The following is a 92564-nucleotide window of genomic DNA, read 5'->3' as shown; positions in this document are numbered from 1 at the left end:
CCACGACCCCGGTCCCGCCGTCCCCGTAGGCACCGGACCGGTCTCCCTCCCTCCCCCGTACAGCACGACACCAGAAGCGAGGCATCCCATGACGACAGTCGAACAGGTCGACCAGACTCCCCCGCCGCCCATGCGGCTGCGGGAGCTCGTGTTCGGAGCGGCCTGCGCCGCCGCCGTCCGCGCCGCCGCCCGCCTCGGCGTTGCCGACGCGCTCGACGACCGCCCCATGGAGGTGGACGACCTGGCGGCCGCGGTGAAGACCCAGCCGCACACGCTGCGCCGGCTGCTGCGCGCCCTGTCCTGCCAGGGCGTGTTCGTGGAGAACCCGGACGGCACCTTCGGACACACGGAGATGTCCCGGCTGCTGCGCGAGGACGACCCGCACAGCCTCCGGTACATCGCCCTGTGGTGCACCGAGCCGTGGACGTGGGCGGTCTGGCCGCAGCTCGACGAGGCGGTCCGCTCCGGCGACAACGTCTTCGAGAACGTGTACGGCCGGGAGTTCTTCGCCTACCTCAACGAGGAGGCACCCGAGTCCGCGCACGTCTTCAACCGCGCCATGACCACGTCCAGCGCGCAGTCGGCACGGGACGTCGCCGAGCTGCTCGACCTCGAGGGCGTGACCTCGGTCGCGGACATCGGCGGTGGACAGGGCCAGGTCGTGGCCAGCCTGCTGGAGAAGCACCCCGCCCTGCACGGCACGCTGCTCGACCTGCCGGGCGTGGTGGAGAACGCCGATCCGCGGCTGCGCGACGGCGGGGCGCTGGCCGAACGGGTGCGGATCGTTCCGGGCGACTGCCGCCAGGACATCCCGGTCCAGGCCGACGTGTACATCATCAAGAACATCCTGGAGTGGGACGACGAGAGCACCCGCCGGGCGCTCGCCAACGTCCGCAAGGCCGCGCGTCCCGGCGCCCGGGTCATCGTCATCGAGAACCTCGTGGACGACACCCCGTCGATGAAGTTCACGACCGCCATGGACCTGCTGCTGCTCCTGAACGTGGGCGGCGCCAAGCACACCCGGCAGAGCATGGTCGACCGCCTCACGGAAGCCGGCCTGGTCATCGGCGAGGTCCGCCCGGTGAACGCGTATCTGCACGCCTTCGAGTGCACGGTCCCCGCCTGACCCGGCCGGACGCCCTCGAAAGAACCCGGAAAACCCGAGGCCGCCGGTTCCGCTTCTCGCGGAGCCGGCGGCCTCGGGTATGTGCCGTGTCGCCCGGTCAGGAGGCGGGCTTGCGCTCCCAGGTGTAGAAGCACTGGGCCATGGCGTCCTTGGGGCTCCGCCACGTCTGCGGGTCGTACGCGCTCACGTACGCGGCCAGTTCGTCGCTCACGTTGCGGAACTCCGGGTGTCCCGCCACCTTCGCGATGGCCGGCGCCGGGTCCCGCTCGGACTCGATGAGGTGCAAGTACACATCACCGAACTGGAAGAGGCTGCGCCGGTTGACCCCGATGAGGTGCGGCAGTTCGCCGCGGTCGGAGGCGGCGAACACGTCAGAGATCGCGGGCGCCGAACCGGGCGCCATACGGGCGACGATCAGGGCGTGGTGCATCGGACGGTCCTTCCTGTGTGCCGTGGGTCAGCTGACGGGGGCGCTGCGGCGCTCCCGGGCGGCCTGCTCGATCTTGTCCCGGATGAGACCCATCTGCGTGGCGGAGTTCCGGTTGATGTTGTCCGTCATCCACTCGTCGTCCACCGGGGCCTCGGGCTTCATCGCGAAGTCCTGCACCCATCGCATGTGGGTGCCGCCCGGCGTCTGCTCGTACTCCCAGCGGATGTTCATGTGCGCGAAGGGCCCCGTCTCCACGCGGCGGGCCCGGACGGTCCGCGCGGCGCGGTCCATGGTGCGCTCCGAGACCCAGCTCCACACCTTCCCGTTCTCGTCCGGGTGCATGGTGAGGCGGAACGTCGTCGAGTCGCCGTCCCGGGAGAGGACTTCGAGCGAGGCGTACTCGCTGAACAGCTGGGGCCAGTTCTCGATGTCGTTCGTCATGTCCCAGACGAGGTCGAGAGGGGCGTCGATGGTGATGCTGTTGTCGGTGTGTCCGGGCACGTCAGGCTCCAGCCTTGAGGGTGTCGTTGACGAGGTCGAGGAACTCGCGGGGGGTCTTGCAGCGTTCGGTGTCCGGCGGGAGGGGCCGGCTGTACCGGTTCTCCAGCTCGCCGACGATGCCGAGCAGGCCCAGCGAGTCGAGTCCGAGGGTGCCGAAGGGCGCGTCGGACGCGTTCGCGAGTTCCTGGGGGTCGACGGTGATCCCGGCCGCCTTCTTCATCAGCGCGGCCAGCTCGTCGAAGGTCACTTCGGTGGTGATCATGCGTGTTCTCCTCACTTGCCGCCCGGACTAGCGGGCGGAGTCACCGCGGCGCACGACCAGCGCCGCGTTGGAGCCCATGAGTCCCCTGCTGAGGATCAGGGCGGTCCGCAGCTCGGCGGGGCGGGCGTCCGACGTCACCAGATCGAGGTCGTGGCAGACGTCGAACACGTTCGGGGTGGGGGGTACCTGGCCGTGCTCCATGGCGAGCACCGCGGCCGCGGTGTCGAGCAGGGGCGCTCCGCAGTAGGCGCGTCCGATGCCCGTCTTGGGTGCCGTGACGGGGACCCGGGTCCCGTGCGCGCCGAGGGCGTCGGCGATGGCGAGGGCCTCGGCCCGGTCGGCCTCGGGGACACCGAGGGCGTCCGCGAAGACGACGTCGATCTCCTCCGGTGCGCAGTCCGCCTCGGCGAGGGCCCCGCGGATGGCCTGCGCGAGTCCCTCCCTCGACCTCTCCCACTGGGAGGCGCCGGTGAACGTCGCCGCGTGTCCGGCCACGACGGCCCGGACGGTCGCGCCGCGTTCACGGGCACGGTGTTCGTCCTCGACGACGAACATGGCGCCGCCCTCGGCGGGAACGAAGCCGCAGGCTCCCTTGGTGAAGGGACGGTAGGCCCGAGCGGGGTCCTCGACGGTGCTGAGCTCGGGGTAGGCGAGCTGGCAGACCATCGAGTACGGGGCGAGGGGGGCCTCCGCCGCGCCGACGACCATCGCGCCGGTGCCGCGCCGGACACCGCGGGCGGCGTGGGCGACGGCGTCCAGTCCGCCCGCCTCGTCGCTCGCGACCACACCGCAGGGTCCCTTGAAGCCGCCGCGGATGGAGATCTGGCCGGTGCTGGCGGCGTAGAACCAGGCGATGGACTGGTACGGGCCGACGTACCGGGATCCCTGGCCCCACAGCTTCTGCAGTTCGCGCTGGCCGAACTCGCCGCCGCCCGATCCCGCGGCGGTGACGACGCCGATGTCGTACGCCTCCTCGGGGTCGACGTCACCGAGGCCGGCGTCGTCGAGGGCGAGGACGGTCGCGGCCATCGCGAAGTGGCTGAAGCGGTCCGTCTGGACGAGGAACCGCTCCTCGATGAGGTCCGCGGCCTCGAACGACCGGACCTCGCCCGCGACGCGCAGCGGCAGATGGCCGCAGCCCTCGCGGGTGATCCGGTCGAGGACGCCGAGGCCTTCCCTGACGGACTTCCAGTAGGAGTCGGCGGTCTGTCCGTTGGGGGCGATGACGCCGATGCCGGTGACGGCGGCGCGCCCGGGTCGCTGCGTACGCTGCGTGGTCATCGTGTCCTCCCAGCCGGCCCGGTCAGGAGCACCGCGGACTGGAACCCGCCGAAACCGCTGCCGACGGAGAGCACGTTCCTCAGCTTCCGCGGGCGGGCGGTGCGCGGCACGTAGTCCAGATCGCACTCGGGATCCGGGGTCTCGTAGTTCGCCGTGGGCGGTACGACCTGGTGCTTCAGCGCGAGGACGCAGGCGACGACCTCGATGGCACCGATCGCGCCGAGCGAGTGGCCCACCATGGATTTGATGGAACTCATGGGCGTGCCGTAGGCGTGGTCGCCCAGGGAGCGCTTGACGGCGGCGGTCTCGTGGCGGTCGTTCTGCCGGGTGCCTGAGCCGTGCGCGTTGACGTAGTCGATCAGTGTCGGGTCGAGACGGGCCTGGTCGAGCGTGGTGTCGATCGCCCGGGACATCTCCAGTCCCTCACTGGTCAGACCGGTCATGTGGTAGGCGTTGCCGTAGGTGGCGTAGCCCCCGATCTCGCAGTAGATGTGCGCACCGCGGGCCCTGGCGTGCTCGTACTCCTCCAGGATCAGTACCGCGGCGCCCTCGCCCATGACGAACCCGTTGCGGTGGGCGTCGAAGGGCCGTGAGGCGTGCTCCGGGTCGTCGTTGTCGGGCGACGTGGCCTTGATGGCGTCGAAGCAGGCCATGGTGATCGGGGAGATCGGGGAGTCGGACGCGCCGGCGATGCAGATGTCGGCCCGGCCCTCCTCGATGGTGTGGAAGGCGTAGCCGACCGCGTCGAGTCCGGAGGTGCAGCCGGTGGAGACGGTCTGCACCGGCCCCTGGGCCCCGAACTCCTCGGCGACGACCGAGGCGAGCGTGCTGGGCGAGAACGCCAGGTGCAGCTGCGGGTCGGCGGTGCGGTGGTCGACGTCCCACCGGCTGCCGCCCTCGCTGACCTTGACGTAGTCGTGTTCCAGCCGGGTGGTGCCGCCGACGGCGCTGCCCAGGGAGACGGCGACGCGCCAGGGGTCCTGCTCGGCGGTGTCGATTCCCGCGTCGCGGACGGCTTCCCCGGCGGCGACGACCGCGAACTGGATGTAGCGGTCGGCGTCGCGGACGAGCTGCGGGTCGAGTCCGTGCGCGAGCGGGTCGAAGTCGCACTCGGCGGCTATACGGGAGCGCAGTCCCGTCGGGTCGAAGAGCGTGATGCCGCGGGTCGCGGTGCGGCCGCTTGCGAGGAGATCCCAGAACGCCTTCGTCCCGGTTCCGCCCGGAGCGACCACACCGATGCCGGTGACGGCCACTCGCCGGGTCACTGTATGGCCCCACTTCGCTCGGACGGCTGTCCGTGGTCCGGCGCGGACAGGTCCGGCCCGGTGGTGGCGAACCGCGGAGCGGGCTGGCTGTCGTCCGTCTCCTCGGTGTCGACGTGGCCGAGGCTCGGACGCGGGGCGAGCGGGCCGAGGTGGAAGACCATCCGGGCCTCGGTGTCGCCGACGTTGCGGAAGCGGTGCCGCATGTTGATCGGGATGAGCAGGCCCTGGTCGGGCTGGAGGGCGAACGCCTCGCCGTCCAGGTCGACCTCGAGGGCACCGTTCACCACGAACACGAACTCCTCGGAGTACGGGTGGTAGTGCTCGCTGATGCGCTCGCCGGGCTGCATGATGGCCAGGCCCATGAAACCGCTGGTGGACCCCGCGGTGGCGGGCGTGAGCATGGCCCGGACGTCCCCGCCGCGCCTGCGGTTGGGCTCCGTCTCACTCAGGTCCACGATGCGTGGATGATTGTTGATCATGCTTGGTTCCTCCGGGTGGGGCCGGGACGCCGGTGGGACGTCCGCGGACGCTGGCGGTGGGGGTCCTCAGGAGTCCGAGGCGCTGCGGTCGGTGACGGGCAGCATGTCGGCGTGCGACAGCAGACGGTTGGTGTTGCGTTCCGTCGACAGCGCGCCTTCGACGCCGATCGCGGCTCCGTCGAGCAGACGTTCCAGCTCTGCGGCCTTCTGGGGGCCCTTGAGGCCGAGCGAGGCGACGGGGTCCTGGTCGAGCTCGCCCACGATGTCGATCAGTCGGACGACGATGTCGTCGCGCTGGAAAACGGTGCTGCGGTACACGGGGCTGTCCCGGTCGTCGGCCGCCGTCTCGTCCTGCTGGGCGAGGAACTTGGCCAGCTCCGTGCCGCAGCCCGGCCGCGCCGGGTAGTACAGCGCGTGCCGCCGCAGCCGCGCGGGCTCCTCGTGGCCGGAGACCACGTGGTGCACGGCCGGCAGCGCCGCCCGGGTGAAGAAGACGCGCGCGGAGTCCGGGTCGCTCAGGTCCCGGTCCTGCTCCAGGTACGGGTTGATGGCCTCCTCGACCGCCCGCACCTCGGGCTGGCGTGCCACGTGGCGCAGGGCCGCGAGGAGGTCGCCCTCCACCTCCACGGCGCGTACGACGCGGTTGCCGTGCATGAAGAGCGAGGTGCGGCGCAGCCGGGTGTTGTCGTCGACCTGGGCCTGCGGCGACGTGTAGCCGGCCAGCAGTTCGGCGACCTTCGACTCGGAGCCGGGCTTCACCGTGAAGGTGAGGGCGTGGCGGGCGACGCCGTCGCCGACGCGGGCCTCCACCTGCGGGGCCGGCGAGGCCGGCCGGCCGGTGAGGGCCTGGGCCGGGTGGGTCTCGCGCAGGATGCTGTAGCGCATCGACCGGGTGTCCCGGACGCAGCTGTGCATCGGCCGCACCGTCTCGACGTGCTCCTCGCTGTTCACCCAGGCGAGGAACGGGGGCGCGCTCTCCCACTCGCTGGTGATGAGCCACTGCGAGGGGTTCTCGATCGACTGGCACAGCTGGTCACTGATGTGACCGGGCACCGAGGCGACCTGGTTGCGCATGAGCTCGTACGCCTCGAGGAACTGCTCCTGGGCCCCTTCGTACAGGTCCAGCAGCAGAATCACCCGAAGCCTGGAGCCGTCGAAGGCCGACTGCGAGATACGTCCCGAGATGGTCATTCCGGCACACCTCTCCTCTTGGTCACGGAAAGCGAGGAACGACCGCGGTGTCCGAAAAGGCCGGGGCCGCCATGAGCTGATCGTTGACGCGACGTCCCGAGTGCGCGAGCCCCACGGGTCGGACGAGTGAACCGCGCGCCATCCGGGTGCCCCCGACGCGCGAACCGGTCCCCACAGGGCATGGAATCGGCATCCTCATCTCCCATCACGTCGCAGGCGACGCATGGAGGCAGTCAATGAACCGATTCGAAGGGGCCGGCGAGATCGGTCACCGCACGCCCGTCCTCATCGTCGGCGGCTCTCTGGTGGGGCTCTCCACCTCGCTCTTCCTGGGCCGTCTCGGCGTGCCGCACATCCTCGTGGAGCGTCACTCGGGCACCTCGATCCATCCCCGCGGGCGTGGCAACAACGTGCGCACCATGGAGCTCTTCCGGGCGGCCGGGGTGCAGCGGCGCATCGAGGAGGCCGCCTCGGTGCTGGCGGACAACCACGGCATCCTGCAGACGCCGACCCTGGTGGGCGACGCGGGCGAGTGGCTCTTCAAGGAGATCGACGCGGGCGGCGGCCTGGCCCGCTTCAGCCCGGGCGCCTGGTGCCTGTGCAGCCAGAACGACCTCGAACCGGTGCTGCTGGAGAGCGCCCGGGAACTGGGCGGCGATCTGCGGTTCTCCACGGAGCTGATGTCGTTCGAGCAGGACCCCGACGGGGTGACCGCGAAGGTCAAGAGCCGCGAGACCGGCGAGCACACCACGATCCGCGCGGACTACATGGTCGCGGCGGACGGACCGCGCAGTCCCGTCCGTGAGGCGCTCCGCATCGGACAGACCGGGCCGGGCGACCTGTTCCACAACGTGAGCGTCACGTTCACCTCGCGCGGCCTCGCGGAGGTCGTGGGCGACCGCCGGTTCATCGTCTGCTACCTCACCGATCCGGAGGCGGACGGCGCGCTGCTGCCGGTCGACAACAAGGAGCACTGGGTCTTCCACGCCCCCTGGCATCCCGAACAGGGGGAAACCCTGGAGGAGTTCACCGACGAGCGGTGCGTGGAGCACATCCGGCGGGCGACGGGCGTGCCGGACCTGGACGTGCGGATCACCGGACGGGCGGCCTGGCACGCGGCCGAGCGGGTCGCCGAACGGTACGCGGACCGGCGGGTGTTCCTGGCCGGCGACTCGGCGCACGAGATGTCCCCGACGGGCGCGTTCGGCTCCAACACCGGTATCCAGGACGCCCACAACCTGGCCTGGAAGCTGTCCGCGGTCATCGGGGGCTGGGCCGGCAAGGGACTGCTCGCGTCGTACGACGCCGAGCGCCGGCCGGTGGCGGAGGCGACGAGCGCACGGGCCTCGTCGCGTTCGGTCGAACACAGCCACCCGGGCTACACGCCGTCTCTCGCCGCGGGCGGCCCCGCCGGTACCGGGGCTCCCGCCGGTCCGGGCGCTGCTTCCGGTCCCGGCGGTCCGGGCGGTCCCGGCGGTTCCGGGCGGCCGGGGGGTCCCGGCGGCAGGAAGGGCGGGATCCTCAACGTGGCACTCGCCTACCGCTACCCGCGCGGTGCCGTGGTGGGCGCCGATCAGACGGCTCCGGTGGTGCCCGACGGCGTACGGCTGACGGGTGAACCCGGGACGCGGGCGCCGCACCAGTGGCTGACCCGGGCGGGCGAGCGGGTCTCCACGCTCGACCTGTACGAGCGGTCCATGGTGCTGCTCAGCTCGGCGGACGGCAGCGGCGGCTGGCACGACGCGGCCCTGGACGTGGCACGGCGGCTCGACGTCCCGCTGGACTCCTACCGGGTCGGCGGCAGGCCCGAGGCGGAGCTGGCACCGGCCGGCGACACGGACTGGGCGGAGCTGCACAGCGTCTCACGAGACGGCGCGGTGCTGGTCCGCCCCGACGGGTTCGTCGCCTGGCGGTCCGCGGGGACGTCCGACGACCCCGCCGCGGCGCTGCGGGAGGCGCTCACCACGGTCCTGGACTGCGGCTGATCCTCGTACGGACCGCGCCTCGGCGGGCGCGGAAACGGGCGGAGGCCGTATCGGTCACCCGATACGGCCTCCGGCCGACGACTTCGTAAAGTCGGGACGACAGGATTTGAACCTGCGACCCCTTGACCCCCAGTCAAGTGCGCTACCAAGCTGCGCCACGTCCCGATGCGCCGTCACCCGGTGTCCCGTGTGATCGCGCATCCGAACCCTACCGCACCTCGGTGGGTGCCTCCGCACGCACCGTCATCGTCCCAGCACAGCGGGGGTCACCGGGCCGCTCGTCAGGCGTTGGGGTCGAAGGTGATGCCGGCCGGCTTCGCCTTCACCAGGTGCGCGTTGAAGTTGCCGTCCTTGAGGCCGAACACGGCGCTGCCGAAGTTGTAGGCGCTCAACTTGTCGCGCAGCCCGGCGGGGTAGCCGTTCCAGCCGACCAGGGACGGGAACTGCCAGGTGTGCTGGTGGTTCTCCGGCGGCTCGTCGTTGGTGTTCGCGGGCCGGAAGCAGTGCGTTCCGATGCCGTCCTTGTGGTAGACGACCTTGGGGTGCGTGCCGTCCCAGCGGATCTGGTCCCGCCCGTAGACGTTGAAGTTGCCGTGGGCCGAGGTGGACACGTATTTGGCCTCGTTGTCCTGCACCCAGACCACGACGTGTTCCCAGTCGTTGCGGTGCCCGCCGAGACCGCTGCCCGCGACGGCCTGGTCCTTCTCGAAGTAGAGGCCGTACATGATGGCGCACCAGCCGTTGTTGCACTTCTCGCGGGAGTAGCCGTTGGTGTTGTCGAGGTCCCAGGAGTCGCGGCACTGGCCGTTCAGGGCGCCGGAGGGGTTGAGGCCGCCGTTGACCGTCCCGTCGGGGCCGATGGCGGGCGTCGGGTAGCAGCCGTCGGTGTCGTAGTCGAAGGCCGGCTGGAACGTCTGCTCCAGTCCGTCCGCGTTCGCGGGCAGGGCCTTGGGCGGGTCGGCGAGGGCGGTGCCCGGAAGGGCGACCACGAGCGCGACGGCGCTGCCGAAAACGAGCGAGACCCTGCGGATCCGCGAGCTTCTCTTCACTGCGTCCTCCAGATGGACCGCGGCGTGGGGGCGGGGCACACCACGCGGTCAGGTTGGCATGCCCGGATCAGCTTTCCGGGCGTGCCCGGAAAACGCCAGAGCCCGCGGGTGTCCGAGCGATGAAGGATCAGCCAATGCGGGTCCCGCGCCGGACTCTTGGGGTGATCCGGACACCGCGAGCATCCAACTCGCCCACTCCACAGCCCAGTTGCTGTCGAACCGCCGCCGGGGCAGGGGCGGCCCGGAACCGACGACCGCCGCCCCCGGAGCCGCTACTCGCCTGCGGCCCGCGGCTCCCATCCCTCGTACGCCGCCGTCAGCAGCCCCAGGACGCCGTGGGCCGTCACCTCGCGCGGGTTCGGGTACGAGTCCGCGGCCGCCTCGGCCGCCGCTCGGCTCAAGTCGGCTTCCCTCAGGCCGATCTCGGCGAGCGTGCGGGGCGCGCCGAGGTCCCCCGCGAACTGCCGCAGGGCGTGCGGCACGTCATCGGTGTCCAGCGCCCGCGACAGCGCGGCGATCGCCCCCGGCGCGGCGGACGCATTGTAGGCCAGGGCGTACGGCAGGACCACGGTGTGGGTCTCGGCGTGCGGCAGTCCGAAGGTGCCGCCGAGCACGTGGCACAGCTTGTGGTGCAGGCCCATGGTGGTCGCGCCGAGGCAGGCGCCACAGAGCCAGGCGCCGCAGAGGGCACGCCCGCGCGCCTCCGGGTCGGCCGGCGCCTCCGCCACCCCTCGCAGGGCGCAGGTCATCGCGCGGACGCCTTCCTCGGCCATCAGGGAGACGAGCGGGGAGGCGTCGGGGGCGTACAGCGCCTCGACGGCGTGCGCGAGGGCGTTGACGCCGCTGGTCACCGAGAGCGCCACCGGAAGGGCGAGGGTGAGTTCGGGGTCGTAGACGACGGAGCGCGGCTGTACGGACGGGTCGCGCCCGGTGCGCTTGGCCCCGTGCTCGGTGAGGCCCCACACGGACGTCATCTCGGAGCCGGAGTAGGTGGTGGGCACGGCGATCAACGGCAGGCCGGTGCGCAGCGCGACCGCTTTGCCGAGGCCGATCGCGGAGCCGCCGCCGACGGCGACGCAGCCGTCCGCACCCACCTCGCGCGCCGCCTCGACGGCCCGGTCGGCCACCTCCACGGGGACGTGCATCCGGGCACCCGCGTGCACTCCCGCGCAGCTGTCGCCGAGGGCGTCCGCCACCGACCGCGCGACGTCCTCGCCCCGGCTGCCGCACACCACCAGGACCCGGTGCAGACCGAGTCGCGCGGCCTCGCCCGGCGTCGCGGTCACCGCCGCGCCGGCCCGGAACACCACCCGGGCGGGCCGGGTCTCGTAGGAGAAGTCGAGCGGGCTGTCGGGGCGGGTGCTCATTCCGGCTCCAGTACAAGATCGAAGTGCGCGTGCCGGAAGGGGTTCGCGACGCCGAACTCCCGTGCCAGCGACGGGTCGTCGGTCTCGGTGAAGTCCTGCACGAGGCTCTTCTTGACGGCGAAGACGGCGTCCGACCCGAGATGCGCGCTGCCCGCCACGAAGATGTGCGTGGTGACGGGGGCGTGACCCGCGGCCGAGGCGATGAAGTGGATGTGGGCGGGGCGGTAGGGGTGACGGCCGGTGGCCTTCAGGAGGGCGCCTACCGGGCCGTCGGTGGGGATCGGGTACGGGCTCGGGACACAGGTGCGGAACCGGAAACGGCCCTCGGCGTCGGCCGTGAAGAGCCCCCGCCCGTTGCCCGGCGGCTGGACGTCCGGCTGCTGGACGTCGTAGAACCCCTCGCCGTTCGCCTGCCACACGTCGAGGACCGCGCCGGGCAGCGGAGTCCCGTCGCCCGCCAGCACCCGGCCCTCGATCACGCAGGGCTCGCCGGTGCCCGTCAGGTCGATGTCCGCGCCGAGTTCACGCGGCGGCGACGCCGTCATGTGGAACGGGCCGAGCACCGTCGACTCCGTCGCGCGCGGGTCCCGATGGCCGTTCAGGGTCTCCACGAGCATGGAGACCCCGAGTACGTCCGACAGGAGGATGAACTCCTGCCGGGTCTCGGTGCACGTGCGCCCCGTCGTCGTCAGGAAGCCGATGGCCTGTTCCCACTCCTCCATGGTCGGCTGCGTCTCCCGGACGAAGTCGTGGAGATGACGGGTGAGCGCGCCGAGCAGCCCGCGCAGCCGCGGGTCGGCCGTGCCCGCGAAGCTGTCGACGACCGCTTCGGTGATCTCGGTCGTGAAGTCCGTACCGACGCCCGTACCGACGTCCGTACTGATGTCCGTACTGATGTCCGTACTGACACCCCTGCTGAAGTCGTCCGCCATGCCGCTCCCATGGTCCGGTCCCTCGGTCGTACTGCCAGGCACGTGCACAGGCTAGAGGCCGTCCGGGCCGGAAGCGCCGAGCCGGCGCACCCGTCGCCGGTGTCCTGGCCGTCCGCCCCACGACGGCCGCGTGCGGGCCCCGACAAGCCGGGCCGACGCGCTGGATACGTGATCACCCTTTCCGTAAGGCATGGTTGACCCGAGCAACACGCACGCACCGGACGCACGGAAAGTATGATCAAGCAATGTCTGACTTGACCGAAACCACGCCCGGCTGGCTGTCCCGCGACGAACTGGAATCGGCCCGCGCCCGCATGCCGATCCTGTACGTCGAGGCGGTGCCGGTGCGCGTCGACGACAACGGCGAAGTCACCCACATCGGGCTCCTGCTCCGCATCGGTCCGGACGGGACGGTCAGCCGCACCCTCGTCTCCGGCCGGGTGCTGCACCACGAGCGGGTCCGCGACGCGCTGCTGCGCCACCTGGAGAAGGACCTCGGCCCGGTGGCGCTCCCCCGGGTTCCCGCCTCCCTGCAGCCGTTCACGGTCGCCGAGTACTTCCCGACGCTCGGTGTCACGCCGTTCCACGACCCGCGTCAGCACGCGGTGTCGCTGGCCTACATCGTCCCGGTGACCGGCGACTGCCGTCCCCGGCAGGACGCGCTCGACCTGGTCTGGTTCAGCCCCGAGGAGGCGTCTTCGGCGATGGTCGCGGACGAGATGCCCGGCGGCCACGGAGTGCTGCTGCGGCAGGCTCTCGCCCACGTCGGCTGCCTGTCCTGACATCCGCGGGCGCCCGTTCCCGACCGGGGGCCGGTATCGGTCCCGATCCGGCCCACCGGACGGCGACGGCGCACGGGGACACCCGGAACGAAGGGGCACGGGGACACGGGGCGACGGGGAAACGGAAAAGGCCGTCTTCTCGTGAGTGAGAAAACGGCCTCCGACCTGCTCGAGAGCTGGTCGGGACGACAGGATTTGAACCTGCGACCCCTTGACCCCCAGTCAAGTGCGCTACCAAGCTGCGCCACGTCCCGGTGCGTTCCCGCGCGGTGAACCGCGCGATCGTGCGAACAGAACTTTACCCCACGTCGGGGGCTGCCCCGCAGGGGGCGCGGAGAGCGGGACAATCGGAGCATGAGCGGACCATCACCGACACCACGGACACCGCGGGCCGGCGGACGAGACCGGGACCCCGAGGGCCGGGCGCGCAACGCACGGCCCCGTGACGGCCTCGGCCGCCCCCTGCCGTACGGATCGGCCGGGGTGGAGCGCCAGCCGGAGGGCGTCGTGCGCGCACCCGAGGAGTCGGTCACCGAGGCCCAGACCCTGCTGGACGCGGGACGGCCCTTCCACGCGCACGAGGTGTTCGAGGACGCCTGGAAGTCCGGTCCGGACGACGAGCGGGGGCTCTGGCGCGGGCTGGCACAGCTCGCCGTGGGGCTCACCCACGCGGCCCGCGGGAACACGACGGGCGGCGCCCGGCTGCTGCGGCGCGGCGCCGGGGCCGTCGAGGAGTGGGGTACGGAGTCCGGCCGGGTCCGGCCCCACGATCTGCGGCTCACCGAACTCGTCGGCTGGGCACGGGAGTTGGCGGACTCGGTGGAGCGCGACGGCGGCCCGGTCGACGCGGTGGCGTCCTCCCCGCGGCTGCGCGGGCCGGCCGGCTGACGCGGAGCCGGACGCGGTGCGTCCGGCGTCCCGGGCGTGGGGCAGACTCCGGGGGTGCGAAAGATTCATGTCATCGGCATCGGAGCGGGCGACCCCGAGCAGCTCACCCTGCAGGCGGTCAAGGCGCTGAGGAGCACGGACGTGTTCTTCATCCTGGACAAGGGCGAGGTGAAGTCCGACCTGGTCCGGCTGCGCCGCGACATCCTCGAGGCGCACGTGCCGGAGGGGACGTACCGCCTGGTCGAGGCGCGTGACCCGGACCGCGACCGGACGGCGGGCGGTGCGGCGTACTCGCCGGCCGTCGGGGACTGGCGCAGCGCCCGCGGCGCCATCTACGAGCGGCTGATCGCCGAGGAACTGGGCGAGGACGAGAGCGGCGCGTTCCTGGTGTGGGGTGATCCCGCGCTGTACGACAGCACGCTCGGCATCCTGGAGGAGATCCAGGAGCGGGAGACCGTGGCGTTCTCGTACGACGTGGTGCCCGGCATCAGCAGTGTCTCGGCGCTCGTCGCCCGGCACCGGACCGGTCTGAACCGGGTCGGCAGGCCCGTGCAGATCACCACCGGACGGCGCCTCGCGGAGGGCTTCCCCGAGGGCGTCGACGACGTGGTCGTGATGCTCGACGCGCAGCGGACGTTCCGGCGGTACGCGGACCAGGACGTCGACATCTACTGGGGCGCCTACATCGGCACCCCCGACGAGATCCTCGCGTCCGGACCGCTGGCCGAGACGGCACCCCGGATCGAGCGGCTGCGCGCCGAGGCCCGGGAGCGCAAGGGCTGGATCATGGACACCTACCTGCTGCGCCGGAATCCGCGGGACTAGGGCCCGTCGTTCGGCCGACGCCCGTCGTTTCGGATCAGGCGGCGGGACGGGCGTGCGGGGGGCCGGGACGCTCCTGCCACGGCCCGTACGCCGGGCGGGTGATCCCGCATGCACGGAGAGCCCACCGGTGTGAGGGTGGCGGGTGTGACGATCACCGAGGATACGGCGCCACCCGCGGCGGATGCGCCCGGACCGCCGGTGCTGGACGGCCGGCGCCGCAACATCGTCTTCGCGACGATCGTGCTGGGCATCCTCCTCGCCGCGCTCGACCAGACGATCGTGGGCACCGCGCTGCCGACGATCGTGTCGGACCTGGGCGGCGCGGCGCACATGTCGTGGGTGGTGACGGCGTATCTGCTGGCCGAGACCGTGGCGACGGTGCTGGTCGGCAAGTTCGGTGACCTGTTCGGCCGCAAGGTGGTCTTCCAGGCGTCGGCGATCATCTTCATCACCGGTTCGTTCCTGTGCGGCCTCGCCACGAACATGACGCTCCTGATCTCCTGGCGGGCGTTGCAGGGCATCGGCGCGGGCGGTCTGATGGTGACCGCGATGGCCCTGATCGCGGACGTCATCCCGCTGCGCGAGCGGGGCAAGTACCAGGGTGCGATCGGCGCGGTCTTCGGCGTGGCCACGGTCATCGGACCGCTGCTCGGCGGGCTGTTCACGGACCACCTCACCTGGCGGTGGGCGTTCTACATCAACGTGCCCATCGCGATCCTCGTGGTGATCGCGGCGGCCCGCACCATCCCCGTGGTGAAGTCGGCGGCCCGGCCCGTGATCGACTACCTGGGCATCGCGCTCGTCGCGGTCGGCGCGAGCGCGCTGATCCTCGGGACGAGTTGGGGCGGCAACCAGTACGCCTGGGGATCGCCGGCCATCATCGGCCTGTTCGTGGGCGGTCTGGTCGCGCTCGGCCTGTTCTGCTGGGTGGAGACGCGCGCGGCCCAGCCGATGCTGCCGATGCGGCTGTTCTCCAACCCCGTCTTCACGGTGTGCTCGATCCTCAGCTTCATCGTGGGCTTCGCGATGCTCGGCGCGATGACGTTCCTGCCGACGTATCTGCAGTACGTCGACGGGGACTCGGCCACGATCTCCGGTGTCCGGACGCTGCCACTGGTGGTGGGACTGCTCATCGCCTCGATCTTCAGCGGCAACGTGGTCAGCAAGACCGGGCAGTACCGGATCTTCCCCATCGTCGGTTCCCTCGTGATGGCGCTCGGGCTGTATCTGATGTCCCTGATGGGCCCGGACACGGGGACCTGGCTGGAGTCCCTGTACATGTTCGTGCTCGGCACCGGCATCGGACTGTCCATGCAGGTCCTGACGATCGCCGTGCAGAACACCGTGGAGTACACCGACCTCGGCACGGCGACCTCCGGTGTCACCTTCTTCCGTACGCTCGGCAGCTCGTTCGGTACGGCCGTCTTCGGGACGATCTACACCAACGCGCTGAAGCCGAACCTGGCCGACGGCGTACGGTCGGCCGCGGCGTCCGGCGCGGCGCCGCCCGCTGTCGTCGCCCGGGCGGCGCAGAGCCCGGAGGCGTTGCACAGGCTGCCCGCCCGGGCGGCGCGGCCCATCATCGAGGCGTACGCCGACACCATCCACACGGTGTTCCTGTGGACGGTTCCGGTGGCGCTCCTCGGGTTCGTGGTCGCGCTCTTCCTCAAGCAGGTGGAGCTGCGGGACAGCGCCCGGCTGGGTTCGACGGACATGGGCGAGGGGTTCGCGTCGCCGGCCGGCACCGACTCCCAGCGGGTGCTGGAGGCGTCCGTCGGGAAGATCATCGGGAGCACCGAGATGGCGACCGCCCGCCGGATCGTCGACGAGTCGGACACCCGGCTGGACGTGGCGGGCGCCTGGGCCGTGATGCAGGTGGAGCTGTTCACCCGGATGGTCGGCCACGCCAACCTCAACCTGATCGCCGGCCGGCGCCATCTGCCGCCCGAGGTCCTCGTGCCGGTGTTCAGCCGGATGGTCGAGGAGGGCTATCTCACCCGGCACGGCTCGCTCTTCTCCCACACGGCGGCCGGTGAGCGCGAGGCACGCGTGATCGGCAAGGCCTGGGGCATGTGGCTCGCGGAACGCGTCGAGCAGGACGTCGGCCGGCCGTCCGGTACAGAACTGCGCGCCGCCGTCGACACCATCGCCAAGCGCCTGCTGGTCGAGGATCTCACCCAGGGGCTGCCCGATCGGTCGCGGGAGCTGGAACCGGCCTCGACGGGCTGACCGTGGCCCGAGCCCTGCTGGGGCGCGCCGGCGGTCCCGGGCACGCCCCCGTCGTCGCGAGTCAGGGAGCCAGGCGGAAGACCCCGTAGGAGAACGGCGCGGTGGTGATCGTTCCGTCGGCGTGTGCCTCGACGCCGCGCGCGAGCAGAGCCGGGCCGACGGTCACACCACTGAGCGTGCAGCTCTCCGGACGCCCGCTGGGGTTGACGGCCACGAGATACGAGTCACCGCGCGTGTAGACCAGCGGATAGCCGGAGTTGAGCACGTCGACCGGTCCGTGCGTGCCCAGTTCCCGGTGTTCGCGCCGGAGCCGGATCAGGGCGCGCACCTGGTGCAGCAGGGAGCCGGCGTCGTCCCGCTGCGCGGCAACGGACGGCCGGTCGGCGGCCGGGTCGAGGGGCAGGTACAGGTCCCCCTCGGGCGCCGTGGAGAAGCCCGCGTTGGGTCCGTCGTCCCACTGCATCGGCGTACGGGAGCCCTGGCGTGCCTCGTCGCCGAGCTGACTGCCCTCCTTGCCCGGCAGCCCCGGCAGATACCGCATGCCGATCTCGTCGCCGTAGTAGATGACGGGCAGCGAGGGCCAGGTGAGCTGGAAGGCGAAGGCGGGCGCCACCATGTCCCGGGTGCGGGTGCCGCAGACCAGCCGGGAGAAGTCGTGGTTGGCGGTGGGGAGTGCCACGTATCCCGCTCCCGCGATGGCCGTGTCGGCCTCGCGCCAGGCGTCGAGGAACTCCCGCATCGAACCGTCTCCGTCGGGCCCGAAGAAGCAGGGGTCCTCGCCCCAGACCGGGTTGTGGCTCCCCTGGGCGTTGCCCCACAGCGAGCGCAGCGGGCGGCCGACGAAGTGGAGGAAGAAGTCGGCGTGGATCCCGGCGGGTACGGAGGTCTTGGGGTCTCCCCACTCGGAGAGCAGGGCCCGGTCCGGATAGGCCTCGTCCATCCAGGCCCGCGTCTCGCGCCACAGGGCGGCGGTGGCCGAGCGGTCGGGGTCGTCCTTCACCAGGGAGAACGCCATGTCCACGCGGAAGCCCGCGACACCGCGGTCGAACCAGTACGCCATGATCTCGCGCAGTGCCGCCCGGTTGGCCCGCGGGCCCGGGGCGTCGACCGGCAGGCGCCACGGCTCGGCCGGGTCCGGGCGCGCGTAGCCGAAGTTGAGGGCGGGCTGGACGGGATAGAAGTTGGGCAGGTAGTACCCGGGCCGGGTGCCCGGTGAGGGGACCCAGGCGGGGCTCGGGGCCTCGGGGGTGCCGGCCCAGATGTAGCGGTCGTCGCCGGGATCGTCGGCCGAGGCCCTGAACCACGGGTGCTGGTCGGAGGTGTGTCCGGCGACCAGGTCCAGCATGACCCGGATGCCGCGCGAGCGGGCCTGCTCGACGAGGGTGTCCAGGTCGTGGTTCGTGCCGTAGCGGGGTGCGACGGTCCGGTAGTCGCTGACGTCGTATCCGGCGTCCGCGAAGGGCGAGGCGAACAGCGGGCTGAGCCAGACGGTGTCGACGCCGAGCCACTCCAGGTATTCCAGCCGGCGCAGCACGCCGGGCAGGTCCCCGATGCCGTCCCCGTCGGTGTCGGCGTAGGTCTGCGGGTAGATCTGGTACATCACCGCGTCCGCCAGCCAGGCGGGCGGCGGTTGGATGTCCGCCATGGATGCGGCCCTTCTCTCAGACGTCGGCAGGGCAGGACGCGGCCACGGTGAGCGGGCGCGCCGCGTCGGGTCAACGGGGCGGGAGGCGCCTTCCCAGAGCGCTTCGGAAGAGACGTGAAGCAGGAGTCGGAAAGATCGGCCGCGTTCCTCGGCGGCCGACGAGTCACGACTGCCCCGGCGGGGCGGCCTGACTCAGCGCAGGAGCAGTTGGATTCCGCCCACCACCGTCGCGGCGATCACCAGACGTTCGAAGAGCAGCTGGTTGATCCGGTTCACGGCCCACTTCCCGAGGAACGCGCCCGGTACGACGAAGACGGCCAGCGCGGCGTCCAGCAGCAGCGAGTGGCCGTCGATCAGACCGAGTCCCGCGCTGAAGGGCAGCTTGGACACGTTGACGATCAGGAAGAAGAAGGCGGAGGTGCCGAGGAAGCCGAGCTTGCGGAAGCCCGCCGAGAGGAGATACATCGACATCACCGGGCCGCCCGCGTTGGCGACCATGGTGGTGAACCCGCCGAGCACGCCGTAGGAGCGGGCCTTGACCCGGCCCGCGCGCGTGACGACGGCGTCGGGTTCGTCGTCCTGGACGGCAGCCCTGCGGCGCCACACCGTGACCGCCGCCATCAGCAGCAGGATGGCGCCGATCGAGGTCCGGACGACCGCGTCGTCCGCCCACACCAGGAAGACCGTGCCGAGGACGACTCCGGCGGCGACCGCCGGGAACAGCCGCCACAGGGTGGGCCAGTGGGCGTGGCGCCGGTAGGTGAGGACGGCGAGGACGTCGCCGACGATCAGGATGGGCAGCAGGACGCCGGTCGAGGCGCGGGCGGGCAGCACGGCGGCGAAGATCGCCAGGCTGACCGTGTTGGCCCCGCTGACGGCGGTCTTGGAGAAGCCGACGAGCACGGCCGCGGCGGCCAGGGCGGCGAACTCCCAACTGGATATGTGCCAGAGCGTCATCGTGTTCATGCGGTGACCGATGCTATGCCCACGCAACTCGCCCGCGTAAGGAGCGTCTCGGCAGATGACCGCGGGCCCTGGGGCCGGGCGGAACGGGGGCGCCGGTTCAGGCCGTGTAGCGCGTGCGCAGCTCCCGCTTGAGGACCTTCATGCTCGGGCCGAGGGGCATCTCGTCGGCGAACTCCAGGCGGCGCGGGTACTTGTGACGGCCCAGATGGTCCTTGGACCAGTCGGCGATCTCGGCCGCGTCGGCCGTGGCGCCCTCGGCGCGGACCACGACCGCGCACACCTCCTCGCCGTGCAGTTCGTCCGGCAGGCCGATCACCGCGACCTGGGCGACCGCGGGATGCCGCATCAGCACTTCCTCGACCTCGCGCGGGTAGATGTTGTAGCCGCCCCGGATGATGACGTCCTTCTTGCGGTCGACGATCCGCAGGAAGCCGTCGTCGTCCTTGGTGCCGAGGTCACCGGTGCGGAACCAGCCGTCGACCACGGCCTCCGCGGTGGCCTCGGGCCGGCCGAGGTAGCCGGAGAAGACGTTGTGGCCGCGGATGACGACCTCGCCCAGTTCACCCGGGGGCAGCAGTTCGATCCGTCCCTCGACCTCCGACCGCGCGATCTCCACGTCGACGCCCCACAGGGGGTGGCCGATGGTGCCGGGCCTGGTGCCGAACAGCGGCTGGTTGACGGAGGCGGTCGGCGAGGTCTCCGACAGCCCGTAGCCCTCGTAGATCCGCGCGCCGAACGCGGCCTCGAAGCGCTCCAGGACCGCGACGGGCAGCGAGGCGCCGCCCGAGATGCAGACGCGCAGGTCGGGCAGGACCGCCGCGCCCGCCGCCGCTGCCGCCAGGGCGACGTACATCGTCGGGACGCCGTGGAAGGTGTTGACGCCTTCCTCCACCATCAGTTCGATCGCGCGCGCCGCGTCGAAACGCGGCAGCAGGACGAGGGTGGCGCCCGCGCGCCAGGTGGAGTTGAGGGACACGGTCTGGCCGAAGGCGTGGAAGAGCGGCAGGGCCCCGAGGGCGATGTCGTCGGGGCGGATGTCGTTGGCGTCGAAGGCGTTGACCGTCGCGTTCATCACCAGGTTGAAGTGGCTGAGCACGGCGCCCTTGGGGACACCGGTGGTGCCGCTGGTGTAGAAGACCACGGCGGGGTCGTCGGCGTCCCGGGTGACGTAGGAGGTGAGCGGCTCGGCGTCCGCCGCGAGCTCCTCGAACTCGGCCCCGAGCGTGACGACCCGGACCCCGAGGGCCCGCGCGGCGGCCGCGCCCGTCGCCTCCTGGGCCGGGTGGCAGAGCAGCAGGATGGCCCCGCTGTCCTTCAGTACGTGCTCGACCTCGGGGGCCGACAGGAGCAGGTGCACGGGGACGACCACGCCGCCGGCCGCCGCGATCGCGTAGTAGGCGTGCGGGAACTCCGCCGTGTTGGGCGCCATCAGGGCGACGCGGTCCCCGGGCCGCACGCCGAGACCGGTGAGCGCGCCGGCCTGGGCCAGCGCGGACCGCCACACCTCGCCGAACGTGAGACGCAGGCCGCCCTCGACGAGCGCCGTCTTCGAGGGGCGGCGCCGGGCGTTCTCGGCGAGGATCGCGGCGAGGGACAGGGTTGCCATGGCGGGTGGCTCCGTTTCTTGCTGGTGCGGCTCTGGACCGGAGAGGGCGGGGCGGGCCCGGCGCCCGTACGCCGCGGCGTACGTCGGCCCGGGCCCCCGGGCGTGCGGAGGCGGCCGGTGTCAGTGGCGCTCGACCAGGACCGCGCTGCCCTGCCCGACCCCGACGCACATCGTGGCCAGGCCGCGCCCGGCGCCGGTGCGGCGCATGCGGTGCAGCAGGGTGGTGAGGATGCGGGCGCCCGAACAGCCGAGGGGATGGCCGAGGGCGATGGCGCCGCCGGTCGGGTTGACGAGGTCGGGGTCGATGCCGAGGAGGTCGACGCAGGCGAGGGCCTGGGCGGCGAACGCCTCGTTGAACTCGGCCTCCTGGATGTCGTCGACGCTCCAGCCGACGCGCGCGAGGGCCTTGCGGGTCGCGGGCACCGGGCCGATGCCCATGACGTCCGGGTCGACTCCGGCGGAGGCTCCGGCGACGTACCGGCCCAGCGACTCCAGGTGGAGTTCGTTCAGGACCTCCTCGCTGACGAGGAGCACGCCGGCCGCTCCGTCGTTCATCGGCGAGGCGTTGCCCGCGGTGACGGTGCCGCCCGCGCGGAACACCGGCTTGAGGCGGGACAGCTTGTCGAGCGAGGTGTCCTCACGGACGCATTCGTCGCGGTCGACGACCACGCCGTCGGGGCGCTCCACGGGCAGCAGTTCGGCGTCGAAGTGACCGTTCTTGCGGGCGTCCGCCGCGCGCTGGTGGCTGCGGAGCGCGAAGGTGTCCTGCCGCTCGCGCGAGACCCCGTACCGTTCGGCGACCTCCTCGGCCGTCTCTCCCATCGACAGCACCCCGTGCAGGTCCTTCATCGCGGGGTTGACCAGCCGCCAGCCGAGCCGGGTGTCGACCGTCTCGATGCGGTGCGGCAGCGCCTCGTCCGGGCGCGGCAGGACGAAGGGAGCGCGGCTCATCGACTCGGAACCGCCGGCGAGCACGATGTCGGCCTCGCCGGAGGCGATGGCACGGGCGGCCGTCGTGACGGCTTCGAGGCCGGAGGCGCACAGCCGGTTGACGGTGGCGCCGGGCACGCTGTCGGGCAGCCCGGCGAGCAGCGCGGCCATACGGGCGACGTTGCGGTTGTCCTCGCCCGCCTGGTTGGCGGCGCCCCAGTAGACGTCGTCGACGCGGGCCGGGTCGAGCGTGGGCACCTCGGCGACCAGGCCGCGGATGACGCTCGCGGCCAGGTCGTCGGGCCGCACGGAGGACAGGGCTCCGCGCAGCTTGCCGATGGGCGTGCGGCGGGCGGCCGCGAAGTGGACGGGACGCACGACAGGACTCCTGACGGACAACGACATTAATTAGCACTGCTAGTTTTGGACTATAGACCGCCACCCGGCCCTTGGGAAGATCCGCCGGCGGCCGGTATCCGCCCATCCGTCCCGGCGCCCGGTGCCCGCATGGAGCGGGCGACGTTGGGCAGGCGGTGGATCGGGACGGCGCGCCGGGACACCGCCCGCCGCCCGCGCCACGAGACAGACCGGCGGGAGCACCGAAGGGGCACCGAGATGACCGACACCGTCGAGCTCGACGCGCTGTGGGACGAGTTCCACCGCGTGGTGAACATGACCTCCCAGGAGCTCGCCGCCTGGCTGCGGGCCGGAGAGACCGGCGAGACCGCCATGGGGAGCGAGCCGCCACCCGGCCGGCCCGGCACGCCGACCGGCCTGCTGGTCCTCGCGATCCTCCAGAAGCGCCGCGCCGATCTCAGCGAGGAGGACGTCGCGACCATGTACGAGGTGATCGACACCGTGGAGGCCGAGGCGGACGGCCCGGACGCGGGAACCGCCGACGAACGCGTGCGCCACCGGCTGATGACCCTCGGCCACGATCCGCAGAGGGTGCCGCGGTGACCGCCTCCCGGCGACCCGGCCGGACGCCGGGTGGCCGGGGACCGACGGTCGCCCGGCCCGGTGCGGACGGCACACGGCTCGCGCACCCGGCCGGGCAGCCGCCGACGGGGTGAACAGGCCGCACGGAAACGGGAGTTGCCGTAAGTCGCGCTTCGTCTCCGGCCGTTCGGGAGAGGGCGGGGCGTCGTCCCGCGGCCGGAGACGGGGACCGATTCGACGCCGGACCGGATCGTCGAACCGGGGATCGTCCCCGCGAAGGACCGGCGTCCCGGACTCGCGGGGGACCGCGACCCCGATCGGGGACGAGCCGGTGTCCCTGTACGGCGGGGTCGACTCCAGGCGCCAGGGAGCGTGCAACCCCCCTCCCGGAAAAGCCCAGTTGGCGGCCGCGCACGCACGGCCGCCCGGTGTTCAGCGTCGTTCGGCCGGTGCTGTGCCGGCCTCGGCCGGTGCGGCCACATCGGCCGGAGCCGGACCGTCGTCGATGAAGCCGCCCGACTGGTGGCGCCACAGCTTGGCGTAGGCGCCCTCGGACGCGAGCAGTTCCTGGTGGGTGCCCTGCTCGACGATGCGTCCGTGGTCCAGGACGACGAGCCGGTCCATGGTCGCCACCGTGCTGAGCCGGTGCGCCACCACCAGCGCCGTGCGCCGCTCCATGAGCCGCCACAGCGCCTCCTGGACGAGGATCTCGCTCTCCGAGTCGAGGGCGCTGGTCGCCTCGTCGAGCAGCAGGATCGGCGCGTCCCGCAGGATCGCCCGGGCGAGCGCGACCCGCTGGCGCTGCCCGCCCGACAGCTTGATGCCCCGCTCCCCCACCATCGTGTCGAAGCCCTCACGCAGCGCGTCGGCGAACTCCGTGACGTGCGCCGCCTCGGCCGCACGGCGGATCTCGGCCTCGGTGGCGTCCGGTCGCGCGAAGACGATGTTGTCCCGCAGGGTGCGGTGGAACATCGCGGGGTCCTGCGGTACGTAGGCGATCAGGCTGCGCAGGTCCGCCTGGCGCAGCCTGCTGATGTCCTGGCCGCCGATCAGAATGCGGCCCGCGTCGATGTCGGTCATCCGCAGCAGCAGCCGGGTGAGCGTGGTCTTGCCGCCCCCGGACCGGCCGACCAGTCCGACCTTCGCACCGCTCGGCACCTCCAGTTCGAGCCCCGCGAACAGCGGCTTCGCCCCTCCGTGCGTGAAGTTCACCCGCTCGAAGCGGACGTCGGCGGCCCGGGACCGCAGCGGTTCCGGCGCGACCGGGTCGAGCACGGTCGGCGGCGTCAGCAACAGCTCGGTGAACTGCGCCGCCTCCGTCATCGAGCTCTCCAGACGCCGGTAGATCTGGTTGAACTCGAACATGATCCGGGTCGCGTTGGCGTAGTACGTGAACGCGACGACGACGGCCTCCACGCCGTGCCCGCCCCCGGCGAGGGCGACCGCGAGCAGCAGGCCGAGCGCGTTGGTCAGCACCGACATCGGCGCGACCAGGGTGTCGATGCGCAGGTTGCCGTAGTCCCAGGACCGCAGGGTGAGCCGGCGTGACGCGGCGACCCGCGAGCGGTGCTCGGCCGCCTCCCGCTCCTCGGCCGCGAAGGCGCGGACGGTGTCCATGTTCATCAGGCTGTCGGCGACATGACCGGAGACCCGGGCGATGGCCTCCTCGCGCTGCGCGACGATGGCCTGCCGGCGGCGGATGAGCGGCACCACGCACAGCCCCGTCAACGTGATCATCGCCAGCAGTCCGACCACGAGCAGCGGTTCGTAGCGCCACAGCACGACCGAGCCGAACACCAGCGGTACGAAGCTGCCGACGACCTGGAAGGTCATCGTGTCGATGAAGTCCTCGAAGCGGGAGGCGAAGCTCAGCACCCGCTTGGTCAGCGACCCGGCGAAGTTGTCGTGGAAGAACGAGGCGTCCTTCGCGAACAGTTCGTCCATGCCGATCACGTAGAGGTGCTCGATGCCGAGGGCGTCCAGGCGGTTGAGACAGTGCAGGCCGAGCCGCCACAGGGCCTCGGCGAGCAGCAGGACGCCGCCGAATCCGAGGACGTACGGCAGTGCCGCACCGACGGAGACGGCCTGGTCCTCGGCGATGCGGCCCACGAGCTTCGCGACGATGAGCGGCGCGACGTAGTTGATGCCGATGTTGCCCAGCGCGGGCAGGAGCAGGGCGGGTCCCGTCAGCCGGCGGAGCCGGCGCAGCTCCCGTCCGTAGTGACGGAGGGCGAGGAGCACCGGGCCCCTGCCGGGTAACGCGCCGCGCGATTCAGGTGATGCCATCCCCAACCCCGTGTCGTCGTGGGCAGCCCTGTCAGCGCGTCCGCGGGGGAGCTGCCGGTGCATGAAGGGACCGTGCGCAGTGCGGTGCGGGCCGGCCGGCCGCTTCAGTGTCCCGTGGCGGCCTCCGGGCGGTCCACGCGTTTTTCTCGGCCATCGGGGCACGGCACGGCGCTGCGGGGTCGCGCGGCGGGGAGGGGGTGCGACGGCGCGCGGATACGACGAAGGCCGCTTCCTCATCGCTGAGAAAACGGCCTTCGAACCACGACTCATCGAGTCGGGACGACAGGATTTGAACCTGCGACCCCTTGACCCCCAGTCAAGTGCGCTACCAAGCTGCGCCACGTCCCGGTGCCCGTCTGACCTGGGGTTTCCCCTGGCCGGACGTGCACCGAAACAATACCGCACTCGCACCCGTGGTCGCGCACCCGTTTCGCGCGGGGCGGCCGCACGGCGGCGTCCGAAAACGTTCGGGGAGTCCGGGCCCACGCTTGACCTGAAGTTTGGTTGAGGTTGCACGATCGGCTTCATGACGATCACCGCGAAGCACAGCCGCACCTACGCCGACCTGCCCCGACTGATGGGCCTGATGACGGGCGACGAGAAGCACGGCCCGGCGGCGACCTCCACTCTGGACGCGCTGTGGGTCCTGTACGACCGGGTCCTGCGCGTGACTCCCGAAGGGACGGACGCCCCGGGACGTGACCGGTTCCTCCTGTCCAAGGGGCACGGTCCGATGGCCTACTACGCGGTGCTCGCGGCGAAGGGCTTCCTGCCGGTGGAGTGGCTCCCCGGCTTCGGCTCCTTCGACTCGCCGCTCGGGCACCATCCGGACCGGGTGCTGGTGCCCGGCGCCGAGATCGGCAGTGGGTCGCTCGGCCACGGACTGCCGATCGCGGTCGGGACGGCCCTCGGGCTGCGCGCGCAGGGGCTCGACGACCCGCGGGTGTGGGTGCTGATCGGCGACGCGGAACTGGACGAGGGCAGCAATCACGAGGCGATCGCGTACGCGGGACCGGCCGGGCTGGACCGGCTGCACACCGTCGTGATCGACAACTCCTCGGCCAGTCACGCCCGCCCGGGCGGGATCGCGGCCCGGTTCGAGGCGGCCGGCTGGTCCGCCGCCACCGTGGACGGCCGCGATCACGAGGCCCTGTACGCGGCCTTCACGGCCGCGCATCCGGGCCGGCCACGGGTGGTCGTGGCCCAGGTCGAACCGAAGAACCCGTGACCGCCCCGGCTCCGGCGATCTCCTCGCCCGGCTTCCCGCCGGCCGCTCACTCCGCAGCCGCTCCCCCCGGACCCGGCCCCTGTCCCGCGCCCCGCGGGGAGCGGCCGGCCACCGGCGACCGTCACCTCACCGCCCCCAGGAAAGGACCCGTACTCATGGACACCATGCGTGACCGTTTCGCCCCTGTCGTCTCGCGTCTGCTCGACGAGGACCCGCGCGTCGCGGTCGTGCTCGCCGAGATCGGCGCGGACGGCTTCACGGAGGCCCGGCGCAGGCATCCGGACCGGGTGATCAACGTCGGTATCCGGGAGCAGCTGCTGATCGGAACGGGCGCGGGTCTGGCGCTGACCGGCCTGCGGCCCGTGGTGCACACCTTCGCGAGCTTCCTGGTGGAGCGGCCCTTCGAGCAGGTGAAGCTGGACCTCGGGCACCAGGACGCGGGCGCCGTCCTGGTCAGCGCGGCGGCCTCCTTCGACTGGCCCGCGGGCGGTTTCACGCACATGGCGCCGGGCGACGTGGCCCTGCTGGACACGCTCGACGGCTGGACCGTGCACGTTCCGGGGCACCCCGACGAGGCGGAGACGCTGCTGCGGCACGCCGTCGCCGCCGGGGACGACAAGGTGTACGTCCGGCTGTCCGTCCAGGCGAACGCGCGCCCGCTCGGGGTCGACGGATCCCGTTTCCGCACCGTCCGGGAGGGGCGCGAGGGTGTGGTGGTCGCCGTCGGGCCGATGCTCGACGCGGTGCTCGCGGCCACCGAGGGACGCGACGTGACCGTGCTCTACGCGAGCACCGTCCGCCCCTTCGACGCGGCCGCCCTGCGCGGCGCCACCGAGGCGGCGGGCACGGATGTCGTCCTGGTCGAGCCCTACTTGGCCGGAACCTCGACGGCCGCCGCGGGTGACGCCCTCGCCGACGTGCCCCACCGCGTCCTCGGTCTCGGCGTCGGCCGCCGTGAACTGCGGCGCTACGGAACGGTGGAGGAGCACCTGGTCGCGCACGGTCTGGACGCCCGGTCCCTGCGGGAGCGCATCGACGCCTTCCTCGCGGCCCGGGTGCGGGTCTGAGGCACCCGCCGTCCGCCGCAGGCCCGGGTGCGGGTCTGCGGCGCCCGCCGCTCACGCTCGGGCCGCGTCCCTCCGATCAGCCGGCTCGGCGTCTCTCCTTCCGGGCCGGTGCGGCGAGCACGGCGGTGGCTCCGAGCCGGGGCACGGGGCCGTCGACGCGGACCAGCTCGCGGATCGCCGGCACCGAGAGCAGGGCCGCGGCCACGACGAGGCTCATGACCCCGCCGATGAGCAGGACGCGGTCGGCGCCGAGCGCGGCGGCCGCGGGTCCCGCGAGCGCCTGGCCGACGGGCATCATCGCCAGGGAGCCGGCGACGTCGTAGGCGTGGATGCGGTTGAGGACGTCGGGTGCGACCTGCGTCTGCACGCTGGTCGCCCACATGACACCCCAGACGGACATCCCCGCGCCGGCCGTCACCGCTCCGGCGCAGATGGCCCCCACGCCCAGCCCGGCGCCGACCGAGGCGGGGAAGCACGCGAAGGCGAAGAGGGCGAACGAACCCGCGCGCAGCATGCGGCGCGGACGCATGCGCAGGGCGACGAGCCCGCCGATGACGGTGCCCGCGCCGAGCGCGGAGTTGATCAGCCCGTAGGCGCGCGGGCCGTGCTGTTGCACCACCTCGGTCGCGACCAGGGGGACGGTCGGACCCCAGACGGCGATCATGTAGACGCACCAGATGACGATGACGCTCCACAGCCAGGTGCGGGCTCTGAACTCCCGCCAGCCCTCGGCGAGATCGGCGCGGAAACCGGCGCCGTGCGTCCGGCCTCCGGAAGCGGCCGGCGGCAGGCGGAGCAGCAACAGGCACAGGGCGCTGAGCGCGAAGGTCGCCGCGTGGGCCACGAAGACCCCGCCGGCGGAGGCGAAGGCGACGAGCAGGCCGGCGAGGGCCGGGCCGCCGAGCTGCGCACCGGACTCGGCGATGCGGATGGCGCCGTTCGCCCCCTGCACATCGGCGGACAGGCGCGGCACGGTGCTGGCGACACCGGGCTGGAAGACCGCGCCCGCGACGCCATTGACCGCGCCGATCAGGCAGATCTGCCAGAGGACGACATGGTCGGTGAAGAAGAGCGCCGCCGCGATGGACTGCGCGACGAGCCGCACCAGGTCGGCACCGATCATCAGCTTGCGGGTGCTGAACCGGTCGGCGATCACGCCGCCGAAGATGACCAGTCCGGCGAAGGAGGCGACCGACGAGGCCATGGCGAGGCCGACGGCGCCCACCCCGTACCCGTACTGGAGGAGTCCGGCGGCGAGGGCCACCGGCAGCATGGTGTCGCCGAGCCGGGCGAGGGCACGGGCGACGAAGAAGAGGGCGAAGTCGCGCGACCAGACGGCCCGAGGCGGCCGGCCGGCAACGATGTCGGCCCGGAGCGGGCCGGCGCCCGGGGAACCCTGAACGCCGACCGGCCGCTCAGGAGGCTCACCCGGCGGCAGCGGCCCGCCCCGTGACGGTCCGCGGGCGTCTCGCGATGCCGGGGGCGGCGTGCCCCGGTCCTCGGTGGCGGACCCCTGTGCCACGCTGCCCGACGGCCCCGCGCACCGCGGCTCCTCACCCGATGACATCCTGGTCATCCTGCTCGCACCCCTCCCCTGGCCCCTGCCCCACGACTCCCCCACGAAGTCGCCCGTCCCGCACCCCACTCCTGTTTCCGGATCATGCCACGGGGCACCGACAACGCCGGAGGCGTTTCAGTCGGCGGACGGGCGCCCCAACTCGGTGTGGGCCTCGATCAGCCGGGGCGGGGCCGCCTGGCGCCAGGAGTCGGCGAGGATGTCCCGGAGTTCGTCGTCGTCCTCCAGCGCGGAGAGCCGGGCCCGGACCCAGGCGAAACCGGCCTCGTGGCCGGCGATCCAGAACTTCTCCGGCTCGGCCAGGACCAGTTCGTCGCGCTCCTCCTTCGGGCAGCGCACGGCGATGGAGGTCTCGGCCTCGGGCATCGTGGCGAACATCTTCCCCGCGACCCGGAACGTGGGCATGCTCCAGGCGATCTTCTCCGTCGTGTCCGGCAGAGAGAGGGCGATCCGTCGTACGTCTTCGGCATCCGGCATGGGACGCACGCTAGCCAACGGCACTGACATCGGCGGACAGAAGCACCACGTCAGAGGGCGGTCGTGCGCGGCCCGGCCGGAGAGGCGCCGTTTCCCGCGTCCACTTCCGTGCGCTTGTAGAAGATCGTCGTCGGACGCAGCTCGCCCGTCGGCGTCGCCGCGTAGTCGGGGATCGCCCCGAGGCGGGTCCAGCCGGCCGAGAGGTAGAGGGACTCGGCGGGGCTGCCCGTCTCGGTGTCCAGGTGGAGGAGGGTGACGCCCGCGGCGGCGGCCCCGGTCTCCGCGGTGGTCAGGAGCGTACGGCCGAGGCCCTGGCCGCGGCCGTCCCGGTGCACCATGAGTTTGACGAGTTCCGCGCGATGGCGGCTGTTGGGCTTGTCCGGGCGGACGAGGCCGACGGTGCCGAGCAGCCGGTCGCCGCGCCGGGCCGTCCAGACGTCGAGGCGGCCCGCCGCGACGGCGCTCGCGCGCTCCTGCCACCAGGCGACGGCGTCCGCGCGATCGAGCGGCGCGAGGAACCCGATCGAGGCGCCGCCGGCCACGGTGTCGCTGAGCAGTTCGGCCAACTCGACGGCCGCCGCCAGGAGTTCGGCGGCGGTGAGCCGGGACACGGTGATCGCGGGGCCGGTCACGGGAGCACCACCGCCAGCGCGTACCGCACGCCCTCGGGTCCGGGGCAGCGGAAGCGCGTCGGGCCCCACACCCGCAGCCGGAGACAGTCGCCGGGGCCGAGCCGGTGCTCCACGTCCTGAGCGGTCACGTCGAGCGATCCGTCGAGGACCCAGATGTGCTGCTCCAGACCGGGCACGGGTGGCCGGTCGTACGCGATGTCGGCGCCGGCCGCGAGCCTCCCCTCGACCAGTTCGCCCCGCAGTCCGGCGTGCGGCGGGGACACCGACCGCCGCTCGAAGCCGGAGGCCCGGTCCGTCCAGACCGCCTGATCGGCGGCGCGGACCAGCAGCGCCGGCTCCGCCTCGACCTCGCTCAGCAACTGGGACATGGTCCGCCCGTACACATGGCAGAGGCGGTTCAGGAGGGAGGCCGTCGGACTGATCTCGGCGCGCTCGGCGCGGGAGAGGGTCGAGCGGCTGATGTCGCTGCGTTGCGCCAACTCGCCGAGGGACCAGCCCCGTTCGGCTCTCAGCTCGGCCAGTCGCGCACCGAGCCGCACATCGACCGCGTCGGCCGCGTCGGCCGCATCGACTTCACTGCTTCCCATATTCGGGATGCTATCCCAGATATGAGAAATCCGGGTCTCAGTCGGCCGTCGCCGCGTACGTCAGGGCCTCCAGTACCGGCCGGATCAGCGGGTGGTCCTCCGCACCGCGGCGGACGGCGGCGAAGACACGGCGGGTGGGTGCGACACCGTCGACGGGGCGGACGACGACGCCCGCGAGTTCCATGCCGCGCAACGCCGAGCGGGGCACCAGGGCGACACCGGCGTCGGCGGAGGCGAGGGCGACGACGGCGCGGAAGTCGTCCGAGGAGTGTTCGAGCCGCGGCTGGAACCCGGCGTTCTCGCAGGCCAGGACCACCACGTCATGACAGGGGTTGCCCGGGTAGGGGCCGATCCACGGATCCTTGGCCAGCTCGGCGAGCGGCACCTCCTCGGCGTCGGCCAGCCGGTGCGTGACCGGGACGACCGCGTCGAACGGCTCGGCGTAGAGCGGCACGTGCGTCAGCCGCGGGTCGTCCGCGGCCGGCGCCCCGCGGTACTCGACGGCCACCGCGATGTCGACCTGCCGGTCGAGCACCATCGGCAGGCTGGCGTCGCCCTCGGCGTCCTGGACCCGGAGACGGATTCCGGGGGCGGCGACGGCGAGACGGGACAGGGCGGGGCCCACGACAAGGCCGATGCCGGTGGCGAAGGAGGCCACCGTGACCGTACCGGCCGACCCCGAGCTGTACGCGGCCAACTCGGCTTCCGCTCGCTCCAGTTGGGCGAGGACGGCGTTGGTGTGGCTGAGCAGGATCTCTCCGGCGGGTGTCAGCCGTACGCCCTTGGCGCCGCGTTCGACGAGCCGGTGGCCCGTCTCCTGTTCCAGGGCGGTCAGCTGCTGTGAGACCGCCGAGGGGGTGAGATACAGCGCGGCGGCTGCCGCGGTCACCGTGCGGTGGTCGGCCACCGCACGGAGGATGTGGAGCCGCCGCGCTTCGATCATGCGACCGATTCTCTCAGGTCACACGGGTTTTCCGGTCATCAGGCGGACCGGAGCCCGGCAGGTGTGCGGGGGCGCGGGCCGCCCCGGCGCCCCACGTCCGCCGAGCGGCCCAGGCCGTCCCGGGACCGCGGGGCGCGCGACCGCGTCAGGCGGCGTCGAGCTCCGTCCGCGCCGCCACGAAGGCGTCGACGACACGGTTGACGTCCTCGGTGGAGTGTCCGGCGGACAGCTGCACCCGGATACGGGCCTTCCCCTGCGGGACGACCGGGTACGAGAAGCCGATCACGTACACGCCGCGCTCCAGGAGGAGCTCCGCCATCCGGCCGGCGACGGAGGCGTCACCGATCATGACGGGCGCGATGGCATGGTCGCCCGGGAGGATGTCGAAGCCCTCCGCGGTCATCCGGGAGCGGAACAGGGCGGTGTTCTCGGCGAGCCGCACCCGCAGGTCGTCGGCGGACTCCAGCAGGTCGAGGACCTTCAGGGAGGCCGCGGCGATCACCGGGGCGAGGGTGTTGGAGAAGAGGTACGGGCGGGACCGCTGGCGCAGCAGGGCGACGATCTCGGCGCGGGCGGCGACGTAACCGCCGGAGGCACCGCCGAGGGCCTTGCCGAGGGTGCCGGTGATGATGTCGACGCGGTCCATGACGCCGTGCAGCTCGGGGGTGCCGCGGCCGCCGGGGCCGACGAAGCCGACGGCGTGCGAGTCGTCGACCATGACCATGGCGTCGTAACGGTCCGCGAGGTCGCAGATCTCCTTGAGGGGGGCGACGTAGCCGTCCATGGAGAAGACGCCGTCGGTGACGATCAGCCGGCGGCGCGCGTCGGACGCCTCCTTGAGCTGCGCCTCCAGGTCGGCCATGTCGCGGTTGGCGTACCGGAAGCGGCGGGCCTTGGAGAGGCGGATGCCGTCGATGATCGAGGCGTGGTTGAGGGCGTCGGAGATGACCGCGTCCTCGGCGCCGAGCAGAGTCTCGAAGACACCGCCGTTGGCGTCGAAGCAGGAGGAGTAGAGGATCGTGTCCTCCTGGCCGAGGAACGCGGACAGCCGCGCCTCCAGCTCCTTGTGCACCTCCTGCGTACCGCAGATGAAGCGCACGGAGGCCATGCCGTAGCCCCAGCGGTCGAGGGCCTCGTGGGCGGCGGCGACGACCTCGGGGTGGTCGGCGAGACCGAGGTAGTTGTTCGCGCAGAAGTTCAGGACCTCACCGGGGCGGCCGCCCGCGGTGACGCTCACGGTCGCGGACTGCGGACTGCGGATGACCCGCTCGGGCTTGTACAGGCCGGCGGCGGTGATCTCTTCGAGGGTGGTGCGCAGATCGTCACGGACGGAGTCGAACATCATCAGTTCCTTAAAGTCCTCAGAGGGTCCAGTCGAGGATGACCTTGCCGCCACGGCCGCTGGCGGCGTCGGCGAACGCGTCCTCGTAGTCGCGGAATCCGTACCGCCCGGTGATCACGGGAGCGAGGTCGAGGCCGCCCTCCAGCAGGACCGACATCGCGTACCACGTCTCGAACATCTCGCGGCCGTAGATGCCCTTGATCGTGATCATGGAGGTGACGATCCGGGACCAGTCGACCGGGAACTCCTCGGAGGGCAGGCCCAGCATCGCGATCCGGCCGCCGTGCGTCATGTTGGCGATCATGTCGCGCATGGCCTCGGGGCGGCCAGACATTTCCAGGCCGATGTCGAAGCCCTCGCGCAGGCCGAGGGTGCGCTGGCCGTCCGCGATCGTCGAGCCCGCGACGTTGAGCGCGAGGCTGACCCCTATCTTGCGGGCCAGTTCGAGGCGCTCCTCGCTGACGTCGGTGATGACGACGTTGCGGGCGCCCGCGTGACGGGCCACGGCGGCGGCCATCAGGCCGATCGGTCCGGCTCCGGTGATCAGGACGTCCTCGCCGACCAGCGGGAAGGACAGGGCCGTGTGGACGGCGTTGCCGAACGGGTCGAAGATCGCCGCGACATCGAGGTCGACCGGGTGGCGGTGCACCCACACGTTGGCGGCGGGCAGCACGACGTACTCGGCGAACGCGCCGTCGCGGCCGACGCCGAGGCCGACGGTGGCACGGCAGAGGTGGCGGCGTCCGGCGAGGCAGTTGCGGCACTTGCCGCAGACGAGATGGCCCTCACCGCTGACCCGGTCGCCGATGGTGATGTCGGCGACGTCGCGGCCGGTCTCGACGACCTCGCCGACGAACTCGTGGCCGAGGACGAGAGGCGTGGTGATGGCCTGCTGCGCCCAGCCGTCCCAGTTGCGGATGTGCAGGTCGGTGCCGCAGATGCCGGTCCTGAGGACCTTGATCAGCACGTCGCCGGGGCCTGCCTGCGGCTCGGGGACGTCCGTGAGCCAGAGCCCGGGCTCCGCCTTCTCCTTGACCAGCGCCTTCACGCGACGGCTCCTGTGGGTGAGGTCCCGGGAAAAGGCGCGCCGAAGGCAGCCCGTGCCGGGGAGAGGGGTGAATTCCCTGAGGAATCTGCCCTACGACGGTACCTCCGGTCCATCGAGGATTTCTTAAGCGCGGCCCCAGCTCTGCTTCACGCCCGGGATTTCTCCGGCGCCTTTCCCGCCCCTCCGCGATTCCCTCTCCTCGGATTCCCGGCACCCGGAATCCGCCTTTCGGCCCGGTGCCACCGGGGCTCGTCACCTGGGCCGGGGCCGGGCCGGGCCGGCCGGTGGGCCGCCGTCCCACGTCCCGGCATCGACGTTCAGAAGCCCTGGGCCCCTTCCCGCCGTTCGAGTTGTCCGGCCAGTTCCGCCGCCATCGACTTGATGGTCTCCAGGCCCGCCTTTCCCCACGGCCGCGGTTCGACGTCCTCGACACAGATGGTGCCGAGCGCGATACCGGTGCTGTCGATCAGCGGAGCGCCCAGATACGAGCGCACGCCGATCTCGTCGACGAGCGGATTGCCGGCGAATCGCGGATAGTCGCGGACGTCCTCCAGGACGAGCGCCTTGCGGCGGACCACGACGTGCGGGCAGAAGCCGTACTCCCGGCCCATCCGGCGGCCCACCGGCCGCGCGCCGTCGTCCTCCGCCGTGGCACCGGCCCCGGCTCGGCCGCCCCGGTCCGGGGTGTGCAGGCCGGCGAAGAACTGCTGCTCCTCACCGATGAAGGTGACCTTCGAGTACGGGGCGGCCGCGACCTCGGCCAGTCGGTCCGCGAACGCGTCGAAGACCGGCTCGGCCCGCTCCCCCAGCCCGAGCCGCAGCAGCCGCCGCACCCGGGCCGGGGCGTCCTTGTCCTCCGGGGTCAGCAGCAGCCGGCCGGACGGCCGGGGCGGGTCGTAGCTCATGTCCGCGCTCCCTGGCCCGGCGCGCGGACCGGCGCGTGCGCGAGCAGATGGCGGACCAGGGTGAGCAGGGTCTGCACGCCCGAACTGGAGATCCGCGCGTCGCACGGCACGACCGGGATCTCGGGGTCGAGGTCGATGGCCGCGCGGACCTCGTCGGGGCTGTAGCGGTGCGACCCGTCGAACTCGTTCACCGCGACGATGAAGCCGAGGCCGCGCTGCTCGAAGAAGTCGACCGCCGCGAAGCAGTCCTCCAGCCGGCGCGTGTCCGCGAGGATCACCGCGCCGAGCGCGCCCTCGGAGAGTTCGTCCCACATGAACCAGAACCGCTCCTGTCCGGGGGTGCCGAACAGGTAGAGCACGTGTTCCGGGTCGAGGGTTATCCGGCCGAAGTCCATGGCGACGGTCGTCTCGACCTTGTTCTCGATGCCGTCGAGGTTGTCGGTCGCGGCGCTGACCGTGGTGAGCAGTTCCTCCGTACTGAGCGGCGCGATCTCGCTCACCGCGCCGACGAAGGTCGTCTTGCCGACTCCGAACCCGCCCGCCACCAAGATCTTCAGTGCGGTGGGGAACGGGTCAGAGCTGTCGTCGTAGTCCATCGAGCACTGCCTCCAGAAGAGACCGGTCAGTGGGGTTGTGGTGGAACTCCGGGGGCTTCGTGGTGAGCACCCCGCAGTCGACGAGGTCGGACAGCAGCACCTTGGTGACCGCCGCCGGCAGCTTCAGGTGGGCGGCGATCTCCGCGACGGAGACCGGCGCCCTGCACCGTTCGAGTGCCTGGCTGTGCTCGGGCCCCAGGTAGCCGAGGGGTGTGGCTCCGGTGGCCCTGACCTGCGAGAGGAGGTCGAGAGCGGTCGACGGCCTGGTCCGGCCGTTGCTGACGGTGTAGGGGCGCACCAGGCGCCCCGCCGCATCGTCGAGCCAGGGCCCGTCACCGGCCGTGGCCACGCTCACGACCTCATCGCCGGGGTTTCGACGGCGTGCTGCCGGGGCGCGGTGACCAGGTAGGGCCGGACGCTCTTGACGAGCATGGCCATCTCGTAACCCAGCACCGCGGCGTCCGCCTCGCGGCCGGCGAGCACGGCGAGACAGGTGCCGGAGCCGGCCGTGGTGACGAACAGCAGGGTCGAGTCGAGCTCGACGACGACCTGCCGGACGTCGCCGCCGTCCCCGAAGCGCACGCCCGCGCTGCGCCCGAGGGAGTAGAGGCCGGACGCGAGCGCCGCCATGTGGTCGGCGCTGTCCGGGTCGAGGCCGTGGACCGACTTCACGAGCCCGTCGCAGGAGAGCAGCACCGCGCTCGTGGTGTGGGGTACGCGCTGGACGAGGCCGCTCATCAGCCAGTCGAGGTCGGAAACGTGGCCGGTCGGCGCATCGCTCGCCATGGGGGATCGACTCCTTGAGGTACGAGGGTCCGCGGGAGCGGTGGGGGGCGGTGTGGGGGTGGTCGTGGGGGTGGTCATCCGGCCGGTGCGCTCCCGTCGTGCCGGCCGGTGCGGTCGTGTCCGGGCGCGCTGTCCCGGTGCTCGTGCGGCGACGGCGCGTACGTGGTGTGCGCGTCGCCCGGGTACGGCGTCGGTGTCCCGTTCGTCAGGGGTACGGCGACGGGGTCCGTGCCGTCGGAGGGGTCGCCCGGCGACGGCGTCCCGTCGGCGCGGCCGGCCCTGTCCGTGCGGAGCGCCTCCGGACGCGGCCGGCGCGGGAGCGGGCCGCCCGGCGCCGGGTGAGCCAGGTCGTCGTGGCCCGTGCCGACCGGACTCGTGCCGTCCCGACCGGGAGCGGCGTTGCCGAGGTCCCGGCTGCCGAGACCGTCACGGGCGGGTTCGCCGTGGCCGCGTTCACCGTGGCCGGCGGAGAAGTCGTCCAGGTGCCACGGAGCCAGGGGGGCCGGCTCGCCCAGGCCACGCATCCCGTGGTCCTGTTCCAGGAGGCCACCACCGAAGTGACCGGTGCCGGGGCGGGGCAGGTCCGGGCCGACGCCGCTCGGCGGCAGAAGCAGGTCGGCGCGGACCGGATCCGCGGGGCCGGCGACCGGCGCGGCCGGCAGACCGGCCGGCGTCTCGCCCATCGGGCCCAGGTGCGCGCTCGGTCCGCCCGCCGCCCGGGCGTGGGCCGCCTCCGCGAGTCCGATGCCCCGCTGGAAAGCGGCCATGAGCCCCGGGTCGTGGCCGACGACGTCCGCCGTGTCCTGCCGGGGTGTGGGGCCCTCGCGCAGTTGCGGGACGAGATGTTCCTGGGCTCGCCGCTTGGGCAGGTGGGGCCTGCCCATGGTTCCCCGTACGGCGCCCGCTCGGGGCGTCGGCGGCATCCCCGCGTTCTCCGCCGCGGCGATCCGGTCGGCGGGCCGGATGCCGGGGACGGCCTCGGCGGGATTGGGTCGTCCGGCACGGGTGGCGCGGGTGGGGAGCGGTGCGGGACCGCCGCCCGTCGCCGGGTCGTACCCGGGCGCCTGCCCTCGTGGCGGGACCCGCGGGGGCGACTCTCCCCGCGTGAGTTCCCGCTGCGCCTGGCGCGGTACGGGCGCCACCGGGCGGCCCGCGGACGCCGCCGGCGTCTGTCCCGGTCCCGGCCGCGGGGGCGCGCCGGGGGGCAGTTGTCCGCCGCCGGTCTCCCGCTGGCCCGCGGCGTCCGTGAGAACACCGGGCGCCGGGCCCAACAGCTCCTGCGGGACGACGAGTACGGCCTGGACGCCTCCGTAGATGTTGCTCTGGAGTCGTACGTGGATGCCGTGCCGGCGGGCGAGCTGCGAGACGACGAACAGACCGATGCGCCCGTCCTGGAGCAGGCTGGCGACGTTGACCTGGTCGGGGTCGGTGAGCAGGGCGTTCATCTTGTTCTGCTCACCCGGCTGCATGCCGAGCCCGCGGTCCTCGACCTCGATGGCCAGTCCCGAGGTGACGAGGTTGACGCGCAGCAGGACCTGGGTGTGCGGCGCGGAGAACACCGTGGCGTTCTCGACGAGTTCGGCGAGCAGGTGGATCACGTCGGCGACCGCGTGGCCGCGCACCGTGCCCTCGATGGGGGGCACGAGCTTGACCCGCGAGTACTGCTCCACCTCGGCGATCGCGGACCGCAGCACCTCGGTCATGGGGACGGGGTTGCTCCACTGGCGGCGCGAGACGGCGCCGCCGAGCACGGCCAGGTTCTCCGCGTGCCGCCGGATACGGGTGGCGAGGTGGTCGACGTGGAAGAGCCCCTTGAGGAGATCGGGGTCCTCGATCTCGTTCTCCAGCTCGTCGAGGATGGAGATCTCCCGGTGCACCAGGGACTGCAGGCGCCGGGCGAGATTGACGAAGACCTCGACCTTCTGGTCGCTGCCGGTGTGGCCGGAGAGCCGCGCGGCCTGGACGACGGCGGCGACGGCGCCGTCGTGGGCGCGGGACATGTCGGCGGCGAGCAGTTCGAAGTCGTCGGCGTCCGCGGGAGGCTGCCGGCGGGAGCTGCGCGCGGGCGGGTTCTCACCGCGCCGCAGGCCCTCGACGACCGTGTGCAGGTCGGCCTCGGTGCGGGCGCTGGCCCGGCGCAGGGCGGCTATGCGCTCCCCCACGGACAGGGCGGCGCGGTCTGCGGCGACGGCGGCGATCAGGATGCCGGCCATGGCGACGGCCACGGCTCCGGCCAGGACCGCCCACAGGGCGGGGCCGGGCCGGGCGCCCGTGGAGCGGACGGCGAACAGGACGGCCGCGCACGCGCTGAGGGCCACCGCCGTGGGCGGCAGGACCGCGAGGCGCAGCAGCTGGGGCCGCAGGTGCGTCTCGGGCGGTGAGGGCGTGGCGCGGACGACGGGTCGTCCGTGTCGCCCGCCCTCACGGCGGTCTGCGCGTGCGGCCGGTGCGCGAAGGTGAGACATCGGCGTCCTCGTACTGGATGCGTCGGGGCACAGGGCTCCCGCGGGTCTGCGCGACTCGGGCATGCGCCATCGCGATGCCGGTCGACAGAACCGAAGAATTCGGCCCTGCGTCGCCCGACGGCAACTGACAGTAGTCGTCAACGCATCAGCTGCGATGGGCTGTTGACAAACTCTCCCGGTCAGCGTCCCGCTCTGGTATGAGGCTTCGTACGGCTGACCGATAACCCTTCGGGACACGCGTTCGCACCGCGTCCGGATCCGATCGGAGCTGGTCAGAACCGGTCGCAAACAAAAGGCGAGGGCCGAGGAGCATCGCGCTCCTCGGCCCTCGCCGTCGACGTGTTCGTCAGCCCGCGGGCACCGTTTCCGGGTCTCCCGTGCCCTCCGTCGAGCGGTCGGCGACGTCACCCGGCGTGTCGGCGGCCGCCTCCTCGACGTCCGGCCAGCCGCCCTCGGGCGTACGGGCGACCCCGCGCCACCACGGCTCGGCGGGAACGGTCTCCGCGGTGGGCTCGAAGGGCTCGCCGGGGCGCGGCAGCGCGACCGTCGCGCCGACCGCGCGGGCGGCGGCCACGGTGCCCTCGCCCGGGTCGGCCCAGGTGTGGTTCGCCAGGTTGAAGGTGGCCCAGTGGATCGGCATCATCACGCCGGACGGCTGCCCGCCCTGGAGGTCGAGGTGGGAGCGCATGCCCTCCTCGGGCGTCATGTGGATGTCGGGCCAGTACTCGCTGTACGCGCCGATCTGGATCATCGTGGCGTCGAAGGGCCCGTGGGCCGCGCCGATGTCCTTGAAGCCCTGGAAGTAGCCCGTGTCACCGCTGTGGTAGATCCGGTGGGCGTCGCCCTCGACGACCCAGGAGGCCCACAGCGTCTGCTGGATGTTGCGCAGACCCCGGCCGCAGAAGTGCCGGGCCGGCGTGGCCGTCAGGGTGATCCCGCCGACCTTGGCCGACTCGTTCCAGTCCAGCTCGCGCAGCCGGTCCGCAGAGACGCCCCAGCGCTCCAGATGGGCGCCGACGCCGAGCGGGACGGCGAACACCGTGTCCGTGCCGGCCAGGGCCTTGATCGTGGGCATGTCGAGGTGGTCGTAGTGGTCGTGGGAGATCACCACGACGTCGACCGGGCCGAGCGCGGCCAGCGGCAGGGGCACCGGGTGCAGCCGCTTGGGGCCGGCGAAGGCGAAGGGGGAACAGCGCTCGCCCCAGACGGGGTCGAAGAGCACACGGTGCCCGTCGATCTCGGCGAGGACGCTGGAATGCCCCATCCAGGTGAGCCGCAGACCGGTCGCGGCGGGCCTGGCCAGGTCGGCGACCGTCGTCGGGTGCACGGGGACGGTCCCCGCCGGGGAGCGGTTCAGGCGCTCCTCCTTGCGGAAGAAGACCTTCGCGAACTCCAGCATCGAGCCGTCGGGGCGGGTCCGGGCGGTCTCCGGGTTCTGGAAGACGCCGTCCGCGAAGTTCGGTGATCTGAGCATGCGCTCCATGCGCGCACCACCGGGATCCGCGCCGAAGGCGGCGGGCCGCAGCGAGCGGAGCCCGGAGCTCAGGGTACGGAATCCGGTCACGGGTACCTCCAGAAGGAGTCGGTCAGGGTTTCATTATGGTCGTCGCCTCTGACGGCGCCGCGTCGCCCCGGTCACGACGCGATGTCCGTCAGTCCGGGCCTGTGTCTGCTCAACCCCGGCACGGACCCGCTTCTTCCGTCCGGGGGGAGAACGTTTCCACCGCCACGGCCCGGCGGACGGCACCGCCGCCCGGCCCGACGCCCGACCGCCGGGCACCCTAGCGCGTTGACAGGACGCCGCACCGGTTTCGATACTGAACAGTGATTCAGTACTGATCCGGGATTCCCGTGCGGAAGCACCACCCCCTTCACCCGCGCACCACCGTGACAGCCGTTCCCCGAGGAGACCCGATGACCACCCCCCTCATGTCGCTCACCTGGACGGACCACGTCACCGGCCGCCAGGGCTTCCTCGTCGTCGACCGTCTCGTCCGCGGCGTCGCGAGCGGGGGCCTGCGGATGCGGCCCGGCTGCACGCTGGAGGAGGTCACCGGCCTCGCCCGGGGCATGACCATGAAGGAGGCGCTGCACTACGACCCGGACGGCCGGTACGTCCCGCTGGGCGGCGCCAAGGGCGGCATCGACTGCGATCCCCAGGACCCGGGGGCGCAGGGCCTGCTCGTGCGCTACCTGCGGGCGATGCGTCCGTACATCGAGTCCTTCTGGACGACCGGCGAGGATCTCGGCCTCTCCCAGGACCTGGTCGACCGGGCGGCCGAGGAGGCCGGGCTCGTCTCGTCCATCCAGGCGGTCTACGCGCTCCTCGACGACGAGACGGCGGCCCGGCGACGGCTCGCGGACGCGTTCGCGGTCGAGGTCGACGGCATCGGCCTCGACGAACTGGCCGGCGGCTGCGGCGTCGCCGAGTCGGTGCTCGCCGCGCTGGACCGGGCGGGGGTCGCCCACGCGGGGACGCGGGTCGCCGTCCAGGGGCTCGGCACGATGGGCGGGGCCACGGCACGGTTCCTCACCCGCGCCGGCCTGAAGGTGGTGGCCGTCGCCGACGTCAAGGGGACGCTCGCGAACCCGGACGGCCTCGACGTCGAGGCACTGCTCGCGGCACGGGACGCGTACGGGACCGTCGACCGCGCCGCGCTGCGCCCCGGCGACCGTGAACTCCCGGGCGACGCCTGGCTGTCCGTCGACGCGGAGGTCCTGGTGCCCGCCGCGGTCTCGTACGCCGTCGACACCGCGAACCAGGCCGGCATCAGGGCGCGTTGGGTGGTCGAGGCGGCCAACATGCCGGTCCTGGCGGACGCGGAGGAGCTGCTGGCGGCTCGCGGGGTCGTCGTCCTGCCGGACGTGGTGGTCAACTCCGGTACGAACGCCTGGTGGTGGTGGACGCTCTTCGGCGACATCGGCGCCGACGCGGACGAGGCGTTCGCCCACATCCGCCGCTCCATGCGCGCCCTGATCGACCAGACGCTCGCCCGCGCGGAGGCCGAGGGGACGACACCGCGGGCCGCCGCGCACGCCATCGTCACCGACCGGCTGCCGGTCATCGCGGAGCGGTTCGGCTGGTACCGATGACGCGAACTCGTGTCCGACCGCAGGGGGCCGCGCTGTGTAGGGTTGCCGCGTGGCGAGAGTGCGGTTGAGCGTGGCGGAGCGGCGCGAGGAGTTGCTGCGGGCCGCAGTGGAACAGATCGAGGCGCGGGGCGTGGCGGCGGTACGGATCGCCGACGTGGCCTCGTCCCTCGGTGTCAGCAACGCGCTCGTCCTGTACCACTTCTCGACGAAGGAGAAGCTGGTCGCGGCGGCGTTCACCTACGCGGCCGAGGACGACCTCGCCCACCTGCGCAAACTGCTCGGCCGCCGCACGACCGCGCTGCGGCGTCTGCGGACCGCCGTCCGCTGGTACGCCCCCACCGGCCAGGCCAAGGGCTGGCGCCTGTGGATCGAGGGCTGGGCGGCCGCACTGCGCGAGCCGGCCCTGCTGGAGGTCACCCGCGACCTCGACCGCCAGTGGAAGGCGGCCCTCACCGAAGTGATCGCCGAGGGCGTCGCCGCGGGCGAGTTCCACTGCCCCGACCCGGTCGGCACGGCCCTGCGCCTCACCGCCCTCCTCGACGGCCTGGCCGTCCAGATGACCGCCTACGGCGGCACGGTCTCCCGAGCCCGGACCCAGCAATGGGCGGACGAGGCCCTGGCCCGCGAACTGGGCCTGGAGAGGGCCGAGTTGGTGGCAGGCGTGCGATAAGGCTCCGAAGCGGGGCTGTTCGTAGCCACCTGTGCTCGCCAACGTCGGGTCGTCGGCCTCACGCACCCCGGGAGCTCTCGTGGCCATCACGAAGTACGCCTTCGACGCACAGTTGCACCGTGAGGGAACGGTGGGGAGGCGGGGCGGCTGTTCGTGGCACGGCGTGAACGACTTTGCGGAACATCCGACCAGCAGCTACCGGACGCCGAACGGGATGATGGCCGCGTGCCCGCGCGCCGAGCGCCAGATCGAAGATCTCTACGGGCAGCCGACCCGTCGCCACCAGGGACACCTTCGGAGTTCGCCGACAAGTCGGCCCCGGGCCCAAGGGACCCGGGGCGCGGTGAACGGGGTGGTTCCCGGTCAGGCGACCGACTCGATGCGCGTCTTGATGTCGTCCGGGGAGAGCGCGCCCTTGGCGGCCACGTGATCGCCGGAGGACTCGCCGCGCAGGCGCCGGCCGATCCACGGGACGAGGTACTCACGGGCCCAGTGGATGTTGTCGCGTCGCACCTCGAAGGTGCCCCGCGGCGGCAGCGGCGGCCAGGGCTGGTCCGGGTCCACCGGCACCTCCAGGCCGAGCACCTGACCGGCGCGCAGCGCCACCCGGGTGTGCCCCTCGGGCGAGAGGTGCAGCCGGTCACCGTCCCAGGCGCGCCGGTCCTGGATCGTCTTGAGCGACCACAGGTCGAGGACCGGACACCCGTAGCGGTCCGCGATGGCCCGCACATGGCCGTTGTACGTGGCGATCTTGCCGCGCAGATGCCTGAGCACGGGCACGCCACGGGTGTCGAAGCCGGTGGTCACCATGACCTTGCCGACGGCTGAGGTGAGGTCGGCGACGGCTCGCTCGAAGCGCTCCGCGACCTCGTCGGGGTCGGTGCCGGGCCGGATGATGTCGTTGCCGCCCGCGGAGAAGGAGACCAGGTCCGGGCCGAGCTCCTTGGCACGTACGAGCTGCGTCTCGACGATCTGGTCGAGCAGTCTCCCGCGCACCGCGAGGTTGGTGTAGTCGAAGTCGCCTTCGGGTCGCCGGTCCGCCAGCAGAACCGCGAAGCGGTCCGCCCAGCCGACGAAGGCCCCGTCCGGCCCCAGGTCGCCGACGCCCTCGGTGAAGCTGTCCCCCACCGCCACGTACGACCCGATCACTGATCTGTCGTCACTCTTCGCATCGTCTGCCACGTCGGCCCATGATTCACCTTCCGATGTGAGCTACGCGACCGTAGGGAAGGGTTGACGAACGGTGAGATAAGCCACTCGTCAAGTAATGGTCAACCATGGAATAAGGCTCTCGCCATGGCTGTTGAGGCAGCCGCTGCGACCAGTGGTCCCGGCGGACACGGCGAACACCGAAGGCCGGACCCCGGGGATCATGGGGTCCGGCCTTCGGAGGCAGGCCTGCCGTCAGGAGCAGGTCGGGCGGAGGCGGTGTCAGCCGACGGCGACACCGTGCGAGCGCAGGTACGCGACCGGGTCGATGTCCGAGCCGTAGTCGGGCGTGGTGCGGACCTCGAAGTGCAGGTGCGGTCCGGTGACGTTGCCGGTCGCGCCGGAGAGGCCGATCTGCTGGCCCTCGGTCACGGTCTGGCCGGCCGAGACGGACAGGGACGACATGTGGGCGTACTGCGAGTACCGGCCGTCGGCGTGCTGGATGACGACCTGGTTGCCGTAGGCGCCGCCCCAGCCCGCGGAGACGACGGTGCCAGCGGCGATGGACTTGATGGTGGTGCCGGTCGGGACGACGAAGTCCGTGCCGGTGTGGTAGCCGCTGGACCACATGCTGCCCGCCACCTTGTAGTTGGTGCCGATGGTGGCGCCGTCCACGGGGAGGGTGTAGCCCGAACTGCTGCTGGTGGCGGCCGTCTTGGTGACCGTGCTCGCCGTGTCGGCCTTCGCGGCCGCGGGCTTGGCGGCGGCCGGCTTGGCGGCGGAGGGCTTGGCGGCGGAGGGCTTGGCGGCGGAGGGCTTCGCCGGCGCCGAGGCCTGCGGGGCGACGGCCTTCGCGCCGAGGGTCAGCTTCAGACCCGGGTGGATCAGCGACGGGTCGCTGCCGATGGCGGAGCGGTTGTCCGAGTAGATCTTCTTCCAGCCGCCGCTGACGTGCTGGACGTCGGCGATCTTGGCGAGATAGTCGCCGGCCTTCACCGCGTACGTCTTCGACGTGCCGGCCTTCGCGGCTGCCGGGGCGACGGACGCGGACTTCTCCGTGTGCTGCGCGACGGCGGCGGCCGGGGTCGCGGCGTGGGCGCCGGTGGCTCCCATCAGCGGCAGCGCGAGTGCGGCGCCACCGGTTCCGACCACGGCGATCGAGCGAGTGAGACGCAGGGACTTGGGACGGCGGTGCTTACCCTTCGCGGGCATGGCGATTTCCTCTCCGGCGCCTGCGAGGTGAGCTGTCGGGTGCGGGCTGGAGATGCCCGGCCACGCGGCTGCATGGCTGTACCCCTAGCCTGTTCCGGAGACCGGACCAGGCGCGGAACCTGTGGGTCCCCCGCTCCTGCCGTGTACGGGTGAGTGCGGATTCCGGGCGGCGGCAGGATTGGGCGTCCGTCCGGATTGAGGCAGAACGTAAGCGAGATGCGAGCACGCCGACAACTGTGTGCGGATTCTGTGTGCTCGCCTTTCTTGATCCATGAGGAATTCGCCGTCACCCTCCGTGGAATGACGATCTTTCCGGGCTTTCAATCCGCCCGGAAACAAAGGCCGGTCACGAATCCCCGACGGCAACACATCGTCACGAATATGACGCTGCTCACGCGACCCGACTCACGGCACCTTATTCCAGGGCCAGTTGTAATGAAGGCACCATTTCGGGCAGAACAGTCAGATGCGACGCAGCCGGATAACCGTCGCATCGAGATCGCCCCGCAGTCCGGCGTCCAGGCCGTGGTGCAGCAACACCGCACCCCGGTGCACTTCGCCCGTTCCGACCCATTCGTACACACCCATCGGGTCGAGTCCGCGCAACCTGAGCGGGGCGGGCCGCACTCCGTGGTGCTGCGCCTGGAGCCAGGCGAGGACCACGGCCTCGTCGCCGAGCACGTACTGGACGGCGCTCAGGCCACCCTCCGGGGGCCGCAGCCGGTAGAGGTCACCCTGCTGCACGACCGGCCGGATCTCCTTGTAGAGCTCCACCCAGTCCCGCGCCTCCGCCAGCTCCTCCGCACTCCACGTGGTGAGGTCGCCGCCGACACCGAGGACCCCGGCCATCGAGCTCACGAAGCGGAAGCGCAACGAGCTGACCCGGCCGTTGAGCAGGTTGTTGGGGCTGTCCGTGACCCAGGCGGCCATGATCCGGGCCGGATGGATCTGACTGAACCCGTGCTGGATGGCGAGCCGGTCGAGCGGGTCGGTGTTGTCCGAGGTCCACACCTGGTCGGTACGGGCCATCACGCCGAGGTCGATCCGGCCGCCGCCACCGGAGCACGACTCGAAGGCGACGCCGGGGTGCGCGGCGCGCAGCCGGTCCAGGAGGGCGTAGAAGGCCTCGACGTGGGCGACCCAGAGCTTCTGCGGATAGCGCTCGCCGGGCCAGCCGGCGTCCGTGAAGGAACGATTGAAGTCCCATTTCACGTAGTCGATCGGCGCTCCGGAGAGCAGGGTGTCGAGCCGCTCCCAGAGGTACTCCTGAACGTCGGGCCGAGCGAGGTTCAGTATGAGCTGATTACGGAATTCCGTCCTGGTTCGTCCGGACTGGTACTGCACCCAGTCGGGATGCGCGCGGTAGAGGTCGCTGTCGGGGTTGACCATCTCGGGCTCGACCCAGATGCCGAACTGCATGCCGAGGGCGTGCACGTCGTCGGCGAGCGGCTTGAGCCCGGCGGGGAAGCGGTCCGGGTTGGGCGTCCAGTCCCCGAGTCCGGCGTGGGCGTCGGTGCGGGCCCCGAACCAGCCGTCGTCGACCACGAACAGCTCGACGCCCATCGCGGACGCGCGTCGCGCGAGCGCCCGCTGCTGCTCCTCCGCGATGTCGAAGGTGGTGGCCTCCCAGGAATTGAACAGCACCGGGCGGTCCCGCTCCGCGTCCGGGACGACGTACGCCCGCTGGTAGGCGTGCCAGGTCCTGCTCGCGCCGCCGAACCCGCCGTCGCTCCAGAGCCCGGCGAAGACGGGCGTCGTGAAGGTCTCCCCCGGCCCGAGGCACAGCAGCCCGGAGTCGTCGTGTCCCGCCCCGCCGGTGATCTGCACGCGCGCGTCGGGCAGTTGGGCGACGGAGATCCGCCAGGAGCCGGACCAGCCGAGCGCGCATCCGTACACCTCGCCGCTCTCCTCGGTGGCCTCACTGTCGAGGGCCACCCAGGGCAGGTGCTGGTGTCCGGTGTGGCCGCGGCGGCTGCCGATGATCTTCTCGCCGTAGGTGAGGGGCGAGCGCACCAGCCGGGACTCCGCGGCCCACCGGCCGTGCAGCTGGGACAGCCGCCAGCCGTCCCGCTCGGGAAGGGTCCAGGTCGCGGAGTCCGCGCGGAGCAGCTCCAGGCTCTCGTTTCCGTCGTTGGCGAGCGTGACACGGCGCTCGACGACGTCGCCGCGCAGCCGGTAGTGCAGGGTGATGCCGAGCCCGGCGTCGGAGAAGCGCAGCCGCAGCTCGTCCCCCTCGGTCGCCGCGTCCTCGAAGCGCCATTCGGTGCCGCGCCGCTCGTCGGTCCGTACGGACAGGGCGGGGCGGACGAAGCGGGGGCCGCCCTCGACGGGGTATTCCTCGCGCCCGTCGAGCGGGGAGTCGAAGGGCCGGTACGGCGGCGCGGGCCGGGCGGCCAGGGCCTCGGCGTCGGCGAGCGTGATCCGCGGGCCCCAGTGCAGGTGGAGCAGCTCGTCGCGTTCCGTGAGGTGCAGTGCGTAGCCGCTGGTCGTTCCGGTGAGGAGCCAGGTCCGGCCGGCCGCGCCGATCTCGATCATCAATCCCCCACAGATACGAACAGGTGCGATCAGGGATCAACATCATCAGGCCAGTCGGGGGCGCGAGGCAACGCCTGTGGACAACTCATTGCCCCAGGAACCCATGTCGTATCGTCGGGAACGCGACCGAAGACACCAGCCGCCGGGCGCCGACCGGACCCTCTCCGGCCGGCCCGCGGCCGAAGATGAGGAGCCCCCGTGACGCAGCAGGTCCCGTCGACCGAGCCCGAGCTCGGCGGAGTTCGCAACTTCCGCGACGTGGGCGGCCTGCCCACCACGGACGGCAGGCGCGTGCGCCCGGGACAGCTGTTCCGCAGCGGCCACCTCGCGCACGCCACCGAGGAGGACGCCGCGTTCCTCTCCTCCCTGGGACTCCACACGATCTTCGACTTCCGCAACGCGGCGGACCAGAAGCTGGAGGGCCCGGACGTCGAGCTGCCGGGCGTGCGGAACGTGAACCTCCCGCTGACCGACCCGGCGGACGGCAGCGAGTTCTGGAAGATGGTCCGTGACGGCGACCTGGACCAGCTGCGCGGCATCCTCGGCGACGGCAAGGCGGCCGCCCGCATGATCGGCTCGTACCGCGCGATCATCAAGGAGCGCACGGCGGAGCACTCCCGGGTGCTGCGTTCGATGGCGGAGGACGGCGTGCCCGCGCTGATGCACTGCGCGGCAGGCAAGGACCGCGCGGGGCTGTCCATAGCGATCACCCTGCTCGCCCTCGGCGTCGAGCGGGACGCGATCGTCGCCGACTACCTGGAGTCGAACGCCACGCACCGCCGCTACAAGGTGCACCGCACCAGCTCCGCCGCCTCCGCGTACTCCCCCGAGGTCATGGAGTTGCTCAGCCCGCTCTTCGACGCACGCGCGCAGTATCTGACGGCGGCGTTCGAGACGATCGAGGAGACCTGGGGCGGAGTCGACGCCTACCTGGAGAAGGGGCTGGGGCTGACCCCGGAGCTGCGCGACCGCCTGCGCGAGCGTCTGCTGGACTGAGCCGGACACCCCACACTTCGCGGCGGCCGGGCTACTGGTTCTGCGCGCCCAGCGTGAAGAGCAGGTAGATGAAGGCCGCGAAGAGATGGCCGACGGCCACGTAGATGATCAGCCGGACCCACAGGGCACGCGGGAACTTGTCCTCCATGGACGGCTTGCGCGGTTCGGTGGGTTCGGTCATGACGTCTCTCCCGGGGTCGGGTGGCCCGTCGCGGGGCCGAGGCACAGCGCGGCGGTCGGGCTCTGCAGCAGGGTGTGGACGAAGAGCAGCTCGGCTCCGGCGCGCTCGGCGGCGGCGATGCGGTGCGGGGTGAGCGAGTCGAAGTGCCCGCTGTCCCCGGGCTCCAGGACGTGCGCGGTGTCCCCGAGGCGCAGCCGGAGCCGCCCTTCGAGGACGTACAGCCACTCCTCGCCGGGATGGACCCGCACGATGTCGCCCTGCGAGCCGTACGGGACGTGCACGCGCAGCGCCTGCATACCGCGCCCCGAGGAGCCCGCCTGCCGGTAGATCCAGCCGCCGGCGGGCGTCGGGTCCATGTCGGCGGCACGCACGACGGCGTCACGGTCGGCGACCGTCTCGCCGAGCAGTTCGGAGACCGTCGTACCGTAGACCCGGGCCACGGCGAGCAGCGTGGGCAGCGAGGGCTGGCGCTGACCGGTCTCCAGCCGGGACAGGTGCGCCGGGGAGAGCCCGGCGGCGCGGGCGGCGGCCTCCAGCGTCAGGGAGGCGCGGCGGCGCAGCGCACGGAGCTGCGGGGCCACGGCGTGCAGCTCGTCGGACGGCTCGCGGGACGGCTCGTCGGCCGTCCCCGGATCGGCAGGGCTCATATGTCCATTGAGCCCGAGGATTGCCTCTGGGGCAATTTTCTTGCCCCAGAGGCAAAAAGTGTCAGCGGTTCGCGACCGCCTGTTTCACCAGGGTCTTCCCGAAGTCCCACATCAGCCCGCCGCCACTGTGCGCGTCGTCCATGACCGCGGTGAAGGCCTCCACGAACCGGTCGACGTCCGCCTCGTCGATGACGAGCGGCGGGATCAGCTTGATCACCTCCAGGTGGTCGCCGGAGACCTGGGTGAGGATGCGGTGCCGCTGGAGCAGCGGGACGACCACCATCTGCGCGAACAGGCCCTTGCGCGCGGCCTGGAGCATGGTCCAGCGGCTGCGCAGTTTGATCGACTTGGGCCGCCCGAACTCGATGCCGATCATCAGGCCGCGGCCGCGCACGTCGCTGAGCAGTTCGTACCGGTCGACCAGCTCCGTCAGCCGGGCCTTGAGCTGTTCGCCGGTGGCCCGGGCGTTGGCGACGATCTGCTCGTTCTCCATGACGGAGAGCACCGCGAGCCCCGCCGCCATGGCCTGCGCGTTGGAGCCGAAGCTCGCCGAGTGGACCAGGACGCGGTCCATCGAGGAGTAGACCTTCTTGAAGATCCAGTCCTTGCCGAGGGTCGCGCCGACCGGCACATAGCCGCCGGAGAGCGCCTTGGCCACGCACACCAGGTCCGGTTCGACGCCCTCCTCGTGCTGGTAGGCGTAGAAGTCCCCGGTCCGTCCGAGGCCGGTCTGCACCTCGTCGGCGATGAGCAGGGCCTTGTGCCGGTGCAGCAGCTCCTGCGCGGCGCGCAGGTAGCCGGGCGGGGCCTCGTGGACGCCCTTGCCCTGGATCGGCTCCACGATCAGCGCGGCGACGTCGCCCTTCTTCAACTCCCGCGCCAGGGCGTCGAGATCACCCAGCGGGACGGCCGTGTCGGGCAGCAGCGGGGCGAAGCCGTCGCGGAAGCCGTCCTCGCCGTTCACGGACAGCGAGCCGGTGGTCAGGCCGTGGAAGGCATGGGAGCAGTACAGGATCCGCGGCCTGCCGGTGGCGAACCGGGCGAACTTCAGCGCGGTCTCGACCGCCTCGGTACCGCTGTTGCCGAAGAACACCCGGTCCAGGTGCGGGCTGTGGGCGAGCAGACGTTCCGCGAGCAGACCCGGCAGCGGCTGGCAGTCGAAGCGGGTGAGGTCGGCGAGCGAGGCGTCGAGGACGTCGTGCAGCGCCTGCCGGACGACGGGGTGGTGACGGCCGAGGCCCATCACGCCGAACCCGGCGAGCATGTCCAGGTAGTCGTTGCCGTCCGCGTCCCAGAAATGGGCACCCTCGGCCCGCTCGTAGACCTTGTCGAAGCCGATGGTGTGCAGCATGCGCGGGAGCTGGTGGTTCAGGTACTTCGTGTGCAGCTCGTAGCGCTCGGCTCCGCGCTCGGCGAGGAGCGCGCCGAGGTCGAACTCCCCCTTCTCCGCTGGGTCGGTCATTCCTTCTTCTCCTTGGACGACTCGTTCCGGGCCGGCGCGTCGGCGGCCTTCGACATCTCGTACGCGGCCCGGGCCCGTTCGTCCCTGACGGCCAGGCCCGCGCTGATCCGCCCGGCGATCTCCACGGGGGTGAGCCCGATGTCGGCCAGCACCTCGGACCGCTTGGCATGGGCGAGGAACTGGTCCGGAATGCCGAACCGCCTTACGGGCACGTCGACTTCGGCATCCCCGAGGGCCAGCGCGACGGCGGCGCCGACGCCCGACGCCCGGCTGTTGTCCTCGACGACGGCGACCAGGGCGTGCTCGGCGGCGAGCCCGGGCAGGGCCGGGTCGACGGGTTTCACCCAGCGCGGGTCGACGACGGTGCAGCCGACGCCCCGGGCCTCCAGCAGCTCCGCGGTCTGCAGGCAGACGGGCGCCATGACACCCACCGCGACGAGCAGCACCTCGGGGCGCTCGCCCCGGTGCAGCACGTCGAGTCCGCCCACGTGGTCCACCGCGGGGACGGCCGGTCCGACCGACTCCTTCGGGAAGCGGACCAGGGTGGGCGCGTCGTCCACGGCGACCGCCTCGCGCAGCTGGGCCCGCAGTTGGTCGGCGTCGCGCGGCGCGGCGATCCGCAGGCCGGGCACGACCTGGAGGATCGACATGTCCCACATGCCGTTGTGCGAGGCACCGTCGACACCGGTGACACCGGCCCGGTCGAGGACGAAGGTCACCCCGCAGCGGTGCAGGGCGACATCCATGAGGAGCTGGTCGAACGCCCGGTTGAGGAAGGTCGCGTAGACGGCGACGACGGGGTGGAGGCCGCCGGTGGCGAGCCCGGCCGCGGAGACGGTGGCGTGCTGCTCCGCGATGCCGACGTCCCACACCCGGTCGGGGAACCGCTCGGCGAACTTCCCGAGCCCCACCGGATGCAGCATGGCCGCGGTGATCGCCACCACGTCCGCGCGCTCCTCGCCGATCCGGGCGATCTCCTCTCCGAACACCGATGTCCAGGAAGGGCCGTTGGACGGGGCGAGGGGCTCGCAGGTGAGCGGGTCCATCACCCCGACGGTGTGGAAGTGGTCCTCCTCGTGGGCGAGCGCCGGCTCGTAGCCGCGGCCCTTCTCCGTCAGGCAGTGGACGAGGACGGGCCCGTGGAAGCGTTTCGCCCGGCGCAGCGCGGACTCCACGGCGCCGAGGTCGTGACCGTCGATCGGTCCGACGTACTTGAGCCCGAGGTCCTCGAACATGCCCTGTGGCGCGAAGGCGTCCTTGAAGCCCTTCTTCGCGCCGTGCAGCGACTCGTAGACGGTGTTGCCGATCAGGGGCGTGCGCAGCAGGACCTTCTTGCCCCAGGCGAGGACCTGCTCGTAGCTGTCGGTCGTCCGCAGGGTCGCGAGGTGGTTCGCGAGACCGCCGATGGTCGGCGCGTACGAGCGTTCGTTGTCGTTGACGACGATGATCAGCGGCCGGTCCTTGGCGGCGGCGATGTTGTTGAGCGCCTCCCAGGCCATGCCGCCGGTCAGGGCGCCGTCACCGATCACCGCGACGACGTGCCCCTTCTCCCCCTGCACCTGGCGGGCCTTGGCGAGCCCGTCGGCCCAGCCGAGCGCCGTGGAGGCGTGGCTGTTCTCGATGACGTCGTGCTCGGACTCCTCGCGCGAGGGGTAGCCGGAGAGGCCGCCCTTGCCGCGCAGTTTGGAGAAGTCCTGACGCCCCGTCAGCAGCTTGTGCACGTAGCTCTGGTGGCCGGTGTCCCACAGGATGCGGTCGACGGGCGACTCGAAGACCCGGTGGAGGGCGATGGACAGCTCCACCACTCCCAGGTTGGGTCCGAGATGACCGCCGGTCCTGGCGACCGCGTGCACCAGGAACTCTCTTATCTCCTCGGCGAGTTCACCGAGTTCCGGCTCGGACAGCGCCTTCAGGTCGCGTGGTCCCCGGATGTTCTCCAGCATCGTCACGTCGGGCCCCCTCTCGGTCCGTGCTGATCAGCTCACGGTGACGGCCGGTTCGCCCGAGGCGATGCCGTCCTTCTCCATCTGCTCGGCGAGCTTCATCGCCTCGTCGATGAGGGTCTCCACGATCTTCGACTCGGGTACGGTCCTGATGACCTCGCCCTTGACGAAGATCTGCCCCTTGCCGTTGCCGGAGGCGACCCCCAGATCCGCCTCCCGCGCCTCGCCGGGGCCGTTGACGACGCAGCCCATGACCGCGACGCGCAACGGGACCTCCATCCCCTCCAGACCGGCGCTGACCTCGTCGGCCAGTTTGTAGACGTCGACCTGGGCACGCCCGCACGACGGGCACGAGACGATCTCCAGGCGCCGCTCCCGCAGTCCGAGGGACTCCAGGATCTGGATGCCGACCTTGCACTCCTCGGCGGGCGGTGCGCTCAGGGAGACCCGGATGGTGTCCCCGATGCCCTCGCTGAGCAGTGCCCCGAACGCCACGGCCGACTTGATGGTGCCCTGGAACGCCGGGCCGGCCTCGGTCACGCCGAGGTGCAGCGGGTAGTCGCACTGGGCGGCCAGCTGCCGGTAGGCGTTGACCATGATCACCGGGTCGTTGTGCTTGACCGAGATCTTGATGTCACGGAACCCGTGCTCCTCGAAGAGGGACGCCTCCCACAGCGCCGACTCGACGAGCGCCTCGGGCGTCGCCCTGCCGTACTTCTCCAGCAGCCGCCGGTCGAGCGAACCGGCGTTGACGCCGATCCGGATCGGGATGCCGGCGTCCCCGGCGGCCCGCGCGATCTCCCGCACCTTGTCGTCGAACTGCTTGATGTTGCCCGGATTGACACGCACCGCGGCACAGCCGGCGTCGATGGCCGCGAACACGTACTTCGGCTGGAAGTGGATGTCCGCGATCACCGGGATCTGCGACTTCTCGGCGATGGTCGCGAGGGCGTCCGCGTCGTCCTGCGTGGGGCAGGCGACGCGGACGATCTGGCAGCCGGACGCGGTCAGTTCCGCGATCTGCTGCAGGGTGGCGCCGATGTCCGACGTTCGGGTCGTCGTCATCGACTGCACCGACACGGGCGCCCCGCCCCCGACCGCCACCGGTCCGACCTGGATGAGCCGTGAGACACGGCGTTCCGCGATCGGCCGGACCGGCACCTCGGGGAGGCCCAAGGAAACGGCGGTCACGTCGTCACCCCTTGCTCTCCGCGAAGGTCTCACGGGCGGCGCGGATCGACTCCTTGAGGGATCCCATCGTGGCGAGCACGGCCGTCGGCTCGTAGCCGCAGTGGGCCATGCAGTTGGCGCAGCGATCGTCCCTGCCGCGGCCGTAGGAGTCCCAGTCGGTCTCCTCCAGGAGCTGCTTGTACGTCTGCACGTACCCGTCGCTCATCAGGTAGCAGGGCCGCTGCCAGCCGAACAGCGAGTAGCTCGGGATCGCCCAGGCCGTGCACGGGAAGTCGACCTTGCCCTCCAGGAAGTCCAGGAAGAGCGGGCTCTGGTTGAGCCGCCAGCGGCGCCGGTTGCCGCCCGCGAAGGCCTTCTTGAACAGCTCGCGGGTCTGCTGGACGCCGAGGAAGTGCTCCTGGTCGGGAGCCTTCTCGTAGGCGTAGGCGGGCGACAGCATCATCTCGTCGACCTTCAGGTCGTCGTTGAGGTAGTTCAGCACCTCGATGATGGTCTGCGGGGTGTCGGTGTTGAAGAACGTCGAGTTGGTGGTGACGCGGAAGCCGCGCCGCTTGGCCTCCTTGATGGCCGCGACCGCCTCGTCGAAGACACCTTCCTTCGCGACGGACTCGTCGTGCCGCTCGCGCAGCCCGTCGATGTGCACGGCCCAGGCGAAGTACGGCGAGGGCGTGAACTTGTCCATCTTCTTGCGCAGCAGCATGGCGTTGGTGCACAGGAAGACGAACTTCTTCTTGGCCACCAACTGCCGCACGATCTCGTCGATCTGAGGGTGCATCAGCGGCTCGCCGCCGGCGATGGACACCATCGGCGCACCGGACTCCAGGACCGCGCCCACGGCCTGCGCCACGGGCATGCGCTGCTTGAGCACACCCGCCGGGTGCTGGATCTTCCCGCAGCCCTCGCAGGCGAGGTTGCACGCGAAGAGCGGTTCCAACTCGACGAGCAGGGCGAACTTGTCCCGCTTCCTGAGCTTCTGTTCAAACAGGTATGCAGCGACCTTCATGGACTGCCGGAGCGGCATGGCCATCTGGCTCACCTCCGAGGGAGCAACAAAGAACGGTGCCATTCAAAAAAAGCGGGAAGCACGGCACGAAGAACACGGAAAGCTGATATTCCACCGCGGACCGTGCCGATACGGACGAGTTCATGTTCTGGAGCGTCCACGACCACCCGTACGGCCGCAACCGGGCGGATGCCCGCGCGGACCGCGCCGAGAAGTGTGGCCGCGGACTCCATGTCCACGGCGATGGCTCCGGTCGCGAGCAGATCCGACCGCTCGGGACCACGGACGACGTGATCGGAGCCGGTGAGCGGCCCCGTGTGCACGGTGCGGCCGGGCAGGGCCCGCACCAGTTCCTTGACGAGGAGGTCGGTTCCCACACACGGCGTGGTGCCGTCCGGGTCCCGGGTCTCCTCCGCGACGACCAGGTCGCCGGGATGCATGCCCGGGGCGAGCCCCGCGCAGAACCCGGTGGCCAGCACGGCCGCCGTGGACAGTGCCGGGTCGCCGAGGACCCGGGTGACGGACCGCTCGGCGGCCTTGGGGCCCATCCCCGTACGCAGCACGGTGACGGGTCCGCCGGCGCCGCTCCGGTCGCCGCTGCGCAGGGCGAGGTGCTCGATGCCGAGCGCGCAGGCGATCAGCAGCGGAGCCGGAGCGGGCCGACCGGTCATCAGCCCCCCTCTGTCGTAGCGAAGGGCTCCCCGTTGACGTAGCGGCCGAGCGCGGTGAGCGGGAAGACCTGCCGGTAGAGGTGGTAGTTGATCGAGAAGTCCCACGGGAAGCCGGTCCCCGTGAAGTACGGCTCGTCCCAGGAGCCGTCGGCCAGCTGGGTCTCGGCGAGCCAGCCGACACCGCGCTCCACGGCCTTGGACTCGGTCTCCCCCGCGGCCAGCAGGGCGAGCAGCGCCCAGCCGGTCTGGGAGGCGGTGGAGGCACCGCGCCCGCTCCACCCGGCGGCGTCACCGTAGGAGCGCAGGTCCTCGCCCCAGCCGCCGTCCTCGTTCTGCACGTTCTCCAGCCAGGCCACGGCCCGGCGGATCGCGGGGTGCGAGCCGGGCAGCCCCGCCGCCACGAGCGCGGGGACCACCGACCCCGTGCCGTAGACGTAGTTGACGCCCCAGCGCCCGAACCAGGAGCCGTCGGTCTCCTGGTTCGCCAGCAGCCACTCGATGCCCCGGCGGGTCCGGGGGTCGTGGGAGAGTCCCTCGACCGCCAGCATCTCCACGACGTGCGCGGTGACGTCCGCGGAGGGCGGATCGATCACCTCGCCGAAGTCGCAGAACGGCAGCCGGTTGGGGAACGGACTCGTGTTGTCGACGTCGAACGCGCCCCAGCCGCCGTCCTTGGACTGCATGCCGAGGTTCCAGCGGACCCCGCGTCCGATGGCGTTCTCGACGCGGTCCGGATCGTGGTGCCGGACGCGGCGCAGCGCGAGGACGACCTCCGCGGTGTCGTCGATGTCGGGGTAGTTGTCGTTGTGGAACTCGAACGCCCAGCCGCCCGGCGGCAGTTCGGGGCGCTTGACGGACCAGTCACCGGGCCGGACGATCTCCTCCCCGAGCATCCAGTCCACGGCCTTGACGAGCTGTGGGTGGTCGGCGGGCACCCCGGCGTCGGCGAGCGCGATGGTCGCCAGGCAGGTGTCCCACACCGGTGACTGGCAGGCCTCGATCATCCGGGACCCGTCGTCGCGCCACACGGCGAACCGGTCGAGCGAGGCCAGACCGGCGCGCATCACGGGGTGTTCGAGGTCGTAGCCGAGCAGGTGCAGGGCGATGACCGAGTAGACGGCGGGCGGCTGGATGCCTCCCCAGCAGCCGTCGTTCTCCTGCCGCTCGATGATCCAGCGTCCCGCCGTGTTCATCGCCGCCCTGCGCAGGGCGCGCGGCGCGACCTTGCGGTACTGGTGCAGGGCCTTGTCGAGGCGCTGGAACGCCCCGTCCCAACTGGCGACCCGGGCAAGGGGCTTGGCCGGGTTGGGGTGACGGGGATCGGCGTGCAGCTCGTCGAGCGGGAACGGCGCGGGCCGCACCGGTCGCTTCGCCGACACCACGGTGAGCGGCACGATCGTCTGCCGCGCCCAGCAGCCGAAGTCGTAGATGTTCAGCGGCATCCACTTCGGGAAGTAGATGAGCTCCGGCGGGAGTTCGGGGAGGTCGTCCCACTTCCACCAGCCGAAGAGGGCGAGCCAGATCCGGGTGAAGACCCGGGCCGCGGCGATGCCTCCGCGCTCACGGATCCACGCGGACGCCCGCGCCATGTGCGGTGCGTCCGGGGCGTCCCCGGCCAGCCGCAGGGCGACGTACGCCTCGATGGTGGTCGAGAGCTCGCCCGGCCCGCCGTAGAACGAGGCCCACGTACCGTCCTCGCGCTGCTCGCCGCGGATGAACAGGGCGGCGCCCCGCGTGGTCGGCTCGTCGCGGATGCCCAGGAACTGGCGGAGCAGGAGGTCCTCGGCGTCCATGGTGACGTTCGTCTCGAGGTCGCCCTTCCACCAGCCCTCGTCGTCCTGCAGCGCCAGCAGGAAGTCCGTGGCACGCGCCATGGCGCGCGTGGCGGCGTCTCGGGTCTCGACCGTCCCGGCCGCCGCGGGAGTGTCGTGCTGGATTTCGCTGGCCGAGGCAGCGCGGGGAGGAAGTGCCCCGGTGCTTCCGTCGGTCGTCGCTGTCATGGCTTCCCCTTCGTGCAGTGGTACGACTCTGCTGTGGGTCCGCCGTCGGCCGGTGCTTCCGTTCCGATGGTGATCCCGTGCTCGAACGAGGTTCGAAACCCGGGGGAGGCACCGGCCGGCGACTACGCGAGGTGTATTCGACCGATAGTGATCATCTCTTTCGAACGACGACGAAGTCGGCGAGTGCCACGAGCTCGGCCCGCACACGGTCGGGCATCGGGACCGCGTCGAGCGCCTCGATGGCGATGGCGTGCTGCCGGCGCGCCTCCTGGGCGGTCCAGTCGCGGCCGCCCGCCTCCTCGATGAGCGCGGCGCGCACGGCGAACTCCTCCTCGGAGAAGTTCTCGAAGTCGCTGGCCTTGGCGTCCTCGGCGAGCAGGTCGCCGAGCCGCTCGGAGGCCGGCCCGCCCGCGGCGAGCGCGGCCACGACCGGCAGGGACTTCTTGCGCTGGCGCAGATCGCTCCAGGTCTGCTTGCCGGTGGACTCCGGGTCGCCCCAGATGCCGAGGAGGTCGTCGACGGCCTGGAAGGCCAGACCGAGGTGGTAGCCGTACCGCTCCAGGGTGTCCGCGGTGAGGTCGTCGGCGCCGCCGAGGACCGCGCCGATCGAGCAGGCGCAGGCCAGCAGGGCGCCGGTCTTGTTGCCCTCCATCTCCAAGCACTCCTCGACGCTGACGCGGTCGCGGTGCTCGTAGGAGATGTCCTGGGCCTGGCCGTCGATGAGGGCGCGGGTCGCGGTGGTCAGACGCCGGGTGGCGCGGCCGGCCTCGACGGTGCCGAGCTCCAGGAGCACCTCGTTGGCCAGCGCGAACAGGGCGTCGCCGACCAGGATGGCCTGGGCGGGGCCGTGCACCTTCCAGACGGTGTCGCGGTGCCGGCGCTGTTCGTCGCCGTCCATCAGGTCGTCGTGCAGCAGCGAGAAGTTGTGCACCAGTTCGACCGCGACCGCGCCGGGAACGCCGACCTCGGGCTCGGCGCCCGCGGCCTGCGCGGAGAGCACCGCGAGCGCCGGGCGCACCGCCTTGCCGCCGTCACCGTCCGCGGGGTTGCCCTCGGCGTCGATCCAGCCGAAGTGGTAGGCGGCGACGGTGTCCATGGGCGCCGCCAGACGGTCCACGGCCGCCTTCAGCACCGGCGTGGACAGGGTCCGGCCGCGCTCCAGGAGCGCGGTCACGTCCACCGCGTCGGCAGCCGTTTCGGCCGGGGGCACAGTGGGCACAGTCTCTCCTCTTGTTGCGATACCGGGGGTGCGGGGGCCTGTCGTGCTCTGTTCGAGCGTCATGCCGCCTCCTCGAAGAGTCCGAGGAGATGATCGCGGGACCGTCCCAGCGCCCCCAGCGCGGCATCCGCCGCGCCGACGCCGCTGCGAACCGCACTCTCCATGGTCGCGGGCCACCCTGTGGCGGTCCACGCTCCGGCCAGGTACAGACCGGGGGCCTTGGTCCGGGCACCGGGACGCAGCCGCCCGACCCCCGGGTCGGGGGCGAACGTCGCGGTGCGCTCCCGGGTCACGAAGAAGTCCTTCACCTCGGCGCCGCGCGCGCCGGGCAGCAGCCGTTCCAGCTCGGGGAGGTACCGCTCCCGCAGCGCCGACACGGGTTCGTCGATCTCGTCCTGCGCCGCCGACTGCGACAGCGCGAGGTACTGGCCCTCGCGGAGCCCGGAGGCCTCGGTGCGGTCGAAGACCCACTGCACCGGGGAGCCGAGCGCGGCGAAGAACGGTGCGGTGAGGACGGTGCGGTCGTAGACGACGTGGATGTTCAGGATCGGCGCGGTGCCGATGTCCAGGAGCCGCTCGGGGGCGTCGAGCGCGCCCTCCGGCAGAAGATCGTGGGCCTCTCGCTGGGGCACGGCGAGCACGACGGCGTCGGCGTCGATGCGCTCGCCGGGAACCTGAACACTCCAACGCCCGTTCTCGTAAGGGGAGACGGAGGTGACGCGTGTACGGATCTCGGTACGCACGCCCGCGGAGTCGAGCGCCTTGCGGGCCAGGGTGTCGTGCAGTTCGCCCAGCGGGACGCGCGCCCAGCCGATGTCGGCCGCGCCCGGGTCGGACAGCAGACCCGTCTTGAACACCATCGCGGCCAGGGCGAGCGAGCAGTCGCCGGCCACCGCGTTGAGGGTGGCGACCCCCACGAGGTCCCACAGTGCTTCGACGGCACGTCGTGACTGACCGTGCCCCGCGAGCCAGTCGCCGAAGTTCTGCGTGTCGAGCGATGGATCGGTGAGATCCAGGCCCTTGAGCGCGAGCGCGGCACGGCCGACCTTGGCACGCTCCGCGAGCGAGAGGTGCGGGTAGGTGGCGAGGCTGCGCGCCAGGTGCAACGGCACCGGAAGCGCGTCGCGGCCGATTCTGCCGAGTCTGCGCCCGGGAGCGGCCTCCGCGTCGAGAACGGGCACGTCGAGACGATCCTGCAGAGGCGCCAGCGAGGCCGCGTCGATGCGGTCGAGGAACCAGCGGTAGGCGCTGCAGCAGCGCAGATAGACATGCTGGCCGTTGTCGACGGTGAGGTCGCCGCGCTGGAAGGAGAACGCCAGACCGCCGAGCCGCGGCCGGCCTTCGAGCAGCGTGACGCGCAGTCCGGCATCGGCGAGCGCGAGCGCGGCGGTGATCCCGGCGAGTCCGCCGCCAATCACCACGGCGGACCGGGCGGAGTCGTCCGTGGACTCCTTGACCTCGCTCATCGTGCACCCTCCCCTGGGGCCGCGCCGTCGTGATCGAACGACGCACGGCAGGCCGTTGCAGTCAGGGACGCGGTCCGGCTCCGGAGGGTTGCGTGCCGCTTTTCGCCGGTCGTGTCACCTTGGCCCATATTGTCCATCAGACGCGCCTCCGGACGGAGCGCCGGGAGACGTGGCGGGCGTCGAGTCCGGAGAGACCGCGCACGGCGACGAACGCCTTCTCGCGTCCGGGGAGCGAGACCCGGCCGCGCAGCACCGCCTCGGGCTCGCGCTCGATGCGGTCGAGCAGCCGCCGGTAGATGCCCGCCATCGCCGCGACACAGGCGCCGCTGCGCCGGTCGAGCATGGGAAGCAGCCGGTAGCCCTCGGCGAACAGTGCGCGGGCGCGCCGCACCTCGAAGTGCACGAGACCCGCGAAGTCGGAGCCAGGAGGCGGGGTCGGCCCGTCGAAGCCGGCCGAGCAGCCGAACTTCGCCAGATCGTCGGCCGGCAGATACGTACGCCCGCCCTCCGCGTCCTCGCGGACGTCCCGCAGGATGTTCGTGAGCTGGAGCGCGAGCCCCAGCGTGTCGGCGTACTCCGGTGCCCGCTCGGCGCCGCGGGCTCCCGGTTCGGTGCCGAAGACGCCGAGCGAGAGCCGCCCGATCGCCCCGGCCACGCACCGGCAGTAGACCTTCAGGTCGTCCCACGTCTCGTAGGTCTCGCCGCGTACGTCCATCAGCACGCCGTCGATGAGTTCGTCCAGGCCCCCGAGGGGGACCGGGAAGTACTCGGCGGTGTGCGTGAGGGCGACGGCGACCGGGTCGGTGTCGTCCTCGTCGACGGCGCCCGCGCGGACGCGGGCGAGCAGCGCCTTCGTCTCCTCGAGGCGTACCGCCTTCACGTCCGGTGCCAGCGTGCCGTCGCCGATGTCGTCGACACGCCGGGAGAACGCGTAGAGCGCCGACATCGCACGACGCTTGGTCGTCGGCAGCAGCCTGATGCCGTACGCGAAATTCCGGGCCTGCTGACCGGTCACTGCCTCGCAGTAGCTGTACGCGGCGAGTACCGGTGCGGACACGTGCTGTTCCGACTCCACGGTCCGGATCACCCCTTTCCTCGCAGAGTCACTCCCACCTCGCGCAGCAACTGGAGCTTGCCGGGCTTGGGCGGGCCTGTCAGTACGTCGTATTCGGCGGCGACGATCGCACGGATCGCCGCCTTCCCCCCCGCGACGAACCCCGCGAGCAGCAGCTTCAGCCTGCCGTGGACGCTACCCACGAGGGGGGTGCCTTCATTCAGGAGGTTCAAGGCGCGTTCTGCTTCGTATGCAACCAGTGCTCGCACCGATGCGCCTGCTGTGGGGGCGGCGAGATCCGCTTCGAGGACATGAAAGCGCTTCATGTCCTCGGCGGGAAGATAGACACGGTCGCGGCCGAGATCCTCGGCGACGTCCTGGAGGTGCTCGACGATCTGCAGTGCCGTGCACACCGCGTCGGAGTGGCGGACCCGCTCGGGGGTGGACGTCCCGGTCACGGACAGGACCAGGCGGCCGACGGGGTTCGCGGACAGCTCGCAGTAGGCGAGCAGGTCGTCATAGGTCTCGTACCGCTTGACAAGCTGGTCCTGACGATTGGCCGCGATCAGGCCGAGGAAGGGCTCGGGGGTGAGGCTCGCGCGGCGGACGGTGGGCTGCAGACCCAGCAGCAGGGGATGGCGGGGGGTGGCGTCGAACACGCGGTGAAGATCGGCTTCCAGAGCGTCCAGCAGGACCGATGTGTCGTCGGCCTCGGTGGCCGCTACACCGAGAAGGCGGGCATCGGCACCGCCGGGGGCGAGGTCGCCGTCACCGATGTCGTCGACGAGGCGCGCGAAGCCGTAGACGGCCATCAGGTCGTCGCGCCAGGCCCTGGGCAGGAAGAACGGGGCCACGGGAAAGTTCTCGTCCGCGGCTTTGTCGAGGGTGCCGCGCCCCGGATCGCCGGTGCGGGCCGTACCGGCTTCGGTCACCGCCGGCCGCCCGGCGCGGGGACGGCGCACGCATCGCGGAGCTGGAGAGTCACCGTAGCCATTGCCGTCACATCTCCCGTTCTACACTGCCGACCCAACACTGCCCATTTCGGACACGCCACCCGGAGGTCCGCACAGCGCGGCCGTGCCGGGTGTCGCGTATTATCGCCCTACTTGGCGCGATTCAGCACCGGTACAGCTTACGTTGTACAACGCGGCACAGTCCGTCGGGGTGTCCCGCGCATCACAAGAACACACCGATTGGCGTCAAGATTCCCTAGGCCGACCGGAGTTGGCCTTTCCTTTGCAGACGCAGGGCCCCGCCGGAGAGTTCCGGCGGGGCCCTGGGCGAAACGGGTTACTTGCCCGTGAACTTCTCGTACTCCTTCAGCACCTCTTCGGTGGGTCCGTCCATGCGCAGCTCGCCGCGCTCCAGCCACAGCACGCGGTCGCAGGTGTCGCGGATCGACTTGTTGTTGTGACTGACCAGAAACACCGTGCCGGCGCTCTTGCGCAGCTCGCGGATACGGGCCTCGGACCGCTTCTGGAAGGAGCGGTCACCGGTGGCGAGCGCCTCGTCGATCATCAGGACGTCGTGGTCCTTGGCCGCGGCGATGGAGAAGCGCAGCCGGGCCGCCATGCCGGACGAGTAGGTCCGCATCGGCAGGGTGATGAAGTCGCCCTTCTCGTTGATGCCGGAGAAGTCGACGATGTCCTGGTAGCGCTCCCGGACCTGCTCGCGGGACATGCCCATCGCGAGCCCGCCCAATATGACGTTCCGCTCTCCCGTCAGGTCGTTCATCAGGGCCGCGTTCACGCCGAGCAGGGAGGGCTGGCCGTCGGTGAAGACCTTGCCCTTCTCGGCGGGGAGCAGACCGGCGATGGCCCGCAGGAGCGTGGACTTGCCGGAGCCGTTCGAACCGATCAGGCCGACGGCCTCGCCCCGGTACGCGGTGAAGGAGACGCCCTTGACGGCGTGCACCTTGCGCACCCCGCGCTCCTCGCCGCGCTTGAGGATGCGGCTGAGGGCCGAGGTGGCGCTGCCCTTGCCGGTCTTGGCGCCGTTCACGCGGTAGACGATGTGCAGCTCGTCCGCGATGACGGTCGGGATGTGCGACCTCTTCTCGAGCTCAGCCACGGCCGTACCTCTCTTCAGCCTTCCAGAAGTACACGAACCCGCCGACGGAGAAGACCACGGCCCAGAAGACCGCGATGCCCCACACGTGGGGCGGCAGGTTGGAGGAGCCGTAGCCGTCGATGAGCGCGAAGCGCATCAGGTCCATGTAGACGGCGGCGGGGTTCGCCTGCAGCGCGCGGGAGATCCACTCCGGGCTGCTCGCGAGCATGGTGCTGATCGAGAACATGACACCGGACGCGTACATCCAGGTGCGCAGGACGAACGGCATCAGCTGGGCGAGGTCCGGCGTCTTGGCGCCCAGCCTCGCCACGATCAGCGCGAGGCCCGTGTTGAAGAGGAACTGCAGGAACAGCACGGGGAGGATCAGCAGCCAGGACATGCCCGGGTAGCTGCCGAAGGCGATCACCACGATGAACAGGACGATCATCGAGAACAGCAGCTGCTGGAGCTGCTGGAGCGCGAAGGAGACGGGCAGCGAGGCGCGCGGGAAGTGCAGTGCGCGCACCAGGCCGAGGTTGCCGGAGATCGCCCGGACGCCCGCCATGATCGAGCTCTGCGTGAACGTGAAGACGAAGACGCCCGTCACCAGGAACGGGATGTAGACGTCGTGCGACATCCCGCGGTCGGCCTTCAGGATCAGGCCGAAGATCAGGTAGTAGACGAGCGCGTTCAGCAGCGGCGTCGCCACCTGCCAGAGCTGGCCGAGCTTGGCCTGGCTGTACTGGGCGGTGAGCTTCGCCTGGGAGAAGGCGAGGATGAAGTGCCGCCGGCTCCACAGCTGACGAACGTACTGGGCGAGGCCGGGCCGGGCGCCGCTGACCGCGAGCCCGTACTTGGCGGCCAGCTCGGCCGCGGAGAGCCCTTCGTCGGGCGACGGTCGGTCGCTCACCGCGACTCCACCGTCATGCGTTGTCTCACTCACAAGTGGAAACTTTCGTCTTCAAGATGCGCACAGCCGGATCGGGCAGAGGCGAGAGCCGGAGACCGGGGAGGTGCCCGACGCTCTCGGAATCGAGCTTGTCAGATGACGGGAGGTCGGCCCAGTCGAGTCAGCCGCCACACCGTACGCCACTTCATGGGACGGCGGGGTCCGCACGGACTGCTCCAGCCCTCCCGGAATCCCCCGAACCAGGCCTTCAGAGCCGCTCGCGAGGGGCGGCGCAGCAGCGTCAGGAGCATCCAGACGCCGAGGTAGACCGGGACGAGGAGCGCGGGGAGGTTGCGGCGGGCGAGCCACACGCGGTTGCGGGCCACCATGCGGTGGTACACCGCGTGCCGCGAGGGGGCGGTCGTCGGGTGGTTCAGCACCATGTCGGACCGGTAGTCGATCATCCAGCCGGCGTCCAGGGCCCGCCAGGCGAGGTCGGTCTCCTCATGGGCGTAGAAGAACGCGTCCGGGAGTCCGCCCACCTCGGCGAGCACCTTGGTGCGCACCGCGTTGGCGCCGCCGAGGAAGGTGGTGACGCGCGAGGAACGCATCGGGTCGGCGGCGCGCAGCCGGGGCACGTGGCGGCGCTGGGTCTCGCCCGTCTCGGGATCGGCGATACGGAAGCTGATGATCCCCAGGCGGGGGTCGTCGGCGAAGGCGCGGCGGCACAGCTCGGCGGTGTCGTGGTGGGCCAGCAGTCCGTCGTCGTCCAGGAAGAGAAGGACGTCGACGTCGGTACCGCCGGGGCCGAAGGCCTCGATGCCGACGTTGCGGCCACCGGGGATGCCGAGGTTCTCGGGCAGCTCGACCGTACGGACGCCCGCGGGGACGTCGGGGACGGGAGAGCCGTTGCCGACGACGACCACCTCGACGCGGTCGCCGTCCTGTTTGGCGACCGAGTCGAGCAGGGCCCGCAGCTCGTCGGGGCGGTTGCCCATGGTGATGACGACCGCGCCGACCTTCATGGCCGTACTCACTTGAGCCTGCTCGACGCGAGGATGGACACGAGGTGCAGCAGGGTCTGCACGATCGCGATACCGGCGAGAACGGCGGTGCCGAGACGCGTGAAGAACAGGTCGCCCCTGATCTGGTCGGCGACCGCGAGGACCACGATCAGCATGGTCGCCTCGATGCCGAGGATCAGCCGGTGGAACTTGAGCGCGGCGGCGGCCCGGCGGGCCAGCGCCATGCCGGAGGAGCGGGGCTCGGCGGCGGACTCCTGGACCGGGGGCAGTCCGCCCTGGTGGCGGGCGACGCCGACGAGGTCGGTCTCCGCCTTGATCAGGATCGCGCCGAGGGCGGCCAGGGTGCCGAGGAAGGCCCACAGCCAGTCGATCCGGCCGCCGCCCCACAGGTCGGCGGCGCGCAGGCCGAGCCCGACGAGGACCGCGGCGTCGGTCAGATAGGCGCCGACGCGGTCCAGGTAGACCCCGCCGAGCGAGAACTGCTTCTTCCAGCGGGCGACCTCGCCGTCGACGCAGTCGAGCAGCAGGTACAGCTGGACCATCACCAGGCCGAGCACGGCACCCGCGATCCCCGGCACCAGCAGGGCCGGGGCCGCGAGCACGCCGCACAGGGTCATCAGGTAGGTGAGCTGGTTGGGCGTGATCCTGGTGTTCACCAGGTAGCGGTCGCAGCGCAGCGAGATCTCTCGCATGTACAGGCGTCCCGCCCAGTGCTCACCGCTGCGCCGGTCCTTGACCCCCGCGGGGTGAACGACCGGGCGGAGTTCAGCTACTGATGGCCTTGGCATAGTCGGAGTAGAAGTCCTTGATCTGGTGGGTTTTCAGGTCGAGGTGCTCGAGGATCGTGTAGCGCCCGGGCCGGGTCCGCGGGGCGAACTCGACGACCTGGACGAACTCGTCCACGGTGAAGCCGATCTCCTCGGGCAGCACCGGCAGTCCGTGCCGACGCAGTACCTCGGCCTGGTACATCGACTCCTCGTGCGCCCCGCGCAGGTACATCGCGAAGGCTCCTCCCAGACCGCACTGCTCGCCGTGGCTCGCCGCGCGCTGGGGGAAGAGGAGGTCGAAGGCGTGGTTGATCTCGTGGCAGGAGCCCGAGGCGGGCCGGGAGTCGCCGGAGATCGACATCGAGATGCCGGTGAGGACCAGCGCCTCGGCCAGGACCTGGAGGAAGTCGTTGTCGCCGACACCGCCGGGGTGCCGCAGGACGGCCTCGCCCGCCTGGCGTGCCATCGCGGCGGCGAGCCCGTCGATCTTCTCGCCGTTGACGCGGTTGGAGAGCTCCCAGTCCGCGACCGCGTTGATGTTGGACACGGCGTCGCCGATGCCGGACCGGACGAACCGGATCGGCGCCTCGCGGATCACGTCGAGGTCGATGACGACCGCGATGGGGTTCGGCACGCCGTAGGAGCCGCGGCCCGCGTCGTTGTCCAGGGTGGCGACGGGCGAGCACAGTCCGTCGTGCGCGAGGTTGGTCGGCACGGCGACGAGCGGCAGCCCGACCCGCGCCGCGGCGAACTTCGCGCAGTCGATGATCTTGCCGCCGCCCAGGCCCACGACGGCGTCGTAGTGCCCGGAGCGCATCTCGTCGGCCAGCCGGATCGCGTCGTCGAGCGTTCCACCGCCGACCTCGTACCAGGTGGCACCCGGCAGGGCCGGGGTCAGGCGCTCGCGGAGCTTCGCGCCCGACCCGGTGCTGACCGCGACGGCGATCTTCCCCGAGTGGGAGATCCGCTCGTCGTACAGGACGCTCGCCAGGTCGTCCAGGGCACCCGCGCGGATGTCGACCACGACCGGCGAGGGGATGAGCCTCGTCAGTACTGGCACGCGATCACACGCCCCTTGGCCAGGTCGTCGTGGTTGTCGATCTCGACCCACGCCACGTCGCCGATCGGCGCGACGTCGATCTGGAAGCCGCGGTCCACCAGCTCCTGGTAACCGTGCTCGTAGAACTGCTGCGGGTCCGTCTCCCAGACGGTCTTCAGCGCGTCCGCGAGCTCGTCGGCCGCGATGCCCTCGATGAGGGTCACGCCGATGTACTCGCCCGTCGCCTCCGCCGGGTCCATCAGCTTGGTGATCTTGCGGACGCCCTTGTCGGGGTCGACGACGACCTTCATCTCCTCGTCGGCGAGGTCCTTCACCGTGTCGAGCGCGAGGATGATCTTCTTGCCCTCGCCCCGGGCGGCCAGCAGGGTCCGCTCCACCGACACGGGGTGCACGGTGTCACCGTTGGCGAGGATCACGCCGTCCTTCAGCGCGTCCCGGCCGCACCACAGGGAGTAGGCGTTGTTCCACTCCTCGGCCTTGTCGTTGTCGATCAGCGTGATCTTGACGCCGTACTTCTCCTCCAGCGCCGCCTTGCGGTCGTACACGGCCTCCTTGCGGTAGCCGACAATGATGCCGACCTCCGTCAGACCGATCTCCGCGAAGTTCCCCAGCGTCAGGTCCAGGACCGTGATCGAGTCCTCCGCACCCTCCGGACCCACCGGCACCAGAGCCTTCGGCAGAGTGTCGGTGTAGGGACGCAGACGCCGTCCGGCGCCAGCCGCCAGCACGAGGCCGATCATGCGGATTCTCCTTCATCGTGTACGGCGGGGGCCCCGGAGGACACCCAGAAACGGATGCTCTCGATGAGCACCAGCAGCGCCACGGCCACGGCGAACACCGTGAGCGCGACCTTGAACTGTGCGGCGGTGAGCAGCGCGGCCAGGACGGTGACCAGCAGCGTCCTGCCTTCGTGCCCGCCGGTCGCCCGCACCAGCCAGTGCGGGGGGGCGCCGGCGTTTCCGCGGATGCGGTACACCGTGTCGTAGTGATGGTAGGCGACCGCGGCCACCAGGCCGAAAGCCGCCGGCAGGGCTCCGTTCACGTCCGCGTTCGCCGCCAGTACCAGAACGGTGAGGTACTCCGCCGCCCGGTAGAAGGGCGGAACCAGCCAGTCCAGGGCGCCCTTCAGGGGCCTGAGCAGGGCGGCCGGCGAGAGCAGGACGTACACCGCGGCGCCGAGGACCGGCCACCAGCTTCCGTAGGGAGCGAGTGCGGCGCAGATCACGACGATCGCCCCGGCGGCGAACGCGACGACGGCGGGCGCGAGACGCGGGACACCGCGGGCGACGCGGGTCAGGAGTTCCGCGAGCGGGCCGGAGTCGGTGAGGTCGACGAGGGCCTCGGCGGCGCGGTCGGTGCGGTGTGCCTTGCGGGTGAGCGAGCGCAGCACCCGGCCGGCCGTCGTGTAGGCCGCCGCGAAGGCGCAGCCGACCAGCAGCGCGTAGAAGGTGATGCGGGGCGTCGTGAACGCGGTGAGCACGGCGATCATCGCCCAGCGCTCGCCGATGGGCAGGACGATCATCCGGCGCACCCAGACCGTCCAGCCCACGCTGTCGAGCTTGTCCGAGAGGGCGGCGGTGGGGCTGGTGTTGGCCGTGGCGTCGTGGTTCGCCTCGTTGAAGGAGAAGTCCACGACGTGCCGGCAGGTCTGCAGGATCATCGCGCCGAGGGCGAGCGCCCAGACGTCGTCGCCGCCGCGGGCCGCGCCGAGCGCGAGTCCCGCGTAGTAGGCGTACTCCTTGGCCCGGTCGAAGGTCGCGTCCAGCCAGGCGCCGAGGGTGGAGTACTGCAGGGAGTAGCGGGCGAGCTGTCCGTCCGTGCAGTCCAGGACGAAGGAGAAGAGGAGGAGCAGTCCGGCGGCGACGAAGCCGGCGCGGGTGCCGGTCGCGGCGCAGCCCGCGGCGATCAGCGCGGTGATCAGCGACGCGGTGGTGACCTGGTTCGGGGTCAGACCGCGGCGGGCGCACCAGCGGGCGATGTAGCGGGAGTACGGACTGATGCAGTACGTGGTGAAGAAGCCGTCGCGGGCCTTCACGGCACTGCGCAGCCGGATCGCCTCGCCGTCCACGGCCGAGACGGCCTGCCGAGCCTCGTTGCGTTCCTGCGGGTCCGATGGGACGACGGCGACGAGGGTGCCGAGTTCCGGGCGGTGCACGGCGACGTCGTCCGCGTCGAGGGCGGCGGCGAGGCGCTCGGCGAGGTTCTCCGTGGTGACGGCGAGACCGCCGCTCGCGGAGCTCTCGCGGGCCACGGCGCGGGTCAGCGCCCGCCGGGCCTCGGGCTGCACGGACACGGCGCCCGGCAGCGCCGCGGCCGCGAAGCGGGGGTCGGTGAGACCGAGACGCAGGGCGTGCTCGTGCCCCACGAAGCGGGTGTCGACGACGGCGACCCGCTCGTTCGCCGGCACGGCGGCGAGCAGGCTCTCGGTCTCACCCGCGTCGGAGGCGAGCCGCACGTCGAAGCCGAGCGACCGCAGATCGCCTTCGAGCGACGATCCGGGGACCGGCTGACCGGTGAGGATGGCGGTCGACAGCGAACTCACTCCCTGGTGCCGGCGCGACCTCGCGCCGGGCGTGTGCGTAGTGGGAAGACCCTCGGCCTGCAGAGGCGGCCCGGGCGGCGTGTCGGCAGAGGCTATCGGATGAACGGAAGCGGGCGTTCACCGCCCGTTCACGGCCCGATCAACCGCTTCTGAGCTGCCCGCGCCGCGATCATCATCGGGGATCGCGGTCCCCGCTCACAAACCCGCGTTCGCAGACCGGCGCATTCTCGGCATGACGTCCGACACCCTCCCGCACCCCCCGGAGCGGGGCAGGGCGGACACCTCTTTCGACCGGCATAGGGTTGGCGTCCATGACATGGCTGATCACCGGCGGAGCCGGATACATCGGGGCACATGTGGCGCGGGCGATGGCGGAGGCCGGGGAGCGTCTCGTCGTCCTCGACGACCTCTCGTCCGGGGTGCCCAACCGGCTTCCGGAGGACATCCCGCTGGTGCAGGGCTCCTCGCTGGACGGGGATCTGCTCAAGCGGGTGCTGACCGAGCACGGGATCACGGGTGTGGTGCACCTCGCGGCGCGCAAGCAGGTCGGTGAGTCGGTGGCCCAGCCGACGCGCTACTACCAGGAGAACGTGGGCGGCCTCGCGACCGTCCTGGAGGCGGTCGCCGGGGCGGGCGTGAAGCGCTTCGTCTTCTCCTCGTCGGCGGCCGTCTACGGCAATCCCGATGTGGACCTCATCACGGAGGACACCCCCTGCGCCCCGATGAGCCCGTACGGCGAGACGAAGCTCGCCGGGGAGTGGCTGGTGCGGGCGACGGGCCGGGCGCACGGCATCGCGACCGTGTGTCTGCGCTACTTCAACGTGGCGGGCGCGGCCTCGCCGGAACTCGCCGACACGGGCGTCTTCAACATCGTCCCGATGGTGTTCGACCGGCTCACCCGGGGCGAGGCCCCGCGGATCTTCGGGGACGACTACCCGACGCCGGACGGTACGACCGTCCGTGACTACATCCACGTCGCCGACCTCGCGGAGGCGCATCTCGCGGCGGCCCGGCGGCTCGCCGACGGGGCGAGCGGCGACCTGACCGTGAACATCGGCAGGGGCGAGGGCGTCTCCGTGCGGGAACTCATGACCCTCGTCTCCGAGGTGACCGGTGATCCCCGGCAGCCCGTCGTCGAGCCGCGTCGTCCGGGCGACGCGCCGCGCGCGGTGGCCTCGGCCGCCCTGGCCGGCGAGCGGCTCGGCTGGAGCGCACGGCGCGGGGTCCCCGAGATGGTCGAGTCGGCCTGGCTCGGCTGGCGGTTCCACCACCCGGGGACCACCACCGGATGATCTTGTCAACGCTCTGACCTGCGCATCGTTTCCGCAGGTCAGAGCATATGACAACGGTGTTCAGTGCCGCGTTGCCGGGTACCCCGCTCCCGTAGTTCACTGTGACTCCGGACCTGTTGTTCCGGACCGAGGCACAGGAGGCGGCTTTCCATGGGGGTTGGGCACGATCACGGGCACGCGCACGGCGCTCCCCCGACGGGCACGGCGGCGGCCGCGTACCGCGGGAGGCTGCGCGTCGCCCTGGGCATCACGCTCGCCGTCATGGTCGTCGAGATCTTCGGCGGTCTGCTCGCCGACTCGCTCGCGCTGGTCGCCGACGCGGCGCACATGGCGACGGACGCGCTGGGGCTCGGCATGGCCCTGCTCGCGATCCACTTCGCGGCGCGGCCCCCGAGCCGCAACCGCACCTTCGGGCTGGCCCGCGCCGAGATCCTGGCCGCGCTCGCCAACTGTCTGCTGCTGCTCGTCGTCGGCGGCTACGTGCTCGTCGAGGCGATCCAGCGCTTCGTGACGCCCGCCGACACCCAGGGCGGACTGGCCATCGTGTTCGGCGCCATCGGCCTGGTCGCCAACTCGGTCTCGCTGACGCTGCTGATGCGCGGGCAGAAGGACAGCCTGAACGTGCGGGGGGCCTTCCTGGAGGTGGCGGCCGACGCGCTGGGCTCGCTGGCGGTCATCATCGCGGCGGTGGTGATCATGACCACCGGCTGGCAGGCCGCGGACCCCATCGCCTCGATCGCCATCGCGCTGATGATCGTCCCGCGCACCTGGAAACTGCTGCACGAGACCCTCGACGTACTGCTGGAGGCGGCCCCCAAGGGCGTCGACATGGCGGAGGTGCGCTCCCACATCCTGGCTCTCGACGGGGTCGAGGACATCCACGACCTGCACGCCTGGACCATCACGTCGGGCATGCCGGTGCTCTCGGCGCACGTCGTCGTCAGCTCCGACGTGCTGAACGCGATAGGGCACGAGAAGGTGCTCCACGAACTCCAGGGCTGCCTCGGCGTCCACTTCGACGTGGAGCACTGCACCTTCCAGCTGGAACCGAGCGGCCACGCCGAGCACGAGGCACGGCTCTGCCACTGACCGCGGGGTTCCCCGTAAAAGCGGGGGCGGCGCGGGGGCGCGCGCTGTTAGCGTGGCCGCGATCCCTGGAGGTGGGTTGATGACGGTCGTGCCCGGCGCTGCCGCGCGCAGCGACCTCGTCGTCCCCGTTTCCCGGGCCCGCGGCTGATCCGTCGTTCGGCGACGCGTCGGCCGGGCCCTCGTCCAAGGGTTTCCCCATGACCGAACACACGCACAACAGCACCCCCTCGACCGCGCACGGCTCCGTCTGGCGCACCCGCCGGGAGACGTCAGCCGATGTGGCGGCGGTGCACGCCGTGACCGCCGCCGCCTTCGGACGGGCGGAGGAGGCCGACCTGGTGGACGCGCTGCGCGCCGACCCGGACGCCTGGCTCCCCGGTCTGTCGTACGTCGCCGAGGCACCGGACGGCACGGTGGCGGCGTACGCGCTGATCACCCGCTGTCACGTCGACGACGCCCCGGCGGCCGCGCTGGCCCCGGTCGCGGTCCGGCCCGGTCTCCAGCGCCGGGGCGCCGGTTCGGCCGTCGTACGCGCGGTGCTGGACGCGGCGCGCACACGCGGAGAGCGGCTCGTCCTCGTACTCGGGCATCCCGGGTACTACCCGAGGTTCGGATTCGGGCCCGCCGCCGCGTACGGCATCCGGCCCGGATTCGACGTGCCGTCCGAACATCTGATGGCCCTCGTCCTCGGCGGTTCTGCGCCGGTGGCACCGGGCACGATCAGGTATCCAGCGGCTTTCGGCGTCTGACGCATGCCGGCCGCGTGTCCCGCTCCGGGCTCCCGGGGCGGGACATGCGGGAGCCGCGAAGTGCCGGGAGTGCCGCTTTCGTACGGCAGACTTGGGGCTTGAAGACCGATGCGAAGGATGGGTATGCCGATCTCACCTGCCACCGCGACGCACAGTTCGTCGAACGGCACCGTTGAAGCGATCTTGCTGGAACTGGTCGACGAGGACGGCAACACGATCGGTACGGCGGAGAAGCTCGCCGCCCACCAGGCGCCGGGCCAGTTGCACAGAGCGTTCTCGGTGTTCCTCTTCGACGAGCAGGGCCGGCTGCTGCTCCAGCAGCGCGCCCTGGGCAAGTACCACTCCCCCGGTGTCTGGTCCAACACCTGCTGCGGACACCCCTACCCGGGCGAGGCCCCGTTCGCGGCGGCGGCCCGGCGGACGTACGAGGAGCTGGGGGTGTCGCCGACACTGCTGGCCGAGGCGGGCACGGTCCGCTACAACCACCCGGACCCGGACTCGGGCCTGGTGGAGCAGGAGTACAACCACCTCTTCGTCGGCATGGTGCAGTCCTCGCTGCGGCCCGATCCGGAGGAGGTCGGCTCGACGGCCTTCGTGACCGCCGCCGAGCTGGCCGAGCGGCACGCTAAGGACCCGTTCTCCGCGTGGTTCATGACGGTGCTGGACGCGGCCCGTCCGGCCGTCCGTGAACTGACGGGCCCGTCCGCGGGCTGGTAGCGGGTCCGCTACCGGCCCGTCCGCGGGCTGGTAGCGGGTCCGCTACGCCACACCGGGGGTGAGCGGCAGGGCGGCCCAGATCACCTTGCCGCCGCTCGCGGTGTGCTCGACATCGCACACCCCCCCGGACTCCCTGGTGACCTCGCGCACCAGCAGCAGGCCCCGGCCGCCGGTCTGGCCGTAGTCGGCCTCCAGCGCGGTCGGGCGGTAGGGGTGGTTGTCCTCGACGGACACGCGCACCCACTCGGCTCCGACGGCGACCTCGACCGCGAGCACCGGCGACAGGAGTGCCGCGTGCTTGACGGCGTTGGTGACCAGTTCGGAGACGATCAGCAGCAGTCCCTGGACGAGTTCGTCCGAGACCGGAACCCCCTGGCGGGCCAGCAGGTCACGGACGGCGTGCCGCGCCTGCGGCACGGAGGCGTCGACGGCGGGCGCGGTGAACCGCCACACCCCCTCGTACGGCAGCGGTTCCGGCGATCTGACGCCGGGCGTCGTGCCCCCGCCTTCGGGGCTCGGGTCGGACCCCCGCCCGAGGTTGTCCATCGTCCGGTCGCCACCCTTGCGCTCGATTGTCACCACACGTCGAGTGTTGGTAACGCGCTGGTCCGTACCGGAGAACTGAACAGAAGTCAGCGACTATCGACGCCTTCTGACCGTCTGCGTATGACACGGTCAGTTCCACGACAGCTCCTGCCCCTCTGATGCCGACTTCCGAAAGTATTCAGGTTGTACGGGTTTGTCCCGGAGCCGGCCCGAGTCGCTCCCCCCTCACTCTCCCGTCCCCCCGCCCCGGTCCGTTCCCGCTTCCCGGCCGCCTTCCCGACGCCCTCCGGGGTGCGGATAGCATCCGGCGCATGGAGCCGCAACTGTCGCACCACGTCGGCGACGGAGTCGCCACCGTCGTCATCGACCATCCCGCCAAGCGGAACGCCATGACGACGCAGATGTGGCGTGCCCTGCCGCCCCTGCTGGACGAGCTGACCGGCCGTGCCGACGTCCACGCGCTGGTGCTCACCGGCGAGGGCGCGACCTTCTGCGCCGGGGCCGACATCTCCACGCTGCGCGGTTCCCCGGACGAGGCCCAGGGCCTGGCCGTGCTCGCCGAGGAAGCCCTCGCCGCGTTCCCCAAGCCGACCCTCGCCGCGATCCGCGGTTACTGCGTGGGCGGCGGCGCCCAGCTCGCGGCCGCCTGCGACCTGCGGTTCGCACAGGAGGGATCACTGTTCGGCGTGACGCCGTCGAAGCTCGGAATCGTCTACCCCGCCTCCTCCACGCGGCGGTTGGCGGCCCTGGTGGGACCGTCCGCCGCCAAGTACCTGCTCTTCTCGGGCGAGTTGATCGACACGGAGCGGGCGCTGCGCACCGGCCTGGTGGACGAGGTGCTGCCCGAGGGCGAACTGGACAAGCGGGTCGGGGAGTTCACCCGTCTCCTCGCCGAGCGTTCCCTGCTGACGCAGGCGTCGGCGAAGGAGTTCGCGAACGGGCGCACCGACCGCGACGCGTACTGGGCGGAGCAGGCGCGCGGCGGCGGCGACACCGCGGAGGGGGTCGCCGCCTTCCTGGAGCGCAGGCAACCGCGCTTCACCTGGACCCCGTGACGTCGCGCCCGGCGGTCCGGGACGCGTGACGCGGCTCCTGCTATCCGCCCCGGTCGGTGGCGGCCCTCAGTTCAGAACGACGTGGCTGCCGTTGCGGAACCTGTCGACGAGTGGGCCCGGGCCCGGCGCGGGATCCGCGGGTCCGGGCAGGCGGTTGAACTCGTGAACTCCCGTGCCGCGTCAGCCGGTCGGCGCCGGCCGGAAGCGGCGCCGGTACTCCGCCGGCGCGGAGCCGAGGGTCTTCACGAAGGCGCGGCGCATGGCCTCCGGTGTGCCGTAACCGGAGGCGCGGGAGATCTCCTCGACGCCGTCGGCACTGTCCTCCAGGAGCCGGCGGGCGTGTTCGAGCCGGACGCGCTCGACGAACCGGCCGGGCGTCGTACCGGTCTCGGTGTGGAAGGCGCGGGCGAAATGGCGGGGCGAGAGGCGGGCGCGGGCGGCGAGCGACTCGACGCTCAGATCGGCGCCGGGGTGTTCGGAGATCCACTGCTGGACCTCGCGCAGCGGTTCGCGCCGCGCGGTCTGGGCGGCGAGCTGGACGCTGAACTGGGCCTGGTTCCCGGGGCGTCGGAGGAAGACGACGAGGTGACGGGCGATGGTGAGGGCGGCGGCACGGCCCAGGTCGTCCTCCACGAGGGCGAGTGCCAGGTCGATGCCGGAGGTGACACCCGCCGACGTGGCCACCTGGCCGTCGCGGACGTAGATGGGATCGGGGTCCACCTCGACCGCCGGATGGTCGCGGGCGAGCCGGTCGCAGTACGCCCAGTGGGTCGTCGCCCGGCGGCCGTCGAGGAGGCCCGCGGCGGCGAGCAGGATCGCGCCGGTGCACACCGAGACGAGACGCTCGGCGCCCGGGCCGTGCGCGCGCAGCCAGTCGACGAGCCGGGGATCGGGGTGCCGGGTCCCCCCGCCTCCCGGCACGAGCAGCGTGTGCGGCGCGGGCGCCTCCGCGAGCGTGTGGTCGGGAACGAGGACGAGTCCGCTGGAGCAGCGCACCGGGGCGCCGTCCAGCGAGGCGGTGCGGATGCGGTACGAGTCGGCGCGGGATGCCTCGGCGCCCGCGAAGACCTCCAGCGGGCCGGTGACGTCAAGGCTCTGCACGCCGTCGAAGAGGACGATCAGGACCGTTCGCATGCCTCGATTCTCGACCGGCGTCCGGATGGCCGCAATGACGGGTACCCCACCTTTCCTGCCATACGGGCCTCACGGTTCACGACGTACCGACCAGTCGGTAATGTGCGGGGTATGACCACTCCACTGCCGGAGCGCGCCGGGCGCCGCTGCCACAACGTCCTGAACCCGCTGCACTCGACGCACTACTTCTCACCCGATCTGGGGCGTGAACTGGCCGCGGTCGGTATCGCTGACGACCGGGGCGCCTACTTCGCCGCGCGGTCCGCGGCGATGGGCGCGGTCGGCGCCGGCACGGTGACGGCGACGTTCTACAACTTCCGGCACGCGCTGGTGGCCGACCACGTGCCCGCCGTGTGGGAGAAGGCCTCCCCGGAGACCGTCCTCGCGGCACGCCTGCGCGCCGTGGACGCGACGCTCAGGCGGCTGCTCGGCGAGGACCTCGTCGCCTCCGAGGACGTCGCCGAGGCCGCGCGGCTCGCGCTGCGGGCGGCCGAGGCCTGCGACGCGACGGCCCGGCCGCTGTACTCCGCCCACGCGGACCTCCCGGTGCCCGAGGCGCCGCATCTGGCGCTGTGGCACGCGGCGACCCTGCTCCGCGAGCACCGCGGGGACGGTCACCTCGCCGCGCTGCTCGACGCCGAGCTGGACCCGGTGGAGGCCCTGGTGAGCCACACCGCGACCGGCAAGGGCATGGCCCCGAAGTGGGCGCTGGGCACCCGGGGCTGGTCGCGGCAGGACTGGGAGGCGGCGTCCGGCAGGCTGCGCGAGCGCGGGCTGCTCGACGCCGGGGGCGAGTTGACGGACGCGGGCGTGGCCCTGCGGCAGGACATCGAGGACCGCACGGACCGCCTCGACCGCGCGCCCTACGAGCACCTCGGCGCGGCCGGGGTGGAACGGCTCACCGAGATCGCGAAGGGTCTGCTGACGACGGCGCTCGCCAACGGGGCCTTCCCGGCGGACATGATCGGCAAGAACTGAGGTACCCGGATGTTCTCCCGGTGTTCCGTGCCGGGAGAACGAAAGGGGAAAGAGACATGCTGCGAGCCATAGCGGACGTCCTGCGTCAGATCGGCGGGGCGATCGCCACGGTCGTGACCCTGCCGTTCCGGGCCCTGGCCCGGCTGTTCGGCGGAGCCTCCGGCTCCGGGCGGACCCACAAGGCGTGAGGGACGGCGCCTCTCCCGGCGCCGCCCCCCGGCGCGCGACCGCTCCGAGCGCCGCCCTGATCCACCGTTGTCGGTGTCACCTGCCACAATTGCCGCGCAACCCCAGTGGAGAAGGCGGTACGGGATCGTGACGACACCCCTCGTAGGGTCCATCGAAGGCAGGATCGCCGAGGAACTCGGCGTACGGGAGCGGCAGGTCAAGGCCGCCGTCGACTTGCTCGACGGCGGCTCGACGGTGCCCTTCATCGCCCGCTACCGCAAGGAAGCGACCGAGATGCTCGACGACGCGCAGCTGCGCACGCTCGAGGAACGGCTGCGCTATCTGCGGGAGCTGGAGGAGCGGCGCGCCGCGATCCTCGACTCGGTGCGCGAGCAGGACAAGCTCACCGCCGAGGTGGAGGCGCAGATCAGGGGCGCCGAGACGAAGGCCCGCCTGGAGGACATCTACCTCCCGTTCAAGCCGAAGCGGCGCACCAAGGCCCAGATCGCGCGCGAGGCCGGCCTCGAACCGCTGGCCGACGGCCTGCTCGGCGACCCGTCCGTCGATCCGGTCGCCGCCGCCTCGGCCTTCGTCGACGCGGACAAGGGCGTCGCCGACCCGCAGGCCGCGCTGGACGGCGCCCGGTCGATCCTCACCGAGCGGTTCTCGGAGGACGCGGACCTGATCGGCGAGCTGCGCGAGCGCATGTGGGTGCGCGGCCGGCTGGCCGCCAAGGTGCGGGAGGGCAAGGAGGAGGCGGGCGCCAAGTTCGCCGACTACTTCGATTTCGCGGAGCCCTTCAAGGACCTGCCCTCGCACCGCGTCCTCGCGATGCTGCGCGGCGAGAAGGAGGACGTCCTCGATCTCGTCCTGGAGCCCGAGGAGGCGACCGAGGGCCCTTCGTCGTACGAGGGGACCGTCGCCCACCGCTTCGGCATCGCCGACCGCGGCCGGCCCGGTGACAAGTGGCTGACGGACACCGCTCGTTGGGCCTGGCGCACCCGCATCCTCGTGCACCTGGGCATCGACGTGCGGCTGCGGCTGCGCACGGCCGCCGAGGACGAGGCGGTGAACGTCTTCGCGGCGAACCTGCGGGACCTGCTGCTCGCCGCTCCGGCGGGCACGCGCGCGACGCTGGGCCTCGACCCCGGTTTCCGTACGGGCGTGAAGGTCGCCGTCGTGGACGCCACCGGCAAGGTCGTCGCCACGGACGTCATCCACCCGCACGTCCCGGCCAACCGGTGGGACGAGGCCGTCGCCAAGCTCGCGCGGCTCTCCAAGGAGCACGCGGTCGACCTCATCGCGATCGGCAACGGCACGGCCTCCCGCGAGACCGACAAGCTCGCCGGTGAGCTGATCACCAAGCACCCCGAGCTGAAGCTCACGAAGGTGATGGTGTCCGAGGCGGGGGCGTCCGTGTACTCCGCGTCCGCGTTCGCCTCGCAGGAGCTGCCCGACATGGACGTGTCGCTGCGCGGCGCCGTCTCCATCGCGCGCCGCCTCCAGGACCCGCTGGCCGAGCTGGTGAAGATCGACCCCAAGTCGATCGGTGTCGGCCAGTACCAGCACGACCTGTCCGAGGTGAAGCTCTCGCGCTCGCTGGACGCGGTGGTCGAGGACTGTGTGAACGGCGTGGGGGTGGACGTGAACACCGCCTCGGCGCCGCTGCTGGCCCGGGTCTCCGGCATCACCTCGGGCCTCGCGGAGAACATCGTGGCGCACCGCGACGCGAACGGCCCCTTCACCGGGCGTACGGCCCTCAAGGGCGTGGCCCGGCTGGGCCCGAAGGCGTACGAGCAGTGCGCCGGCTTCCTGCGCATCCGGGGCGGCGACGATCCGCTGGACGCCTCCAGCGTGCACCCCGAGGCGTATCCCGTGGTGCGGCGGATGGTGAGGACGGCCGGCGGCGAGGTCGGGTCGCTGGTCGGCAACACGAGCGTGCTCCGGTCGCTGAGGCCCGCCGACTTCGTCGACGAGAAGTTCGGTCTGCCGACCGTGACGGACATCCTCAGGGAGCTGGAGAAGCCCGGGCGCGACCCGCGGCCCGCCTTCAAGACGGCCACCTTCAAGGACGGCGTCGAGAAGATCTCCGACCTCGCCCCCGGGATGATCCTGGAGGGCGTCGTCACGAACGTGGCCGCCTTCGGCGCCTTCGTGGACGTCGGCGTCCACCAGGACGGGCTCGTGCACGTCTCCGCGATGTCCAGGACATTCGTCAAGGACCCGCGTGACGTCGTGAAGTCCGGCGACATCGTCAAGGTGAAGGTCCAGGACGTCGACATCCCGCGCAAGCGGATCTCGCTGACGCTGCGGCTGGACGACGAGGCGGCGGCACCGGCCCCCGCCGAGGGCGACGGCCGTCCGCAGCGGGGCGGGCGTCCGCCCCAGCAGCGCGGGCAGCGTCAGGGCGGCCAGCGGCAGGGCGGGGGCGGCCGCGGAAGCGGCGGCTCCGGAGGCTCCGGCGGGGGCTCGCGGCAGGCTCCGCCGCCCGCCAACAGCGCGATGGCCGATGCCCTGCGGCGCGCGGGCCTGACCGACCCCAAGCGGGGCCGGGGCTGAGACTCGGTCCCGAGCACCGGGACCGGACGCCGGCGAGGGTGAACGCCCTCGGTGTGACCGCCGGAGGGGCGGCAGCCGTGATCGGCTGCCGCCCCTCCGGCGTGTGGTCGCGGCGCCCCCGACGCCCCCTGTCCGGGCGCGGCGGGGTGCCGTCCCGGCTCAGTGCTCGGTCACCTTGCCGTCCGCCACTTCCAGGCGGCGGGTCGTCCGGACCGCGTCCAGCATCCGCCGGTCGTGGGTGACGAGCAGCAGGGTGCCCTCGTACGAGTCCATCGCCGACTCCAGCTGCTCGATGGCGGGGAGGTCGAGGTGGTTGGTCGGTTCGTCCAGGACCAGCAGGTTGACGCCACGGCCCTGCAGCAGGGCGAGGGCGGAGCGGGTCCGCTCGCCCGGGGAGAGGGTCGCCGCGGGCCGCAGGACGTGGTCGGCCTTCAGCCCGAACTTGGCCAGCAGGGTGCGGACCTCGGCGGGTTCGGTGTCCGGCACGGCCGCGCCGAACGCGTCCATCAGCGACTCGGGACCGTGGAAGAGCTTGCGCGCCTGGTCGACCTCGCCGACGACCACACCGGAGCCGAGGGTGGCGTGACCCGCGTCGAGCGGGATCCGGCCGAGCAGAGCGCCCAGCAGGGTCGACTTGCCCGCGCCGTTGGCGCCGGTCACGGCGACCCGGTCCGCCCAGTCGATCTGGAGCGTCGCCGGACCGAAGGTGAAGCCACCGCGGCGTACCTCGGCGTCGCGCAGGGTGGCCACGACCGCGCCCGACCGCGGTGCCGCCGCGATCTCCATGCGCAGTTCCCACTCCTTGCGCGGCTCCTCGACGACGTCGAGACGCTCGATCATGCGCTGGGTCTGCCGTGCCTTGGATGCCTGCTTCTCGCTGGCCTCGCTGCGGAACTTGCGGCCGAGCTTGTCGTTGTCGTTGCCCGCCTTGCGCCGCGCGTTCTTGACGCCCTTGTCCATCCAGCCGCGCTGCATCTGAGCCCGGCCCTCGAGGGCCGAACGCTTGTCGGCGTACTCCTCGAAGTCCTCGCGGGCGTGCCGGCGCGCGGTGTCGCGCTCCTCCAGGTACGCCTCGTAGCCGCCGCCGTAGAGCGTGATCTCCTGCTGCGCCAGGTCGAGTTCGAGAACCTTGGTGACGGTGCGGGTGAGGAACTCGCGGTCGTGGCTGACGACGACGGTCCCCGCGCGCAGTCCGGACACGAAGCGTTCGAGGCGCTCCAGTCCGTCCAGGTCCAGGTCGTTCGTCGGCTCGTCGAGCAGGAAGACGTCGTAGCGGGACAGGAGCAGGGAGGCGAGTCCGGCGCGGGCCGCCTGGCCGCCGGACAGGGAGGTCATCGGCTGGTCGAGGCCGACCCCGAGGCCGAGGGACTCGGCGACCTCCGCGGCGCGTTCGTCGAGGTCGGCGCCGCCGAGGTCGAGCCAGCGCTCCAGGCTGTTCGCGTAGGCGTCGTCCGCGCCGGGCGCTCCGTCGACGAGGGCCTGCGTCGCCTCGTCCATCACGCGCTGGGCCTCGTCCACGCCCGTGCGGCGCGCGAGGAAGTCCCGGACGGTCTCGCCCTCCCGGCGCTCCGGCTCCTGCGGCAGGTGTCCGACGGTCGCGGTCGGCGGGGAGAGCCGCAGTTCGCCCTCCTCCGGGGTGAGGAGGCCGGCGAGCAGGCGCAGCAGGGTGGACTTGCCCGCGCCGTTGGCGCCGACGAGCCCGATCACGTCACCGGGAGCGACGACGAGGTCGAGTCCGGCGAAGAGGGCGCGGTCGCCGTGTCCGGCGGTGAGATTCTTGGCGACGAGGGTGGCAGTCATCAGGGGGTCGATTTTAACGGCCCGCCGTGGCGATCCGCGCCGCCGATCCGGACAGGCCGCCGTCGCCTCGCCACCCGGTCTCGGGACACCGGCGCCCCGGGCATCTCCGGGCCCCGAATCGCGCCAGCCCCGGCTCCACCGACCCCGCCCGGCTCGACCCGTACGGGCGGCTTGGCGGGCGGCCCGGCGGGGGCGTCTCGACCGGGGGCTGTGCGGAAGAGCTCAACAGACCGGCTTCGCGCAGGGGCTGTGCGGACGGACTTGGCCGGGGGCAGTACGGGCCGGGGCCGCGACGGGGTCGTACCGGGGCGGGGCCGTGGCTGGGCCGGGCCAGGCCGTGGCTAAGCCGTCCCGGCGGCGTGCGGGAGCCGCGTCGCGGACAGGCGGGAGCCGCACCACGGAAAGGGGACGGGCCTCGAACGGGGACGAGCAGCGCAGGGGGACGGGTCCGCCACCGCCAACAGCCTTCGCGAGCCCGCGTTCTCGGGGCGCACCGACTGCTCGAGCGGCAGGGCGGCCTGCTCCGGTCGAAGAAACAGCGCATGGGGACGGGCGGCGAAGGGGCGAGGGCAGCGCAGGGGCCTGGGCCCCCGGGCCGGGCCGGGGGCCGGGGGCCCTCGCCCCTGCGCCCGGGCCGCCCGGGGTCGCCGACAGCGACCCGGGTCGTCACTTCGGCGGCCCGGGATCCCCCTGTGCCGCGGCTGCCCCGCTCTTCCCGTCCTTCCGGGTTCCAGGGCCCGTCGCCCCAGCGCCCCGACGACTCGACGCCCCGGACCCCGTACCCGGGTGCGGGGGCCGGGTGTCAGCGAGCCATCGCCTCGACCAGTACGCTCCCCGACGTCCGGGCCACGACGAACGACTCGCCCTTCACCGCCCGGGCCTCCAGGGGGATCCGGTGCCGCCCGGTTTCCAGGACCCCGTCGAAGACGTCGTGCGCGTGGCCGCGGGCGAGGCGGCCGAGCCGGTACGCGGTCAGCCGGACCCGGCACGTCGAGGTGACCTCGATCCCGGCCTCGCCGTCGGCGGCGACCAGGCGGGTGAGGCGGCGCAGCTCCAGCGGACCGCGGTCCAGCGCGTGCTCGACCTGGGCGACCAGCAGCGGAACGATGGGCGCCAGCCCCTCGACGTGCGGGACCTCGATGTCCGCGGCGCCGAAGGCCCCCTGCACGGCGGCCCGTTCCGCCGCGCCGACGGAGGGCGCGTACACCACCGCGCCGTAGACGCGCAGCTCGTCGGCCGGGACCCCGGTCGTGTCGCGCGCGATGTCGGCGCCGATGCCGATGGCGCGCAGGGCCGCGGCCAGTTTCGCCAGCAGGGCGACCCGGGGGCCGATCAGCAGGATGCGCGGGCGGGGGCCCGCGTCGCCTTCGAGCAGGGAGCTCAGGGCGGCGCGGTACTCGGTGCCGCGGAAGCGGAACGGCCCTATCCCGTGGTAGCCGTTGAGCTCCAGGTCGGGCCGCTCCCCCGTCTGCCAGGCGAAGTCGCGCCAGACGTAGTCGTCGTCCTCCCTCTCGATCAGCGCGGTGACCGCACCGCACTCGATGCCCTCGCACTCCGGGCAGCCGTAGATGATGTGACGGCCGTCCTCCAGCGGGGCGTCGGCCTCCAGGAGAAGGCCGCGCACCTGGGCGCCGAAGATGGCGGGCGGGACGTCGGAGGCGAGCGGGGACACCGCGTCGAGGTCGGAGAGCTGGAACAGCAGCGGGCGACCGTCGACGACGAAGTCGACGAAGTCGCGGTGCACTTGGAAGTCACCGTTGGCGAGGACTTCACCGGCACGCATCGCCGGTGCCAGGCCGAAGGTCGCGTACTCGGCAGACATGCTGTGAGTATTCCCGCACGGGGACCGGTCCGAGCACGGCATGACATATTCCGCTAGCGTCCCCGCATGGAGCAGCCCGGGAACGGCGACGTGATCGTGGTCGGCAGCGGAGTCGTCGGACTGACGACGGCCGTGGTGCTGGCCGAGGCAGGACGGCGGGTCCGGGTGTGGGCACGGGAGCCGGCCGAGCGGACCACCTCGGCGGTTGCCGGAGCGCTGTGGTGGCCGTATCGCATCGAACCGAAGACCCGCGCCCGCGCGTGGGCGCTCACCTCCTTCGCCGTGTACGAGGAGTTGGCGGCGCGGCCCGCGGAGACGGGCGTACGCGTGGTCGAGGGGGTGATGGGCGAGACGCGGCTGGACGAACTCGGCGACTGGGCGGCCCGGGTGCCGGGGCTGCGCGCGGCGACGGCGGACGAGTATCCGGGGACGGCGCTGTGGGCGCGACTCCCGCTGATCGACATGCCCGTGCTGCTGCGGCTGCTCCGGGACCGGCTCCTCGGGGCGGGCGGCACGATCGAGGAGCGGGCGGTGACGGATCTGGCCGAGGTGCCGGCGGCGGTCGTCGTCAACTGCACGGGTCTCGGGGCCCGTGCGCTCGTCCCGGATCCCGCCGTCCGGCCGGTGCGCGGGCAGCTCGTCATCGTGGAGAACCCGGGGATACGCGACTGGCTCGTCTCCACGGACCCGGCCGCCGGGACGACGACGTACGTCTTCCCGCAGCCGGACCGGCTCGTTCTCGGCGGCACCACCGACGAGGACGACTGGTCGCAGGACCCCGACCCGGACGTGGCGGCGGCGATCGTGGAGCGATGCGCGGCGCTGCGGCCCGAGATCTCCGGGGCACGGGTGCTCGACCACCGGGTGGGCCTGCGGCCGGTCCGGGACGCCGTCCGGCTGGAGCGTGAAGTCCTGTCCGACGGACGGGTGTTGGTGCACAACTACGGTCACGGGGGCGCCGGGGTCACCGTGGCGTGGGGCTGTGCGCGGGAGGCTGCCGGGCTCGTGAGCGCGGCCGCCTCCCGCTGAGAGCGGTCGTTCAGGGCCGGCGGTTCAGCGCCCCTCCCCCGGCACGCGGAGGGCGGCACCCGGATCGCGCACGCCGTCGAGAACGGACGCGGCGGGGGCCGGGGCGGAACCCGCCGTCGCCCGAGCGAAGGCCGCCGCGCCGCCGACGAGCGGGACGCGCGCGGACGTACGGGCCAGGTCGAGGGTCAGGGTCGGAGTGTCGGCCGGCGGGTCGATGAGGTCCTTGTCGGTGCCCGCCACGATCAGCGCGAGGCGATGGCCCTTCGGGACGACGTGGTCGGTCGCCGCGAGGTCGAGCGTGATCGTGTAGGCCCTGCCGGGCGTGAGCGAAACGCCGTGACCCGAGGCGTGGTTGCCGAGATCCGCCCAGCCACGGCTGAGCACGGTGAAGTCGACGTCCGCCGTGGCCGCCCGGGTCTCCTTGTAGCAGGCGCTGTCGCCCGCGGTGCTCGCGCCCCAGCAGGTGCGGTCGGCGAGCGTGGCGATGCCCTCACCGGGGCCCGCGTAGTCGCGGACGGTGTCCGGTCCGAGGTCGACGAGGACCGCCGAGAGATGGGCCGTCGAGGTAGTGGGGGTGGCGGTGACGGTGACCTCGGAGGAGCCGGAGAGCCGCAGGTCGCGGGTGAGCGGCCCGGTGGTGAAGCCCGCCTTCTCCGGGGTCGTCCGGTCGATGTGCGCGGCCCAGTCGGTCTCGCTCAGTGCCGGGTCGTCGGTGAAGGTCCGCGTGCCCGAGCCTCTGCGCAGGGCGAGCGTGCCGGCACCGTCCTGGGCGCCCGTGCCGGGACGGAGGGTGGTCGCCGCGGTGGTGCGCGGCGGCCAGAGCGCCGAGGTGGTCCACTGGCCGGGATGGCGTTCGATGTCGGCCATCGGCTCGTCGTCGATGCCGTTGTCGTAGCCGAGGAGTTCGTGGTCGAACCAGCGGTGGAGGGTGTCGACGAAGGCGGCGCGGCGGAAGTCGAAGGGATCGACGTGGCCGGTCTGGGAGAGCCAGATCTTGCGCTCGACACCGTGCTCGGCGAGGGCGTTCCACCACTGGCCGAAGTTCTTGGTGCGGACGTTGAGGTCCTGCATGCCGTGGACGAGGAAGACGCTCGCGCGTACCTTCGACGCGTCCTTGACGTAGTCGCGCTCGGTCCACAGCGGTGTCCAGTCGCCGGTGCGCGGAGCGCCGTCCACCAGCTTCTGCTGTACCGCCGCGCACTTGGCGCGGGCGTCGGGGCTGTCGACGTAGCCGGAGAGCCAGTCGGGGCCGGAGTCGTAGAGCGGGGCGCCCTGGGCGAAGTAGTAGTCGTACCAGGAGGAGATGGCGCTGATCGGCACGATGGTCTTCAGGCCCTTGACGCCGGTGGCGGCCACCCCGTTGGCGATGGTGCCGTCCCAGCTCTTGCCGATCATGCCCGTGCTGCCGTCGGTCCAGCCCGCCTTGGCGGTGGCGGCGCCGGTGCGGGTGGTGTATCCCCTGGCCCGGCCGTTGAGCCAGTCGACGACCGCCTTGGCGGACTGGACGTCGGACCGGCCGCCCACGTCCACGCAGCCGTCGGAGCGGTTGGTGCCCGCGAGGTCGACGCCGACGAAGGCGTAGCCGCGCGGCACGAAGTAGTTGTCGTAGAACAGCGGCATCTGGACGACGTGGCCGTTGGCGTCGTACGTCTTCAACTGGCTCTCGTTGCCGCGACCGCAGCACGAGTAGTAGGGGCTGGCGTCCATGATGACGGGGACCTTGCGGCCCTGCCGGGCGGGTTCGCGGGGGCGGACGATGTCGACGGCGACCCGGTCGGGCTTTCCGTCGCGGTCGCCGTCGAGCCCGGTGTCGACCCAGACGGACTCCCGGATCGCGTTCTCGTACGAGTAGACCGGGGTGCTCTCCCGCGGGGCGCCGTGTGCGGCGGCGGGGGCGAGGAACGCGGCCATCAGGGCGGCCACGGCGGCCGTCGCGAGCGATCTCCAGGTCGTGAAGCGCATGCGGCGCACGGGTATCGGCATGCGCGGAAGGTACCCCGGTCAACTCCCGTGCAAAAGAGGGGAGATGAGCGACGGGAGGGGTGGAGCGTCACATGTCGGCCGAATGGCGATCGTGTGACAGGGGTGGCCGTGGACATGACCGGGGCCACAGGGACTCAATAGGCTCCGGACAGACTTCATGCCCCCACGACTTGGAGCCCCACGTGCACCGCAGACTCATCGCCCCGGGCGCCCTGGCGGCCTCCCTGCTGCTGGCGATCCCGGCATCGGCGGCAAGCTACACACCCGGAGCACCGGGTATCGGCGACCCCTATTACCCGGCCTACGGCAACGGCGGATACGACGTCTCCCACTACGACCTGCGGCTCACCTACCAGCCGCGGACGGACGAACTGGAGGGCACGGCAACCCTGCTGGCGACCACCACGCAGGACCTGTCCCGGTTCGATCTGGACTTCCTGCTCGACGTGAGCGAGGTCCGGGTCAACGGCGCGAAGGCGGCGTTCTCGACGTCGGGCGAGCACGAGCTGGAGATCACCCCGGCGAAGCCGCTCGCCAAGGGCACGTCCGTCACCGTCGTCGTCCGCTACAGCGGAGTGCCGTCCACGAAGTCCGCGTACGGCTTCTCGACCTGGCACCGTACGCCGGACGGCGCCGTCGCGGCGGACGAGCCCGAGTCGGCCTGGTGGTGGTACCCGAGCAACGACCACCCGCTCGACAAGGCCACGTACGACGTGTCGGTGGCCGTCCCGGACGGCACCCAGGTGATCTCCAACGGCACCCTGCAGTCGTCGAGTTCACGGCTCGGCTGGACCCGCTACAACTGGCGGTCGAACAAGCCGCAGGCCACGTACCTGACGACCCTCGCGGTGGGGAAGTTCGACATCACGACCGGTACGTCCGACGGCGGCGTCCCGGTCGTCAACGCCTACAGCAAGGACCTCGGCGACAACGACGGCGCGGCGCGCGCCAGTGTCGAGCGGACCGGTGAGCTGGTGGACTGGCTGAGCGGCTACTTCGGGCCGTATCCGTTCAGTTCCGCGGGCGGGTACGTCCCCAACACCACGACCGGGTACGCGCTGGAGACGCAGACGCGGGTCTACTACAGCCCCCGGCAGTTCGCGAACGGCTCCAACACCTCCGTGGTGGTGCACGAGTTGGCGCACCAGTGGTACGGCGACGACGTGTCCCTGAAGGGCTGGAAGGACATCTGGATCAACGAGGGCTTCGCGCGGTACGCGCAGTGGCTCTGGTCGGAGCACGAGGGCGAGGGCACCACACGGGAACTCGCGGACTACACGTACGCCTCCCACCCGGCGGACGACGCGTTCTGGACGGTCGCGCCCGGCGACCCCGGGGCGGAGAACCAGTTCGACACGGCGGTCTACGACCGGGGCGCGCTGGCGGTGCAGGCCCTGCGCGACGAGGTCGGCGACGACGCCTTCTTCGCCGTCCTGAAGGGGTGGCCGAAGGAGCACGCGTACGGGAACGCGTCGGTCGACGACTTCCGGACGTTCGCCGAGCGGGTGTCCGGGCGGTCGCTCGCCGCGCTCTTCGACACCTGGCTGTTCCAGCCGTCGAAGCCCGGGGCGCAGGCGGCGCGGAGTGCGGGTCTGGCCAAGTCCACTGTGGCGGACGGGAGTTCGGTGGCGCGGCCCAGGTCGTGGAAGAAGATCGCGGCGACCGACTCGGTCCACTCGGGCACGGCCGGCGGGCACTGAGAAGCGCCCACGGGCCGAGTCGCCCACCCCGCCCCGAGGGGGAGGCGTCCGGTTGCGTCACACCGGAGTCGCCGTCTCCAACGCGGCTGTTCGGGACAGGAGTTCGGCGCGGCTGATCGCCTCGGCTCGGGTCGAGGGCACGGTGCACGCGTGGGCGCCGGCCACGGCGCCGTACAGGGCGCAGCGCCGGAGAGGCTCGCCGGTGAGCCGGCCGAAGAGGAATCCGGCGGCGAACGCGTCCCCGGCGCCGTTGGAGTCGACGACGGGTGCCGGGGGCGGTACCGCGGGCACGTGGGTCAGTTCGTCCCCGGCCAGCAGGTACGCGCCCTCGGCCCCGGCCGTGGCGACGACCACCTCGGCCCGGCCGCGCTCCCTGACCCGCCGCATGGTCCGCTCGGGGTCGGCGAGGGCGGTGGCGGAGACGAACACGATGTCGGCGGCGTACGCGAACGGCTCGTGGTAGGGGTTCTCGCCGTCCCAGTCGTGCAGGTCGGTCGACAGGGTCACCCCGGCTTCCCGGAGGGCAGGAAGGGCGTGCGCGCAGGGGTGGGTGATGGACACGTGGGCGTGCCTGCTCGCCCCGGCCAGCTCGCGCACCGTCCGCTCCGGGAGCCGGTCGGCGTCCCGTGAGCGGGTGTCGTCGTACAGGGACAGCCGCCGCCCGTCGGGGCCGACGAGATTGACCGCCCGCTTGGTGCCGGCGGCCTGGGGTACGGCGGTGAGCGGGATGTGCCGGTCGCGATGCAGGGCCCGGACGAGGTCGCCCTCGGGGTCGTCGCCCAGCAGGTCGAGGTGGTGGGTGCGCAGACCCAGCTCGTGGAGTCCGAGGGCGACGAAGTCCCCGGTCTGTCCGGCCCGCGTCTCGATCCCGGGGCGGATCATGTAGCTGTCGGCGTACGGAAGGGGCAGCTCGGGCACGTGCACGATGGTGTCCACGCCCGCGCCGCCGAGGACGAGGACGTCGATGTCGCGGCTCATGACTCTCCCTGTCGGATGCGATCAGCGAGTCAAGCAGGCTCCGGCGATCACGGCAAGAAGTTGCGCAACATCTCGCAACGGCTTGCAGCGGCGGGCTCGTCGGCCGAGACAGGCCGACGGCTCGGCCTCCGGTCACCCCAGGTCGTACACCGTCACCGCCCGACCGCGGCTCACCAGACGCGCCTCGACGAGCGGCTCCACCTGTGACCAGCTGCCGCCGGCCAGCCCGCAGCCGATGCGCGGCATATGGACGGACGCGCCGAGCTCGACCGCCTTGTCCGCCAGCAGCCCGAGGGCGTCGTCGATGGCCTCGTAGCGCACGGGGGCACCCTTGCCGCCCGCGCGTATCCCCCGCTGTCCCACCAGGTTCGCCACCCACAGGTCCCCTTCGACCTGGACGAACTGGGCGGCGCCCAGGCCGAAGTCGTTGTCCGCGCGGGCGCGGTGCCGGTACGCGGCCTCCGGTTCCGGCCAGCGGCGCGAGACGGCAAGCACGAAGCCCTTTCCCCAGGCCCCCACGTCGTTGCAGACATGGGCGATCACCTTGACGCCCCTGCCCGACGGAACGGTGGCGTCACCCCGGACATACCTGATCCCCGACATGACGCCACCGTACGGGCGGCCACTGACAGTGGCCCCGGTGCGCAAACACGTGAGCCACGGCGCCGAGAGCGGGCGGCTTCGCGGCGCCGTGGGCCGTGCGCTACTTCGTGAGCCCGCTCAGTTCCTCGCCCTGGGTCCTGGTGACCCGGCGGCGGACGGCGAACCAGCCGGCGACGAGCAGCACGGCGATCACGGGGACGAGGAGGAGGGTCTTCCGGCCGACCTCGGGGTCGTTCCACATCAGGCCGAGGACGGCCAGCAGGAAGGCGATGGTGACGATCTCGGTCACCGGGCTGCCGCGCAGACGGAACGAGGGACGGGTCAGGAGACCCTCCTTGGCCCGGCGGACGAACACCAGGTGGCAGATCATGATGATCACCCAGGTGCTGATGATGCCGAGCGACGCCACGTTCAGGACGATCTCGAAGGCCTGGCTCGGCATGAGGTAGTTCAGGACGACACCGAGAACGCACACCGCGCAGGTGAGCAGGATGCCGCCGTACGGGACCTGGCTGCGGTTCATCTTCGCGGTGAACCGGGGCGCCGAGCCCGCCATGGCCATCGAGCGCAGGATGCGGCCGGTGGAGTACAGGCCGGAGTTCAGCGACGACATGGCCGCCGTGAGGACGACGAGGTTCATGACGTCGCCGGCCGCCGGCACGCCGATCTTCGACAGCACGGTGACGAACGGGCTCTGATCGGCCGTGTAGACCGAGCCGGGCAGCAGGAGGGCCAGCAGGACGACCGAACCGACGTAGAACACACCGACGCGCCACATGATCGAGTTCACCGCGCGCGGAACGACCTTCTCCGGCTCCTCCGTCTCACCGGCGGCGACACCGACCAGCTCCAGCGCGGCGTACGCGAAGATCACGCCCTGCATCACGAGGACGACCGGCATCATGCCGTGCGGCAGGAGGCCGCCGTGGTCGGCGACCAGGCCCGGGCCCGGCGTGTGGCCGCCGACCTCGTGCTGCGTGGCCAGCAGGAAGATGCCGATCAGCATGAAGCCGACCAGGGTGGCGACCTTGATGATCGCGAACCAGAACTCCATCTCGCCGAAGATCTTCACCGAGATCAGGTTCACGGCCAGCACCACCGCGAGGGCGATCAGCGCCAGCACCCACTGCGGGATGTCCGTGAAGAAGCTCCAGTAGTGGGTGTAGAGCGCGATCGCCGTGATGTCGGCGATCCCGGTCGTCGACCAGTTGAGGAAGTACATCCACCCGGCGACGTACGCGCCCTTCTCACCGAGGAACTCACGGGCGTACGAGACGAAGGACCCGGAGGACGGCCGGTAGAGGACCAGCTCGCCGAGGGCGCGGACCACGAAGAAGGCGAAGGCGCCGCAGACGAGGTAGGCGACGGCGAGCGCGGGACCCGCGTCGTGGAGGCGCCCGCCGGCGCCGAGGAAGAGCCCCGTGCCGATCGCGCCGCCGATGGCGATCATGTTGACGTGGCGAGCCTTGAGGCCCTTGCTGTAACCGGCGTCGCCCGCATCCGCGGGCGACTGGGTCGCACCGGTGCGGGAAACGGCCCCGGCCGTGTCTACGGCGTCCTTGCTCACGGGTGGATCTACCTTCTGGTGCGCCCCGGCGCACGGGGTGCGCGGGTGTCCGGATGTGCCGGGTCCGCGCCGTCTGGGACGGTGCGCGGACCAAGGCGCCGCCTGCCCAGGAGGATCACCTCCCATGCGGTGGCACGCGTCACACCAGGGAACTTCTCACCCGGCGATCACGAGATGCACGGCTTGTGACGGGCGTGTGCGGCCCGCACCCGGCCGCCGTCACGCCACCCGGTGCGACCCCGTCCCGCCGGACGCCCGGCGACCGGGCCGAGGCGGGACGGCGGCTCGATGCCGGGGATGAGCGAGGGGCAGGGAGGTCGACAGGGCGAGGTCCGTGCCCGCGCCCTCCGTCACCACGCGCCCTCCGCGTCCCGAACGGGCCGCACCCCGCGCCGGTCCTGGACAACCGCTTTCACAACACTGGTGGGACAGCAATACTGTTGCACCGCGCGGTCACCGGTTCACCGGAGCGCGCGGTACGACGCGAGAGGCGAGGACCTGCCATGACGACGGACACCGGGGAGCCGACGCTCACGGTCGACGAGCTGGCCGCACGGGCGGGCGTCACGGTCCGCACGGTCCGCTTCTACAGCGCCCGGGGCCTGCTGCCCCCGCCGGTGATCGGACCTCGGCGCGTCGGCCGGTACAGCCAGGAGCACCTGGCGCGGCTGGCCCTGATCGAGGAGCTGCAGCACCGGGGCATGACGCTGGCCGCGATCGAGCGCCATCTCACGCAGTTGCCGCCCGGCCTGAGTGCGCACGATCTCGCCATCCACCGCGCCGTGGTGGCCTCCTGGGCGCCCGAGGCGACGGAGGAGGTGACCCGTGCGGAGCTGGAGCGGCGGGCCGGGCGTCCCCTCGACGACGAGGACCTGGAACGGCTCGCCGCGATGGGCGTCGTCGAGCGCGCCGGCGACTCGGTACGGCTGGACCCGGGGCTGCTGCGGCTCGGGGTGGAACTCCTCGATGTGCCCCTCGCGCACGAGACGATCCTCGCCGCCCGGACCGTCCTGCTGGAGCACTCGCGGGCGGCGGCCCACGAGCTGTCCACCCTGCTGCGGGAGGCGGTGGGCGACAGCGAGCCCGTGGCGGCCGTGAAGTCGCTGTCGGCGCACATGCAGCCGCTGGTGGTGCAGGCACTGCTCACCACGTTCCAGCGGTCGCTGAACGAGGAACTGCGGGAGTGGCTCAAGGAGTCCTGACCGGGCGCCGCCCGAAACGCACCCTCTCGTCGCCCAGGCCCGACCGTGAGGGGCGGCCCACCGCCGGCGCGTGGCCGCCTTCCGCGCCTCGCTGGCACCGCATGTCCGGGCGAACGTCCTCGGGGCCGCCCTGGTCCACCTGACGATGCCCGG

Annotated in this window: 81 protein-coding genes, 3 tRNA genes, 1 pseudogene and 1 riboswitch; of the genes and pseudogenes, 23 read left to right on the top strand and 62 right to left on the bottom strand. The window is 71.9% G+C overall.

Translation table 11 applies throughout. The features are described from left to right. Positions 1-88: 88 nt before the first annotated feature. The gene (locus tag ABZT74_RS30950) at positions 89-1126 is read left to right on the top strand and encodes a methyltransferase (protein ID WP_356164490.1); all 1038 of its coding nucleotides are present in this window, start codon (positions 89-91) and stop codon (positions 1124-1126) included. A gap of 97 nt (positions 1127-1223) precedes the next feature. On the opposite strand, the gene ABZT74_RS30945 is transcribed toward ABZT74_RS30950, so the two are convergent. The 7 genes from ABZT74_RS30945 to ABZT74_RS30915 form a co-directional block, all read right to left on the bottom strand. Beyond that, positions 1224-1556 (bottom strand): TcmI family type II polyketide cyclase, encoded by a 333-nt coding sequence (locus ABZT74_RS30945; protein WP_355871032.1) that lies wholly within the window; start codon positions 1554-1556, stop codon positions 1224-1226. A gap of 27 nt (positions 1557-1583) precedes the next feature. Beyond that, positions 1584-2057 (bottom strand): SRPBCC family protein, encoded by a 474-nt coding sequence (locus ABZT74_RS30940; protein WP_355871029.1) that lies wholly within the window; start codon positions 2055-2057, stop codon positions 1584-1586. 1 nt (position 2058) lies between these two features. Continuing rightward, positions 2059-2319 carry a phosphopantetheine-binding protein gene (locus ABZT74_RS30935; protein ID WP_355871026.1) on the bottom strand — a complete coding sequence of 87 codons (261 nt, stop codon included), beginning with the start codon at positions 2317-2319 and terminating at the stop codon, positions 2059-2061. A 27-nt stretch (positions 2320-2346) separates the two neighbouring features. Then, positions 2347-3600, bottom strand: a complete 1254-nt coding sequence (locus ABZT74_RS30930) for a ketosynthase chain-length factor (protein ID WP_356440347.1) — start codon at positions 3598-3600, stop codon at positions 2347-2349. After that, entirely contained in the window at positions 3597-4865 is a 1269-nt protein-coding gene (locus ABZT74_RS30925) for a beta-ketoacyl-[acyl-carrier-protein] synthase family protein (RefSeq protein ID WP_355871020.1), read from the bottom strand. The genes ABZT74_RS30930 and ABZT74_RS30925 overlap by 4 nt, the downstream gene beginning before the upstream one ends. Continuing rightward, positions 4862-5344: a cupin domain-containing protein gene (locus tag ABZT74_RS30920; protein ID WP_355871017.1), complete on the bottom strand. Its 483-nt coding sequence runs from the start codon at positions 5342-5344 to the stop codon at positions 4862-4864. Before ABZT74_RS30920 ends, ABZT74_RS30925 begins: the two co-directional genes overlap by 4 nt. Before the next feature lie 66 nt (positions 5345-5410). After that, positions 5411-6535, bottom strand: a complete 1125-nt coding sequence (locus ABZT74_RS30915; RefSeq protein WP_356440344.1) for a SchA/CurD-like domain-containing protein — start codon at positions 6533-6535, stop codon at positions 5411-5413. A gap of 236 nt (positions 6536-6771) precedes the next feature. On the opposite strand from ABZT74_RS30915, the gene ABZT74_RS30910 reads away from it, so the two are divergent. Then, the gene (locus tag ABZT74_RS30910; protein ID WP_356440342.1) at positions 6772-8520 is read left to right on the top strand and encodes an FAD-dependent monooxygenase; all 1749 of its coding nucleotides are present in this window, start codon (positions 6772-6774) and stop codon (positions 8518-8520) included. A 91-nt stretch (positions 8521-8611) separates the two neighbouring features. Here ABZT74_RS30910 and ABZT74_RS30905 read toward each other — a convergent pair. The 4 genes from ABZT74_RS30905 to ABZT74_RS30890 form a co-directional block, all read right to left on the bottom strand. Continuing rightward, positions 8612-8685 (bottom strand) — tRNA-Pro (locus ABZT74_RS30905). Between the two features lie 116 nt (positions 8686-8801). After that, positions 8802-9569: an NPP1 family protein gene (locus ABZT74_RS30900; protein WP_356440340.1), complete on the bottom strand. Its 768-nt coding sequence runs from the start codon at positions 9567-9569 to the stop codon at positions 8802-8804. 272 nt (positions 9570-9841) lie between these two features. Next, positions 9842-10936 carry a maleylacetate reductase gene (locus tag ABZT74_RS30895; protein WP_356440336.1) on the bottom strand — a complete coding sequence of 365 codons (1095 nt, stop codon included), beginning with the start codon at positions 10934-10936 and terminating at the stop codon, positions 9842-9844. Continuing rightward, complete coding sequence (locus ABZT74_RS30890) at positions 10933-11910, bottom strand: dioxygenase (RefSeq protein ID WP_356440333.1); 978 nt, start codon at positions 11908-11910, stop codon at positions 10933-10935. The genes ABZT74_RS30895 and ABZT74_RS30890 overlap by 4 nt, the downstream gene beginning before the upstream one ends. Before the next feature lie 203 nt (positions 11911-12113). Between ABZT74_RS30890 and ABZT74_RS30885 the strand changes: the two genes are divergently transcribed. Continuing rightward, positions 12114-12650 (top strand): NUDIX hydrolase family protein, encoded by a 537-nt coding sequence (locus ABZT74_RS30885; RefSeq protein ID WP_203659731.1) that lies wholly within the window; start codon positions 12114-12116, stop codon positions 12648-12650. A 177-nt stretch (positions 12651-12827) separates the two neighbouring features. Here the strand turns inward: ABZT74_RS30885 and ABZT74_RS30880 are convergent. After that, positions 12828-12904, bottom strand: a tRNA-Pro gene (locus ABZT74_RS30880). 100 nt (positions 12905-13004) lie between these two features. On the opposite strand from ABZT74_RS30880, the gene ABZT74_RS30875 reads away from it, so the two are divergent. The 3 genes from ABZT74_RS30875 to ABZT74_RS30865 all read left to right on the top strand — a co-directional run bounded on the left by ABZT74_RS30875 (position 13005) and on the right by ABZT74_RS30865 (position 16592). Further along, positions 13005-13538, top strand: coding sequence for a DUF309 domain-containing protein (locus ABZT74_RS30875; RefSeq protein WP_356440329.1), 534 nt, complete (start codon positions 13005-13007; stop codon positions 13536-13538). Positions 13539-13592: 54 nt separating this feature from the next. Next, positions 13593-14363, top strand: coding sequence for a precorrin-6A synthase (deacetylating) (gene cobF / locus ABZT74_RS30870; protein WP_356164500.1), 771 nt, complete (start codon positions 13593-13595; stop codon positions 14361-14363). A 144-nt stretch (positions 14364-14507) separates the two neighbouring features. Then, positions 14508-16592: an MDR family MFS transporter gene (locus tag ABZT74_RS30865; RefSeq protein ID WP_356440326.1), complete on the top strand. Its 2085-nt coding sequence runs from the start codon at positions 14508-14510 to the stop codon at positions 16590-16592. A gap of 61 nt (positions 16593-16653) precedes the next feature. On the opposite strand, the gene ABZT74_RS30860 is transcribed toward ABZT74_RS30865, so the two are convergent. The 4 genes from ABZT74_RS30860 to ABZT74_RS30845 all read right to left on the bottom strand — a co-directional run bounded on the left by ABZT74_RS30860 (position 16654) and on the right by ABZT74_RS30845 (position 22117). After that, positions 16654-18237 carry an alpha-amylase family glycosyl hydrolase gene (locus ABZT74_RS30860; protein WP_356440323.1) on the bottom strand — a complete coding sequence of 528 codons (1584 nt, stop codon included), beginning with the start codon at positions 18235-18237 and terminating at the stop codon, positions 16654-16656. 192 nt (positions 18238-18429) lie between these two features. After that, positions 18430-19203 carry a sulfite exporter TauE/SafE family protein gene (locus ABZT74_RS30855; protein WP_355870988.1) on the bottom strand — a complete coding sequence of 258 codons (774 nt, stop codon included), beginning with the start codon at positions 19201-19203 and terminating at the stop codon, positions 18430-18432. Positions 19204-19300: 97 nt separating this feature from the next. Further along, positions 19301-20809: a long-chain fatty acid--CoA ligase gene (locus ABZT74_RS30850; RefSeq protein ID WP_356440319.1), complete on the bottom strand. Its 1509-nt coding sequence runs from the start codon at positions 20807-20809 to the stop codon at positions 19301-19303. A gap of 120 nt (positions 20810-20929) precedes the next feature. Further along, positions 20930-22117 (bottom strand): thiolase family protein, encoded by a 1188-nt coding sequence (locus tag ABZT74_RS30845; protein ID WP_356440316.1) that lies wholly within the window; start codon positions 22115-22117, stop codon positions 20930-20932. A gap of 237 nt (positions 22118-22354) precedes the next feature. On the opposite strand from ABZT74_RS30845, the gene ABZT74_RS30840 reads away from it, so the two are divergent. Continuing rightward, positions 22355-22699 (top strand): DUF3140 domain-containing protein, encoded by a 345-nt coding sequence (locus ABZT74_RS30840; RefSeq protein WP_356164509.1) that lies wholly within the window; start codon positions 22355-22357, stop codon positions 22697-22699. A gap of 411 nt (positions 22700-23110) precedes the next feature. Here ABZT74_RS30840 and ABZT74_RS30835 read toward each other — a convergent pair whose 3' ends face one another. Together ABZT74_RS30835 and ABZT74_RS30830 are read right to left on the bottom strand one after the other, a co-directional pair. Beyond that, positions 23111-24919 carry an ABC transporter ATP-binding protein gene (locus tag ABZT74_RS30835; protein WP_356440314.1) on the bottom strand — a complete coding sequence of 603 codons (1809 nt, stop codon included), beginning with the start codon at positions 24917-24919 and terminating at the stop codon, positions 23111-23113. Between the two features lie 319 nt (positions 24920-25238). Further along, a tRNA-Pro gene (locus tag ABZT74_RS30830) sits at positions 25239-25312 on the bottom strand. Positions 25313-25490: 178 nt separating this feature from the next. Between ABZT74_RS30830 and ABZT74_RS30825 the strand changes: the two genes are divergently transcribed. Both ABZT74_RS30825 and ABZT74_RS30820 read left to right on the top strand, forming a co-directional pair. Next, positions 25491-26192, top strand: a complete 702-nt coding sequence (locus ABZT74_RS30825; protein ID WP_356440312.1) for a transketolase — start codon at positions 25491-25493, stop codon at positions 26190-26192. Between the two features lie 155 nt (positions 26193-26347). Further along, positions 26348-27259, top strand: coding sequence for a transketolase (locus ABZT74_RS30820; protein ID WP_356440309.1), 912 nt, complete (start codon positions 26348-26350; stop codon positions 27257-27259). Positions 27260-27335: 76 nt separating this feature from the next. Here the strand turns inward: ABZT74_RS30820 and ABZT74_RS30815 are convergent, their stop codons facing one another. The 13 genes and pseudogenes from ABZT74_RS30815 to ABZT74_RS30755 all read right to left on the bottom strand — a co-directional run bounded on the left by ABZT74_RS30815 (position 27336) and on the right by ABZT74_RS30755 (position 40180). Then, the gene (locus ABZT74_RS30815) at positions 27336-28835 is read right to left on the bottom strand and encodes an MFS transporter (RefSeq protein WP_356440307.1); all 1500 of its coding nucleotides are present in this window, start codon (positions 28833-28835) and stop codon (positions 27336-27338) included. Between the two features lie 117 nt (positions 28836-28952). Then, positions 28953-29312: an MmcQ/YjbR family DNA-binding protein gene (locus ABZT74_RS30810; protein ID WP_356440304.1), complete on the bottom strand. Its 360-nt coding sequence runs from the start codon at positions 29310-29312 to the stop codon at positions 28953-28955. Between the two features lie 50 nt (positions 29313-29362). Continuing rightward, positions 29363-29929 (bottom strand): GNAT family N-acetyltransferase, encoded by a 567-nt coding sequence (locus tag ABZT74_RS30805; protein WP_356440352.1) that lies wholly within the window; start codon positions 29927-29929, stop codon positions 29363-29365. Positions 29930-29940: 11 nt separating this feature from the next. Then, positions 29941-30531 (bottom strand): XRE family transcriptional regulator, encoded by a 591-nt coding sequence (locus ABZT74_RS30800; protein WP_356164521.1) that lies wholly within the window; start codon positions 30529-30531, stop codon positions 29941-29943. Between the two features lie 37 nt (positions 30532-30568). Then, positions 30569-31474, bottom strand: a complete 906-nt coding sequence (locus ABZT74_RS30795) for a LysR family transcriptional regulator (RefSeq protein WP_356164523.1) — start codon at positions 31472-31474, stop codon at positions 30569-30571. Positions 31475-31619: 145 nt separating this feature from the next. After that, complete coding sequence (locus ABZT74_RS30790) at positions 31620-32816, bottom strand: glycine C-acetyltransferase (protein WP_356164612.1); 1197 nt, start codon at positions 32814-32816, stop codon at positions 31620-31622. A gap of 19 nt (positions 32817-32835) precedes the next feature. Continuing rightward, the gene (gene tdh / locus ABZT74_RS30785; protein WP_356164525.1) at positions 32836-33864 is read right to left on the bottom strand and encodes an L-threonine 3-dehydrogenase; all 1029 of its coding nucleotides are present in this window, start codon (positions 33862-33864) and stop codon (positions 32836-32838) included. A 317-nt stretch (positions 33865-34181) separates the two neighbouring features. Beyond that, positions 34182-34769 (bottom strand): GAF domain-containing protein, encoded by a 588-nt coding sequence (locus tag ABZT74_RS30780; protein WP_356440302.1) that lies wholly within the window; start codon positions 34767-34769, stop codon positions 34182-34184. After that, on the bottom strand, positions 34766-35365 hold the full coding sequence (locus ABZT74_RS30775) for an ATP/GTP-binding protein (RefSeq protein ID WP_355870952.1): 600 nt from the start codon (positions 35363-35365) through the stop codon (positions 34766-34768). The genes ABZT74_RS30780 and ABZT74_RS30775 overlap by 4 nt, the downstream gene beginning before the upstream one ends. Next, positions 35343-35714 (bottom strand): DUF742 domain-containing protein, encoded by a 372-nt coding sequence (locus ABZT74_RS30770; protein ID WP_081220443.1) that lies wholly within the window; start codon positions 35712-35714, stop codon positions 35343-35345. Before ABZT74_RS30770 ends, ABZT74_RS30775 begins: the two co-directional genes overlap by 23 nt. Before the next feature lie 2 nt (positions 35715-35716). Next, positions 35717-36151 carry a roadblock/LC7 domain-containing protein gene (locus ABZT74_RS30765; protein ID WP_081220442.1) on the bottom strand — a complete coding sequence of 145 codons (435 nt, stop codon included), beginning with the start codon at positions 36149-36151 and terminating at the stop codon, positions 35717-35719. 728 nt (positions 36152-36879) lie between these two features. Then, positions 36880-38616 (bottom strand): annotated as a pseudogene (locus ABZT74_RS30760) (ATP-binding protein); the annotation flags it as partial. A 346-nt stretch (positions 38617-38962) separates the two neighbouring features. Continuing rightward, entirely contained in the window at positions 38963-40180 is a 1218-nt protein-coding gene (locus ABZT74_RS30755; protein ID WP_356164529.1) for an MBL fold metallo-hydrolase, read from the bottom strand. Positions 40181-40530: 350 nt separating this feature from the next. Here ABZT74_RS30755 and ABZT74_RS30750 point away from each other — a divergent pair, with 350 nt between their 5' ends. Further along, the gene (locus ABZT74_RS30750) at positions 40531-41709 is read left to right on the top strand and encodes a Glu/Leu/Phe/Val dehydrogenase dimerization domain-containing protein (protein WP_356164531.1); all 1179 of its coding nucleotides are present in this window, start codon (positions 40531-40533) and stop codon (positions 41707-41709) included. A gap of 49 nt (positions 41710-41758) precedes the next feature. Beyond that, positions 41759-42379 (top strand): TetR family transcriptional regulator C-terminal domain-containing protein, encoded by a 621-nt coding sequence (locus tag ABZT74_RS30745; protein WP_355870941.1) that lies wholly within the window; start codon positions 41759-41761, stop codon positions 42377-42379. Between the two features lie 363 nt (positions 42380-42742). Here the strand turns inward: ABZT74_RS30745 and ABZT74_RS30740 are convergent, their stop codons facing one another. The 3 genes from ABZT74_RS30740 to ABZT74_RS30730 all read right to left on the bottom strand — a co-directional run bounded on the left by ABZT74_RS30740 (position 42743) and on the right by ABZT74_RS30730 (position 47275). Continuing rightward, complete coding sequence (locus ABZT74_RS30740; protein WP_356164613.1) at positions 42743-43528, bottom strand: SGNH/GDSL hydrolase family protein; 786 nt, start codon at positions 43526-43528, stop codon at positions 42743-42745. 282 nt (positions 43529-43810) lie between these two features. Continuing rightward, positions 43811-44740, bottom strand: a complete 930-nt coding sequence (locus tag ABZT74_RS30735; RefSeq protein WP_356164533.1) for a LysM peptidoglycan-binding domain-containing M23 family metallopeptidase — start codon at positions 44738-44740, stop codon at positions 43811-43813. 4 nt (positions 44741-44744) lie between these two features. Next, a riboswitch (cyclic di-AMP (ydaO/yuaA leader) is annotated at positions 44745-44902 on the bottom strand. A 300-nt stretch (positions 44903-45202) separates the two neighbouring features. Next, positions 45203-47275 (bottom strand): alpha-galactosidase, encoded by a 2073-nt coding sequence (locus tag ABZT74_RS30730; protein WP_356164534.1) that lies wholly within the window; start codon positions 47273-47275, stop codon positions 45203-45205. A 198-nt stretch (positions 47276-47473) separates the two neighbouring features. Here ABZT74_RS30730 and ABZT74_RS30725 point away from each other — a divergent pair, with 198 nt between their 5' ends. Next, a complete protein-coding gene (locus ABZT74_RS30725; RefSeq protein WP_356164536.1) occupies positions 47474-48271 on the top strand; it encodes a tyrosine-protein phosphatase in 798 nt (265 codons plus the stop codon). A gap of 31 nt (positions 48272-48302) precedes the next feature. Here the strand turns inward: ABZT74_RS30725 and ABZT74_RS30720 are convergent, their stop codons facing one another. From ABZT74_RS30720 to ABZT74_RS30625, 20 genes are all read right to left on the bottom strand, one after another. Then, positions 48303-48452, bottom strand: coding sequence for a DUF6126 family protein (locus ABZT74_RS30720; protein ID WP_355870932.1), 150 nt, complete (start codon positions 48450-48452; stop codon positions 48303-48305). Next, on the bottom strand, positions 48449-49099 hold the full coding sequence (locus ABZT74_RS30715; protein ID WP_356164538.1) for an XRE family transcriptional regulator: 651 nt from the start codon (positions 49097-49099) through the stop codon (positions 48449-48451). The genes ABZT74_RS30720 and ABZT74_RS30715 overlap by 4 nt, the downstream gene beginning before the upstream one ends. A 61-nt stretch (positions 49100-49160) precedes the next feature. Then, positions 49161-50561 carry an aspartate aminotransferase family protein gene (locus ABZT74_RS30710; RefSeq protein ID WP_355870927.1) on the bottom strand — a complete coding sequence of 467 codons (1401 nt, stop codon included), beginning with the start codon at positions 50559-50561 and terminating at the stop codon, positions 49161-49163. Next, positions 50558-52510, bottom strand: a complete 1953-nt coding sequence (dxs, locus tag ABZT74_RS30705; protein ID WP_356164539.1) for a 1-deoxy-D-xylulose-5-phosphate synthase — start codon at positions 52508-52510, stop codon at positions 50558-50560. The genes ABZT74_RS30710 and dxs overlap by 4 nt, the downstream gene beginning before the upstream one ends. Before the next feature lie 27 nt (positions 52511-52537). After that, positions 52538-53695, bottom strand: coding sequence for a flavodoxin-dependent (E)-4-hydroxy-3-methylbut-2-enyl-diphosphate synthase (gene ispG / locus ABZT74_RS30700; RefSeq protein WP_356164540.1), 1158 nt, complete (start codon positions 53693-53695; stop codon positions 52538-52540). 4 nt (positions 53696-53699) lie between these two features. Continuing rightward, positions 53700-54722, bottom strand: coding sequence for an adenosyl-hopene transferase HpnH (gene hpnH / locus ABZT74_RS30695; protein WP_356440298.1), 1023 nt, complete (start codon positions 54720-54722; stop codon positions 53700-53702). 5 nt (positions 54723-54727) lie between these two features. Then, the gene (locus tag ABZT74_RS30690; RefSeq protein ID WP_356440296.1) at positions 54728-55369 is read right to left on the bottom strand and encodes a 1-hydroxy-2-methyl-2-butenyl 4-diphosphate reductase; all 642 of its coding nucleotides are present in this window, start codon (positions 55367-55369) and stop codon (positions 54728-54730) included. After that, on the bottom strand, positions 55369-57369 hold the full coding sequence (gene shc / locus ABZT74_RS30685) for a squalene--hopene cyclase (protein ID WP_356440293.1): 2001 nt from the start codon (positions 57367-57369) through the stop codon (positions 55369-55371). The genes ABZT74_RS30690 and shc overlap by 1 nt, the downstream gene beginning before the upstream one ends. Before the next feature lie 151 nt (positions 57370-57520). Continuing rightward, positions 57521-58651 (bottom strand): polyprenyl synthetase family protein, encoded by a 1131-nt coding sequence (locus tag ABZT74_RS30680; RefSeq protein ID WP_355870913.1) that lies wholly within the window; start codon positions 58649-58651, stop codon positions 57521-57523. Continuing rightward, entirely contained in the window at positions 58648-60054 is a 1407-nt protein-coding gene (gene hpnE, locus ABZT74_RS30675) for a hydroxysqualene dehydroxylase HpnE (RefSeq protein ID WP_356164546.1), read from the bottom strand. Before hpnE ends, ABZT74_RS30680 begins: the two co-directional genes overlap by 4 nt. After that, positions 60051-60182: a DUF6380 family protein gene (locus tag ABZT74_RS30670; protein WP_355871219.1), complete on the bottom strand. Its 132-nt coding sequence runs from the start codon at positions 60180-60182 to the stop codon at positions 60051-60053. Before ABZT74_RS30670 ends, hpnE begins: the two co-directional genes overlap by 4 nt. A gap of 8 nt (positions 60183-60190) precedes the next feature. After that, on the bottom strand, positions 60191-61141 hold the full coding sequence (gene hpnD / locus ABZT74_RS30665; protein WP_356164550.1) for a presqualene diphosphate synthase HpnD: 951 nt from the start codon (positions 61139-61141) through the stop codon (positions 60191-60193). Beyond that, complete coding sequence (hpnC, locus tag ABZT74_RS30660; RefSeq protein ID WP_356164552.1) at positions 61138-62040, bottom strand: squalene synthase HpnC; 903 nt, start codon at positions 62038-62040, stop codon at positions 61138-61140. The genes hpnD and hpnC overlap by 4 nt, the downstream gene beginning before the upstream one ends. 358 nt (positions 62041-62398) lie before the next feature. Then, positions 62399-63178 (bottom strand): ABC transporter ATP-binding protein, encoded by a 780-nt coding sequence (locus ABZT74_RS30655; protein ID WP_355870903.1) that lies wholly within the window; start codon positions 63176-63178, stop codon positions 62399-62401. Further along, positions 63171-64100 (bottom strand): ABC transporter permease, encoded by a 930-nt coding sequence (locus ABZT74_RS30650; RefSeq protein ID WP_355870901.1) that lies wholly within the window; start codon positions 64098-64100, stop codon positions 63171-63173. Before ABZT74_RS30650 ends, ABZT74_RS30655 begins: the two co-directional genes overlap by 8 nt. A 98-nt stretch (positions 64101-64198) precedes the next feature. Further along, positions 64199-65071 (bottom strand): glycosyltransferase, encoded by an 873-nt coding sequence (locus ABZT74_RS30645; RefSeq protein WP_355871216.1) that lies wholly within the window; start codon positions 65069-65071, stop codon positions 64199-64201. Positions 65072-65079: 8 nt separating this feature from the next. Further along, a complete protein-coding gene (locus ABZT74_RS30640) occupies positions 65080-65859 on the bottom strand; it encodes a CDP-alcohol phosphatidyltransferase family protein (protein ID WP_355870898.1) in 780 nt (259 codons plus the stop codon). Beyond that, on the bottom strand, positions 65837-66898 hold the full coding sequence (locus ABZT74_RS30635; RefSeq protein ID WP_355870895.1) for an iron-containing alcohol dehydrogenase family protein: 1062 nt from the start codon (positions 66896-66898) through the stop codon (positions 65837-65839). The genes ABZT74_RS30640 and ABZT74_RS30635 overlap by 23 nt, the downstream gene beginning before the upstream one ends. Next, positions 66886-67638 carry a phosphocholine cytidylyltransferase family protein gene (locus ABZT74_RS30630; protein WP_356440291.1) on the bottom strand — a complete coding sequence of 251 codons (753 nt, stop codon included), beginning with the start codon at positions 67636-67638 and terminating at the stop codon, positions 66886-66888. The genes ABZT74_RS30635 and ABZT74_RS30630 overlap by 13 nt, the downstream gene beginning before the upstream one ends. After that, positions 67635-69431: a DUF5941 domain-containing protein gene (locus ABZT74_RS30625; protein ID WP_356440349.1), complete on the bottom strand. Its 1797-nt coding sequence runs from the start codon at positions 69429-69431 to the stop codon at positions 67635-67637. The genes ABZT74_RS30630 and ABZT74_RS30625 overlap by 4 nt, the downstream gene beginning before the upstream one ends. Positions 69432-69751: 320 nt before the next feature. Between ABZT74_RS30625 and galE the strand changes: the two genes are divergently transcribed. The 4 genes from galE to idi all read left to right on the top strand — a co-directional run bounded on the left by galE (position 69752) and on the right by idi (position 73287). Then, complete coding sequence (gene galE / locus ABZT74_RS30620; protein ID WP_356440289.1) at positions 69752-70732, top strand: UDP-glucose 4-epimerase GalE; 981 nt, start codon at positions 69752-69754, stop codon at positions 70730-70732. A 150-nt stretch (positions 70733-70882) separates the two neighbouring features. Continuing rightward, complete coding sequence (locus tag ABZT74_RS30615; RefSeq protein ID WP_356440287.1) at positions 70883-71821, top strand: cation diffusion facilitator family transporter; 939 nt, start codon at positions 70883-70885, stop codon at positions 71819-71821. A gap of 197 nt (positions 71822-72018) precedes the next feature. Continuing rightward, positions 72019-72570, top strand: a complete 552-nt coding sequence (locus ABZT74_RS30610; protein WP_356164556.1) for an N-acetyltransferase — start codon at positions 72019-72021, stop codon at positions 72568-72570. Between the two features lie 123 nt (positions 72571-72693). After that, complete coding sequence (gene idi / locus ABZT74_RS30605; RefSeq protein ID WP_355870880.1) at positions 72694-73287, top strand: isopentenyl-diphosphate Delta-isomerase; 594 nt, start codon at positions 72694-72696, stop codon at positions 73285-73287. A gap of 42 nt (positions 73288-73329) precedes the next feature. Here the strand turns inward: idi and ABZT74_RS30600 are convergent, their stop codons facing one another. Then, complete coding sequence (locus ABZT74_RS30600) at positions 73330-73833, bottom strand: ATP-binding protein (protein WP_356164617.1); 504 nt, start codon at positions 73831-73833, stop codon at positions 73330-73332. 311 nt (positions 73834-74144) lie between these two features. On the opposite strand from ABZT74_RS30600, the gene ABZT74_RS30595 reads away from it, so the two are divergent. Then, entirely contained in the window at positions 74145-74888 is a 744-nt protein-coding gene (locus ABZT74_RS30595; RefSeq protein ID WP_356164557.1) for an enoyl-CoA hydratase/isomerase family protein, read from the top strand. Between the two features lie 180 nt (positions 74889-75068). Here ABZT74_RS30595 and ABZT74_RS30590 read toward each other — a convergent pair whose 3' ends face one another. Further along, positions 75069-76022: a GlxA family transcriptional regulator gene (locus tag ABZT74_RS30590; protein WP_356164561.1), complete on the bottom strand. Its 954-nt coding sequence runs from the start codon at positions 76020-76022 to the stop codon at positions 75069-75071. A 111-nt stretch (positions 76023-76133) separates the two neighbouring features. Here ABZT74_RS30590 and ABZT74_RS30585 point away from each other — a divergent pair, with 111 nt between their 5' ends. From ABZT74_RS30585 to ABZT74_RS30575, 3 genes are all read left to right on the top strand, one after another. After that, a complete protein-coding gene (locus ABZT74_RS30585; RefSeq protein ID WP_355870868.1) occupies positions 76134-77000 on the top strand; it encodes a hypothetical protein in 867 nt (288 codons plus the stop codon). A 56-nt stretch (positions 77001-77056) separates the two neighbouring features. Then, positions 77057-77188, top strand: coding sequence for an LPFR motif small protein (locus ABZT74_RS30580; protein WP_356164563.1), 132 nt, complete (start codon positions 77057-77059; stop codon positions 77186-77188). A 127-nt stretch (positions 77189-77315) separates the two neighbouring features. Further along, positions 77316-79727 carry a Tex family protein gene (locus tag ABZT74_RS30575; protein WP_356164565.1) on the top strand — a complete coding sequence of 804 codons (2412 nt, stop codon included), beginning with the start codon at positions 77316-77318 and terminating at the stop codon, positions 79725-79727. Between the two features lie 159 nt (positions 79728-79886). Here ABZT74_RS30575 and ABZT74_RS30570 read toward each other — a convergent pair whose 3' ends face one another. After that, positions 79887-81527: an ABC-F family ATP-binding cassette domain-containing protein gene (locus tag ABZT74_RS30570; RefSeq protein ID WP_356164567.1), complete on the bottom strand. Its 1641-nt coding sequence runs from the start codon at positions 81525-81527 to the stop codon at positions 79887-79889. 802 nt (positions 81528-82329) lie between these two features. Beyond that, positions 82330-83349, bottom strand: coding sequence for an oxidoreductase (locus tag ABZT74_RS30565; protein ID WP_356164569.1), 1020 nt, complete (start codon positions 83347-83349; stop codon positions 82330-82332). Between the two features lie 66 nt (positions 83350-83415). Here ABZT74_RS30565 and ABZT74_RS30560 point away from each other — a divergent pair, with 66 nt between their 5' ends. Continuing rightward, positions 83416-84378 (top strand): FAD-dependent oxidoreductase, encoded by a 963-nt coding sequence (locus ABZT74_RS30560; RefSeq protein WP_356440284.1) that lies wholly within the window; start codon positions 83416-83418, stop codon positions 84376-84378. 24 nt (positions 84379-84402) lie between these two features. Here the strand turns inward: ABZT74_RS30560 and ABZT74_RS30555 are convergent, their stop codons facing one another. Beyond that, positions 84403-86361 (bottom strand): Xaa-Pro dipeptidyl-peptidase, encoded by a 1959-nt coding sequence (locus ABZT74_RS30555; protein ID WP_356440281.1) that lies wholly within the window; start codon positions 86359-86361, stop codon positions 84403-84405. 182 nt (positions 86362-86543) lie between these two features. Between ABZT74_RS30555 and ABZT74_RS30550 the strand changes: the two genes are divergently transcribed. Further along, on the top strand, positions 86544-88061 hold the full coding sequence (locus tag ABZT74_RS30550) for a M1 family metallopeptidase (RefSeq protein WP_356440279.1): 1518 nt from the start codon (positions 86544-86546) through the stop codon (positions 88059-88061). Between the two features lie 57 nt (positions 88062-88118). Here ABZT74_RS30550 and ABZT74_RS30545 read toward each other — a convergent pair whose 3' ends face one another. The 3 genes from ABZT74_RS30545 to ABZT74_RS30535 form a co-directional block, all read right to left on the bottom strand. Continuing rightward, positions 88119-89039: an adenosine kinase gene (locus tag ABZT74_RS30545; protein WP_356164576.1), complete on the bottom strand. Its 921-nt coding sequence runs from the start codon at positions 89037-89039 to the stop codon at positions 88119-88121. Between the two features lie 132 nt (positions 89040-89171). Continuing rightward, entirely contained in the window at positions 89172-89642 is a 471-nt protein-coding gene (locus tag ABZT74_RS30540) for a macro domain-containing protein (RefSeq protein WP_356440276.1), read from the bottom strand. A gap of 100 nt (positions 89643-89742) precedes the next feature. Further along, positions 89743-91209, bottom strand: coding sequence for an amino acid permease (locus ABZT74_RS30535; protein WP_356164580.1), 1467 nt, complete (start codon positions 91207-91209; stop codon positions 89743-89745). 503 nt (positions 91210-91712) lie between these two features. Here ABZT74_RS30535 and ABZT74_RS30530 point away from each other — a divergent pair. Then, the gene (locus ABZT74_RS30530; protein WP_356164582.1) at positions 91713-92411 is read left to right on the top strand and encodes a MerR family transcriptional regulator; all 699 of its coding nucleotides are present in this window, start codon (positions 91713-91715) and stop codon (positions 92409-92411) included. Positions 92412-92564 lie beyond the last annotated feature (153 nt).

Source organism: Streptomyces sp. NPDC005302 (genome assembly GCF_040607345.1).
Classification (GTDB): Bacteria; Actinomycetota; Actinomycetes; order Streptomycetales; family Streptomycetaceae; genus Streptomyces.
Note: the sequence above shows the minus strand (reverse complement) of the source record. Positions and strands in the feature narration are given on the sequence as shown.

Bases quoted from the DNA above. Each gene is read 5' to 3' on its own strand.
- ABZT74_RS30950 (WP_356164490.1), top strand. From the start codon at position 89: ATGACGACAGTCGAACAGGTCGACCAGACTCCCCCGCCGCCCATGCGG.
- ABZT74_RS30945 (WP_355871032.1), bottom strand. From the start codon at position 1,556: ATGCACCACGCCCTGATCGTCGCCCGTATGGCGCCCGGTTCGGCGCCC.
- ABZT74_RS30935 (WP_355871026.1), bottom strand. From the start codon at position 2,319: ATGATCACCACCGAAGTGACCTTCGACGAGCTGGCCGCGCTGATGAAG.
- ABZT74_RS30930 (WP_356440347.1), bottom strand. From the start codon at position 3,600: ATGACCACGCAGCGTACGCAGCGACCCGGGCGCGCCGCCGTCACCGGC.
- ABZT74_RS30920 (WP_355871017.1), bottom strand. From the start codon at position 5,344: ATGATCAACAATCATCCACGCATCGTGGACCTGAGTGAGACGGAGCCC.
- ABZT74_RS30915 (WP_356440344.1), bottom strand. From the start codon at position 6,535: ATGACCATCTCGGGACGTATCTCGCAGTCGGCCTTCGACGGCTCCAGG.
- ABZT74_RS30910 (WP_356440342.1), top strand. From the start codon at position 6,772: ATGAACCGATTCGAAGGGGCCGGCGAGATCGGTCACCGCACGCCCGTC.
- ABZT74_RS30895 (WP_356440336.1), bottom strand. From the start codon at position 10,936: ATGAGCACCCGCCCCGACAGCCCGCTCGACTTCTCCTACGAGACCCGG.
- ABZT74_RS30885 (WP_203659731.1), top strand. From the start codon at position 12,114: ATGTCTGACTTGACCGAAACCACGCCCGGCTGGCTGTCCCGCGACGAA.
- ABZT74_RS30875 (WP_356440329.1), top strand. From the start codon at position 13,005: ATGAGCGGACCATCACCGACACCACGGACACCGCGGGCCGGCGGACGA.
- ABZT74_RS30860 (WP_356440323.1), bottom strand. From the start codon at position 18,237: ATGGCGGACATCCAACCGCCGCCCGCCTGGCTGGCGGACGCGGTGATG.
- ABZT74_RS30855 (WP_355870988.1), bottom strand. From the start codon at position 19,203: ATGAACACGATGACGCTCTGGCACATATCCAGTTGGGAGTTCGCCGCC.
- ABZT74_RS30850 (WP_356440319.1), bottom strand. From the start codon at position 20,809: ATGGCAACCCTGTCCCTCGCCGCGATCCTCGCCGAGAACGCCCGGCGC.
- ABZT74_RS30840 (WP_356164509.1), top strand. From the start codon at position 22,355: ATGACCGACACCGTCGAGCTCGACGCGCTGTGGGACGAGTTCCACCGC.
- ABZT74_RS30825 (WP_356440312.1), top strand. From the start codon at position 25,491: ATGACGATCACCGCGAAGCACAGCCGCACCTACGCCGACCTGCCCCGA.
- ABZT74_RS30820 (WP_356440309.1), top strand. From the start codon at position 26,348: ATGGACACCATGCGTGACCGTTTCGCCCCTGTCGTCTCGCGTCTGCTC.
- ABZT74_RS30815 (WP_356440307.1), bottom strand. From the start codon at position 28,835: ATGACCAGGATGTCATCGGGTGAGGAGCCGCGGTGCGCGGGGCCGTCG.
- ABZT74_RS30810 (WP_356440304.1), bottom strand. From the start codon at position 29,312: ATGCCGGATGCCGAAGACGTACGACGGATCGCCCTCTCTCTGCCGGAC.
- ABZT74_RS30800 (WP_356164521.1), bottom strand. From the start codon at position 30,531: ATGGGAAGCAGTGAAGTCGATGCGGCCGACGCGGCCGACGCGGTCGAT.
- ABZT74_RS30795 (WP_356164523.1), bottom strand. From the start codon at position 31,474: ATGATCGAAGCGCGGCGGCTCCACATCCTCCGTGCGGTGGCCGACCAC.
- ABZT74_RS30790 (WP_356164612.1), bottom strand. From the start codon at position 32,816: ATGTTCGACTCCGTCCGTGACGATCTGCGCACCACCCTCGAAGAGATC.
- ABZT74_RS30780 (WP_356440302.1), bottom strand. From the start codon at position 34,769: ATGAGCTACGACCCGCCCCGGCCGTCCGGCCGGCTGCTGCTGACCCCG.
- ABZT74_RS30775 (WP_355870952.1), bottom strand. From the start codon at position 35,365: ATGGACTACGACGACAGCTCTGACCCGTTCCCCACCGCACTGAAGATC.
- ABZT74_RS30765 (WP_081220442.1), bottom strand. From the start codon at position 36,151: ATGGCGAGCGATGCGCCGACCGGCCACGTTTCCGACCTCGACTGGCTG.
- ABZT74_RS30750 (WP_356164531.1), top strand. From the start codon at position 40,531: ATGACCACCCCCCTCATGTCGCTCACCTGGACGGACCACGTCACCGGC.
- ABZT74_RS30735 (WP_356164533.1), bottom strand. From the start codon at position 44,740: ATGCCCGCGAAGGGTAAGCACCGCCGTCCCAAGTCCCTGCGTCTCACT.
- ABZT74_RS30730 (WP_356164534.1), bottom strand. From the start codon at position 47,275: ATGATCGAGATCGGCGCGGCCGGCCGGACCTGGCTCCTCACCGGAACG.
- ABZT74_RS30720 (WP_355870932.1), bottom strand. From the start codon at position 48,452: ATGACCGAACCCACCGAACCGCGCAAGCCGTCCATGGAGGACAAGTTC.
- ABZT74_RS30715 (WP_356164538.1), bottom strand. From the start codon at position 49,099: ATGAGCCCTGCCGATCCGGGGACGGCCGACGAGCCGTCCCGCGAGCCG.
- ABZT74_RS30710 (WP_355870927.1), bottom strand. From the start codon at position 50,561: ATGACCGACCCAGCGGAGAAGGGGGAGTTCGACCTCGGCGCGCTCCTC.
- hpnH (WP_356440298.1), bottom strand. From the start codon at position 54,722: ATGGCCATGCCGCTCCGGCAGTCCATGAAGGTCGCTGCATACCTGTTT.
- ABZT74_RS30690 (WP_356440296.1), bottom strand. From the start codon at position 55,369: ATGACCGGTCGGCCCGCTCCGGCTCCGCTGCTGATCGCCTGCGCGCTC.
- shc (WP_356440293.1), bottom strand. From the start codon at position 57,369: ATGACAGCGACGACCGACGGAAGCACCGGGGCACTTCCTCCCCGCGCT.
- ABZT74_RS30680 (WP_355870913.1), bottom strand. From the start codon at position 58,651: ATGACGCTCGAACAGAGCACGACAGGCCCCCGCACCCCCGGTATCGCA.
- hpnE (WP_356164546.1), bottom strand. From the start codon at position 60,054: ATGAGCGAGGTCAAGGAGTCCACGGACGACTCCGCCCGGTCCGCCGTG.
- ABZT74_RS30670 (WP_355871219.1), bottom strand. From the start codon at position 60,182: ATGGGCCAAGGTGACACGACCGGCGAAAAGCGGCACGCAACCCTCCGG.
- ABZT74_RS30645 (WP_355871216.1), bottom strand. From the start codon at position 65,071: ATGAAGGTCGGCGCGGTCGTCATCACCATGGGCAACCGCCCCGACGAG.
- ABZT74_RS30640 (WP_355870898.1), bottom strand. From the start codon at position 65,859: ATGCCAAGGCCATCAGTAGCTGAACTCCGCCCGGTCGTTCACCCCGCG.
- ABZT74_RS30630 (WP_356440291.1), bottom strand. From the start codon at position 67,638: ATGATCGGCCTCGTGCTGGCGGCTGGCGCCGGACGGCGTCTGCGTCCC.
- galE (WP_356440289.1), top strand. From the start codon at position 69,752: ATGACATGGCTGATCACCGGCGGAGCCGGATACATCGGGGCACATGTG.
- ABZT74_RS30615 (WP_356440287.1), top strand. From the start codon at position 70,883: ATGGGGGTTGGGCACGATCACGGGCACGCGCACGGCGCTCCCCCGACG.
- ABZT74_RS30610 (WP_356164556.1), top strand. From the start codon at position 72,019: ATGACCGAACACACGCACAACAGCACCCCCTCGACCGCGCACGGCTCC.
- idi (WP_355870880.1), top strand. From the start codon at position 72,694: ATGCCGATCTCACCTGCCACCGCGACGCACAGTTCGTCGAACGGCACC.
- ABZT74_RS30600 (WP_356164617.1), bottom strand. From the start codon at position 73,833: ATGGACAACCTCGGGCGGGGGTCCGACCCGAGCCCCGAAGGCGGGGGC.
- ABZT74_RS30595 (WP_356164557.1), top strand. From the start codon at position 74,145: ATGGAGCCGCAACTGTCGCACCACGTCGGCGACGGAGTCGCCACCGTC.
- ABZT74_RS30590 (WP_356164561.1), bottom strand. From the start codon at position 76,022: ATGCGAACGGTCCTGATCGTCCTCTTCGACGGCGTGCAGAGCCTTGAC.
- ABZT74_RS30585 (WP_355870868.1), top strand. From the start codon at position 76,134: ATGACCACTCCACTGCCGGAGCGCGCCGGGCGCCGCTGCCACAACGTC.
- ABZT74_RS30580 (WP_356164563.1), top strand. From the start codon at position 77,057: ATGCTGCGAGCCATAGCGGACGTCCTGCGTCAGATCGGCGGGGCGATC.
- ABZT74_RS30570 (WP_356164567.1), bottom strand. From the start codon at position 81,527: ATGACTGCCACCCTCGTCGCCAAGAATCTCACCGCCGGACACGGCGAC.
- ABZT74_RS30565 (WP_356164569.1), bottom strand. From the start codon at position 83,349: ATGTCTGCCGAGTACGCGACCTTCGGCCTGGCACCGGCGATGCGTGCC.
- ABZT74_RS30560 (WP_356440284.1), top strand. From the start codon at position 83,416: ATGGAGCAGCCCGGGAACGGCGACGTGATCGTGGTCGGCAGCGGAGTC.
- ABZT74_RS30555 (WP_356440281.1), bottom strand. From the start codon at position 86,361: ATGCCGATACCCGTGCGCCGCATGCGCTTCACGACCTGGAGATCGCTC.
- ABZT74_RS30545 (WP_356164576.1), bottom strand. From the start codon at position 89,039: ATGAGCCGCGACATCGACGTCCTCGTCCTCGGCGGCGCGGGCGTGGAC.
- ABZT74_RS30540 (WP_356440276.1), bottom strand. From the start codon at position 89,642: ATGTCGGGGATCAGGTATGTCCGGGGTGACGCCACCGTTCCGTCGGGC.
- ABZT74_RS30530 (WP_356164582.1), top strand. From the start codon at position 91,713: ATGACGACGGACACCGGGGAGCCGACGCTCACGGTCGACGAGCTGGCC.